77 protein-coding genes and 5 pseudogenes are annotated in these 96968 nt (G+C 34.2%); 58 read left to right on the top strand and 24 right to left on the bottom strand.

Annotation, left to right across the window (positions count from 1 at the left end; genetic code table 11):
* The first annotated feature begins 66 nt into the window (after positions 1-66).
* Together CJF42_RS05165 and CJF42_RS05170 are read left to right on the top strand one after the other, a co-directional pair.
* Positions 67-354, top strand: a complete 288-nt coding sequence (locus CJF42_RS05165) for a cysteine--tRNA ligase (protein ID WP_095365655.1) — start codon at positions 67-69, stop codon at positions 352-354.
* A gap of 100 nt (positions 355-454) precedes the next feature.
* Entirely contained in the window at positions 455-1207 is a 753-nt protein-coding gene (locus tag CJF42_RS05170; RefSeq protein ID WP_095365656.1) for a hypothetical protein, read from the top strand.
* Positions 1208-1217: 10 nt separating this feature from the next.
* On the opposite strand, the gene CJF42_RS05175 is transcribed toward CJF42_RS05170, so the two are convergent.
* Positions 1218-1898 (bottom strand): hypothetical protein, encoded by a 681-nt coding sequence (locus CJF42_RS05175; RefSeq protein ID WP_252097532.1) that lies wholly within the window; start codon positions 1896-1898, stop codon positions 1218-1220.
* 498 nt (positions 1899-2396) lie between these two features.
* On the opposite strand from CJF42_RS05175, the gene msrC reads away from it, so the two are divergent.
* From msrC to CJF42_RS05250, 14 genes are all read left to right on the top strand, one after another.
* A complete protein-coding gene (msrC, locus tag CJF42_RS05180) occupies positions 2397-2855 on the top strand; it encodes a free L-methionine (R)-S-oxide reductase MsrC (RefSeq protein WP_095365658.1) in 459 nt (152 codons plus the stop codon).
* Positions 2855-3136: a hypothetical protein gene (locus CJF42_RS05185; RefSeq protein ID WP_095365659.1), complete on the top strand. Its 282-nt coding sequence runs from the start codon at positions 2855-2857 to the stop codon at positions 3134-3136. The genes msrC and CJF42_RS05185 overlap by 1 nt, the downstream gene beginning before the upstream one ends.
* Before the next feature lie 12 nt (positions 3137-3148).
* Positions 3149-3898, top strand: a complete 750-nt coding sequence (gene proQ / locus CJF42_RS05190) for an RNA chaperone ProQ (RefSeq protein ID WP_095365660.1) — start codon at positions 3149-3151, stop codon at positions 3896-3898.
* Between the two features lie 11 nt (positions 3899-3909).
* The gene (gene prc, locus CJF42_RS05195; RefSeq protein ID WP_095365661.1) at positions 3910-5934 is read left to right on the top strand and encodes a carboxy terminal-processing peptidase; all 2025 of its coding nucleotides are present in this window, start codon (positions 3910-3912) and stop codon (positions 5932-5934) included.
* 296 nt (positions 5935-6230) lie between these two features.
* A complete protein-coding gene (gene nhaC / locus CJF42_RS05200; protein ID WP_095365662.1) occupies positions 6231-7694 on the top strand; it encodes a Na+/H+ antiporter NhaC in 1464 nt (487 codons plus the stop codon).
* A 357-nt stretch (positions 7695-8051) separates the two neighbouring features.
* On the top strand, positions 8052-10691 hold the full coding sequence (gene pepN, locus CJF42_RS05210) for an aminopeptidase N (RefSeq protein ID WP_095365664.1): 2640 nt from the start codon (positions 8052-8054) through the stop codon (positions 10689-10691).
* Positions 10692-10765: 74 nt separating this feature from the next.
* Positions 10766-10987, top strand: a complete 222-nt coding sequence (locus CJF42_RS05215) for a DUF2835 family protein (RefSeq protein WP_095365665.1) — start codon at positions 10766-10768, stop codon at positions 10985-10987.
* Positions 10988-11240: 253 nt separating this feature from the next.
* Positions 11241-13340 carry a DUF1302 domain-containing protein gene (locus CJF42_RS05220; protein WP_095365666.1) on the top strand — a complete coding sequence of 700 codons (2100 nt, stop codon included), beginning with the start codon at positions 11241-11243 and terminating at the stop codon, positions 13338-13340.
* Between the two features lie 10 nt (positions 13341-13350).
* The gene (locus CJF42_RS05225; RefSeq protein WP_095365667.1) at positions 13351-14718 is read left to right on the top strand and encodes a DUF1329 domain-containing protein; all 1368 of its coding nucleotides are present in this window, start codon (positions 13351-13353) and stop codon (positions 14716-14718) included.
* A 133-nt stretch (positions 14719-14851) separates the two neighbouring features.
* Positions 14852-15805: a WD40/YVTN/BNR-like repeat-containing protein gene (locus CJF42_RS05230; RefSeq protein WP_252097533.1), complete on the top strand. Its 954-nt coding sequence runs from the start codon at positions 14852-14854 to the stop codon at positions 15803-15805.
* 4 nt (positions 15806-15809) lie between these two features.
* Positions 15810-18140, top strand: coding sequence for an efflux RND transporter permease subunit (locus tag CJF42_RS05235; RefSeq protein WP_095365669.1), 2331 nt, complete (start codon positions 15810-15812; stop codon positions 18138-18140).
* Positions 18141-18434: 294 nt separating this feature from the next.
* On the top strand, positions 18435-23270 hold the full coding sequence (locus CJF42_RS05240; protein WP_095365670.1) for an NAD-glutamate dehydrogenase: 4836 nt from the start codon (positions 18435-18437) through the stop codon (positions 23268-23270).
* A 107-nt stretch (positions 23271-23377) separates the two neighbouring features.
* Positions 23378-24388, top strand: a complete 1011-nt coding sequence (gene pyrD / locus CJF42_RS05245) for a quinone-dependent dihydroorotate dehydrogenase (RefSeq protein ID WP_095365671.1) — start codon at positions 23378-23380, stop codon at positions 24386-24388.
* Between the two features lie 132 nt (positions 24389-24520).
* Complete coding sequence (locus CJF42_RS05250; protein WP_095365672.1) at positions 24521-25051, top strand: cell division protein ZapC domain-containing protein; 531 nt, start codon at positions 24521-24523, stop codon at positions 25049-25051.
* Positions 25052-25090: 39 nt separating this feature from the next.
* Here the strand turns inward: CJF42_RS05250 and CJF42_RS05255 are convergent, their stop codons facing one another.
* Complete coding sequence (locus CJF42_RS05255; RefSeq protein ID WP_095365673.1) at positions 25091-25438, bottom strand: DUF3718 domain-containing protein; 348 nt, start codon at positions 25436-25438, stop codon at positions 25091-25093.
* A gap of 261 nt (positions 25439-25699) precedes the next feature.
* Here CJF42_RS05255 and icd point away from each other — a divergent pair, with 261 nt between their 5' ends.
* On the top strand, positions 25700-26956 hold the full coding sequence (icd, locus tag CJF42_RS05260) for an NADP-dependent isocitrate dehydrogenase (protein WP_095365674.1): 1257 nt from the start codon (positions 25700-25702) through the stop codon (positions 26954-26956).
* A gap of 65 nt (positions 26957-27021) precedes the next feature.
* Here the strand turns inward: icd and CJF42_RS05265 are convergent, their stop codons facing one another.
* Both CJF42_RS05265 and CJF42_RS05270 read right to left on the bottom strand, forming a co-directional pair.
* Positions 27022-27465, bottom strand: a complete 444-nt coding sequence (locus tag CJF42_RS05265) for a hypothetical protein (RefSeq protein ID WP_095365675.1) — start codon at positions 27463-27465, stop codon at positions 27022-27024.
* Between the two features lie 163 nt (positions 27466-27628).
* Positions 27629-28576 carry a LysR family transcriptional regulator gene (locus CJF42_RS05270; protein WP_095365676.1) on the bottom strand — a complete coding sequence of 316 codons (948 nt, stop codon included), beginning with the start codon at positions 28574-28576 and terminating at the stop codon, positions 27629-27631.
* Positions 28577-28702: 126 nt separating this feature from the next.
* On the opposite strand from CJF42_RS05270, the gene aceK reads away from it, so the two are divergent.
* From aceK to glnS, 4 genes are all read left to right on the top strand, one after another.
* Positions 28703-30445, top strand: a complete 1743-nt coding sequence (gene aceK / locus CJF42_RS05275) for a bifunctional isocitrate dehydrogenase kinase/phosphatase (protein ID WP_095365731.1) — start codon at positions 28703-28705, stop codon at positions 30443-30445.
* A 98-nt stretch (positions 30446-30543) separates the two neighbouring features.
* Positions 30544-31257, top strand: coding sequence for a coiled-coil domain-containing protein (locus CJF42_RS05280; RefSeq protein ID WP_095365677.1), 714 nt, complete (start codon positions 30544-30546; stop codon positions 31255-31257).
* 57 nt (positions 31258-31314) lie between these two features.
* Complete coding sequence (rmuC, locus tag CJF42_RS05285; protein WP_095365678.1) at positions 31315-32754, top strand: DNA recombination protein RmuC; 1440 nt, start codon at positions 31315-31317, stop codon at positions 32752-32754.
* Positions 32755-32869: 115 nt separating this feature from the next.
* Entirely contained in the window at positions 32870-34522 is a 1653-nt protein-coding gene (gene glnS, locus CJF42_RS05290) for a glutamine--tRNA ligase (RefSeq protein WP_095365679.1), read from the top strand.
* 192 nt (positions 34523-34714) lie between these two features.
* Here glnS and CJF42_RS05295 read toward each other — a convergent pair.
* The 6 genes and pseudogenes from CJF42_RS05295 to CJF42_RS05320 all read right to left on the bottom strand — a co-directional run.
* A pseudogene (locus tag CJF42_RS05295) lies at positions 34715-34985 on the bottom strand (IS3 family transposase); the annotation flags it as partial.
* Positions 34986-35078: 93 nt separating this feature from the next.
* A complete protein-coding gene (gene fur, locus CJF42_RS05300) occupies positions 35079-35522 on the bottom strand; it encodes a ferric iron uptake transcriptional regulator (protein WP_095365680.1) in 444 nt (147 codons plus the stop codon).
* Between the two features lie 107 nt (positions 35523-35629).
* The gene (fldA, locus tag CJF42_RS05305) at positions 35630-36157 is read right to left on the bottom strand and encodes a flavodoxin FldA (RefSeq protein ID WP_095365681.1); all 528 of its coding nucleotides are present in this window, start codon (positions 36155-36157) and stop codon (positions 35630-35632) included.
* A gap of 32 nt (positions 36158-36189) precedes the next feature.
* Positions 36190-36471, bottom strand: a complete 282-nt coding sequence (gene ybfE, locus CJF42_RS05310) for a LexA regulated protein (RefSeq protein WP_095365682.1) — start codon at positions 36469-36471, stop codon at positions 36190-36192.
* A gap of 1 nt (position 36472) precedes the next feature.
* Positions 36473-36694, bottom strand: coding sequence for a DUF2788 domain-containing protein (locus CJF42_RS05315; protein WP_095365683.1), 222 nt, complete (start codon positions 36692-36694; stop codon positions 36473-36475).
* An 82-nt stretch (positions 36695-36776) separates the two neighbouring features.
* Positions 36777-37535 (bottom strand): alpha/beta fold hydrolase, encoded by a 759-nt coding sequence (locus CJF42_RS05320; RefSeq protein ID WP_095365684.1) that lies wholly within the window; start codon positions 37533-37535, stop codon positions 36777-36779.
* Between the two features lie 234 nt (positions 37536-37769).
* Here CJF42_RS05320 and seqA point away from each other — a divergent pair, with 234 nt between their 5' ends.
* The 7 genes and pseudogenes from seqA to CJF42_RS05350 all read left to right on the top strand — a co-directional run.
* A complete protein-coding gene (gene seqA / locus CJF42_RS05325; RefSeq protein ID WP_095365685.1) occupies positions 37770-38336 on the top strand; it encodes a replication initiation negative regulator SeqA in 567 nt (188 codons plus the stop codon).
* 18 nt (positions 38337-38354) lie between these two features.
* On the top strand, positions 38355-39995 hold the full coding sequence (pgm, locus tag CJF42_RS05330) for a phosphoglucomutase (alpha-D-glucose-1,6-bisphosphate-dependent) (RefSeq protein ID WP_095365686.1): 1641 nt from the start codon (positions 38355-38357) through the stop codon (positions 39993-39995).
* A 75-nt stretch (positions 39996-40070) separates the two neighbouring features.
* On the top strand, positions 40071-41105 hold the full coding sequence (gene astE / locus CJF42_RS05335) for a succinylglutamate desuccinylase (RefSeq protein ID WP_095365687.1): 1035 nt from the start codon (positions 40071-40073) through the stop codon (positions 41103-41105).
* Positions 41106-41380: 275 nt separating this feature from the next.
* Complete coding sequence (locus CJF42_RS05340) at positions 41381-42598, top strand: thiamine pyrophosphate-dependent dehydrogenase E1 component subunit alpha (protein WP_095365688.1); 1218 nt, start codon at positions 41381-41383, stop codon at positions 42596-42598.
* Entirely contained in the window at positions 42598-43575 is a 978-nt protein-coding gene (locus CJF42_RS05345) for an alpha-ketoacid dehydrogenase subunit beta (protein ID WP_095365689.1), read from the top strand. Before CJF42_RS05340 ends, CJF42_RS05345 begins: the two co-directional genes overlap by 1 nt.
* Before the next feature lie 69 nt (positions 43576-43644).
* Positions 43645-43908 (top strand): annotated as a pseudogene (locus CJF42_RS29470) (biotin/lipoyl-containing protein); the annotation flags it as partial.
* A gap of 66 nt (positions 43909-43974) precedes the next feature.
* Positions 43975-45243, top strand: a pseudogene (locus CJF42_RS05350) (2-oxo acid dehydrogenase subunit E2); the annotation flags it as partial.
* A gap of 108 nt (positions 45244-45351) precedes the next feature.
* On the opposite strand, the gene CJF42_RS05355 reads toward CJF42_RS05350, so the two are convergent.
* Genes CJF42_RS05355 through CJF42_RS05370 form a run of 4 tightly spaced genes read right to left on the bottom strand, consistent with a single transcriptional unit; the run spans position 45352 to position 52524 of the window.
* Entirely contained in the window at positions 45352-47709 is a 2358-nt protein-coding gene (locus tag CJF42_RS05355; protein ID WP_095365691.1) for an alkaline phosphatase D family protein, read from the bottom strand.
* 52 nt (positions 47710-47761) lie between these two features.
* Entirely contained in the window at positions 47762-49333 is a 1572-nt protein-coding gene (locus tag CJF42_RS05360; RefSeq protein ID WP_095365692.1) for an FGGY-family carbohydrate kinase, read from the bottom strand.
* Entirely contained in the window at positions 49326-50942 is a 1617-nt protein-coding gene (locus CJF42_RS05365) for a glycerol-3-phosphate dehydrogenase/oxidase (protein ID WP_095365693.1), read from the bottom strand. The genes CJF42_RS05360 and CJF42_RS05365 overlap by 8 nt, the downstream gene beginning before the upstream one ends.
* A complete protein-coding gene (locus CJF42_RS05370; RefSeq protein WP_095365694.1) occupies positions 50935-52524 on the bottom strand; it encodes an FAD-binding oxidoreductase in 1590 nt (529 codons plus the stop codon). The genes CJF42_RS05365 and CJF42_RS05370 overlap by 8 nt, the downstream gene beginning before the upstream one ends.
* Before the next feature lie 279 nt (positions 52525-52803).
* On the opposite strand from CJF42_RS05370, the gene rlmKL reads away from it, so the two are divergent.
* Genes rlmKL through CJF42_RS05390 form a run of 4 tightly spaced genes read left to right on the top strand, consistent with a single transcriptional unit; the run spans position 52804 to position 58812 of the window.
* Positions 52804-54918, top strand: coding sequence for a bifunctional 23S rRNA (guanine(2069)-N(7))-methyltransferase RlmK/23S rRNA (guanine(2445)-N(2))-methyltransferase RlmL (gene rlmKL / locus CJF42_RS05375; RefSeq protein ID WP_095365695.1), 2115 nt, complete (start codon positions 52804-52806; stop codon positions 54916-54918).
* The gene (locus CJF42_RS05380) at positions 54911-55135 is read left to right on the top strand and encodes a glutaredoxin family protein (RefSeq protein ID WP_095365696.1); all 225 of its coding nucleotides are present in this window, start codon (positions 54911-54913) and stop codon (positions 55133-55135) included. Before rlmKL ends, CJF42_RS05380 begins: the two co-directional genes overlap by 8 nt.
* Positions 55135-57060, top strand: coding sequence for an ATP-binding cassette ATPase Uup (uup, locus tag CJF42_RS05385; protein WP_095365697.1), 1926 nt, complete (start codon positions 55135-55137; stop codon positions 57058-57060). Before CJF42_RS05380 ends, uup begins: the two co-directional genes overlap by 1 nt.
* Before the next feature lie 12 nt (positions 57061-57072).
* Entirely contained in the window at positions 57073-58812 is a 1740-nt protein-coding gene (locus tag CJF42_RS05390; protein WP_095365698.1) for a DUF3466 family protein, read from the top strand.
* Between the two features lie 86 nt (positions 58813-58898).
* Here CJF42_RS05390 and CJF42_RS05395 read toward each other — a convergent pair whose 3' ends face one another.
* Positions 58899-59405, bottom strand: coding sequence for a DUF2062 domain-containing protein (locus tag CJF42_RS05395; RefSeq protein ID WP_095365699.1), 507 nt, complete (start codon positions 59403-59405; stop codon positions 58899-58901).
* Between the two features lie 57 nt (positions 59406-59462).
* Here CJF42_RS05395 and CJF42_RS05400 point away from each other — a divergent pair, with 57 nt between their 5' ends.
* From CJF42_RS05400 to CJF42_RS05445, 10 genes are all read left to right on the top strand, one after another.
* Entirely contained in the window at positions 59463-61679 is a 2217-nt protein-coding gene (locus CJF42_RS05400; RefSeq protein ID WP_170940481.1) for a DNA internalization-related competence protein ComEC/Rec2, read from the top strand.
* 97 nt (positions 61680-61776) lie between these two features.
* Positions 61777-63531: a lipid A export permease/ATP-binding protein MsbA gene (msbA, locus tag CJF42_RS05405; RefSeq protein WP_095365701.1), complete on the top strand. Its 1755-nt coding sequence runs from the start codon at positions 61777-61779 to the stop codon at positions 63529-63531.
* Complete coding sequence (gene lpxK, locus CJF42_RS05410; protein ID WP_095365702.1) at positions 63531-64511, top strand: tetraacyldisaccharide 4'-kinase; 981 nt, start codon at positions 63531-63533, stop codon at positions 64509-64511. The genes msbA and lpxK overlap by 1 nt, the downstream gene beginning before the upstream one ends.
* A gap of 12 nt (positions 64512-64523) precedes the next feature.
* Complete coding sequence (locus CJF42_RS05415; RefSeq protein ID WP_095365703.1) at positions 64524-64721, top strand: Trm112 family protein; 198 nt, start codon at positions 64524-64526, stop codon at positions 64719-64721.
* Positions 64709-65485 carry a 3-deoxy-manno-octulosonate cytidylyltransferase gene (kdsB, locus tag CJF42_RS05420; protein ID WP_095365704.1) on the top strand — a complete coding sequence of 259 codons (777 nt, stop codon included), beginning with the start codon at positions 64709-64711 and terminating at the stop codon, positions 65483-65485. Before CJF42_RS05415 ends, kdsB begins: the two co-directional genes overlap by 13 nt.
* Positions 65486-65495: 10 nt before the next feature.
* The gene (locus CJF42_RS05425; protein ID WP_095365705.1) at positions 65496-66182 is read left to right on the top strand and encodes a TIGR01621 family pseudouridine synthase; all 687 of its coding nucleotides are present in this window, start codon (positions 65496-65498) and stop codon (positions 66180-66182) included.
* 28 nt (positions 66183-66210) lie between these two features.
* Complete coding sequence (tcdA, locus tag CJF42_RS05430) at positions 66211-67008, top strand: tRNA cyclic N6-threonylcarbamoyladenosine(37) synthase TcdA (RefSeq protein WP_095365706.1); 798 nt, start codon at positions 66211-66213, stop codon at positions 67006-67008.
* Positions 67009-67069: 61 nt separating this feature from the next.
* On the top strand, positions 67070-68017 hold the full coding sequence (locus tag CJF42_RS05435) for an endonuclease/exonuclease/phosphatase family protein (protein WP_095365707.1): 948 nt from the start codon (positions 67070-67072) through the stop codon (positions 68015-68017).
* A gap of 146 nt (positions 68018-68163) precedes the next feature.
* Entirely contained in the window at positions 68164-69264 is a 1101-nt protein-coding gene (locus CJF42_RS05440; RefSeq protein ID WP_095365708.1) for a DNA alkylation repair protein, read from the top strand.
* 44 nt (positions 69265-69308) lie between these two features.
* Positions 69309-70547: a DEAD/DEAH box helicase gene (locus CJF42_RS05445; protein WP_095365709.1), complete on the top strand. Its 1239-nt coding sequence runs from the start codon at positions 69309-69311 to the stop codon at positions 70545-70547.
* A 299-nt stretch (positions 70548-70846) separates the two neighbouring features.
* Here CJF42_RS05445 and CJF42_RS05450 read toward each other — a convergent pair whose 3' ends face one another.
* Positions 70847-71464 carry a hypothetical protein gene (locus tag CJF42_RS05450; RefSeq protein WP_095365710.1) on the bottom strand — a complete coding sequence of 206 codons (618 nt, stop codon included), beginning with the start codon at positions 71462-71464 and terminating at the stop codon, positions 70847-70849.
* A 160-nt stretch (positions 71465-71624) separates the two neighbouring features.
* Here CJF42_RS05450 and CJF42_RS05455 point away from each other — a divergent pair, with 160 nt between their 5' ends.
* A complete protein-coding gene (locus CJF42_RS05455) occupies positions 71625-72167 on the top strand; it encodes a TetR/AcrR family transcriptional regulator (RefSeq protein ID WP_095365711.1) in 543 nt (180 codons plus the stop codon).
* A gap of 291 nt (positions 72168-72458) precedes the next feature.
* Here CJF42_RS05455 and CJF42_RS05460 read toward each other — a convergent pair whose 3' ends face one another.
* The 3 genes from CJF42_RS05460 to CJF42_RS05470 form a co-directional block, all read right to left on the bottom strand.
* Positions 72459-73196 carry a DUF3726 domain-containing protein gene (locus CJF42_RS05460; protein ID WP_170940482.1) on the bottom strand — a complete coding sequence of 246 codons (738 nt, stop codon included), beginning with the start codon at positions 73194-73196 and terminating at the stop codon, positions 72459-72461.
* Between the two features lie 9 nt (positions 73197-73205).
* The gene (locus CJF42_RS05465; RefSeq protein ID WP_252097534.1) at positions 73206-74840 is read right to left on the bottom strand and encodes a hypothetical protein; all 1635 of its coding nucleotides are present in this window, start codon (positions 74838-74840) and stop codon (positions 73206-73208) included.
* 592 nt (positions 74841-75432) lie between these two features.
* Positions 75433-76332 carry a LysR family transcriptional regulator gene (locus CJF42_RS05470; RefSeq protein WP_095365713.1) on the bottom strand — a complete coding sequence of 300 codons (900 nt, stop codon included), beginning with the start codon at positions 76330-76332 and terminating at the stop codon, positions 75433-75435.
* A 90-nt stretch (positions 76333-76422) separates the two neighbouring features.
* Between CJF42_RS05470 and CJF42_RS05475 the strand changes: the two genes are divergently transcribed.
* The 5 genes from CJF42_RS05475 (at position 76423) to CJF42_RS05495 (ending at position 82905) form a co-directional block, all read left to right on the top strand.
* Positions 76423-77865, top strand: coding sequence for an aldehyde dehydrogenase family protein (locus tag CJF42_RS05475; RefSeq protein ID WP_095365714.1), 1443 nt, complete (start codon positions 76423-76425; stop codon positions 77863-77865).
* Between the two features lie 14 nt (positions 77866-77879).
* Positions 77880-78878 (top strand): dipeptidase, encoded by a 999-nt coding sequence (locus CJF42_RS05480; RefSeq protein WP_095365715.1) that lies wholly within the window; start codon positions 77880-77882, stop codon positions 78876-78878.
* Between the two features lie 75 nt (positions 78879-78953).
* On the top strand, positions 78954-80513 hold the full coding sequence (locus CJF42_RS05485) for a BCCT family transporter (protein ID WP_095365716.1): 1560 nt from the start codon (positions 78954-78956) through the stop codon (positions 80511-80513).
* Positions 80514-80650: 137 nt separating this feature from the next.
* Positions 80651-81028: a RidA family protein gene (locus tag CJF42_RS05490; RefSeq protein WP_095365717.1), complete on the top strand. Its 378-nt coding sequence runs from the start codon at positions 80651-80653 to the stop codon at positions 81026-81028.
* A 164-nt stretch (positions 81029-81192) separates the two neighbouring features.
* Entirely contained in the window at positions 81193-82905 is a 1713-nt protein-coding gene (locus CJF42_RS05495) for an MFS transporter (RefSeq protein ID WP_170940483.1), read from the top strand.
* A gap of 62 nt (positions 82906-82967) precedes the next feature.
* Here the strand turns inward: CJF42_RS05495 and CJF42_RS05500 are convergent, their stop codons facing one another.
* On the bottom strand, positions 82968-83693 hold the full coding sequence (locus CJF42_RS05500; RefSeq protein ID WP_095365719.1) for a sulfite exporter TauE/SafE family protein: 726 nt from the start codon (positions 83691-83693) through the stop codon (positions 82968-82970).
* A gap of 612 nt (positions 83694-84305) precedes the next feature.
* Here CJF42_RS05500 and CJF42_RS05505 point away from each other — a divergent pair.
* From CJF42_RS05505 to CJF42_RS05535, 8 genes and pseudogenes are all read left to right on the top strand, one after another.
* Positions 84306-85373, top strand: a complete 1068-nt coding sequence (locus CJF42_RS05505; protein ID WP_095365720.1) for a porin — start codon at positions 84306-84308, stop codon at positions 85371-85373.
* 674 nt (positions 85374-86047) lie between these two features.
* Complete coding sequence (locus tag CJF42_RS05510) at positions 86048-86434, top strand: BlaI/MecI/CopY family transcriptional regulator (protein ID WP_095365721.1); 387 nt, start codon at positions 86048-86050, stop codon at positions 86432-86434.
* A 9-nt stretch (positions 86435-86443) separates the two neighbouring features.
* Positions 86444-86857: a hypothetical protein gene (locus CJF42_RS05515; protein ID WP_095365722.1), complete on the top strand. Its 414-nt coding sequence runs from the start codon at positions 86444-86446 to the stop codon at positions 86855-86857.
* 45 nt (positions 86858-86902) lie between these two features.
* Positions 86903-87226 (top strand): annotated as a pseudogene (locus CJF42_RS28455) (M56 family metallopeptidase); the annotation flags it as partial.
* A 93-nt stretch (positions 87227-87319) separates the two neighbouring features.
* Positions 87320-87844: a M23 family metallopeptidase gene (locus tag CJF42_RS29005; RefSeq protein WP_286203467.1), complete on the top strand. Its 525-nt coding sequence runs from the start codon at positions 87320-87322 to the stop codon at positions 87842-87844.
* Positions 87845-87924: 80 nt separating this feature from the next.
* A complete protein-coding gene (locus CJF42_RS05525) occupies positions 87925-88767 on the top strand; it encodes a hypothetical protein (protein WP_095365724.1) in 843 nt (280 codons plus the stop codon).
* Positions 88768-88772: 5 nt separating this feature from the next.
* Entirely contained in the window at positions 88773-88940 is a 168-nt protein-coding gene (locus tag CJF42_RS29240; protein WP_353651674.1) for a M23 family metallopeptidase, read from the top strand.
* A 393-nt stretch (positions 88941-89333) separates the two neighbouring features.
* Entirely contained in the window at positions 89334-89957 is a 624-nt protein-coding gene (locus CJF42_RS05535; RefSeq protein ID WP_095365725.1) for a LysE family translocator, read from the top strand.
* 198 nt (positions 89958-90155) lie between these two features.
* Here CJF42_RS05535 and CJF42_RS05540 read toward each other — a convergent pair whose 3' ends face one another.
* From CJF42_RS05540 to CJF42_RS05550, 3 genes are all read right to left on the bottom strand, one after another.
* Positions 90156-91115: a M14 family metallopeptidase gene (locus tag CJF42_RS05540; protein WP_095365726.1), complete on the bottom strand. Its 960-nt coding sequence runs from the start codon at positions 91113-91115 to the stop codon at positions 90156-90158.
* Between the two features lie 148 nt (positions 91116-91263).
* Positions 91264-92610, bottom strand: coding sequence for a sensor histidine kinase (locus tag CJF42_RS05545; protein WP_095365727.1), 1347 nt, complete (start codon positions 92608-92610; stop codon positions 91264-91266).
* Positions 92603-93286 (bottom strand): response regulator transcription factor, encoded by a 684-nt coding sequence (locus CJF42_RS05550; protein WP_095365728.1) that lies wholly within the window; start codon positions 93284-93286, stop codon positions 92603-92605. The genes CJF42_RS05545 and CJF42_RS05550 overlap by 8 nt, the downstream gene beginning before the upstream one ends.
* 781 nt (positions 93287-94067) lie before the next feature.
* On the opposite strand from CJF42_RS05550, the gene CJF42_RS27225 reads away from it, so the two are divergent.
* Entirely contained in the window at positions 94068-96176 is a 2109-nt protein-coding gene (locus CJF42_RS27225) for a methyl-accepting chemotaxis protein (RefSeq protein ID WP_212668780.1), read from the top strand.
* Between the two features lie 75 nt (positions 96177-96251).
* Here the strand turns inward: CJF42_RS27225 and CJF42_RS05560 are convergent.
* Positions 96252-96689: pseudogene (locus tag CJF42_RS05560) on the bottom strand (LysR family transcriptional regulator); the annotation flags it as partial.
* 96 nt (positions 96690-96785) lie between these two features.
* On the opposite strand from CJF42_RS05560, the gene CJF42_RS05565 reads away from it, so the two are divergent.
* Positions 96786-96965: a hypothetical protein gene (locus tag CJF42_RS05565; RefSeq protein ID WP_095365730.1), complete on the top strand. Its 180-nt coding sequence runs from the start codon at positions 96786-96788 to the stop codon at positions 96963-96965.
* The last annotated feature ends 3 nt before the right edge of the window (positions 96966-96968 follow it).

Raw genomic sequence — 96968 nt, forward strand, 5'->3', positions numbered from 1 at the left:
ACTGCTTTTTGAGAAGTTACGAAATTTGTAAATGAATTTATTAATAAAATAAATAATGACTTAAATATGCCACAAGCTTTAACTGTGCTCTGGGCTGTATTGAAAAGTGATTTAAGTGATAAAGACAAAAAAGCTACAGCTCTATCCTTAGATAAGGTATTAGGTTTGTCTTTAGATGTTATTTATAATACTGTGCAATCAATTCCAATGTCAGTAATCAACATTGCATTGCTAAGACAGCAAACTAGAGTAAATCAAGATTGGATACAGTCAGATCTGTTACGAGATAAAATAAACCAATTAGGTTATTTAGTAGAAGATAAAAAGGGAGGCTATATATTATCTAAAAAATAAATTATGTACTTATGCTGTGATTTAAGGATAATTACAGAAAAAATTATATTTAATTTATCGAGCTTATAAATTGAACGAATATCAAGAACGATACCAGCAAATGATCGCTGTAAAAGGTGAAAATTTTAACACGTGCTTTTACTGCGGTTGTATTGCCACAGAATTTGATTATGCGCCGCCAAAAAAATATGCTGATTTTTATATTGAAACACGTTCTGAGGCAGACTTTTACCAAGTGCCTTCGTGTAAAGAGTGTTGTACTGCATTAAAACAAGAAAAGTCAGCACTAGTTGGGGAGCGTGGTGATATTGCAAAACGTAAAATTGCTAAAAAATATCAAAAAGCGATTCATGTATATCAAATGTGGAATGAAGACGAAGCTCAGGAACTTGATTATAATTTACAAAAATGTGTACAAGCAGGTATAGAGCTCGGCCGTGAATCTTCAAAAAGGAGTCAGTTTCCAGGATTTGAATTTGAAGTTGATGGTGAAAAATTAAAAATCTCGAATATACCCGTTAAAATGATTACAGTATTTAATAAAGAGTTTTCAGATTTTAGAGATGCACTCGAATTTGCAAGTCTGACATACCGAGTCCCTAAAGCTAAATTAAAGGACTTATTTTCTGAAAATAACAATAGTTTTGAAATTGCGATAGAAAGTTACCATACAAAAATAGATAAAAATTTATCTGATAAACAGCTTAAAAAATTATGTAAGACGTTTTCAAAAGCACATAAACAAAATGTTGATTTTGTAATGAGAACAGTGATTTATTATATGGAGCAAGATAATAGTCTTTCTATAGAGTTGGCTTTAAATAAACTTTATATGGAAAGAGTCTCAAAATAAGTTTTTTCACTTATCTCCAGTCTAATCCATAGCGATAAGAAATATTTTGAGTATTATCGAGTGCTTTAAGATATACCTTATTTGGTTTTATTGAACATTTTATGGGGTAGACTACGGGCTCAGACCAAGATGTCGTATCACCCATATATTCACGGTTAAAACCCCATGAACCACATGAGAGAATACGATCAACGGTTTTAAATTTTTGACAAACTACACAAGTTTCAAATTTGACTTCAATATCTTTTCCTTCAATACCATAATTATCAGATACAAAAGGAGTGTCATAAATAGCGACTGTTGAAGCGCGCATGGCGGTAAATGTCCATGGTTTATCTCTGGTATCAATAGGGGTTTTGTGCATGCCATGACCAAACTCAAGTGGTAATGAATCATAAAATGGTTCTGGGTTCTGTGTCGGGATATCAAGTTGAATTTTATTTTGACCTAATGGGAGTTTTGCATTGGTATCCCTAAATTGAATCATACGATATTGATCACATAATTTACTTTTTTTAATAACTTTCAATCCTTTATCATTAACTAAAAAATGAATTTCAATGCCAATGCCTGTGGCACTATCTTTTGCTATATATGAAGCTTGGCTTCCGCTATTATGAAACCAAGGTATTGAAAATGCGAGAATACCTACATTTTGATTTTTAAATATAACAGGGCAAGTTTTAGTCACAAGGAGATCTTCAGCAAAGGAAGTAAAACTTATTAATATTGAACAAACCGAAATACTTAATTTCATAAATAGATATAACTTTATAAACAATCTTGATTATAGTTGATAAAATACAGACTACTTACAATATATGATATAAGTTCAGTTTCAGGAAGTTATTATGATTGCAATTTTTAATGCACATACTATTGGATTATACTGATTATCGCTTTTTTAAGGGGCATTATTTTCATTTATGCTGAGTGCAAGCGGAGGAATGATATTATTGGTAAATACTTTAATGGCGTTAACATCTGCAGGTATATTTTTATTCATTTTATGTCGGTTTATAAATTAAGCATTTTGAAACGTAAAACTCTCTAGCCTGATTATAATCTAAACAAGTAATTTTTTTTTTACACTTTAAGGCGATTTTTTGATGGATAAAGGTTTCATTTAAGGCTGACAAAGAGTACCTTTGCTTATTATTGTGGTTTAAAAAGTAATTAGTTTATAAATATGAATAAACAAGCTTTCTATCAGACACTAGCTGAGCAAGCAAAATCACTTACTGAAGGTGAGCCAAATGTCATTGCGAACATGGCAAATCTAAGTGCGTTGTTATTCATGTCTTTAGAAGATATTAATTGGGCTGGTTTTTATCTGGTGGATAATCCAGAGCAACTAATATTGGGACCTTTTCAAGGTAATCCTGCTTGTATTCGTATCCCTGTAGGTAAAGGGGTATGTGGTACGGCTGCATTATTAAAGGAAACGCAATTAGTTAGTGATGTTCATGCTTTTGAAGGGCATATAGCGTGCGACACTGCATCAAATTCAGAAATAGTTGTTCCTATCATTAAAAATGGTAAAATATTTGCCGTTTTAGATATTGATAGTCCTTCACTTTCTCGTTTTGATGAACAAGATAAAGTTGGCTTAGAAACACTGATACGTCAATTTGAGACTCAAGTGTAATGAAAGACTTATTAAATGTTCAAGACTTTCTTTTTTCAGATCGAGATGTCGGCGATTGGGAAGGTAGTGAAGAATTAGTTGCAGAGAATCTAAATGAGTTGATCCACATCGCTTGGGGTCAGCTACCTGATGATTTATCATGTGACAAAATAGAAGATATAATTAATAGTATTTGGCAACATCTTCGTGGCGATACCGCTATTTTAGATACTGACTTCGAAGAGTTGACTGACTGGGTTAATCAACATGTCCTGACATCGTTAGATGAGCAGATGGAATAAAAAGGTTTAGAAATGAGTACCACTGGCAATCAAGAAATCACTGATATCAAACAAGACGTTAATGATATTGAACGAACTAATACTGAAGTTGAACAACCAAAAACTGAAGTAGTACTAGAAAATCCTGATAAATTAAAAGATATCAATGCAGTTATTTCTTTTTTATACAAAGAGTTTTCAGTTTGTTTTAAAGAAAAAGATGGTATTAAACCTCTTAAAGTGGGTATATTTAAAGATATTGCTCAAAAAATTGAAGATAATGATAACGTAAGTAAAACTCAAATTCGTCAAGCATTACGTAAATATACATCACATTGGCGTTACCTAGAAGCCGTAAGCAAGGTTGAGTTTAGAATTGATCTAGATGGTAATGATTGCGAAAAAGTAGAGCAAGAGCATATCGAACATGCTTTAAAAGCATTAGAAGAAAGTCGCGCTAAGTTTGCTAAACGTAAAAAACAACAACGTCCACGTAATGATACAGCTAAAAAATCATTTAAATCAGGCTCAAGAAATAAATCTGGCGATAAAGGAACTAAACCAGCCGTTGTTAAGCCTAATAACGAAAATGCGCCTCGTCGTGCTGGAAAAATAATAGCATTAACAGCGGAACAAATTAAATTAAATGCTAAAGTTAAAGTAAAGTTAGGCCAGACATTAGTAAACGGAACAATCACTGAAATCAATAAAGATGATATTCATGTAGTAATTGTAACCGGAATGCTAGTGAAGACTAAGGCTGAAAGTCTATACACAATCTAAGGAGATGGTCTATGAGTAAATGTTTTAATCTCATTCCTCTTGCAGTTGCATTTATTGCATCGAATGCGTTTGCTAAAGTAGAAACGATTAAACTAGAAGATTTACCTGTTTTACAACAAGAATCTCAACATAGTACTGCTAGCAAAAGGGTGACAAATTTCTTTACTCGCGCCCATTATAAGCTCATTGATTTAAATGATGAGCTTTCCACAAAAATATTCGACCGATATCTTGAATCTTTAGATTTTGGTAAACGTATTTTTTTGAAATCAGATATTGACAATTTTGAAAAATATCGGCTTTTAGTAGATAACGCTTTGAGTACAGGTAAACTCGATTTTGCCTTTGATATTTTCAATGTTAGTATGAAACGCCGTTTTGATAGTTATCAGTATTCTATTTCTTTGTTAGATAAAGAAATGAAATTTGATAAAGAAGATGAATACAAATTTGATAGAGAAGATGCTAAATGGGCTACAACCCAGGCTGAGTTGAACGAAATTTGGCGTCAAAGAGTTAAATATGATGCTTTACGTTTGAAGATGACAGGTAAAGAATGGCCTGACATTAAAGATATTTTAACTAAACGTTATAGGTACACTTTAAAGAGGTTAGTTCAAACTAATAGTGAAGATGCTTTTCAAATTGCTATGAATGCCTTTGCACGTAGTATCGAAGCGCATACATCTTATTTATCACCTCGTCGCGCTGAACAATTCAAAATGGACATGGACCTAGAACTTGAAGGTATAGGTGCAGTACTTAGCTATGATGAAGATTACACTGTTATTCGTTCTCTTGTTCCGGGTGGACCAGCTGATAAATCAGAAAAAATCAAATCGAATGATCGCATTATTGGTGTAGCACAAGGTAAAGAAGAATTTGTTGATGTGATTGGGTGGCGTCTAGATGATGTTGTTGAGTTAATTAAAGGGCCAAAAGGTACTTTAGTTCGTTTGCAATATCTCAAAGGTGCAGATACCCATGGTAAACCTTTAATTGTAGATATCACAAGAGACAAAATTCGTTTAGAAGATCGAGCTGCAAAATCGGAAGTATTTAAACCAAGTTACTCTAATATTGACACTAAAATTGGTGTCATAGACATTCCTGGTTTTTATAATAATTTATCAGGTGATGTCAAAAAAGAACTGACTAAATTAAAAGAGCAAAATGTTGATGGTATTATTATTGACTTAAGACAAAACGGTGGTGGTTCTTTATATGAAGCAACTCAATTATCAGGTTTGTTCTTTGAGCAGGGACCTGTGGTTCAAATACATAATTTAAATGGTCGCGTAGAACAACAAAAAGATGTTGATGGTGTTACTTATTATGATGGTCCTTTAACTATTTTAGTTGATAGATATAGTGCTTCAGCATCAGAGATCTTTGCAGCTGCTATGCAAGACTATGGTCGTGCAATTGTCGTTGGTGAACAAACCTTTGGTAAAGGTACTGTGCAACAGCATAGAGGTTTAGGACGTAATTACGATTTATATGAAAATAGCTTAGGTAGTATTCAGTATACAATTGCTAAATTTTATCGAATAAATGGCGGTAGTACCCAGCATAAAGGGGTTATTCCTGATATTTCTTTTCCTTCAGCAATAGATCCTGCTGAATGGGGGGAATCTCAAGAAGACAATGCATTACCTTGGGACAGTATTAGAAATGCAAAATATACTTCAATCGCTAACTTAGGGCCTGCTATTAAGTTTTTACAAAAACAGCATGATGATAGAATTATAGTAGAACCAGAGTTTAACTATGTTTTTGAAGATATAGCTCGTTATAAAAAAGAAAATGAACGCAAAACAATTTCTTTAATTGAAGCAAACCGCGTATCACAAAGAGATAAGAATGAAAAGCTTTCTCTGGCTCGTGTAAATAAAAGGATGCTTCGTTTGGGTAAAGAAGAAGTTACTTCTTTAGATGATTTACCTGATGAGTTAACGAATATGGATCCTTTCTTAGAAGAAAGTGCCCTTATTACATCTGACTTCATTAAATTTGGACGTTACGTTAAAAAGTAACTTTACATTTTATCTAAAAAAGCGCTTCGGCGCTTTTTTTATATGCGAAATATATATCTTTATATTCACAAAAACTTATTTAATCTCATTTTTTTAAATTATATTATATTGATATTTAAGATTAAAGTTAACACAATAGCAGTTTCTAGCTATTTTATATTTATGCTGAATAATATGAGTTAAGGTTTGTTATACTCAAAACCGCGCAAAGATAAAGGCGCTATAAAAATAAAGCGTGATATTTATATAAATTTTATATTTAAATATTACCGATAATTACAGCTAGAGGAATACACGTGAAGCAGATCAAGCAAGCACAATTTTATGATGCATTATTGCCAATTATTATATTAATCACTTTATTAAGCGCATCAGTTTACCTTTTTGGAGATAACTCTTCTTATGGTCCAAATCAAATTGCATTATTGTTTTCATCAGGGATAGTGGTTTTGATTGGACTTAAAAATGGTTATAAATGGGCTGATTTAGAAAGTGCAATGATCAAAGGGATTACTTTATCATTGGGGGCAATTTTAATTTTATTTATGGTTGGTGCATTAATCGGTACTTGGCTTTTATCGGGCACAGTGCCAACACTTATTTATTACGGTCTACAATTAATTAATCCAAGCTGGTTTTATGCAGCAAGTTGTATTTTATGTAGCATAGTTGCAATGAGCATAGGAAGTTCTTGGACAACAGCTGCAACCATAGGTGTTGGCTTGTTAGGTGTAGCGGCTGGGTTAGGGTTAGATGAAGCAATTACAGCTGGTGCGGTTATTTCAGGAGCTTATTTTGGTGATAAATTATCTCCATTGTCAGAAACAACTAATTTAGCACCAGCAGTTGCTGGCTCTGACTTATTTTCTCATATTCACCATATGATGTGGACTACCGTTCCTAGTTTTATTATTGCACTCATTATATTTACATTTTTAGGTTTTAATGCAGGAAATGTAACAGACAGTGCTCGTATTAACGAAATTAATGAAATTTTAGAGTCTAATTTTAATATTGGATTAACTATGTTAGTTCCATTAATAGTATTATTAATATTAGCTTTAAAGAAAATGCCAGCATTTCCTACTGTTGCTATAGGTGCTTTCTTAGGTGCTGTTTGGGCCTTAATATTTCAACAAGATTTAATTACATCACAACTAACAGTAGATAAAAATGTATTGGTTGGTACTATCAAAATAGTTTGGGGGGCCTTTTTTGATGGCTTTAGTGTCATCACTGGTGATGCTAAAATGGATAAATTACTTAGTGGTGGCGGCATGTCAAGTATGCTAAATACAACTTGGTTAATTATGATGGCACTTATGTTTGGTGCAGTTATGGAAAAAGTAGGCCTGTTAGAAGTATTTGTCCGTAGCATATTAAAAGTAGCTAAAAGTACGGGATCTTTAATTGCTTCAACGATTGCAACCTGTATAGGTACAAATATGATAGCGGCTGACCAATATATGGCAATTGTAATGCCTGGTCGCATGTTTAAAGAAGAATATAAAAAGCGTGGTTTAGCGAGTGTAAACCTTTCTCGTACTCTAGAAGACGGTGGTACAATTACGAGTCCATTGATCCCTTGGAATACATGTGGTGCTTATATGCATTCAGTATTATTAGTGAATCCATTAGATTATGCAGTTTACGCTTTCTTCAATATCATAAACCCTGTTTTAGCCGTCATTTACGCTTATTTGGGAATTAAAATCCTCAAACTTGAGCCTAAGTATTTACAAGAAGAACAAACTGCTTAAAATTAGTATTAGAAATATATTTATTAGGGGCAGTTGATCTTTTGAGATTACTTTTGCAGCGAATTGTTGGGCATTTATACAAGGCAGAGGCTTTGTCATGTAGTTGTTCCACATAAAAAGGCGATAACGCAGTAAAAATACCCAACAAACGCTGTCCTAAGGATTCGGTTAATAGCATTTTATTCTTTGTTGAGTCGTATTTACTTAGAATGACTAGGCTACACACGACTCGCCGCGACTAAGATGCTTTTATCTCGAACAAAATTTAACCCTGAAAGATCAACAGCCCCTAATACGCATTTACAAAAAACAGCTCCTTAGGGAGTTGTTTTTATTTTAATTAACTGTGGATACATCATGAGCTCATTAAATATACAAACACCAAAGGCTAAGTTTTTAAAAGATTATGCTAAACCTGCATTTTCAATCACTGATATATATTTAGAGTTTGATCTTGACGATACGCAAACTCAAGTACGTGCTACTTCTAAAGTAAAACGTAACTATTGTGAAAATAAAAGTGTAATACAAGGCGATTTGATTTTAGATGGAATCGATCTCGAGCTATTATCGGTTGAGATAGATGGACAACAATTAAGTGACTATCAGTTATTAAAAGAGCAGTTAGTTTTGAAAAGCGACAAAGATGAATTTGAACTTACAATCATCACTAAAATATCACCTGCTACCAATTCTTCATTAGAGGGTCTCTACCTTTCAGATGGTGCATATTGTACACAATGTGAAGCGGAAGGCTTTCGAAAAATAACATATTACCAAGACAGACCTGATGTGTTAGCGACTTTCACAGTAAAAATTATCGCAGATAAAAAATATCCTCATCTATTATCAAATGGTAATAAAATAGAGCAGGGCGATATTGGCATTGACCGACATTATACTGTTTGGCAAGACCCTTTCAAAAAACCTTGTTACCTTTTTGCATTAGTAGCAGGTGACTTTGATGTATTGCGAGACACATACACAACAATGTCAGGTCGTGAAGTTGACCTTGCCTTATTTGTTGATAAAGGGAACCTCGATAAAGCACCACATGCAATAGAATCCCTTAAAAAGTCAATGAAGTGGGATGAAGACACTTTCGGCTTAGAATATGATTTAGATATTTATATGATAGTTGCTGTTGACTTTTTCAATATGGGTGCGATGGAAAACAAAGGTTTAAATGTTTTCAATAGCAAATGTGTATTAGCCAATCAACAAACTGCGACCGATAGTGATTATCATATGATTGAATCTATCATAGGTCACGAATATTTCCATAACTGGACAGGTAATCGAGTTACTTGTAGAGATTGGTTCCAATTATCACTAAAAGAAGGTTTAACTGTATTTAGAGATCAAGAATTCAGTTCAGATCTAGGCTCGCGTGCAATAAATAGAATTGCCGCAGTCAAGGCGATGCGTACACATCAATTTTCTGAAGATGCAGGGCCTATGGCACATCCGATCAGACCTGAAAAAGTAATAGAGATGAATAACTTTTATACAGTGACGGTTTATAATAAAGGTGCTGAGGTTATTCGTATGATGCATACTTTATTAGGAAAAGAAAATTTCAGGAAAGGCATGGATCTTTATTTTCAACGCCATGATGGTCAAGCTGTTACCTGTGATGACTTTGTCAATGTGATGATGGCAGCATCTAACATAGATCTAACACAATTTAAAACTTGGTATAGTCAGTCTGGGACACCGAAACTGATTGTTTCCGAATCATATAATGCTAAAAAATCACAATACCAACTTGAAATTAAACAAGTACATACAGCAACAACAGATCAAGCAATAAAACAAAATTTACATATTCCTTTTGCGATCGAATTTTTAGATTCGTCTGGTAAAACATTACCTTTAACTTATAAAAATAAAAAAATAAATAAAGTATTAAATATTACAGATGAGCAACATACTTTTTATTTTGATAGTTTAAAAGAAAAGCCTACGGTTATTTTACTTGAAGACTTCTCAGCACCTTGCCAGTTAGAGTTTGAATATTCTGATAAGCAGTTATGCCATATTGTACGTCATGCAAGTTCAGATTTTTCTCGTTGGGATGCACAACAAATATTAATTACAAATAATATTAAAAGAGCAGTCGAAAATAATGATATGACATTAGAATCTAGTGTTATTGAATTAATAAAAGACATAATCGAAGATGGTACTATTGATCTTGAATTAGCAGCACAATTAATAAAGTTACCTAGTTTTGATACTTTAAGTTCAGATTATGAGCAAGTTCCTGTTGATGAATTAATAAAGGTTAGCGAAAGCTTTGAGAAACAAATAGCGGATGCATTATCACAGCAATTTATAACACGATATAAGGCGTTAAGTAAAAAGAGTGAATCTGAATGCTTAGACCTTTCAGCTACTGTAGTTGGAAAGCGTGCACTTAAAAATGCTTGCTTATTCTACTTAGCTAAACAAAATAAACTAGATCTAAACCTAATCCTAATCCTTAAAAAGCAATATGCGTTAGAAAATATGACTGATGCACTTGCTGTATTAAGTGCTGTGGTTCATGCTGATCATGTATTATCCAATGAAATGTTAGACTCTTTCGAATCTAAGTGGTCAAAAAACGCACTAGTAATGGATAAGTGGTTTGCACTTAAAGCAATGCAAGACAGATCAGATATTACCTCACACCTTGAAACGCTTTATCAACATGATCACTTTGATTATGCAAATCCAAATCGTGTACGTGCACTAGTTGGTAACTTCTCTCACTTTAACTTAAAACATTTTCATAATATCGATGGTTCAGGTTACAAGTTATTAACTGATATATTAATTAAGTTAAATGATATTAATCCACAGAATGCTTCTAGGATGATCACCCCATTAATGTCCTGGAAAAAATTAGACATTAATAGGCAGCTATTAATTAAGAAGCAGCTACAAAGACTAGAAAATATTGAAAATTTAAGCCCAGATCTCTATGAAAAAGTTTCTAAAGCTTTAAACTAGTCAATACAAGGTAAAGTTAGCGTTATTTACCACAATAACGCTAACAATTTTTTAAATGATTAAATAATAAAGTAATGAAACAGTTTTTATTCGATTTAGATTTAAGTTACGAACAATGTGAACAATTTTATTCAGGTCATATTGAGTCAATTCAAGTTACTTCCCATTCAGGAAAAACAATTAGAATTCCAGCAAATAGGTTTCGTTCTTTTATTACCCCAATAGGAATTAAGCAACAATTTAAGCTTAAATTAACTGATTATAATCAATTTATATCCCTTGAAAAAATAACATAGAATCACATTTTACTTGTTTTTAAAGGGCTAGAGCGGCTCTCGTTGCTTTTTTGTTAATTTTTTAACGTAATTACTTTAAAAGAGTATAATTTTACTGGTAAGATGTCTTACCAATGAGTGAAAGCGTTAACTTGTTTTAATTTACATTGGTTGCTTGCATCAGATGTAATTTACTGTAATGCTTTGATTCGGTACTAGTATACTAAAAACAATAACTTGATCACAAAGTAACCCGCCACAGAGGGAAGACAACATGATAAAAAGACCTCTTTTTGTCAAAAAGAAATTAGCGCTCGGAATTACCTGTGCGTTTATTGCTCTTAGTAGCCAACAGATTTCAGCCAAGAATTTTGAATTGGGTGGATTTGAGGTGAATTTTGATTCAACATTTTCAGCTGGTAGCAGCTGGCGTATAGAAGATCGTGATTTCGAAAACCAAATCGGTAAAAGTAATCACCCTAGCTTTAATTGGAATGGCTATAATGCTGCTCTTAATCCTATATATTCATCTAGTGATGTTTGGGCTAATCCAGGCACATACTCTAACAACGGTGATGCTGGAAACCTAAATTTTGACTCAGGAGATACATTCTCGAAGTTGATAAAAGGTACACATGAGCTTGATATTCGAAAAGGAAATTTCGGTTTATTTACTCGATTTATGTACTTTTATGATTTTGAGTTAATGGATGAAAACCGTGCATATCGCAATCCAACTTCAGGTAACCAAGTTGATCCTTGTGCTGATGAAAACTCAAAAGATCAGGTTTGTAGAGATTTAAGGTTATTAGATGCATTTGTATATGCTGATTTTGATTTAAATGATGGTAACAATCCACTTTCAATCCGTTTAGGTCAACAAGTTGTAAACTGGGGAGAAAGTACGCTTATTTCTCATGGTATCAATGTAAATCCAGTTGATATCGATAGATTAAAAGCCCCCGGTGCAGATTTAAAAGAAGCATTTATACCCGTTGGTATGCTTTGGGCATCTTTAGGTATTACTGAAAATATTTCATTTGAAGCTTTTTATCAATATGAGTGGCAGGAAACACGTTTGCCTGTGGCGGGTAGTTATTTTTCGACTAATGACTTTGCCTCAGAAAATGGTTACTTGAACAATGTTCAGTTAGGTTTTACCTCTAACCCTGATATGGATCTAGCTGCCATCACTTCTGGTTTAAATACTTTGTACAGAGATGCAGCTTTAACACAAGGGCTAGATGCTTCTAGTGTGGAAGGTCAAGCATTTTTGGTTAGCCCTGAAGGTAAAGCTTTACTTGGAAGTATGTACCTAGCTTACCCTACAAAAGTGGCATTAAAGGGGAAAGGCTCAAAAGGCATGACAAAACCAAAAGATTCAGGTCAATTTGGTTTGAAATTTTCTTGGTATGTTCCTGAGTTAAATGAAACAGAATTTAGTCTATATCATGTAAACTATCACAGTCGTAGACCGTTAATTTCGGCTAAAGCATCTAATTTTACCGCACAAAGTATAGGTACAGATCTTGGTTATATTGCACAAAATGAGATAACCGAAGATAACATTACTGAACTAGGTGCATTTAGTAGTGGTGCCTTAGTATATCCTGAAGACATCAAGCTATATGGTTTAAGTTTTAACACTGTTTTAGGTGAAACGTCTTTTGCAGGTGAGTTTACTTTCCGAGAAGATGAGCCGCTTCAAATCGATGATGTTGAGCTTCTTTATGCTGTTATGCCTGAACAATTGGCAGTAGCAGGTATACGTCCTGACTTTGCAGAAATCTCTCAACTAGAGACGTTACAACCTGGTGAAAATGTCCAAGGTTATGTCACAAGCGATACAATGCAGTTACAGTTCACGGCAACTCATTTATTTGGTCCATCTTTAGGAGCTGATAGCTGGGTTTTATTAGGTGAAGTTGGTGGTGTTACAATCAATGATATGCCCGATCCTGACAAGTTAAGATTAAATGTATCAGGAACTGGCCGTACAGGTAAAATGTATGGTGTAGAAGGTAAAGATTACACCTTACTTCACCAAGCATTATCTAATGGCCAAGAAACGAATCCATTTCCTTCAGCATCAGCTTGGGGATATCGTTTGGTAGCTAAAGGTGATTATAATAATCTATTTTCTGGTGTGAACGTGTCTCCTCGTGTGGTATTTTCACATGATGTAAATGGTATAACACCTGATCCTATGTATTTGTTCATTGAAGATAGAAAATCGTTAGGTTTAAATCTTAATTTTAACTATCAAAATGCATGGTCACTTGATATGAGTTACAACAAGTTCTGGGGTGGCGGTCAAACAAATAATTTCACTGATCGTGATTATATTTCTCTCAATATTAAATACTCAATTTAAGGGTAAAATTATGATTAAAAAACGTACCCTAATAGCAGTAGCCCTTTGTGCTATATTTGCTACCAACAGTAGTTTTGCAAAAACGTCAGCAGACAACATCGCTAAGTTAGGTGTTGAATTAACGCCTATTGGAGCTGAAAAAGCGGGAAATGCGGATGGTTCTATTCCTGCTTGGGATGGTGGTATTAAATCAGCACCTGCTGGTTACACACTAGGTATGCATCATCCAGACCCCTTTGCCACTGACGCAGTTAAATTTACAATTGATAAAAGTAATTTAGATAAATACAAAGCACAATTATCGCCAGGTCAACTAGCATTGTTTGATACTTATCCTGATACTTTTAAAATGAATATCTACCCGACACGCCGCAGTGCGTCGTATCCTCAATTTATTTATGATGCGACTAAGAAATATGCCCCAAATGCGGAATTAATAAAAGATGGTAATGGTATTAAAAACACAGCAATAGGGATCCCATTTCCTGTTCCAGAAACTGGTTTGGAAGTTATCTGGAATCATATCTTAAGATATCGAGGTTTATCTATATCTCGATTTGGTGGACAAGCAGCACCAACTGCAAGCGGTTCATTTAATGTTGTTGGCTTTGATGAAAAGTTACTTGTTAAATATTCAGAAAAAGATGCAACACCTGAGTCTTTACAAGAATCAAATATTTTATTTAAGTTTAAACAAAAAGTAACACAACCTGCTCGTCTTGCAGGTACAGCGTTATTAGTTCATGAAACAATGGACCAAATTTTAACACCTCGCCAAGCTTGGACTTACAATACGGGTCAACGTCGTGTTCGCCGTGCGCCAAATGTTGCTTATGATGCGCCAGGTACAGCGTCTGATAGCTTACGTACTACAGATGATTTCGATATGTTTAACGGTTCACCCAATCGTTACACTTGGGAACTAAAAGGTAAAACTGAGCTTTATATTCCATATAATAGCTATAAGTTACATAGTGATAGCTTAAAGTATGCTGATATATTAAAAGCAGGTCATATTAACCCTGAGCATGTGCGTTATGAAAAACATAGGGTGTGGGTTGTTGAAGCTAACCTTAAAGAAGGTACACGTCATATTTACAAAAAACGTGTTTTCTATATAGATGAAGATAGCTGGCAAGTACATGTTACTGACATTTATGATAATCGTGATCAGTTGTACCGTGTTGCCATGGCTCATGGTTTAAATTATTATGAAGTACAAACACATTGGAGTACTCTAGATGTTTACCATGATTTAAACTCACGTCGTTACTTGGCAATAGGCTTAGATAACGAAGAGAAGATGTATGACTTCTCTAAACCATTTAAAAATGTGGAGTTTACCTCTAACGCACTAAAACGCGACGGACGTAGATAACAAACACATATTTATAAGGCCCTTAACGGGCCTTTTTTAACTAACTAATTAAACGAAGTCTCTCATGAAATTTTTTATTAATTGCTTGTTATTCACGTGCATTGTATTTTTTACGAACAAGCTCCAAGCTGCAGTGAATACAAAAGCTTTAAGTTCACTTATACCAGCTGTTATGGCTCCAAAAGCGCAAAATTCTTTATTAACCGACATCACTGATAATGGTCAATATAAAATTGCTGTAGGCAAAAGAGGGATTATTTTACATAGTAAAGATGGTATTCAATGGCAACAGTCTAACGTGCCAGTACAAATATTATTAACAGCAGTTTTTTTTATAGATCAAAATAATGGTTGGGTAGTAGGGCATGACGCGACTATTTTAAATTCAAAAGATGGCGGTATTAACTGGCATGTTCAAAACTATCAGCCTGAATTAGATAAGCCTTTTTTAGATATTTTATTTACAGATAAATTAAATGGTGTTGCAATTGGTGCTTACGGATTATTTTATCGTACATTAGATGGGGGAAAGAATTGGAACAGTGAATTTTTGAGTAGTTTGCTGTTTAAAGAAGATGCTGATTATTTAGCTGAGCTAAAAGCAGAAGACCATGCAAGTTATGAAATAGAAACCCAATCAATATTACCTCACTTTAATCAAATTCACTTTTCAAAAAAACAAATCATTATGGTGGGTGAACAAGGTTTTGTTGCAACAAGCATTGATGAAGGCAAAACTTGGCTGCGTATGACTGAATTTTACTTAGGCTCATTTTTTGATATAGAAATTCTTAACGATGGTAACTGGCTTATTGCTGGTTTAAGAGGTAATGCATTTGTATCAAACAATAACGGAAAGAGCTGGAATAAATTAAAGACAAACACGCAAGCTACAATAAATCACATCTTAAAAACACCTACAGGCGCAATTTTATCCGCTAATAATGGTGTATTGCTAACTTATAATTCAGGAATAATTAAAAAAGAGCAACAATCTGATGGTAAGGCAAATTTAGCAACAGTGATTAGTAATAATCAATTAATTTTTGCTTCAGAAGTGGGCATTAAAAGTCAGGAGTTAAATTAGAATAATGAGCAGTATATTAACCCAATTTGAATTGATTATTTTTAGGCATCGTTTAGCGGTTATCATCGCATTTTTATTAACAACTATTTTTTTGGCTTTTAGTGCAACTAATATAAAGTTAGATGCATCATTTAATAAAAACATCCCATTAAATCATGAGTACATGAAATTGTATTTAAAACATGAAAAACAATTTGGCGGTGCTAATAGTATTTTAATTTCTGTTTGTGATAAAAATGGAGATATTTTTAATCCTGAATTTTTCACACAGTTAAAATCAGTTCATGATCAACTTTATTTTATACCAGGTGTAAATAGATCTTTAGTACAATCTATATTTTCTCCAAGCGCACGCTTTGTTGAAGTTGTTGAGGATGGTTTTGCAGGTGGACCAATAATACCTGCAGACTTTAAAGCTGATGAAAGAGGGTTGATTAAAGTAAAAGAAAATATAGAAAAAGCGAATATCGTGGGTCGCCAAATTGCCAATGACTATTCATGTGCGATGGTTTCTGCGCAATTGATGGAAATAGATCCTACAACACATGAAAAATTAGATACATTGACTTTTGCCAGCAAACTTGAATCTGAAGTTCGAAAACCTTTTACTACAGACAATGTATCTATCCATATTATAGGTTTTGCAAAAATGGCAGGTGATATCGCGGATGGTGCTAAAGGCGTAGTATTGTTTTTTTTAATCGCCATTATTTTTACCTTTATCATGGTTTGGTTTTTTTGTAAAAGTTTGAAATTAACCTTGTTACCAATTGTGTGTTCATTGATAGCGGTTGTCTGGCAGCTTGGTTTGTTGTCTAAATTGGGATTTGGTTTGGATCCTATGTCTATTTTGATCCCTTTTCTCGTGTTTGCAATCGGTGTAAGCCATGGTATACAGATGGTTAATGCTATTGGTAAAAAAACATCAGAAGGTCTTAGTTGTAAAATGGCTTCAGAAACCTGTTTTAGAAGTTTATTAATTCCTGGTGGTATTGCATTGTTGTCGGATACAGTAGGCTTTTTAACATTACTCTCTATCGATATAGGCATTATTCGTGAACTAGCCATAACAGCAAGTTTAGGTGTCGCAGTCATTATATTTACAAATTTGATGTTATTACCTGTAGTTGCATCCTATCTTGGGAAAATGCCTACTAAAAGTCATCATAATGAAGGAAATTCATCTCGCCTATTTCAGCGCTTAATTGATATGTTAGTGAGTGCGACAGATCCTAAAGTTGCTCGCAAAATTATGTTTGTGGTTGCTATATTATTTGGTTTAAGTTTTTGGCAATCACAACAAATGCAAATAGGAGATCTTCATGCAGGCGCACCTTCTTTACATTCAGATGCACAGTACAATCAAGATACCTTTTTGATAACAGATAAGTATAGTATTTCTGTTGATATTCTCAAAGTGATAGTTGAAGGACCAGAAGAAGCTTGTACCTTTCATGATATCATGTCTCGTATTGATAGATTCCAATGGAATGTAGAAAACGTAGCAGGTGTACAGTCAGTTATTTCGTTAACTTCAGTATCGCAAGCTGTCAATGCTGGTTACAACGAAGGAAATTTTAAATGGCAGACAATACCTCGTAATACTTCCAGTTTAGTTCAAGCAACAGCAAGAGTTGAAACAAGTACAGGGTTGTTAAACGGTAACTGTAGTGTGATGCCAATAATTATATTTATGGAAGATCATAAAGCGAATACGATTGAACGTGTTATTGCTGCAGTTGACAAGTTTGCTAAAGAAGAGCAAACCGATGAATTGAAATTTCTTTTGGCTACAGGGCCTGTAGGCGTTATGGCCGCAACAAATCAAACAGTTGATGAGGCACAGTTACCGATGATGCTTTATGTGTACGGTGCTGTTATTTTACTATGCTTAATTAGCTTTCGCTCTATCAGAGGAACAATCGCTGTTGTTTTGCCTTTATATATTGTATCTACTATGGCGCAAGCATTAATGGTATCTCTTGAAATCGGTCTCACGGTTTCTACTTTGCCGGTAATAGCACTAGGCGTCGGTATTGGTGTCGATTATGGCATTTATATACTATCCTCAATGAGCTCTCAGCTTAAAGATGGTATTAAATTGTCACAAGCATATCGTAATGCTTTAATTGAGCGAGGCAGTGCCGTTTTGTTCACTGGAATCACTTTAGCATTAGGTGTTAGTACTTGGGTATTTTCAGATCTTAAATTCCAAGTAGATATGGGCATATTATTAACTTTTATGTTTTTGGTTAACATGCTTGGTGCAGTATTGTTCCTACCTGCAATAGGTACTATTTTGTGGCCGTATAAGGACGAACATAAAAAAAATTAAAATAAATGTGAATAATTGTTCTTAAAAATGGCCATAAAAGGCCATTTATATCTATATTTTGTGAATAGATGTCCAACCGTTTGAAATTTATACTGCATTGGCATAAAAAAACGGTTTAATTACTAGCTAAAAGAGTTAGAATTCATCCCGACTCCACGCTAATAAACAACTGTACTAGAATTATACTTAAATGAATCTGGGGATTGTAGAAAGTTTCTATCTCTAATTGAATTCTACATCTTGTAAAAGTTTAAGTATATACGTTCAAAGTAGTAATAGATTAAGGAACACACAATGACTCAAAACGCTGGTAACACTTCAGTTCTGTTGGATAATGTTTGTAAATTAATACATCATAAAGTACATGCAGATAATGTGTCGCTCGTAGAAAAATTTGCCAAAACCTTGTACAGTAATATGTCTAAAGAGGATTTGGCAAATCGCAACGACAGTGATTTATATGGTGCTGCATTAAGTTTATGGAATTCGCTTGAAAATCATATGTCAGATGACATCATGGTAAGAGTTGTAAATCCAGAACTTGCTAAACATGGTTGGCAATCTTCTCACACGATTGTAGAAATAATTGTTAAAGATATGCCCTTTTTGGTTGATTCCGTACGTATGGCATTAACACGTGAAAATATTGCATCTCATCTTTTATTACATTCACCGCTTAAAATCCAAAGAAATGAAGATAATAAAATATCAGCTCTTTCAAATTTAAAAGACGAACAAGCTTCATCTTCAACAAAAACAATTTTCTTTATTGAAATTGATCGTCAAACTGACCTGAATGTAATTGAATCTTTAAAATTAGAATTGATCTCTGTATTAAGAGATGTGTCTGTTTCAGTGCAAGATTGGTTACCTATACAAGAGAAGTTAAAGGAGATAACAAAAGAGCTTCCAAATCGTGATGGTATAAAAAACAAACCGGAAATCCAAGAAACTATCGAGTTTTTAGATTGGTTGGGAACAAATAATTTTACACTAATGGGATATCGCCAATATGAGTTAACAGCAGTAAAAGGTGATTACGAACTTGTTGGTGTTAGAGGTACAAGTTTAGGCATGATGAAAAACTCAGAAGAAGAGAAAGTAAGACTTCTTTCTGATTTACCTGAAATCGCCAGAAAAGAAGCACAAAATGAACACTTATTGATATTAACTAAAACAAATTCTTTATCTCGTGTTCATCGTCCAGCTTATATTGATTATATTGGAATTAAACGTTTTGATAAAAATGGACAAGTTGTTGGGGAAGATCGTTTTATTGGCCTTTTCTCATCTAACTTTTACAATAACAGTGCATCAGATATACCGGTACTGCGTAGTAAAATTAATAGAATAATGGATAAATGTGACTTTGCACAAGGTACACATGCTTACAAAGCGGTACTGAATATATTAGAAACATATCCACGTGATGAATTACTACAAGCACACGAATATGAGCTATTAGAAGTCGCAATGGGCGTATTGCAAATACAAGAGCGTGATATGTGTCGCTCTTTTGTTCGTAAAGATATATACGGTCGATTTTTTTCTTGCATGGTCTATGTACCACGTGAGCGTTACAATACTGCGTTACGTCGTGATACTCAGCAGATCCTTGCAAAAGAATTTGGCTCACAAGAAAAAGTTGAATTTACAACTTTCTTCTCAGAATCTATCCAGGCTAGAACACACTATACTGTGCGTGTAGCCGACAACAATATCGAATTTAATGTGAAAGATATAGAAAGAAACCTAATTGAAGCCGCACGTACTTGGGAAGATAAACTGCAGTCTGTATTACTTGAAAGAGCAGGCGAAGTGACAGGGAATGAATTAAATCGTAAGTATAGTCATGCATTCGGGAGAGCTTATAAAGATCAAGTTTTACCAAGTGCAGCTGTAGTTGATATTGAAAAACTTGAGTTATTAACAGATGAAAGTCAACTTGAGATGCTTTTTTATCGTCCTCAAGAAGCTGCTAATAATGAAGTAAGTTTAAGTCTGTATCATAAAAATGAGCCAATTCATTTATCTGCAATTATGCCAATGATAGAAAACTTTGGTTTACGTGTAATTGGTGAAACACCTTATTCTGTTAAAACCTCTGATGGTCAGGTTAACTGGGTAATGGATTTCACTATGTTGCTAGGTAATACAGCTGAAGGTGATTTTAGTGCAAGTTCAGAGCGTTTTCAAAATGCCTTAACTGACGTATGGTACAACCGTTTAGAAAATGATGGTTTTAACAGATTAGTTCTATCGGCAGGCTTAGATGGACGCGAAGCTTCAATGTTACGTGCTTACGCTAAGTATATTCGTCAAATAGGGGTTACTTTTTCACAAAACTATATTGAAAATACGTTTGAACGTTACCCAGAATTAGCAAAAAAATTAGTTTCTTTATTCGATAAAAAATTCAATCCGAAAGCTAAGTTTACTGAAAAAGTATATGATAAACTTACTGCTCAAATTCACGCTGATTTAGACAAGGTTGCTAACCTTGATGATGATCGTATTATTCGTATCTACTTAGATATGATCAATGCAACACTTCGGACTAACTACTTCCAGTTAACTGCAGAAAATAAACATAAATCATCTATTTCATTTAAAGTACAACCAACACTTATCCCTGATATGCCATTGCCTCGTCCTGCATATGAGATCTTTGTTTACTCTCCAAGAGTTGAAGGTGTACATCTTCGATTTGGTAAAGTTGCACGCGGTGGTTTACGATGGTCAGACCGTCGTGAAGATTTCAGAACTGAAGTATTAGGCTTAGTTAAAGCACAACAAGTCAAAAATACTGTTATAGTACCAGTTGGTTCAAAAGGTGGTTTTGTTTGTAAACAACTACCAAGCTGTAGAGATGAATTTTTTACTGAAGGTCAAGAATGTTACCGTATCTTCATTCGTGGTTTACTTGATATTACTGATAATATCGTTTCAGGTGCAGTTGTTCCACCAAAAAATGTTGTACGTCATGATGAAGATGATGCATATCTAGTTGTTGCAGCGGATAAAGGCACGGCGACTTTCTCTGATATGTCTAACTCCATATCTGAAGAATATGGTTTTTGGCTAGGTGATGCATTTGCATCAGGAGGTTCAGTAGGTTATGACCATAAGAAAATGGGAATAACAGCAAAAGGGGCGTGGGAGTCAGTTAAACGTCACTTCCGTGAAACAGGAATTGATTGTCAATCAACAGATTTCACCTGTGTTGCAGTTGGTGACATGGCTGGTGATGTCTTTGGTAACGGTATGCTTTTATCTAAACATATCCGTTTACAAGTTGCATTTAACCATATGCATATATTTATTGATCCAAACCCAGATTCAACTAAAACTTACCCTGAAAGAGCACGTTTGTTTGAATTACCACGATCGAGCTGGGAAGATTATGATAAATCATTGATCTCTCAAGGTGGTGGTATATTTTCTCGTGCTGCAAAATCAATTTCATTAAGTCCTGAAATTAAAAAAATGCTTGGTACTAAAAAAGCAAGCATGACACCTAATGAATTAATTCGCGCTGTACTTAAAATGCCTGTAGATTTGATTTGGAATGGTGGAATTGGAACTTATATTAAAGCAATGAGTGAAACTGATGCAGACGTTGGTGACCGTGCTAACGATGCATTACGTATTAATGGTTCGGAAGTTAATGCTAAAATATTTAGTGAAGGTGGTAACTTAGGTTGTACACAACTTGGTCGTATCGAGTTTGCTGAAAAAGGTGGCCGCATCAATACTGATTTTATTGATAATGTGGGTGGTGTTGCGTGCTCAGATACTGAAGTAAACATTAAAATATTACTTAATAGTTTAGTTGTTGAAGGAGATTTAACTAAAAAGCAACGTGATGAATTACTTTACTCTATGACAGATGAGGTTTCAGTTGATGTACTAAATGATTGTTACCGTCAGACACATACAATTTCAGTAAGTCAACTAAAGGGGACATCTACACTTAAAGAACAAATCCGTTTTATTCATACGCTTGAAAAAGAAGGCTTGTTAGATCGTGAAATTGAATTTCTACCAAGTGATGAAGAGCTAGCAGAAAGACTTGCCGCTGGTCAAGGCCTTACAAGACCAGAACTTTCAGTATTAGTATCTTATGCAAAAATGGGGTTAAAAGAATCATTAGTAACGCCTGATCTGACTGATAACCCATATTACCGTCAATTATTAGTAAATGCTTTCCCTGTTCCACTAAGAGAAAGGTTTAATAGTGCGTTGGATAGTCATCCTCTAAGAGCTGAAATAATTGCAACTAAATTAGCTAATAATATCATTAATGATATGGGCTTTAACTTTGTAGCTCGCATGATAGAAGAGACTGGTGCGCAAGTAGCAGAAATTGCATTATGTTATTCTATGGCGTCTGAAGTATTTGAAATGTCAGAAACTTGGTCGCAAATTGAAGAATTAGACAATAAAGTTCCTGCGATTGTTCAAACTGAAATGTTATACCAATTACGTCGTACAATTCGACGCGCAACACGTTGGTTCTTACGTCATCGTAATAAAACTTTAAACATTGAACAAACAATCGCATTCTTCGGTCCTGCACTTACTGATTTGAGTGAAAACTTAACAACGTATATGAATGAAGAAGAAGCGAATAGATTAATACTTGAAGCAAAATCACTTCAATCTGAAGGCATTGATGCTAAACTAGCCTCACGTATTGCTCAGTTATCAAGTTTGTTCTCCGTAATGGATTTAGCACAAGTTGCAGAACATTCGAAACGTAATATGGATATTGTTGCTAACACTTACTTTAAACTTGGTGCAAGAATGGGATTACATTGGTTCCTAGAACAAATTACAAACCAACCAGTTGCAAATAATTGGCAAGCTCTTGCCCGCGCATCATTTAGAGAAGAGCTTGATTGGCAACAACGTTCAATTTCAGCAGTCGTTTTAAATAGCTGCACAGATATTGAATGTAATGTTGATGCGATAGTCGATACTTGGATGCAAGATCATGAAGTAATATTAGAGCGTTGGTTACATATGTTAGCTGAGTTTAAAACTTCACAAATTCATGATTTTGCAAAATTCTCTGTAGCATTAAGAGAGCTAATGTTATTAAGTCATACATGTGATAATTCAAAATAAATAATATATCAACATGTTCAGAATGAGCATGTGTTTATAATATATTTGTTATAAAATACCTCAGTTTGGTCACCATGACCATTGGGGTATTTTTTTAGGAGTAATATATGTTTTATGATTTAGCACGCCGTTTTATGTTTACACAAGATGCAGAATGGGCGCACAATTTTGCATTAAGTAATTTAAGACGATTTGCTCATACCCCGTTGAATGCTATGTGGGCGCAATCTATAGAAGATAAACCAGTTGAATTTTTAGGTCTTGAGTTTAAAAACTTACTTGGTTTAGCTGCTGGTTTAGATAAAAACGCTGAATGTATTGATGCTTTTGGGCAAATGGGTTTTGGCTTTATAGAAGTTGGAACTATTACACCTAAAGCTCAAGCAGGTAACGATAAACCTAGAATATTTCGTCTGCCAGAGTCAAATGCAATCATAAATCGTATGGGTTTCAATAATAAAGGGGTTGACAACCTATTAAATAATGTTAAAGCATCTAATTATAATGGTATTTTAGGTATTAATATTGGTAAAAATAAAGATACACCAAATGAACAAGGTAAAGATGATTATATATATTGTATGAGAAAAGTATTTACGAGTGCTTCATATATAACAGTCAATATTTCTTCACCCAATACGCCAGGTCTAAGAGATTTACAATATGGTGCTGCTTTGGATGATTTATTATCAAGTTTAAAGAATGAACAATTAGATTTAGAAGCAAACCATGGGAAACACGTACCTATGCTTGTTAAAATTGCACCAGATCTAGATCAGGTACAAGTTGAACAAGTAGCGGGATCCTTAGTAAGCAACAAGATTGATGGTGTGATCGCAACAAATACCACATTAGATCGTTCTTTAGTTCAAGGCGAAAAGTATTGTGATGAAGCGGGTGGTTTATCAGGGCAACCAGTACGAGAAAAATCGACTCATGTTGTCAGTGAGTTAAAACGTTTAACTAACGGAAAATTACCAATAATAGGTGTAGGCGGTATAGATAGTGCGCAATCGGCTAAAGAAAAATTAAATGCAGGAGCTGATTTAATACAAGTTTACACAGGATTTATTTATCAAGGTCCACCATTAGTTAAAAAGATCTTAACTAGCTTGTAGAGATCATTGTTCCCTATATAAGGATCGGAAATTAAAAATAATGATCCGATCAAAAAAAATATTAAAAATAATTCAATATTGTATAGAATTTAACTATAATCCCCAGAATCAATAGGTTTCGGGGATTTTTAAATGTTACAAGCTTCACAAAACTGGAGTTGGATTGCTTGTTATAAATCAAATGCGCTTTTACTCGACATGGGTAATGAGATGTCTTTTAGTACACCATATAAAATTAGAAACCTAATTAATGATGCATTGAAAAATCCTTCTTTTAGTTTAACTGACGCTAATTTCTACCAGCAAGTATTTGCCTATCTTGATGGATTCAAGCTTTGGAATGAAGCACAAATATGCCAAATGGCATTAAATGCAACAGCTGTAAAACACTACCTTAAACCGATGTTGACAAAAAGTTGGTTTTTTGAAATTTATCAAGGAAGAGATCCAAGTTTAGATGCAATTATTCAATTGAAATCTAAAAATCAGATGGGTCAATTTCTTATCGTTGACTATACAAGTGAAGGTTCTGTTTGTATTTGTCTAGAAAATGAATTTAATTTAGATGAAAATTTTAAGTTAAAGCAGTTTGAGGTTATTAAAGTCTTAAATGATCGTGTACATCCACTGATTGTTAAATTGAAACAACAAAAAAGAGCCTGATAGTATTTGCAAGGAATCCTTTCCTGCGTTTTATCTATTCTATTCTATTCTTTCTTGTGCATCTTCAGCCAAGTGAGCTGATAGTTTAGTAATATCGGCTAGATTAGCTTTAACTGTTTTCTTTGGTAGTTTACCAATTAAAAATTCACCCGTATCTAGAGATTTATTTTCAGCTGCAAAAACTAGCAAGTTTTTACCGTTACACATTACTTTACTAAAAATAGTCCTTACTTTTAATTTTTTATTTTTTAAAAAAGAGCGTAAACGTGTTTTGTCATTTACAGAAACATATTCACATACACGTAATGAAATATCTTCTGCGCTGGCTGTGGGGGCATTTAATGCTACAGCAGCAAGTAAACTTGTTATGATTAATGTTTTTTTCATCTTTTATCCTTATAAAATTAAAATTCTACTCTTTGAGCAGTTACGAACTTAAAGTACATATTAGTGTAGTGTTATGAAACTGTAATTCAACAACTAGTTGCGTAAAGGGTAGTTTTATTTACGATTTGATTAAATTTCACAATAAATCTGTTTGTTTTTTAAACTTTCATTTAAATATTTTCAAGCTTGATGTTATTTAATTAAACATAGCGTATTATTTTTAATAATAAATTCATTTAAAAATTGAGGACCTAACAATATATGGTTGAATATCAGCATATTTGTGTACCAGAAGATGGATCAAAAATTATTTTGAATAAAGATGGTTCTATAAAAGTGCCAAATAATCCAATAATTGCGTTTATAGAAGGAGATGGGGTAGGCGTTGATATAACTCCTGTTATGCTTAATGTTGTGAATTCATGTGTTGAAAAGGCTTATAGTGGAAAGAGGCAAATAAAATGGATGGAAGTATATAATGGAGAGAAAGCGGCTAAAATGTATGATGGTGATTGGTTTCCGCAAGAAACACTTGAAGCAATTAGAGAATATCGAGTTGCAATTAAAGGGCCGCTAACTACACCAATCGGTGGTGGGTTTAGGTCTTTAAATGTAGCACTTCGACAAGAAATGGATTTATACGTTAATATGAGACCGATAAAATGGATTGATGGTGTTCCTTCTCCGTTAAAAGAACCTCATAAAACGAATATGGTGGTATTTAGGGATAATAGTGAAGATATATACTCCGGTGTTGAATTCAAAGCGGGGTCAAGTGATTCTGAACGATTACTTGAGTTTTTACAAGCTGAAATGGGTGTAACTCGTATTAGATTTACTGAAAATTGTGGCATAGGTATAAAACATATTTCTGAGCAGGGCTCAAAAAGACTGATCCGAAAAGCAATAAAATATGCAATCAACAATGAACGGGATTCGGTAACTTTAGTACATAAAGGAAACATCATGAAGTTTACCGAAGGTGCATTTAAGCAATGGGGCTATCAGGTCGCAAAAGAAGAGTTTGCTGCAAATATGCATGCAAATGGACGCTGGATGGAGATACAAAACAAAATTACTAACAAGCCATTAATAATAAAAGATATGATTGCAGATAGCATGTTACAGCAAATAATTCTTTGTCCAGAAAATTTTGATGTACTGGCTACAATGAATCAAAATGGCGATTTTTTATCCGATGCTCTGGCAGCCCAAGTAGGTGGAGTAGGTATCGCTCCTGGAGCTAATTTAAACGATGAAGTGGCATTTTTCGAGCCTACCCATGGCACCGCAGCAAGACTAGCTGGTTGCAATAAAGTAAATCCTAGTTCAATTATATTATGCGCTCAAATGATGTTAAATCATATAGGTTGGTTTGAGGCGGAAAAATTAATATCTAAGGGCCTTGAGGGGGCGATTAAATCGAAGCAAGTAACTTATGATTTTTCGTCTGAAATAATAGGTTCCAAAGAGGTAAGCTGTTCTGAATTTGGTCAAATAATTATAGAAAATATGTAAAATCGAGATGATTTTAGGCATACGAGTTTATGCCTCTTTAAGATGAAGCATAAACTTTTTTAAAATCAGGCTACCTTACACTGGATCAAATTAGTTTGTTGTAATTGAGTTGAATTATTAATGTGTGAAGGCAAAAGCTGCTCAATCCGTTGGTTCAGCTTATCAGTACACGTACTTTCAATGTCTAAATGCATTTTAAGTTTTGCAATTTTGGCTATAAGACTTGTAATTATCAACTGGGGCACTTCACAGCAAAACTCATCCAAAATAATGGTTGGTATTGATTTATTGTTATACTCAAGTTTACTAATCGTTGAATTATCTAAATTCATTTTACGGCAATTAGCACCAAACTCTATTACTAAAATTGAAAGCACTTCATAAAATGTATTATAACTAATATGTGAACTAGGCAGAATTTCATCTTCTATAAAATGACGTAATGGACTATCTATATAAACTTTTTCTCTACGTTTAAAACCCTGATCTGCATTAATTTGTGGTTTCATAATTTTATCTCTCATTCCATCATATATTTCATTTATGTCGGTTTTACATAATAAGTATAAAACGACTCCTCAACGCTCACTTTCAAATTAGCGTGTTTAGATTCATAAATGAAATTATTGTTTTCAATATTTGGAATTGATTTAATCAATAATACGTGCAGAATTATCTATCTTTAATGGTTTTTGAGAAGTCACTTATGGCTCTTCTTAACCATTGATGCGCTTTTGAGTGATGTAATAATGGGCTCCAAATCATTTTTATTTCTATTGGCACAATTTGAAATGGTACTTTTATGGATACTAAATTTGCGTTATATTTATACAGCATAGCTTGTCGTCTAGGTATTGTCGCAATTAAATCTGATTGCTCTAACAGCAATTGAGTTAGCATATAGTGCCGTGTAAACACCCTGATATTACGTGTTTTATCAAATTGCCATAATGCCTCATCGACCCAACCAAGTTTATGTGAACCAGATTTATTGGTAACTGCACTTTCGGCACCCCATCCTGAACGATTAATCCAGATATGTTCACTTTTAAGATATGTCTCTAAATTTGTTTGTTTGCTGTAGATACTGTCTTTATGGGTGATACAACAAAAATTATCACTCCAAATACGTGCTTGATGAAATGATTTTGGTAAAAAAGTAAATCTATTAATTGCCAAATCAATTAAGCCTTTTTCCATATCCTGAAGGTTGATATCTCCAGGTGTTAATATATCAAAATTAATTTGTGGTGCTTTTTTTAATAAAGATGAGATAAACGGCGCGAGTAATGTCGCTTCAATATAGTCGTTTGTCATAATTCTAAATGTAATTTGACTATGCTCTGGTGAAAAGTCTTTATCGGGTTGGGTGATTTGCTCTGCCATAGATAAGAATAAGACTATCTCAGGCTGCAATTTTAAAGCTTTATCAGTAGGTGTCATTCCTTGAGCTGTTCTAACAAGTAATGGATCATCAAATAATAACCTCAATCTACTGAGAGCATTACTCATTGCAGGCTGTGTTAATGCGACTTTATTTGCAGCCTTAGACACGCTGCCTTCTTCAATGAGTACATTTAAATAAACTAGTAAATTAAGGTCGATATTACGTATATTCATTAAATCTATATTACTTATTCAATTTATAAATTATTTCAATTAAAGCCTGATTGCTAAGGTTAGTAAATAAAGATGTGGAAATAGTCATAATAGCTGAGGTTTATAGTGCAAGATAAAGTAAAAAGTATGCAAACAATGAATGATGTTATTGCGATTAAAATAGCAAGGGCGATCCTTGGCGGTTTTGAATCTATGTTTGCTGATTTCTTAAATATCACATTAGCAGCGCAATCTCGGTTTGAAAGAGCTGCATGGCATGAAGTACAGGATGCAATGAAACAAAGACTAAAGGTATATGAAAATAAAGTAGGCGAAACCGGTCATGCCGTAAAACTAATTGCTTTTAATGAGTATTCAAATAATTCAATTTGGCATGATGCTAAAAATCATTTCGCACATTTGATCATAGATCATGAAAATGCATTAATAGGGCAAACATTTTTCAATTCTGTTTTTGGTATTATCAAAGGAGACTATAACAAAAGAGCAGTACATTTATTTATTTTACAGGCACAATTTAAACCTGCTAAAAGAACAACAGAAGATGTTTTATGTCGATTAGATAGTAGTTCGGGTGTGGTTGATGCTTTTGATAAACTTTTACATTATTTTAAATTTAGAACAACTTTTGAAGATTTACCCAGAGATATCGTTTTTATTAATACCGTTTTAGATAAATTTGATGGCGATTTACTCAGTATCGAAAATTGTCATTTGGAATTTGCTAAATCACTTTTTTTTCGTAATAAGGCATGTTACATCATAGGGCGATTAATTGATGATGATGACAAACGTAGTGTGCCATTTGCCTTGCCACTTTTAAATGATAAAGAAAATGGGTTGTATGTAGATGCCTTTATTATTGGAGAGGGACAACTGAGTATGCTATTTGGTTTTGCACGCGCTTACTTTATGGTAGATACCGACCAACCCGTTAGATATGTTGATTATTTATGCGAGTTATTACCTAAAAAACAACGCTTCGAGTTATTTAATGCAATAGGTTTTATTAAACATGCAAAAACAGAATTTTTTAGATATAAAGTTGACTCAACAAAAAATATGCCATTAAAAGAAAAATACGTGAGCGCCCTTGGAATCAAAGGCATGGTGATGTTAGTTTTTACGACAGAAAATTCGAAGTATGTGTATAAAATGATTAAAGATAAATTTACCCCGCCTAAAAATATCACTCGACAAGTGGTAATAGACAAGTATAACTTTGTTAAAAATGCAGACCGTATTGGTCGATTAGTTGATACTCAAGAGTTTAGGTATCTGGCATTTGATTTATCTCGTTTTAGTGATGAAATATTAGTTGAGCTACATAAATATGCCAGCGAGAATTTGATCATAAATGGCAATGCACTTATTCTAAAACATGTCTATGTTGAAAGGAAAATGACACCGTTAAATTTATATATTAACAATATTAATGAAAATGAGTTAAATCAAGTTATGTTTGAATATGGATGTGCAATCAAACAATTAGCCGCAGCAAATATATTTCCAGGTGATATGCTGATGAAAAACTTCGGTGTAACTCGTTGGGGGCGCGTTGTATTTTATGATTATGATGAAATCTGCCCTTTGACCCAGTGTGACTTTAAATCAATACCTCAAGCAGATAATACATATGATGAATTATCTAATGAGCCCTGGTTTGATATTGAAGCCAATGATGTTTTTCCCGAGCAGTTTTCTGTTTTTTTATCATCAAATTTAAAAGCTAAAAAACATTTTGATTATTACCATAAAGACCTTTATCGAGTGGAGTTTTGGCAAGCTTTACAATTAAATATACATAAAGGGGAAATCGCAAATGTGTTCCCTTATAAAGAAAAGTGGCGTTTTAATCGTAATAGATAGTTTTCTTGTTTAGAGCACCTTATACTGCAGTTGACCTTGATGTAACTAGATAAAAAATAATACATCAATGAAGACGTTATTACCTTATAGGGATGAAAATGTTAAACCAAGATTCAGATGACCATATTCCAGCAATTGTTTTAGATAAAGAAGATATCAAACATACAAGTTTTGATGTCAAAACGATAACAACACAAGATACATCTGAGAAACAAACAAGTAAAATATCAATCTTGCTAGTTATTTTGACTATGACTGCTTTTTCAGTTTCGATATGGTTCTTATACCAACAAAATAATTTATTATTAAATAGCCAGAGACGTATTGAAACCTTAGAAAATCAATTATCTGCAACAGGTGAAGAGATTGGAACATCAGCAGTTTTTATGCAGGTTAAGGTTAAAGATTTATCAGAAAAAACGGCAGAACTGTGGAAACAAATGGATAAATTATGGGCTTCTGCATGGCGAAAAAATCAAAATGATATTGGTGAGTTAAAAGCTAATTTACAAAAATACCAAACATTACAAACTCAGCAGCAAGGTGTAATGAAGTCTGTGTTATCACAACAAGCACAATTAGCTATAAACTATAATAAGCAAACTGCGATTAAAACAAAAAGCATACAAGAACTAAAAGAACTATTATTTGAATTTGAAATGAAATCGGCTGACAGTGAAACTAAAATATCAGAGTTAAAAGTTAAAATAAATAATCTTTCAAAGCAATTTAAACAATTAACTGAGCAAGTTATAAGTTTTGAATCAAAAAAAAATGCAAATACAAATATTAATAAAGTGACACAATCTTAAAAAATTCTGTCTATAGAAATGTTCAATGAGTGTAATAAATAAAATAGTGAGAACCCATTGATTATAAAAGAACAAGCACTGGCTATAGGTGTCGCTGCATCGGTAATAATAGTCGGATTATTTTTTTTTATATATTTATATAAAAAGATAACGAATTTAAAAACCCTAAACCAAACATCTGAAATTAAAATTAAAGAGTTAGAGGCGAGTAAAACACAGCTTGAACATAGCTTAAGTCGATATAAAGACCAATATTTGGTTACCAAAACACGCCTTGAAGCAAAGTTTGATGAAATTGAGGCTTTAGGTAGCAATGTACGAGTATTAGAAAATAAACTTGAAGTGGTATCCCAAGATTTATTTGAACATAAGTCTCTCATCGCTAAACAACAACAAAAAGAGTCCGACTATACAGATAAAATTAACTTATTAGAAAAATCTGAGTTACGGTTAACTCAGCAATTTGAAAATATTGCTAATAAAATATTCAGCGAAAAAACTGCCCATTTTACCCAGCAAAATAAAACCGGGCTTGATGGCTTACTTACGCCTCTTAAAGAACAATTATCAAATTTCAGCAAACAAGTAAATGATGTGTATACCACAGAGGCAAAAGAGCGACATGCTCTAAAATCTGAAATCGTAGGTCTCAAAGAATTAAATCTACAAATGGGTCTTGAAGCAAGTGCTTTAACAAAAGCTTTAAAAGGAGATAATAAAAAACAAGGTACTTGGGGAGAAGTTGTATTAGAGCGTGTATTGCAAAGTTCAGGTTTAAGGGAAGGCCATGAATATGAAACACAATTACATTTAAAAAACCAAGATGGTAAGGCCTATAAGCCAGATGTTATTATCCATTTACCACAAGGAAAAGACGTTGTTGTCGATTCAAAAATGGTGTTAGTCGCTTATGAACGCTTCCATAATGCAGAAACAGAAGTTGAACAAAATACGACATTAAAAGCACATATTAATGCCATTAAAAAGCATATTAATGAATTAAGTGCAAAAGACTATCAACTATTACATGGTATTAAAAGCTTAGATTATGTATTAATGTTTATACCTGTTGAACCTGCTTTTAATGCAGCGTTAGAGTATGAACCGACTTTAGTACAGTTTGCCCTTGAAAAAAATATTATGTTAGTTAGTCCAAATAATTTAATAGTGGCCTTGCGCACAATTAACAATATGTGGCGTATGGAATACCAGAATAGAAATGCACAAGATATAGCAGAAAAAGCAGGCACAATTTACGATAAATTAGTTGGTTTTGTTGATGATATGAAAAAAGTGGGACTAAACTTAGAGCGTGCGGAGTTAAGTTATGGTGATGCAATGAAAAAGCTTAGTGAAGGGCGAGGTAATCTTGTTAAAAAAGCCGAAGAAATGAAGTCATTAAATATAAAGGTTAAAAAATCATTACCTAAAGAAATGATTGAAAAATCTGAAATATCCATAAAAAATCACTCAGAGATCACATCTAAACTCCAATAGACATAAAATAGATTGATTGCATTATTTAAGTACTGCAATCTTATCTATTTTTTGCAATAATGCCTTCAATTAGATTTACGTTAAATCAAAATATAATTTAGAGGATATACATTCCATGGCGGAGATTGAAAATCGCCCAAGCAACTTTATTCGTACTATTATCGATAATGATCTTGCTAGCGGGAAACACGCATCAACTCACACTCGTTTTCCACCAGAGCCAAATGGTTTTTTACATATAGGTCATGCAAAATCGATTTGTTTAAATTTTGGAATTGCCAAAGATTATTCAGGTCTATGTAATTTACGTTTTGACGATACTAATCCAGAAAAAGAAGATGTTGATTATGTAAATGCGATTAAAAATGATGTTCAATGGTTAGGTTTTCAATGGCATGGTGATATCAACTATTCATCAAATTATTTTGATAAACTTCATAGCTATGCGGTTGAGTTGATCGAAAAAGGCTTAGCATATGTCTGTTTTTTAAGCCCAGAGCAAGCACGAGAATATCGTGGTACTTTAACTGAAGCGGGTAAAAATAGTCCTTATCGTGATACAACTGTAGCAGAAAACTTAGCTTTATTTGCCAAAATGAAAAATGGTGAATTTAAAGAAGGTGAATGTGTTCTTCGTGCTAAGATAGATATGGCAAGCTCGTTTATGGTGCTTAGAGATCCAATTATCTATCGTATCCGCTTTGTACATCACCATCAAACAGGTAACAAATGGTGTATTTATCCTATGTACGATTTCACTCATTGCATCTCTGATGCATTAGAAGGGATCACGCACTCTTTATGTACATTAGAATTCCAAGATAATCGCCGCTTATATGATTGGGTTTTAGAAAATATCTCGATTGAATGTAAACCACAACAAATTGAGTTTTCACGTTTAAACCTAGAATATACACTAATGTCTAAGCGAAAATTAAATGAATTAGTTGAAAATAACTTAGTTGAAGGTTGGGATGATCCACGTATGCCAACAATTGCTGGTTTACGTCGCCGTGGTTATACGCCTGCGTCAATCAGAGAGTTTAGTAGCCGTATTGGTGTTACTAAGCAGCAAAATACTGTTGAAATGGGTATGTTAGAAGCCTGCATCCGCGAAGACTTAAATGACAATGCACCACGTGCAATGGCTGTACTTGATCCAATCAAAGTTATTATTGAAAACTATGATGAAAGTGCCATAGAAGAATTAAGTGCACCTAACCACCCTAATAAAGAAGAAATGGGTAAGCGTATATTACCGTTTACTCGTGAACTTTATATCGAAGCTGAAGACTTTAGAGCTGAAGCAAATAAAAAATTCAAACGGCTTGTGTTAGATAAAGAAGTACGTCTTCGTAACGCATATGTAATAAAGGCTAATCGTTTTGATGAAGATGCAGATGGTAATATAACGACAGTATATTGTACTTACGACCCTGAAACGTTAGGTAAAAACCCAACAGATGGACGCAAAGTCAAAGGGGTAATTCATTGGGTATCTGCAAGTAAAGGGATTAAGGCGCAGGTGCGTCTTTATGATCGTTTATTTAATGTCGCTAACCCAGATGCAGATAGTGAACTTAACCCTGAATCATTAAAAGTTGCACAAAATGCGGTGTTAGAACCATCATTATTAAATGCAACAAAAGAGCAGGCCTTTCAATTTGAAAGAACAGGTTATTTTTGTCGTGATAATAAAAGTGATGACTTAGTATTTAACCAAACTGTTGGTCTTCGTGATTCCTGGGCTAAGGTTGATGCAAAATAATTAGCTAGTGTCCCATCCTGAAATAGGTTGAAGGTTTTAATAGAAGGCCAGTTGCTTTTGCATCTGGTCTTTTTGTTTTCCCAGCGAAGCTGGCAAACGCGACAGATTAAAAGAAGTTTGTATCACCCTGACTAAAGGGAATATGATCCGAATGGCAAGGGCGTCAATGGCTGACGGTGGATCTGAAGGAAGCTCATTGAGCAATAGGTTACGTAAACGCTTATCCTCGAGCTCTCGTTCAAGGCGTTTTATTTTTTGTGTGGGACTTTCTTTTACTTTAGCTGATGGGTCCAGTCCATCTTACCGTGTTTTCTTAGCCATGTAAGTACGTTTGAGCGACATAGATTATTTGAGCTTTATAAGCCATATTGCCTTTTTCTACAGCGATAACAACTTGTGATTTAAAGCCTAATGAATAATCACGTTGGGTACGTCTATTATGCGTAATGTTTAAGTTGTTCATAATAAGTCCTAAATGTGTAAACACATTTCAGGACAAAACATAGTTTATATAAAAGCCTATCAAATGATAGGCTTTTATATTTTTACTATATATTTAGTGATTCGCATCCGCATATTCAGAACAGGCTTGTGCATCTTCACATTCACCATATAGATAAAGAGAATGATTAGTTAAACGTACACCATTAGCAGTAGCTATATTCACTTGACGAGTTTCAATAACCTCATCATGAAATTCAATTACTTTACCACATTTTAAACATACTAGATGATCATGATGTGTTGTACCTGATAGTTCAAAAACAGATTTCCCACCTTCGAAATGATGACGGGATACAATACCGGCATCATCAAATTGGTTTAAAACACGATATACAGTCGCTAAACCAATTTCTTCATCTTTGTCTAAAAGAATTTTATAAACATCTTCAGCACTGATATGTTGATTTTCAGGTAGTTGTAAAATTTCTAATATTTTGATTCTTGGAAGCGTTACTTTTAAACCTGCTTTTTTTAATTCTAAATTATGATCAGTCATTAATTTTATACTCAAATATCATTATTATTTACTGTGTTTAAAGACATAGTTTATTTTAGCATAATATACACAGTAAAGCCTGAAATAAAAAGAAATATACTGTTTTACTAATCACTTAATTCAGCGAGGCACATTTCTTCAAATATTTGAGCACACCATTGCTTAACACGACCATTTGTTAATTCAGGTTGACGATCTTCATCAATGCCTAAACCAACAAAGTGAGAATCATCTGCCATGCCTTTAGATGCTTCAAAATCATAACTTTCAGTAGGCCAGTGACCAACAACGATTGCACCGCGTTCAGTTACAATATCGTTAACCATGCCCATGGCATCTAAAAAATATTCAGCATAATCTTCTTGATCACCACAACCAAAAATAGCAACTAACTTTTCATTAAAATCAATTTCTTCTAACTCAGGGAAAAAATCATCCCAATCACATTGTGCTTCGCCGTAATACCAAGTTGGAATACCAAATAATATTAAATCGAACTCAGCGATGTCCTCTTTACTGCTTTTGGCAATATCAAAAACATCAATCATGTTTTTGCCAAGTTCTTTTTGAATTAGCTTTGAAATATGTTCTGTATTACCAGTATCACTACCAAAAAATATGCCTACACTTGCCATGATGAAAAAACCTTCTATGTATCAAATTCGTATTATTCGATTCTAAATGCTAACTTTTCTTGCAGAATAGTTTCTATTAAAGCACTTCGGCTGATGCTTTGTGCATCTGCCATCTCATTTAATGCTTCGTAAAGTTCTGCAGAAACTTTAAATTCTACTCGTTTTAATCCACGAGCCTTATCACGTTTCAACTGGTTTCTTTTATTAACTTTCAGTTGTAATTCGCGTGATAATGGATTTGTTTTAGGTCTACCCGGACGCTTCTCATTTTCAAATAAGTCAATCGTCGTTCTGTCTGTTTGTGCTTTAGCCATATTAACTGACACCTGCACCTTGCCAAAAGACTTGGATCAAACCTTTGGCAATAAAACCTGAGCATCCTAAAAATAAAACTAACCAAACTACAGCGCGACCAAAAAAAGGTACATTGCCTTTTTTTAGCACATCTTGTATTGCCATGCCTATAAAGAAAAATAGAGCAGCAAGACCAAAATATAACCCCAAGGTTTCAAATTCATTGATTAATTTGCTGACCATTTGTTGACCTATTTTAGATGACCTATGAAATAAACGGCGGCATTATAGCATGATATTAACTAATTATTACGCTAATATTGCATTAGTCTGAAATAAAATCTGAGATAGATTTATTTACAGCTGCTGGCTTTTCAGCATGCAGCCAATGACCTGTACCGTGAATTACCTTTGCTTTACAGTTTGGAAATAAACTTAAAAAGGTTTCTCTCATATTTTCAGTTATATACTGCGAATTACTGCCTTTAATAAATAATGCTTTACCTAAGTAAGGCTTGCCGGCAGGAGCTGCTAAAATATCAGTATAATTACTTTGTAAAATTGAAAGATTAAATCTCCATTCAAAACCTGTATCAGATTTTATTAGACTTTTTAGTAGGAATTGTCTTACGCCTGATTCAACAATAAATTCAGTCAGTATAGTATCTGCATCTTGTCTTGAGCTAATGTGAGTATTATTGACAGCATTCAAACCTTTAAATACATCATCATGTCTCGGTTCATAGTTTACAGGAGCAATATCTAAAACAACCAGTTTACTGACTTTTTTAGGGGTGTTTAATGCAACTTGCATTGCGACTTTCCCACCCATTGAGTGACCAATGAAAATAGCAGAGTCAATACTTAATTGATCCATTAAATCAATGATGTCTTGGCACATAATTGTATATGACATGTGCTCACTATGTTCTGAGTGGCCATGATTTCTTAAATCTATCGCTGTCACTGTGAATGATTCAGATAAAGGGCGTGCTATCACATTTAAATTTTCAAATGAGCCGAATAATCCATGTATTAAAATTAAATGTGGCCCTTGCCCCGTTTGCTTGTAATGTAATTGCATTTTATTCCTGAAACTGTCTTAATCGAAAGTTTATAAATTTTATCATATCTTAATAGGGGCTGGTATACAGATGACTTAACATAGCATGAAATTTAAATCAGCTATTTCAACTTATTACTTTGAAAATATTTTGTGATTAAAGTTTATTTGAAAATTGAAACCGTAGAGTATGGCGCTAAAAAAAGATATAATCATTTTGAAACGCTATCACAAAGCATTTAAGATAGGAAAATCATGAAAAAAATAGAAATAGATGACGAATTATATCACTATATAGCAAGTAATACTCAAAGTATTGGTGAAAACGCAACTCAGATTTTACGTCGTTTATTAAACTTGTCTCCAGTGTCAGCATCAAATAAAGAGCAGAATACTCGAATAAAAGAAGCAAAATTAGATGTAAAACCTGATGTCATAACAAAAATTGAAGACAACACAGAATCAAAAACAACTGATATTGGGCCCGCTGATGTATTTAATGTTTTAAATAAAGAAGAACTCGCAATGCAAAAAGGTGTTGTTGGCAGGTTCTTATTTATATTAAGTGCACTACATAGAACTCATAAAAATAGATTTTCAAAAGTACTAGAAGTAAAAGGCAAGCACAGAATTTATTTTGCTATGAGTAAAGAAGCATTGCTTGACTCAGGTAGTAGCATGAACCCAAAAAATATCCCTGAATCGGAATATTGGGTAATGACTAATTCAAATACAACCAGAAAAAAATTAATGCTTCATGAAGTTGCAATATTACTCGATTATAATGAAACACAAGCAGAAACACTTAGAGATTTTTTATAATTTAACGAAGGAATTTAAATGGCTATTCATGACAACGCAGGTAAGCGCGCTACTCAAAATGATTTGGTAAATATACCAAGATTAATGTCAGCTTATTATCTAAATGAGCCAGATATTGAACAATTTCCAGAGCAAAAAGTTGCATTTGGTACATCTGGTCATCGTGGTTGCTCATACAATACGCAGTTTAATGAATCTCATATTTTAGCAATCACGCAGGCAATTTGTGATTATCGTAAAAATAATAATATTTATGGTCCTTTGTTTCTTGGTAAAGATACGCATGCGTTATCCGAAGCGGCATTTAATTCTGCAATTGAAGTATTAGTAGCAAATGAAGTGCAAGTTATTACACAAGAAAATGGCAACTTTACACCAACACCAGTTATCAGCCATGCAATTGTTTGTCATAACGCTAAAAATCCCCACGAATTATCAGATGGTATCGTCGTAACGCCTTCACATAACCCACCACAAGATGGAGGTTTTAAATATAATCCACCTAATGGTGGTCCGGCTGATAAATCTGTGACAGATTGGATAGAACAAAGAGCAAATCAGTTATTAATTGAAGATCTAGTTGAAGTAGAACTCTATCCATTTGTGAAAGCGTCGCGCTCAGGTTTTACTAAATACATTGACATGATCAGCCCTTACGTTGAAGACTTAGGTAATATAATTGATTTTGAATCTATTGCTAAATCTGGAATAAATATAGGTGTTGACCCTTTGGGTGGATCAGGTATTCATTTTTGGCCGATAATAGCGAAGCATTACGGTCTAAATATTACGGTTGTAAATAATGTTGTTGATCCTGCTTTTGGATTTATGCCATTAGATAAAGACGGCAAAATCAGAATGGATTGTTCGTCGCCTTATGCAATGGCAAACCTTGTACAATTAAAAGATAAATTTGATATTAGCATAGGTAATGATCCTGACTATGATCGCCATGGAATAGTAACACCTGATGGTTTAATGAATCCGAACCACTTTTTAGCAGTTTCAATTGACTATTTATGTAATAACAGAGCCCAATGGCAAAAAAACCTTAAAATAGGCAAAACACTTGTATCAAGCGGCATGATAGATAAAATAGCGCAAAAAAATAATCGAGATGTTTATGAAGTTCCTGTTGGTTTTAAGTGGTTTGTCGATGGCTTAAGCAAAGGAGAGTTAGCCTTTGGCGGAGAAGAAAGTGCAGGGGCCGCATTCTTGCGCTTAGATGGTAAAGTATGGTGTACTGATAAAGATGGTTTTATAATGGGATTATTAGCTGCAGAGATGTTGGCTGTCACTTCAAAAACGCCTTCTGAATTATATAAAGAGTTAGAAAATAATTTTGGTTCACCACTTTATAAGCGTATTGATGCACCAGCATCAAGTGAACAAAAGTCAAAATTATCTAAGCTTGAAGCGTCAGATGTAACTGCGACAGAACTTGCAGGTGAGAAAATACTTGCTAAATTAACACATGCACTTGGGAATAACGCGGCTATAGGTGGTTTAAAAGTGGTAACTGAAAACGGTTGGTTTGCTGCAAGGCCATCTGGTACTGAAGACATATATAAAATTTATCTAGAATCCTTTAAAGGTGAGGAACATTTGTCCTTATTAGAATCAGAAGCAAAAAAAATAGTTAATTCAGTAATTAAGTAACTAAACAATAATTAAAAAAGGCGAATTTATTCGCCTTTTTTAATTTCAACAACACACAATGGGTTTATTAAATTAATGTATATTGAAGAACTAAAGACAACAGGTGATTTCTTATCAATAAGTCGTGAAAATGAATGGTCATTAGAACCAACTTCATTTTCATTATCAAATGGTACCTTAGTTGAAGTATTAAATACGGGTGTAATTCAATTCTCTCCTAGTTCATCAACTAACAAAGATATCATATTATCAAGCGCTGTACACGGTAATGAAACAGCTCCTATTGAAATATGTGATGAACTTATTAAAAAAATCATAAAACAAGAAATAAAACTAAAACAAAGAGTTTTGTTTATTTTTGGTAACCCTGCTTCTATTAATATAGGAAAGAGGTTTGTTGAAGAAAATCTAAATCGATTATTTAGTGGCGAGCACTCAAAAGGCGAAGGCTTAATTAATCAAGAGCGTAAACATGCTAAAAAACTAGAACAATATATAACACAGTTCTTCGAATCACAAGAAGCAGATCGTTATAGATGCCATTATGATCTTCATACAGCGATTAGAGGCTCTAAAAATGAAAAATTTGCTGTATATCCATATTTAAATGGTCAACCTTGGAAAAAGCATCAACTTAGATTTTTATTAGCTTGCGGTGTCAATACCGTATTAATGATGAAATCTGCCGCAACAACATTTAGTTATTTTTCATCAAACAAGTTTAGTGCTGACGCATTTACCATTGAATTAGGTCAGGTTCGTCCATTTGGTGAAAATAACATGGTAAGTTTTGCAAAGGTTAAAGCCACTCTAACGTCACTTATAACTCAAGATGAAGTAGATTACCCTGAATATAAAGCAGATGATTTTGAGTTATTCGAAGTACATCGTGCAATCAATAGAACACAAGAGACATTTTCATTTCCGTTTGATGATGATGTGGTTAATTTTACTGGTTTTTCAAAAGGCAGTTTGATGGCAACCGATGGAGAACGAACTTATATAGCAGAGGTAGAAGGAGAAGCTATTATTTTCCCAAATGCACAAGTTGCATTAGGTCAACGTGCACTACTTACCGTTGTGCCACTCAAATCAGACAATATCGTATAGATAACTTTCCACCTTTTTCTAATCCCACCTTATAAAACTAGGATATTCATCTAAACTTAGTTGAATATCCCTTTACGTTAACGTAAAGTTAAAACAGCTTTAATTTAAACTAAGCTAGTTTGATGAGAAAAATTTACTGATTTATGTTGATTAACGAATTTAAAATTCAAGTTATAGATTAATTTTAAATAAATAATGTGTATTATTAATTGGTAATGATAAAAACGAATCTAACAGTTCATCAATACTGCTTTAACAACAAGAGTTGAAAGGTTATGAGTAATCCAAATAACGTATCGCAGAATATTAGGCATGATCTTGAATTTATTGATGGTCACGCACTAAATATTCCGACACTGAAAGTACTACATGCAGATGGTGAAATTTATCCAGGTGCAGCTGAACCAGATATGGATCAAGATACTGCTTTGCATTTATATCGTACTATGCGATTTATTCGCGCCTTGGATGAGCGCATGCAGGCAGCACAACGACAAGGTCGTGTAAGTTTTTATATGCAATGTCTTGGGGAAGAAGCTTCAATCACAGCAAGTGCTGCAGCATTAGATAAAAATGATATGATAATGGCACAATATAGAGAACAAGCAGCATTGCGTTATAGAGGGTTTACTTTAGAGCAATTTATGAATCAAATGTTCTCAAATGAATTAGACCCTGCGAAAGGCCGTCAAATGCCAATTCATTACGGTTCCAAAGAACTAAATTACATGACAATCTCATCTCCGCTTGCTACTCAAATTCCTCAAGCGACAGGTTATGCTTATGGGCAAAAAGTAAAGCATGTTGATAAAGATACAAATACCTTATCAAGCCAAATAGACAATATAACCATGTGTTATTTTGGTGAAGGAGCAGCATCTGAAGGCGATTTTCATGCAGGTTTGAATATGGCTGCAGTGCTTAAAGCACCAGTAATATTCTTCGCTCGTAATAATGGGTACGCAATTTCTACTCCTGCTGATGAGCAATTTGCAGGTGATGGTATTGCTAGTCGTGGAGTGGGTTATGGTATTAAAACAATACGTGTAGATGGTACCGATGCACTGGCAGTTTATGCTGCAACAAAAAAAGCACGTGAAGTTTGTACTATGACAGGAGAGCCGATTCTTATTGAATCGATAGCTTATCGTGTGGGTGCCCATTCAACATCAGATGATCCTTCAGGATATCGTTCAAAACAAGAAGAGGCTGATAACAGTGAAACTTGTCCAGTTAAACGTTTTGAAGCTTGGTTGATTAAAAAGCAATGGTTAGACTTAGATGCTGAAAATAAGCTAAATGAACAAGTACGAGAAGAAATTCTAGACGCATTAAAAGTAGCTGAGAAAGTAGCGAAACCAGAATTAATAGATTTAATCACTGATGTATATGATACTCCAATTCCATCATTGATTAAGCAGTTTGAGCAATTAGAAACACATATCAAGAAACACCCACAAGCCTATCCAACAACATCAGGGAGATTGAAATAATGGCTAAAGTTAATATGTTAAAAGCGATTAACTCTGCTTTAGAAATCTCAATGAATGAAAATCCTATGGCATGTATTTTTGGTGAGGATGTTGGCGTTTTTGGTGGTGTTTTTAGGGCTACATCAGGTCTACAAGAACAGTTTGGTAAGCATAGAGTATTTAATACGCCATTAACAGAACAAGGCATACTTGGGTTTGCCAATGGTTTGGCCGCTTTTGGTGCGCCAACGATAGCTGAGATTCAATTCGCAGATTATATTTTTCCGGCATTCGATCAAATAGTAAATGAATCTGCAAAATTCAGATATCGAAGTGGTAATGAATTTGATGTTGGTAACTTAACAATACGTACTCCTTACGGTGGTGGCATTGCGGGTGGTTTATATCACTCACAATCACCAGAAGCATATTTTGCACATACCCCAGGCCTTAAAATTGTTGTTCCAAGAAATCCGTATGAAGCAAAAGGCTTATTAAGAGCTGCGATTAAAGATCAAAATCCAGTATTATTTTTTGAACCAAAACGTTTATATCGTGCATCAATTGGTGAAGTGCCAGAAGATGATTACATCATTCCATTAGGAAAAGCTCAGGTAGTGAAAGAGGGCTCTGATGTTACTTTATTAGCTTGGGGTGCGCAGATGGAGATAATTGAAAATGCAGCTAAACAAGCCGAAGAAGCAGGTATAAGCTGTGAAGTAATTGATTTACGTTCAATCATTCCTTGGGACGTTGAAACGATTGCTAAATCAGTGACTAAAACAGGCCGTTTAATTGTGAGCCATGAAGCGCCAATTACGAATGGTTTTGGTAGTGAAGTAGCTGCAACTATTGGTGAAGAGTGCTTTTTACATTTAGAATCTCCTATTATGCGAGTATGTGGTTTAGATACACCATATCCTCTAGCTTTAGAAAAAGAATATGTACCAGATGCTTTAAAAGTATTGGCTGCTATTAAACAATCAGTTTCATTTTAGGGGTTAAATTTAATGTTACAAGACTTTATAGTTGAAAGTACTAAATTGAATTCAAGAGGTAATTTTTAAATGTCACAAGATTTTATATTACCAGACATTGGCGAAGGCATTGTTGAATGTGAAGTTGTCGAATGGTTAGTTGCAGAAGGTGATACAGTAACTGAAGATCAACCTATCTGTGATGTGATGACAGATAAAGCATTAGTGCAAATACCTGCCGTACACAATGGTATGATAAGCAAATTATATTATGCTAAAGGTGATATCGCCCAAGTGCACGCTCCTTTATTTTCTATGAGTATAGCGGGAGACGCTACAACAGGTGAAATCATTGTTCCAGATAAAATACATGAAACCACATCTCAAACCCAAGAAAAAACACACTCTGGTGAACATCTTGATGATTTCATTTTACCTGATATTGGTGAAGGAATTGTCGAATGTGAAATCGTTGAGTGGTTAGTTGAGGAGGGGCAGGTTATTGTAGAAGATCAAGCTGTTTGTGATGTAATGACAGATAAAGCACTTGTTCAAATTCCAGCAAAATATTCAGGTACTGTTGCTAAATTATATTATCAAAAAGGTGATGTTGCTAAAGTACACAGTCCACTGTTTCAAATGAGTTTAGCAGGTAATTCCTGTTCAGTAGCCTCTGCAGAACCAACAGTCATTGCAGCTTCTAAATCGTTAGAACTTGAAGTAACAGAAAAAACTAACAAAAAACCTAATTCAAAACATGAACAAGTCTCTAATGCTGCTACTAATAAAGTGGTAAATGAAAAAGCGATAGCTTCTCCTGCTGTAAGACGTCGTGCAAGAGAGATGGATTTAGATATTAAATGCGTACCAGGATCTGGTAAGAACGGCCGTATTTATAAAGACGATTTAATACGTTTTTCGCAAATTAAAATAGAGCGAAACTCAGTAGTATCAACACCTCAGATTGAAAATATCATTACATCTGTCGATCACGTTGAACCAATTCGTGGTATCAAAGCTGTTATGGCTAAATTAATGACGGAATCAGTTACAACTATTCCACATTTTACTTTTTGTGATGAAATTGATTTAACAGAACTAATTAAACTTCGAAGTGGCATTAAAGAAGAATATAAAAATCAGGGCATTAAGGTCACTATGATGCCATTTTTTATTAAAGCATTATCGTTAGCTATTAAAGAATTCCCTGTACTTAATTCAAAAGTAAATGAAGATTGTACAGAGCTTAAATATTTTGGCGATCATAATATTGGCATGGCAGTAGATTCGAAAGTTGGTTTACTTGTTCCCAATATTAAACAGTGTCAAACTAAAAACATTGTTGATATAGCAAATGAAGTCACCCGTTTATCAGATTCAGCGAGAACAGGGCGTGTTTCGCCAGAAGATTTAAAAGGTGGTACTATCACTATTTCTAATATTGGTGCAATTGGCGGTACTATTGCGACTCCAATTATCAATAAACCTGAGGTTGCAATTGTAGCATTGGGTAAGTTACAAAACTTACCACGCTTTGATGATCAAGGTAATGTTGTTTCTTGTGCAATTATGCAAGTAAGTTGGTCTGGTGATCATCGTGTAATTGATGGTGGCACGATAGCGCGCTTTAATAACTTATGGAAAGATTACTTAGAAAATCCTTCTAGGATGATTATGGCAATGAGCTAACATTTATAAAATAAAAACCAGCAAATATGCTGGTTTTTTGTGTTTGCTAAGCAAGCCTGACAGACTGAAAGAAATCTGTATGAGTTGTCTTGATTATTGCCTGAAATCTTAACTTATTCTCTCAAGGGTATTATCTTTAATGGTAAACTTATGAACTTTAACCATATCAAGGTAGGCTGATTTATTATCATAGAAACTGACTTGGGCAGTATTTATTTCTTTGACTTTAGTATTAACATTATGAAAGTTAACATTCATTGTTTCTCCATTGATCTCAACAATTGCAACACCATGCTCCCACATTTTTGAAAAGATTAAAGAATCAGCAATATCATTTCTTTGCGTTGCAGTGGTTGCTAAGGTATCAAAAAATACTGGTAATTCTTTGACAACAGGAGATACATCGCCTAATTGTGATATTAACTGATTCATACCTTGTTCTAAAAATGTACCGAAGGTTGCGGATGATATTGATGAAGTTGTAAAGTTAAATGATTTTGTGCCTGTAATCAAATTTGGCTTATGCTCTGTCACATAACTACTATGTACATCTCCCCCAAGTGTTATAACAGAGTTAGCACTGAGTACATTTTCAATTAAATTTGCTTTAAATTGTGGGAAACCGTCCCATTGATCTGTCTCTAGGTAAAATCTTTGTTTAAAAGAAGAAGGTACAGCATCAGATGCAAGTGCAGCTTCTAACAATTCAAAACCTGAATTTGCTCGACTCTTAGATAAATCAAATATTAATGGAGAAAATGAGACAGAGCTCCCTAAAAGCTTCCATGTACTGTTTGATGTTGAAAATGTTGTTGCTAACCATGCTGTTTGTGTTTCATCAAAAGCAGATTGTACAGATGATCCTTGAAGTTGTGACTTATACTCTTTAAATCCAGCATATAAATCATAAGTATCTTTAATAACAAAATACCTGCTGCCTAAGTAATTAAATAATGATGTTTTACCCATAGTATAAAATGCGAGGCCTTGTTCAACTCCTTGCTCAGGTAATGCGGGAAGTTGTTGCAATGGGTGTTCTTCTGGTAAGTTTCTTTTGGCACCCGATAATACTTGGTTTAAATAACTCGTAGCTAGAGTGCCTTTAATAACATCAATTGCTCTTTGTTGTGCTTGTACCAAAGCATTTTCCTGAGACATTTCAATTTTTGCTAATAACGCCTGAGTATATAATCCGGTGAATATTTCAATAAAAGCTGATTTATATGGTATGAACATCACATCGTCAATATTGATATACGGTGACATTTTGCTTACAACACCATTAATCTTTTCTGATGCCATGCCAGTTACTTCTAGGAAACTAGACAGAGTAGTTTGGTCTAACTCTACAGTGCCAGGGAATGCATCTTCAGGAATAATATGGTCTGGTCGGTTTGTTCTAAAGTCTGTCATGGCGATATGACAATGTTTACCAAAATGGAAATCTCTATAAATTTTAGTATTTGGGAATAAGTGCATTTCTTCTATTTGTAATTCGCCAGAACTCAGGTCTTCTGAAATATGTGCTTGTTCATGGTCTATTGGCATATAATCAAAATAAGCAATCTCAGAATTACGTTTTCTTTGTGTTTGTTGTTCGATATCTGCTCCATCTAAATTGGTTGCATTATCAGCCCAACTATCATCAGAAAATTCATGATCATCCCATATTGCTATCATAGGAAATCTTTCATGTATTTTTTGTAATAATGTATCTGTACGATATGTTTTATATAATTGACGGTAATTGTCTAAACTATTTGCTGCTTGATATTTATTTTCGCCTACACCTAAATTTAAAACACCTTGTTGATCAATAAATTCAATTTTTCGCTCATGGTCTGTTGATTGAAATAAAGGGTCTCCTGTTGTTTCGTAGATGTAATCGCCAAGGTGTATTACAAAATCTAAATCGTCTTGTTCTAAAAGAGACAAATAATTATTATAATAACGGCCAATATAATCCTGACAAGATACATAAGCAAACTTAACACTTGCATCATTATCAATTGAAGGCGCAGTTTTGGTTCGACCTATATTACTGGAATATTTTTTGCCGTCAATTATGTAAATAAATCGATAAAAATAATATTTAGCTTCTTCTAGCTCTGTTACTCTTATTTTCAAACAGTGATCAGAAGATGGACTTGCAGTTAATGTTTGCTCAACAACTAATTGATTAAAGTTTTCATCTTGTGATACTTGAAGTGTTACATCTGTATCTTCATTAGATGCATTATCTATTCTAGTCCATAAGATAACAGAATTTGGTTTAGGATCACCTGATACAACTGATTGAGGAAAATACATGGTACCATCCAGAATACTAGGGTTTTCGGGTTTTACAATGATATCTGAGGTTCCTTGTTTATTACCTGAACCGCCACAACCTACAATATTACTCGTTACAATTGCACTTGCACTTACAACCATGGTTTTTATAAACTTACGTCTTGAAAATTCCATCCTGTTTACCTTATTATTATTTTATTACTTGTTTATTTGCTGAATTTTTAATTTATTGTGGATAGCCCGTTATTTTTTTGATTTGTGTATATATTGGTTTTAATTGTTTATACATTTTCAAGTATACCTTGCTATATAATTCATCGTAGAGGGCTACGTTTTCTTTTATGGGCTCAAATGTATCGATAATATGTGTCATTTGTTGTGTCGCTTGTTGATAATTATCATAATATCCACAACCAACAGCTGCATTCATTGCCGCACCTAATCCTGATGTTTCAAAAGTATGCGGTCTATGAGTTGGTAAATTGAATATATCTGCACTCAATTGCATTGCAGCATCAGATTGCGAGCCGCCACCTGAAATAATTAAACTGTTAATTTTTGTCCCTTGACGCTTTTCTAATGTATGTTTGCCCTCTCTTAATGCATATGCTAATCCTTCTAGAATAGAACGATATATATGAGCGCGGGTATGTACATCGCCAAAACCTAAAATAGCCCCTTTTGCTTCTAGATTTTTGATACCTGGTGACCAATATGGCTGCAATATGAGACCTAACGAACCCGGAGCGACTTGTTTAACTAGACCATCAAATAAGCTTTCAGGAGAAACGCCTAAACTTTTTGCTTTTTCGATTTCACTTTGGCCAAACTCTTTTTTGAACCAATTAACCATCCAGAAACCACGATAAATCATTATTTCACTATTGTAATGATTAGGAATTGCAGAAGGGTATGGTGGAATAAATGCTTGTGGTTCTACATATTTTTTATTATTTGTATTGATCGTTGCTGTTGTACCATAACTTAAACTTGCAGTTGAAGGTTCAAAGCAACCAGAGCCTAGTACTTCACATGCCTTATCAGATGCTGAAGCGATAAGTTTAGTGCCCGTTTGTATTCCTGTTAATTTTGCTGCTTCTTCAGTGATTAGCCCTAATATCTCACCCGGTTTAACAAGCTCTGGTAACATACTTGGTTTAATATCTAATGCGTGCCATTTCCAATCAATTTTTTTCGCCCAGTTTTGTTTTTTATAATCAAAGGGTAAATAGCCTACAATGGCCCCGGTTGAATCTTTGAATTCACCTATTAATTTATACGTTAGGTAACCTGACAATAATAAGAACTTATCTGTTTTATGCCAAATATCGGCCTCGTTTTGCCTGATCCAGTTGATTTGTGCCTTTTGTCTAAAATACTCAATAACTTTTGATTGACCTATGCATTTAAAAGTAGCAGACCAATACCAAGGCATTTTTTTATTTATTTTTGCTAGACGTTGATCTAACCATAAAATACAGGGTCTAAGAGGTTTATAGTTTTTGTCTAAGTTAATAACTGAACCACGTTGCGTGGTTAGCGATACAGCTGTAATTTTACTCTGGTATTCATTATTTATAACATTAGATTGTTGCCACAACTGTTGACAGCAAAGCTTTAAGTTTATCCAAAAGGATTCAACATTTTGCTCCGCCCACCCCGGATTTTCAGAAAAATATGGCTCAAACTCTACTTTACTCTTAGCTAAAAGATTACCCTTTAAATCGAATATTAAAGCCCTAATACTTTGTGTGCCGTTATCAATAGTGAGGATCAGGCTTTGATCATACTTATTCATTAAGCTTTCCCTCATATTTCTTAGTTAAGTGTTTAAAACTATAGTGAGTATTCCAAATATTCAGATATCGATTAAGTTCATCATGCCATTTACTTTCATCCCAATTTAAATATTTAATACACCATGGTTTTATTTTATCTAGTTGTTCAATTGCTCCATTAGGTAATACATTTCCAATTCGAGTACGCCTTAATAGCAAATCATCTAAATGCATTACTTGTTCATGTTTTATTGACCAAATAATTTCTGACCATAATGTAAGGCTGTAGGATATTGGCTTCATATCTGATTGATTAGATTCAATAAGGAGTTGATTGGTTAACTGACCATAGTTACCGGCTAAGCGATTTATTATGTGTTTAGATAAGTTATTTTTATTTATTCGGAAATTTTCATCAAAAGCAGTGAACATGTATGTATCAACATCTTTATTTAATAATTTACAGGCAATTTCTAAAACATGTTTCGCAATGACTCTGAAAGTAGTTAACTTTCCACCAGCGATATTTATCAGGCCATATTCATGCCAAATACTATGATCTCTTTTTTCTTTTGAAGGGGTAATTACGCCTCCTTTAGTGACAACTGGTCTAACGCCAGAAAATGTAGAAATTAAATCTAGTTCTGTAAGTTTTATATTTTCAAACTGGTGTTTTACACATTGAAGTAAATAATCAAATTCATCTTGGCTGATATTTGGTTCAATATTTAAGTCTTTGTGATGTTCAACATCTGTAGTTCCAATAACGGTTGCGTTTTGCCAAGGATATATTTGAACAGGACGTTTATCTTTAGGGTGCCTCACTGAAATTGCACTGGCAACGGGTAAGCTCAAGTTTGAAACAATCAAATGACTGCCTCTTAATGCTCTTAACTTAACTTTTTGATTATATTTGTTAAATTGGTTTGCAAGTGCACCTGTCGCATTGATCACAACTTTACTATTAATGGTTATAGGTTCTGCTTGATCGTTTACTTGAACAATTACACTTTTAATGTTTTGGCGGTTATAATTTAACTTGATCACTTTAGTATAGTTAATTGCTAAAATATCATTATTATTGGTTTGCGCCTCTTGCAATAACCTTAAAACGAGTCTGCAATCGTCAGTCATAGCATCAACAAATTGGCTTCCTCCTTTGGAGTGAATTGACTTAACTTTAGGTGCAAAATAAAAATAATCTTGTTTTGGGTGATAGCTATGTTGCTTTATACCCGCGATATAGTCATAAACAGATAACAAACCGTTAAATATCCAAGGTTGTGGAAATTCTTTATGATAGTGGCTCATTAAAAAGCTTTGATTAAAAACTAAACCATTAGAGTGCTCTACTAAATGTTGGCGCTCTCTAACTGATTCTATGGTTAACTTTATTTGACCATCCGCAATATAGCGCAATCCTCCGTGAACCATTTTTGAAGAGCGACTTGAACTACCCCAAGAGAAATCATTTTGCTCAAGTAATAGTGCTTTTAACCCTAACTGACTTGCTAATTTAAGAATACCAGCGCCAGTGATGCCGCCCCCTATAATGACAATATCCCAATCAGTTTGTTCTTGCATTATTGATAAGCGCTGCGAGCGATTTAAGTTAAAACTATCAGTCATGGAGCAAAGTTCCAGGATTAAGTTGTTTTTCTGGGTCAAAATGTTCAGATAATGTCTCTATGACCTTTATTCCTAAAGACCCTTTTTCAACTTCTAAATAAGGAGCGTGATCTTTACCTACACCATGCTGATGGCTGATAGTCCCGTTATTGTTTACGATTATATTACTTGTACTGTGTTTTAGTTTTTGCCAAGTTTGAAATGTTTCGTCAAACGATTTGTCATTAGCAAACACATACGTGGTATACAAACTGCAACCTTGTCCATAAACATGGGATAGATGTGTAAAAATATGTATTTTTTTATCTTTCAAAGTATTTGCTAAATTGCCTTCTACTTTATCTAGTAAATTATCAACATTTTGCCAATCAGTTGCTGTTTCTAAAGTATCAACAACAAATCCTTGCTGCCATAAAGCATCTCTTAAATAAGGAAATTTAAAACGATTTTGAGCCCACCTTTTTCCTAAAAGAGTGCCCGTAGAAATTCCTTTATATTTTTTTATGAGTAAATTTATTTGTGATTGCGATGCTTTAACCTGTTTATTGCTTCCAGTAATACCAAATGTCAGCATACATTTATTATCTCTACAGTGTCTAAGAGATAAATACTTTTCAAGATATGAAATGGCTTTTTGATGTCCTGCTAATTTTAGTTGAGTCTTAGTTTCTGTTGCATTGCTTACTCTTAACATAGATAAAGCTATTTTATCTTGAACTGCTTGTTTACAAAATTCAGTCGCTAATTGCCAGTTAGGGAAAAACAAAACTGTAAACTTTTCTTTTTCAGGTAATTTAGTGACCCTTACCTTTACCTCACTTATTATGCCAAAACGACCTTCACTGCCTAATATGATCTCTCTTAAATCAGGTCCAGCTGATGAAGCAGGAAAAGTAGGAATATCTAGTGTGCCATTGAATGTTTCGATACTGCCACCTGCAAACATTTGTTCAATACGACCATAACGTAAAGATTGTTGACCGCTGGAACGACTTGCTACCCAGCCTCCTATCGTTGATAGTTCAAATGATTGCGGAAAATGACCTAAAGTGTATCCTTTAGCACGTAATTGCGCTTCTACCATAGGCCCTGATGTACCAGCACCAAATGTTGCTATATTACTATTGATATCAAGATCTAACATTTTATTCATTCGTGACATATCTACCGTGATCACGGGACGTACTGAAGATGCAACATTAATATGTCCAGCAACGCTTGTCCCACCACCGTATGGGATCAAATCTAAATGATGTAATTTAGCTAAAGCCAAAATATCTTGGACTTCTTGATTATTAGTTGGATAACACACGCCATCAGGAAAGTACTTAATATTACCGCTACGAGTAGACAAATAGTCTGATAATGATTGGCCTGTTGCGTGACGGACTCTTTCTTCTAAATCAATATTGATTAGTTTATGATGAGGAGCTCTTGATTTTGGTACTTTTGCTATTACATCTTCAAGTTTTGCATCTACTAGTTTTTGGCCCGAACCTAATATATTTTGTAAAAACATACCTGCTGACTCAGGTAAATCCATATAATTACTTTCATCACCCCAACCATTCCAACGTCTCATTTGATTAACCACTTTAATAATAATGAAATTAGATTAATTGGATTGAGTCTTTAATAGTATGTCTTTAAAAGACATATATAGGGTCAAAAAAGGACATATAGATAAAAGTATGTTCTTTTCATCATGTGCTATTTAAATATATACCCATGTATTCATTTTTATATAACTATATCGTGTTTAAAAATAAGTGCTTTAAGTGAATTTTTGTTATACTGCCTTCCAAATTTATACTTAGTTAATTTAGGTATATAAAATTAGTATTTTTATTAAGGAATCACTTTGCAATTTATCGCGTTAACATCAATTGGTATTGAAAATATTTTAGCTGACGAACTAAAACAGTTAGGAGCCCAAATTGGCAAACAAAGTGTCGGTTCTGTTGTGTTTGAAGCCGAGTTACCGCTTGCGCAAAAAATCTGTTTATCTACGCGTTTCGCGACGCGAATTTTGATGAAAATTGCAGAAAAAGAAAATGTAAAAAATAAAACTGATTTATATAACTTAGCCCGTTATCAAGCTTGGGGTGAGTGGTTAACGCCAAAAACCACCTTTGCAGTTGATTTCAGTGGTACTAATACAGAATTAAAAAATACACAGTTTTCAGGTTTAGTGATCAAAGATGCGATTGTTGATTACTTCCAAGATTTATATGAAACTCGTCCAGATGTTGATAAACAAAATGCACAAGTTCGCATTGCAGCACGTTATCATCAAAACAAATTAGACTTGTACATAGATTATTCTGGTACAGGGTTATCACAACGTGGTTATCGTCAAGGGCAAGGTCGTGCACCTATAAAAGAGCATTTAGCTGCAGCGTTAATCCATCGAAGTGGATGGTTAAAAGATGTCTCTCAACCATTGTTTGATCCATGTTGTGGTTCAGGTACTTTATTAATCGAAGCTGCAGGTATGGCCAACAATCAAGCACCAGGCCTTAAAAAAGAGCAGTTTGCATTTGAGCGTTTACCAAACTTTAACGAATCACAATATCAAGAAGTAAGAGAAGAAGTTAGCGATTTACAATCCCCTAAAAAACTTTACTTAATTGGCCAAGATATTGATGGTTTTGTACTGTCTAAAGCTCAAAACAATGCCAGAGCTGCTGGCGTAGATCAACTCATAAAGTTTAGTAAAGGAGATGCAGCTAACCTTAAACCTGTTTCTAAACGTGCTGGTGTTGTACTTTCCAATTTACCTTATGGTGAGCGTATGGGAGGAACAGCGGAACTAATCAATTTATATAGAGGCATGGGGGTTGCTTTTAAGAAGCACTATGCAGATTGGCACCTCGCTTTACTGAGCTCCGATGAAGCTTTATCTAAATTATTAAAAATTGTTCGCCATAAACGTTACAAGTTTAAAAATGGTCCGATAGATTGTGTATTAAATACTTACATACTCGATGAAAAACAGGTTGTAGAATCAACACATTCAACAGAGTTAAATTATGAAGATTCAACTGCTTTTGCAAACCGTTTAAAGAAAAACAAACAAGGTTTAAAAAATTGGTTAAAACAACATGGCATTACAACTTATCGTTTGTATGATGCTGATATTCCACAATATAATGTTGCAGTAGACATATATAATGACCACGCGGTTATTTATGAATATGCAGCCCCTAAAGAAGTTGATGAGCAAGTATCAAATAAACGACTTCAAGATATTATATATTTAACAAGTAAACAACTAGACATACCAGCTGAAAAAATTGCCGTTAAAGTACGGAAAAAACAAAAAGGCGATTCTCAATACAGTACAATTTCACAACAAGACCAATCAATGGTAGTGGCTGAGTATGGTGCTAAATACAAAGTAAACATATTCGATTATTTAGATACCGGCTTATTTTTAGATCACCGTTTAGCACGTCAATATATTCAACAGAATGCACATGATAAGCGTTTCTTGAATTTATTTGCTTATACAGGTACAGCGTCTGTTCAAGCTGCAATCGGAGGCGCTAAATCTATTACAACTGTTGATATGTCGAAAACATATATCAATTGGGGTAAAGAAAACTTTGAACTCAATAATATTCAGAATCCGCGATATCGTTTTTTCCAAGCCGATTGTTTAGCATGGCTAGATAACGCTCAAGGTGAATATGATCTTATCTTCTTAGATCCACCTACATTCTCTAATTCAAAACGTATGACAGATGCATTTGATGTACAAAGAGATCACATTAAGTTATTTGAAACAACTAAAAAAATCCTAAGTGAAAATGGCGTGTTATTTTTCTCGAATAACAAACGTGGTTTTAAGATGGATGAAGAAAAACTTAATGAATTAGGTTTACAGGCTAAAAATATCAGCGAAAAGACCCTATCTCCAGATTTTAAAAGAAACAAACACATTCACAATAGTTGGTTGATCACTCGTGTCTAAAGTGACTTTATATCATACTCAAGGTTGCCACTTATGTGAGCAAGCTTATGAGTTGTTAGTAAATATTTTTGATGTATCCGATATTATATTATTAGATATAATTGAAAGTGAAAATCATATGTCACTATATCAAACATCGATCCCAGTATTAGAAAATAATCAAAACGGTAACAAGTTATTTTGGCCGTTTAATGAACAAGATATAAAAGGTTTGTAATGGACTTAATAAGAATAACAAGTGCTAGACTTGCGTTTGGCACTCACTGCTTACTTGATAATGCAGAAGCAATAATTGAAAACGGCGAACGTGTATGTATCGTTGGCCGAAATGGAGCGGGTAAATCAACACTTTTAAAAATACTTGATGGTGAAGTACTTTTAGATGACGGTAATATTAACCGTGTAAATGATTTAAAGATATCTCGTTTAGAACAAGATCCACCAAAAGGTGCTATCGGAACTGTTTTTGATTATGTTGCTCAAGGCCTTCCAGGTATGGCACAGTTACTTATTGATTTCCATCATGTTAGTACTCAGCTACAAACGGAATGTACTGATCATCTCCTCAAAAAATTAGAACGCTTATCTGATGAACTAGAGTCTAAAGATGGATGGAGATTCGATTCACAAATTAACTTGGTTTTGAGTCAATTAAAACTAGATCCTGAAGCTGAATTAGAATCACTTTCTGGTGGTTGGCTTAGAAAAGTAGCACTGGCCAAAGCATTAGTATGTGACCCAGATTTACTTTTATTAGATGAACCAACAAACCATTTAGATTTAGCAAGTGTACTTTGGTTAGAAAAATTCCTAAAAGAGTTTAAAGGAGCCATTGTATTCATATCTCATGACCGTGCATTCATTCGCTCACTTGCTACTAGAATACTCGATTTAGATCGCAGTAAGCTTGTATCTTACCCTGGTGATTATGCTTTATATATAGAACAAAAAGAGCATGATTTAAAAGTAGAAGAACAACAAAATGCATTATTTGATAAAAAATTAGCGGAAGAAGAAACTTGGGTCAGGCAGGGTATTAAAGCACGAAGAACTCGAAATGAAGGGCGTGTTCGTTCGTTAGAGGCGCTTAGAAATGAACGAAAACAACGAATTGAAAAAGTAGGTAAAGCTGATTTTAACGTTGAAATTGCACAAAGATCTGGCAAACTTGTTTTTGAAGCTGAAAATCTATCTCATGCATTTAAAGATTTAACAATCGTAAAAGATTTTTCGACTCTTGTAATTAGAGGGGATAAAATTGGTTTAGTTGGTCCTAATGGTATTGGTAAAACAACCCTGTTAAAACTTCTTTTTGGCCAATTAGAAGCTCAAAGCGGTACTATAAAGCAAGGTACAAATTTAGATGTCGCTTATTTCGATCAATACCGAGCAGTGCTTGATGAAGAAGCAACGGTACAAGAAAATGTTGCTGAAGGTAAACAAGAAGTACTCGTGGGTGGTAAACACCGTCATGTGCTTGGTTATTTACAAGACTTCTTATTCCCTCCTGCGCGTGCGCGCACACCGGTTAAAGCATTATCTGGCGGTGAAAAAAACCGCTTACTGCTTGCTAAATTGTTTTTAAAGCCGTCTAATATACTCGTCCTTGATGAACCTACAAATGATTTAGATGTTGAAACACTTGAACTTTTAGAGGAAATCGTAGATAAATACGATGGTACCGTATTAGTTGTAAGCCATGACCGTGAATTTATTGATAATACTTGTAGTAGTATTTGGGGCTTTGAAGGTAATGGTGTTGTTTCTGAAATAGTAGGTGGTTACACTGATTATCAAGAACATAAAAAATATAAAGAAGAACAAGCTAAAAAACTAACACAAAAAAGTGATGTTCAAAAACAAACTAATACAAAACCGTTACAAAGTAATACAAAGGTGTCTTCAGATAGTAAATCTAAAAAGCTATCATATAAATTACAACTAGAGCTAGAACAATTACCAGCCCTACTTGAAACTTTAGAAAATGAAGTTAAAGCACTACAAACTGAAGTGACAAGCGCTGATTTTTATAAACAATCAAGTGACATTACTCAAGTTAAATTGAACGAATTGGCCCAAGCCGAGTCCAAACTCGAAGTTGCGTTTGAGCGCTGGGAAGAATTAGAAGAATTAAAAGGTTAGTAGTAGGTCACAATGAAATATAAATTAACCGCGCTTGCGGTAGCAACAGTTTTAAGTACACAAGTTAATGCTGCGACATATGAAGTTGTAGAATTAGGTAATTCGCAAACGGCTAAACATAGTTATGTTACAGATTTTAATAATGATGGCACAGCAATAGGAGCTGTACGAGGTAATTTTAATTTACCAATTGATATTAGTGCTATCGACTTTGAAGATAATACACTTAAAAATGCTTGGAATAATCAAGATAAATATGAAGAAAGTATAGATAAAGAAATCACTTTTACTTTGCAAGATATTGAAGCAGGTAATTTAAATGCTGATGCACTTACCTTTATGTTGTCTTTTTTGTCTGGCAAAAAAACTGATCCTAATTGGCAGAAAATCGAAGATGCAGCGGTTGTTTCTTTTGTAAGTGGGCCTCAAGAACAAATAATTTTTGATTCACAACTTTTAATTGATTCAGGTAATTATCAATATGATGGTCTGAGTAGATCAGTTGTCAATAACCTAACAGCTATTTCAGAGAATGGGGTAAAAGTAGGATGGGGAAGCTCTGTTTACACAAAAGAAATGTTCACACCAGAAGATGAAACCCAAGAAGAACTATTCTACGTACGTGAATTTGAAAGCCGCGGGATAGTAATTAAACCTGATGGTAGTCATATCACTATAGAGCCAGAATTTAATGAGCATGGTGGTATGAGTATTATCACTGACATCTCTCAAAGAGAGGGCGGTGGCTATGTGTTAGTAGGAGATGTGTCAACTGGCATACCTGAAGACCGTCAAAAGAATTTAGATGATAATTGTGATGGTAAAGATGAACCAGAAACTGTTTGTGTTTGGCAATACAAAAATCAAACTAATCAATTATTTGATCGACGTGCAGTAAAGTGGACGTTAGATTCTGAGTTTAATGTAACAAATACCGAGACTTTAGGTTTGGCATTAACACCTGAAGAAGATGAAGATTTTGCTTTTAAAAGTACAGCTTTAACTGTCAATCAAGTAGGCATTGTTGCTGGTTATTCTCATATGAGATGGAAAGATACTGATACTATAGTCACTATGCCGGCATACTTTAAAGATGGTGAAGCACAAGGCTTTATTGATCAAGAAGATGATTGGTTTGGCGGTCAAGCATCAGATATTAATGATAATAATATTATTGTCGGTTATGCAAATAAAACGATTAGTGGTACTACTCGTACTAAGTTTTATTACCATGACATTAATACTGGTCAAACAATATTCCCAGAAGATTATTTCTCAAGCTCAAGCTCAATTGCAAGAGATATCAATAATAAGGGGATTATTGTAGGAGAAGGTGAGATTGAAACAAATACTTCTTCCAACAGAAGAAGAGAAGCTTTCATGTATGAAATCCATGCAGAAAATTTTACAAACATAAATGATTTATTACCTTGTTATGCAAGTAATGGTGAAGACAGATATCCTTATGTTGTGGCTGAAGCAACTGGTATTAATGAAAACAATGAAATCATTGGATCAGCTACTAAAACAGTTAAAAAACGTGATGCCAAAGGTAATGTTGTAATTGATAGTACGGGTCAAGAAGAATTTGAGAGTATTGTTGTAGCAGTTAAACTCGTACCAACTGGAGGTGAAGTTGAAAAATGTTCAACACAAGCATCTGAAACATATGAAAGACAAGGTGCAAGCTTTGGTTTCTTGAGTGTCATACTACTCCCATTTGTCGCAATTCGAAGAAGGTTTTTTTCTTAATTGCCTGAGATTTAGTACCAGCTGCAATAAAAAACCGCTTAATAGCGGTTTTTTATTTTATAAATTATCAAAAATTATACTAATATTTATTTATGGCGTTTTTTCCATGCCCTTCGAACTGATGTTTGCCATAAAACATCTATACCAAAATATCCGATTAATGCCGCGACAGAGGCGCAAATTAAGCTACCAAGTATAAAAGCGGGTCCTATAGTTGATAAGCTGTCTATTAACCATTGTACTGTGGGGGCAAATGAAAAATCTTGTCCATGTTGGCCTAATACTGTTGCACCTACTAAGTAGGAGCCATAAAAAATTGGCGTCATGGTGAGCGGGTTAGTGATCCAAACTAATGCAATCGAAAGAGGCAAGTTAACACGAAAAGGAATTGCTAAAGCTGCAGCTAATAGCATTTGAAAAGGAACAGGTATGAAAGCAAAAAATAAACCTATTGCAAAAGCGCCTCTCGCTGAACGGCGATTTAAATGCCATAAGTTTGCATCATGTAATAATGAACCAAATATTTTAAGTGATTTATTATTTTTAATCTTATCGTGATCTGGTAAAAAACGTTGAATGATTTTTTTTGCCATGACGCTAAAATGTTTCCTTATAGTCAAATCTGTTTTGGATTTGTTTTTGGATGCTTATTGTCGCTGTTTCAGTTTAATACACCAGTCTTTTTTGCAATTTTTGCATGTATTTTGATATTAAGTTTATATTTTAAACGCTTTAGAATTTTAGTACTTAGCATTCTTGCTGCAACCATTTATTTACTTGCTTATTACCATATATTTTATAACTGGGAGTTACCTCAATATCAAAGAGGTAAAAGTTACAAGATTGATGCTCAAGTTATAAAAATTTATGAACCGCTTATAAATACAGGTAACAATATTGAACATCCTATATATTTTAAAGCTAAATTACTAAAATTAGATCATGAAAATATAAAACAAACTGTATATATAAATTTATCTTGGTATAAAAATAAACCGCAGCTCAATGTTAATGATACCTTAACTGCCAATGTAAAGGTAAAACCTTTTAGAAGTTTACAAAATTTTGGTGGGGCAAACAGTGAACTTTGGGCTTTTTATAATCATGTTAAAGCCAAAGGATATATTGATAATAAATTTGGTATAAAAATAATAAAAGATAATGCACCTGATACACAGAAAATCCTACAACAAAAGATATCAACCGCATTTATAAAGTCGATCAATTATTGGTTCTATAAAGCAATTTTGTTTGGCGATAAATCTGCGATGCCTCATACATATAAAGAGAAGTTCAAAATTATGGGGATCAGTCATCTATTTGCTATTTCTGGTTTACATATAGGCATGATGTTTGCCATTGGATTTTACAGTGTAAAATTTATAATCATCATATCTATGATAAAACCAAAACAGAAATTAAATATAAATACACTTTATACTTGTACAGGTTTTATTTTTGCTCTGACCTATACCTTATTGAGTGGCTGTTCTATTTCCGCAATTAGAGCATTAATTATGTTAGCTGTATTTTCTTTTATGTATATTAAAGGGGCTCAATATTTTAGTTATCGGGCACTGCAATATGCGTTAATAATCTCACTATTAATCAATCCATTTCAATTATTAAACCCTGGCATATATTTTTCATTCTTGGCTGTATATATATTAATTTTTAGTTATACAAAATTTAGTATGGAACATAACACAGCATTAAAACGATTTTCATGGTTGGTTATTATTCAAATGAATTTAACAATTGGTTTATTTCCTTTAGTTTGGTTTTTCAATGATGGCGCAAGTTTCATTGGAATATTTGTTAATTTAATTGCGATCCCATTGATGGCTTTATTTATTTTACCTAGCATAGTGATTATTTCATTTTCTTCATTATTTAATTTATCTACCTCATTGTTATTATATTTAGACATGTTTCTAAGTGAGTTATTTTGGTATTTATCAGAACTTGAAGTTAATGTATTTTGGCTGCAATTAGGAGAACTCAGCTGGCAGTCATTAATATTAATTTATCTAACGCTATTTTTGTCATTTTCTTCATTTAAATTTTTTGTTTATTTACCTGTTTTTATATTACTGGTCAATAAATTAACAGAACAAAAATCGATATGGCAAGTAGATATTTTGGATGTTGGCCATGGTCTTAGTGTCTTAATAAGTCAAAACAACAAAACATACGTTTATGATATAGGTGCTAAATATATGACCGGGTTGAGTATCGCGCAAACACAAATTATTCCATATATTAAAGGAAAAAATCTTACAATTAAACACACTATGCTCAGTCATCGTGATAACGACCATGTCGGCGGATTACAGGATTGGATTAATTTTGGGTTGAAAGATACTTTGTTAATTAACACTAACCTTCCCCAAGAAATTGATACTTGTACTTTAGGACTGATGAAGTTTGGAGATCTAAAAATTCAAAATTTATGGCCTATCACTAAAAGTAAAAAATCAAATAATAACTCATGTGTTGTTAAGGTTTCAGACGATAACTTTTCTATATTACTTCCAGGTGATATCCACAAGAACGCAGAGCTTGAATTAATTAGCAAGTCAGTAGACTTAAAAGCAACAATATTAGTAAGCCCTCATCATGGCAGTAATACTTCTTCAAGTTCAGGGTTTATAGCAGCAGTTTCACCGAAATGGGTGATTCATTCAAGTGCATTTAATGGACGATGGTTAATGCCTCATAGTGAAGTAATGCATAGATACACAGAACTTGGCGTACAACAATTAACCACTGGTATATCAGGTCAGATCAGAATTAAATTTTTTAGTGATAAGTATCTTATCGAAAGTACGAGAAGTAAGCAAAATTATTGGTTTTTAGTAAATTAACCCATACATTATTATAATAGAATTTGGGTTTTACCAGATGCAAGGATACAATAGTATTTCTTGATCGTATTTTAGATAATTACCAGAGAGTATTTTAATGAGTTCAACCTCATCAACGCATTTCAAACGCTTATTAAGTTATGTTAAAAAATTTAAAGTCGTTGCCTCATTCTCTATTATGGGCATGTTAGGGTATTCAGCAATGGATGCTTTATTTATTCAGCTTATGCAGCCTTTTATTGATTTAGGTTTAAGTGGTGATAATACTGAGCTGAAATCAGAAACCTTATTACTAGCACCTATTATCGTAATGTTATTAGTTTTTTTTCGAGGTTTGTTTAATTATATTTCAAGCTACTGCTTAAGCTATGTCGGTTCACAAGTGGTTAAAAGCCTCAGGCAAGAGTTATTTGAACATATGCTTCATCTGCCAGTTTCATTTCATGATAAACATTCAGCAGGGAGTTTAATATCAAAAATAACTTTTGATACGGAGCAAGTCCAGCAAGCCATAACAAAAGGCATGTTAGTTTTAGTTAGAGAGGGGGCTTTTGTTGTATTTTTACTGGCGGGTATGTTTTATGTCAGTTGGAAGCTATCTCTTATATTTCTTTTTATTATGCCATTAGTTGCTCTTGTAGTAAGTATCGTTTCTAAACGTTTTAGGAAAATATCAACCAATATACAAACAGCCATGGGAGATGTCACCCGAGGTTCAGAGCAAATGCTTAAGGGTCATAAAGTTATTCATAACTTTGCAGGCCAAAAAATTGAAATCGATAATTTTTCAAAAGTTAATAATAAAAATAGACAGCAAAGAGTCAAAATGGATGCAACTAAAGCACTGAGTGTGTCTGTGATACAACTTTTAGCAGCAAGTTCTATGGCCGTTATTTTGTATCTAATGGCACAACCATCTATGATAAATTCAATTACAGCTGGCTCTTTTACTGCATTACTTACATCTATGATGATGATGCTAAGACCTTTAAAACAACTGACAAACGTAAATAGTGACTTTCAACGTGGGCTTTCAGCTGCACATAGTATCTTTGAGATATTAGATACGCCGATAGAAAAAGACAATGGTTCTAAAGTAATAACAAAGGCGAAAGGTTTAGTTGAAATTAAAAATTTAACTTTTAGTTATCCAACTAAAGACGAACCTGTTTTAGAAAACTTAAATTTAACAATTCAGCCAGGTTCAAATATCGCTTTGGTTGGGCGTTCAGGTTCTGGTAAATCAACCATATCAAACCTGTTGCCTCGCTTTTATGATGTAACGACATCAGGTAGTATTTTACTGGATAATGTTGCGATTGATGAATATCAATTACAAGATCTGAGAGCACAGTTTTCAATTGTTTCTCAACAAGTTGTCTTATTTAATGACACCATAAAAAATAATATTTGTTATGGTCATAAAACTGATTTAACACAAAAAGAATTAATCGATATTTGTAAAAAAGCCCATGTTTGGGAGTTTGTGAAAGACTTACCTGAAGGCTTAGATACCATGGCTGGTGAAGATGGAGTAATGTTATCTGGTGGTCAAAGACAACGTATTGCGATTGCTCGGGCTTTAGTTAAAAATGCACCTATTTTGATTTTAGATGAAGCGACTTCAGCGTTAGATACAGAATCAGAAAAGTTGATCCAACAAGCTTTAACTGAATTGATGCAAAACAAAACTTCAATTGTTATTGCACACAGGTTGTCTACCATTGAAAATGCGGATCAAATTTATGTTATTGATGCAGGTAAAGTCATTGAACAAGGTACTCATGCTGAACTATTAAAACTAGAAGGTGTATATTCTGGATTAAATAAAATTCAATCAGGTGACACTTAATGAGTTTGTTAGAAAGAAGTTGGTATCAAAAACACTGGTATATTAACCCGTTAACTTGGTTACTTTTACCCTTATCAGTATTGTTTTGGTTAATATCTAACTTTCGAAAATTATTATTTAAATTAGCAGTAAAAAAAACAATTACATCAAGTGTACCAGTCATTGTTGTTGGTAATATTAGTGTTGGCGGTAATGGCAAGACACCTATGGTTATTTGGCTTTGCGAGTATTATAAAAAGCGAAATAAAAAAGCAGTGGTGATCAGCCGCGGTTACGGTGGGAAGAGTGTACATTATCCATGTGACGTTAATGAGAGTTCATCTCCATCTCAATGTGGAGATGAACCCGTATTAATCGCCAAACGAACTGGATTTCCAGTGATTGTGGGCCCAAATCGTGTTGAAAATATAAAACAAGCAGTTGATAAATATCAACCAGATGTCATTATTTCCGATGATGGTATGCAGCATTATCAAATGGGCAGACATCTAGAATTGTGCATTGTTGATAGCAAACGACAATTCGGTAATGGACTTTTGATGCCTGCAGGTCCGCTCAGGGAGACAAAAAAAAGACTAAACTCAATAGATTTAGTAATAGAAAATGGCGGTAGTGCTCAATTTCATTACATTTTAGCGCAGAGTGGTCTTTATAAGGTAAAAGATGATTGTCCTGCTAATTTTGAAAACCATAAAGTAAGTGGTATTGCGGTGTCAGCAATAGGAAATCCTGCTAGATTCGAAGTATCCTTAGCGCAAGCAAATATAAATATTATAGATAAAAAGCACTTTAGAGATCATCATAAATTTACCAAAAATGATTTTGCAAATGATTCAAATATTAATATTTTTATGACAGAAAAAGATGCTGTAAAATGTAAAGCATTCGCAAAAGATAATTGGTATTACTTAAGAGTTGATGCCAGTCCGAATACTAATACACAAAAAAAATTAGAAAGATTACTTAAAACAATCACTTAAAAAGAGAACCTTATGGCTTTTGATATGAAATTATTAGAAATCTTGGCTTGCCCAGTAACAAAAGGTAAATTGATTTTAGATAAAGAAAATAGTGAATTAATAAGTACACAAGCTAAACTTGCTTACCCAATTAATGACGATATTCCAGTTTTACTAGAAACTCAAGCAAGAGAGCTTAGCCATGAAGAGGTAGAAAAATGGCATTCGTAGTTGTAATTCCTGCGAGATTTGCATCAAGTCGCTTACCAGGTAAACCATTAGCGGATATATGTGGAAAGCCTATGATACAGCATGTTTATGAAAAAGCATGCCAATCAGGAGCAAGCAAAGTTGTGATCGCAACAGACCATCAAGATGTATTTAATGTAGCTCAAAGCTTCGATGCGCAAGTAATCATGACTAAAGACTCTCATGAATCTGGCACTGAAAGACTTGCAGAAGTAGTCGAAATTTTAGCTTTACCAAAAAACACTATAGTCGTCAATGTTCAAGGTGATGAACCACTATTAGCACATGAAAATGTTGATCAAGTGGCAGCTTTATTGGCTGACTCATCTGCTCCTATGGCAACGTTGAGTGTAGCGATTGATGAAGTAGAAGAAGCATTTAATCCAAACGCAGTAAAAGTTGTAAGTGATAATGATAATAATGCACTCTATTTTTCCCGTGCAACGATTCCTTACGACAGAGAGCGTTTTTTAGTTAATGATACTCGTAACGTAAAAAATCAAGAAATAGGTGATTTTTACCAAAGACATGTGGGAATTTATGCCTATAGAGCTGGTTTTATAAAGGAATATATTGAACTTGAACCATCACCACTTGAAAAAATAGAAGCACTAGAGCAATTGCGTGTTTTATTTCATGGGAAAAAAATAAAAATTCAAACAGCCAAGAACACACCAGAACCTGGAGTTGATACGCCAGAAGACTTAGCGCGTGTAGTGGCTTATTTAACAAGTCAAAATAATTAGTTTGAAATTAATGAGTAACCAACTAACCATCGTTTTTGATCATAATGACTTTCTTATTTTCGATAAACCACCAGGTTTAAGTTTTCATAGTGAAAATGGGCCCGGTTTTGTTGTTCATGCAGAACAACAATTACGAAGTAAACTTTATTCGATTCATAGGTTAGACAAAGTCACTTCTGGTTTAATTATTCTTGCTAAAAATAAAAGTGCTGCAGCTAAATTTACGCAGTTGTTTTCTCAAAATAGCAATAATGAAAAGCAAATCGAAAAATTTTATATTGCACTTAGCTCACAAAAACCCAAAAAAAAGCAAGGTTGGATCAAAGGTGATATGGTAAAAGCCAGACGAGGTGCTTTTAAGTTATTAAACTCAAAAGAAAACCCAGCTATCACTCGGTTTTACTCTCAATCAGTAAAGCCTAAGATCAGGGCTTTTTTACTGAAACCTTATACAGGTAAAACACATCAATTAAGGGTGGCATTAAAAAGTTTAGGCTCACCAATTATAGGTGACACGCTTTATGCTAGTCAGGACAACAGTGATAGAGTGTATTTACATGCATTTGCTCTGAAGTTTAATTGGAATGATGAAGTCATCCAAATTAAAAATTGGCCCAGCATTGGGAAGCACTATCTAACAAATGATTTTGGAATAATAAAATCAATATGGTCAGAGCCTTGGAATTTGGATTGGTAAATTAAACAAATTTAATGAAGAAAATAGTATGAATAAAAGTAATAAAATACGTTTTGGTGGCATACAAAGATTATATGGTGATCACCAAGCAAACTTACTTACTCAAGCACATTTTTGTGTAATAGGTATTGGTGGTATCGGTAGTTGGGTGGCTGAAGCACTTACTAGAACAGGATTAGGTCATATCACGTTAATTGATCTTGATGATTTATGTATTACAAATATCAATCGTCAAATTCACGCTTTAACTGATAGCATAGGTGAACCTAAAACTGAGGCAATGGCAAAACGATTAAAACAAATTAATCCGCAAATAAAAGTGACTGAAATAGATGACTTTTTAACAACTGATAATTTGTTTGAATATATTAAAGATTTTGACTATGTCATTGATTGTATTGACCAAGTAAAAGTAAAAGCCGCACTTATTTATCATTGTAAACGAAATAAGCTACCAATAATTACAATGGGTGCTGCTGGTGGACAAATAGATCCAAGTGAAATAAAATTTGGTGATGTTGCGAAAACAACTAATGATCCATTACTTTCAAAAGTACGTTACTTGCTAAGAAAGCAATATAACTTTACTACAAACCCAAAACGTAAATTTGGCATAGATTGTGTATTTTCAACAGAGCAACTCGTTTACCCAAGTATTGATGGTTCAGTTTGTAAATCGAAACAAAATGCAGATGGGTCTTTGACTATGGATTGTGAAAATGGTTTTGGATCGGCAACCATGGTTACTGGAAGCTTTGCATTTTTTGCAGCTTCCAAATCAATTAGAAAGTATTTAGATAAGAAAAAAAGAACTGCACAGCAATAATTACTTACATTAAATTTAAGCCTATAATTTTATAATATCTTAAATGATCAAGGTTATATATTTGCTTAAACTTGTTTTTATATTTTTTTATATTTCACTACTAAGCACTTTGACGTTTTCATTCTTCGATTTACCTTGGTGGCTTGATAACTTATCTAATGTTATTTTAATTTGGATTGCGTTGCTTTTTATTGCAGCGCCATTTTTATTATTAACTTTTAAACGTTATGCACTTTTATTGCTAATGCCGACTTTTGTTTTAACTATATATCATCTTTTACCTATCTTTCACTCTAAAGCCATAACTGATACTCGAGTAAAACTAAAGAGTTATCGCTTTATTCAAGCTAATTTATCTTATTATAATAATAATCTAGGAGACTTTTTTACAGCGAGTAATAACATAGCAAGTGATTTTATATTTTTGTTTGAATATAACGTTCAAAAAAGAGAACAGTTAAAAAGATTTGCCAATGGTAAGCATATGTATGGCTATGAAGAAATCCAAGGGTTCCCTTTAGGAATAGCTGTGGTAAGCAATTATCCAATTGTATATTCTCGTTTACATAAATCCAATAGTAAATCTGCTGAAATATTAGAACTAAAATTTTTTGATAAAAAAATAAATAAAATTATTCATAGTTTTTTACTTCATCCTCCATCACCCAGAACACAAATTAACTGGGAGATAAGAAATGATTTATTTAATAAATTAAATACACTTATTGAAAAAAACAGTTCAGAGCATACATTGATAGCAGGGGACATAAATGTATCTCCTTGGTCATTCAACTTTCCCAAACCAGAAAAATTCACCCCCTGTTATTTAGGAAACCAATACTTTTCATCGTGGCAATTTGAAAAAAACTTTCCAAAAGCAGTGATAACAAGTTTAATAGACCATTGTTTTTATAATTCAGGATTTTCTTTAATCAATTATAGACATATTCCTGTTAATGGAAGTGATCATCAAGCGCTTGTTTACCAATTGCAACTCGTACAAAAGTGATATGCCATATTACTTCAAAATGCATGTTGCAGAGCTATCTGAGTGGGGCCAATTAAAGGCGTGTTGATGCTGCGTTATTAATTCTAGCTGAAATCGCGCACTCTGAAGTATCATGGGTATAGATATTAAAAATTTAGAATCTTAGTATGAAAAATAATTTATCAGAACATGCTGTTAATCGCATCGCTCATGCATTATCAAAATCGATTTCAGATTTTGATACTCAGTTATTTCAAACTCAAGCTTTATCAGGATTATTAAGTTTAGAATTAAAAGAACGTGTAATACATATTATAAACGTGATGCATACTTTTTTACCTCTAGATTTTAAAGAAACAGCTAAAATTCTATTGTTAGTTAAAAATAATTGGGATTATGGTGATTCAAATGACAGTTATAGTAGTTTTGCCGCTTGGCCAATTATTGATTATGTCAGTATTTTTGGTATTGAATATAAAAAAGAGTCTTTAGAATTATTAAAACAACTGACTGGTTTATTTTCATCTGAATTTGCTATTAGAGCGTTTATTGTTAAATATCCCGATTATTGTTTGTTGAAATTCAAAGATTGGATCTATGACAAAGATGAACATGTACGCAGGCTCGTTTCAGAAGGAACAAGACCAAGGTTACCTTGGGGTATGCAAATAAAAGCATTTATATTAGATCCGAGTTCTAACTTACCTTTATTAACTAAATTAAAATCAGATCCAAGTTTATACGTAAGACGTTCTGTGGCTAATCATTTAAATGACATTGCAAAAGATAATCCTGACATTGTGATCAACTTATGTAAACAATGGCAAAAAAATAAAATGAATAAACAAGAACAATGGGTAATTAAACATGCAACGCGTTCGTTAGTTAAAGCAGGGCATAAAGATGTATTTACTTTATTAGGTTACACAACTGATCCTAAGATAAAAATAGAAAAATTTAATTTAACATGTGACAAAATAAAGCAAGGTGGGCAATTGCACTTTGACTTATTATTACATTCGACAAGTCGTAATAAACAAAATATTGTTATTGATTACGCTATTCACTTTGTTAAAGCTAACGGTAAAACTAAGCCAAAAGTATTCAAACTTAAAACTTTTAAAATTGATATTAATGCGAATATTGAGTTATCAAAAAAACATTCCTTTAAAGCCATTTCTACTCGAAAATATTATATTGGAGCACATAAATTAGAAATACTGGTTAATGGACAATCAATCGAAACAAAATCCTTTGATCTAATTTAACTTCTGTTACACTTCGCACAAAATAAGTATAGGTGGAGTATTATATGGGTTTTTCAACCTTAGGTATCAATGAAAATTTATTAAAGGCAGTAATCTCACAAGGTTATGATGAACCAACACCTATACAAACTTCAGCAATTCCGGTGATTTTAAGTGGTAAAGATATTATGGCTGGTGCTCAAACTGGCACAGGAAAAACAGCCGCTTTTGCATTGCCTTTATTACAAAAGATCACCGAGCAAGAATCTAAAAATCACATATTAAAAACATTAGTTTTAACACCTACGAGAGAGCTTGCGCAACAAGTTCACAAAAGTTTTGAAACTTATTCGCAATTCACTCAAATAAAATCGACCTTAGCATATGGCGGTGTCAGTATTAAAACACAAGTTAAAGCTTTAAAGTCAGGTGCTGATATACTTGTTGCAACACCAGGGCGTTTATTTGATCATATCGTAAACGGAACGGTAGATTTAAGCCATATCGAATATTTAGTCTTTGATGAAGCCGACCGTATGTTAGATATGGGTTTTATCGATGAAATAAATCGCATATTAAAGCGATTACCACCAAAACGTCAAACATTGTTATTTTCTGCAACTTTTGATGAAGCCATATTTAAGCTAAGTAAAACGTTACTTAAAAACCCTGAGCTAATAGAAGTAAATCAAAGAAACACTGCGGCAGCACAAGTTGAGCAAGTTGTTTATAATGTAGATGCTGATCGTAAGCGAGAATTAGTATCTCATTTAATTGGCTCTAAAAACTGGCAACAAGTTTTGATATTCACTCGAACTAAACAAGGAGCCGATGCTTTAGCAAAAGAAATGTGTAAAGACGGTTTAAAAACACAGTCAATTCATGGTGACAAATCTCAAGGTGCTCGTGAAAAAGCGCTACAAGAATTTAAATCAGGAAAAACGCGTGTTTTAGTTGCAACAGATGTTGCCGCTCGAGGTTTAGATATACAACAATTATCATATGTTATTAATTATGAATTACCTTATATAGCAGAAGATTATATACATAGAATAGGGCGTACAGGACGCGCAGGAAGTACTGGATTGGCAATTAGTTTACTTAGCTCTGAGGAAAATTGGCTATTAGAACAAGTTGAAAATGTCATTAAAAATAGATTACCGCAACAATGGTTACCTGGTTATGAACCTGATTTAAGTAAAAAAACAATCAAAGATGATTTTAAAAACACCCGTTCAGCACAAAAGCGTAGAATTAAGAAGCGCACTTTTGGCGAAAAAATAGGACATAAAAGAAGCCGTTAGTTGTATTAGTTCCGGCTTAATCTGCCCTGAAAAGTGATAGCTTTTATTAGCTATCATTTTAATTGTTTATTTCATCAGTAAAATAACCAAAAGGCTCCTTTATAGTTGGAAATATGATTATATTTATGTTGAAAACTATGCGTGAATTTTGGTTTGAAATTGAACTGTCGTCAGCATTGGTCGATGCATAATCAACACTAGTCCTTATTACATTTAATTGTTGACTGACAAAATCCAAGCCATTAAGTAAGTTATTTATAGACTTTCAGTATCAGTTAAATTTCAATTAATTACGCCGATTATCCGTTTGTTGGTCGATAAGGCTCTTCTCGTACACCGTGAGATAAAACCAACTTAATCATAAATAAAGAGGCTAACCATTCGAGTCCTTCAGGGCCAATAAAAACAACCTGACTTATTATTATTGACATCATTACAATACTTAGTGCTATCGGGCGATGTAGATATTGGGGGATCAAATGAATAAATATTATTGATGCCATCATTATGCCATACCAGAAGAAGGCATAATCCCAAGCAACATTAAAACATAGTGGCACAAGAAAAATTTGAAAATGTACTGCTGGAAATAAGAATTTATGACTTACTAATTTAGCCAACCAATTCAATTCCATCGTTTGCTCTGTATGAATAAAGCGCTTCATTGAACCAAGAGAGTTAGTGAGAACACCCCCTACCATATCAAGGGCTAGAAAACCTGCAACTGCAATTTGAAGTAGCGACCATTCTATCTGTTGCCATATCAGAAAGTATAAAACAATTGGCGCTAAAAAAGCTGCGTAATTTGCAATGGCACTTTCTGCTTTTGTTGGTGCGTAGCCTGTAGTGACATTGAATTTTCCAGAACAAGTCCAATCAATATGAGCTTCTTTAATGGTAAATTTTTGCTGAGACATTATTTTCTCCAAAGATTAATTTAATAAGCTTTTTTTAAAGACCGGTTGGACTATATAATAAGTGGGGTTGTTATTCGTGTCAACTACATAGACCAATTGGACTATATAGTTTAATTATAGTGTGATATAGTTTTGTTCCCAAGGTTTAAAAGATAGATGTATGCCTAAAATAGTTGACAGAGAAGCGTATCGACAGGAATTAGCTAATAAAGCCGTGAAAGTTTTTGCAGAGCATGGCTATAATGGATTAGGTATGCGTGGTATTGCTGAGGAAATTGGTGTATCAAAAAGCGCTTTGTATCATTACTTTCCAAGTAAAAAAGATCTTTTTTCTGCATGTACAGAATTAATTACTCAGCCGCATAGTTTATATGGCAAAGATAAAGATGATATTATTCCAACGTCAAAAGTTGAGGTTACAAAAGCACTGTTAACGACGTTAGATAACCGCTTTCAAGGAGAAATGGTATTACTACTTGATTACATTAAAAATAGAGAAATAGAGGATATTGCAAAAGATCCGCTATTAAGAAGATCAGATAGCAGTTTTCTAAATGAATTTGCTAGCATAGTAGGTCAAAAACAATCAGATCAAGCTTATGCATTAATGATGGGAGGTTTGTTGGTTAGGTTAATGAATGGTAACCAGACAAGTATCGAAAAAATAAGTTCTTGGATCAACAATCTATCAGATAACGATTAGTGTAAAGCGATTAATAAGACGACTCAAGCCAATGTGTGTTCCCCCCGTATAGACTATTTGTCACCCCTTATTTTTAGTTAGAGGTAATCAAAATGCGTTGTCATGCCGCTGTTGTGACTAGTATTATCTTGGGCTGTTGTCCTTATTGATATGGCAACAGTTCGTGAATGTGGTGATAATGCTAATTTGCTTTAAATCTAGATTGTGCAAAATATAGTCTCCTTAAGACAGAGGTGTTTTGCGGTACTCTCGATAAACACATTGTATTTTACGACAATACCAAAATAATATTTAATTGCCACCGGCATCTTTTCGCGAACGTACGGTGTTTTCAACCAACACACCCAAGCCAATTTTATTAATGTCTTCCCAGAAATCAGTATCAATTTCAATACCATGTTCAACAGTATGTTCTTTGTTACGTTCAACTTGTTTAGGACTAATAAAATGACTTTGACAATTTTGCAAAGAAGAGGTTAAGTCGACTCGCGAACTACAAATAATAGTAAGCGCTTGTTTGTCATTTTCATTACATGTTAAGTTGGTCACGCCTTCACTGTAACTAGGATAGCGTTGACCTGAACGAATAGCAGCTGTGTGTTCGGTGACAATATTACTACCATTTTGCCAATAAGCTGCTGCGCTAATACCGCTACGGCCGCGATCAGTCAGTGCTTTTAGGATAAAAATTCTGTTATGACAGTTATGTACGGTTATTGTTGCGATACCGTTTTCTAATGCCTTAGCGTGCGCAAGATCTACTGCAGCCGCAATACAATTAAGGGCACTACGATGGTGGGCATCAATAATCGCTGAAGTGCTATCTTCATAAATCACATTACTTAAAGGCTTTTCTTTATCTTCACCAACATAAGGTAACGCAAGTTTTAGTTCATTCAAGCCATTTAAGCCATGTTTCTCTAACCAAAGTACCATATTAGCGGCATCTTCATAATTACCAACAAAGTAATCACTTGCTTCAAAACATCTTCTTAGCGCTGCTTTTAATTCATTCATTGAAATATTCACGGAACTCTCCTATTGCTTAGGTGCTAGTGGCATAAACCAGTCATCATTAAATACTTCGCCAATTTCTTCTAGCAGTGGTGCACCTTGAAACATAGTATTTCGTACCCACAAACGTGAACGGGGATCAAACTTACTTACGCCAAAAAATGCTAATTTGGCGCGTAATAAGTGCATGGGTAATACTTCTTTATCTAATAGATTCGCTTGGATGTCACCGTAAGCACAACGGCTCATGCCCTGAATACGGCGTACAATGCCGCGTAATTTTGGGTGTGCCACCATAAATCTAGCTGTAGTATGTTCTGGATTTTTAACAATATAATCGATTAATTGGTTATAACACTTGCGTACGGCGTAACCGACACCTAGCGCCATTTGTTTCTTTTTACCTTCAATATCGGCAACACTGCCCAGACGAGGTTCCATTTTTTCTTCTGAACGATACCAGTAGGTCTCTCGTGCTCCTTCAGCATCAAAATCTATCGCTAGTGCCCAGTCATAGCTGTTTTCTATGATGTCTCTAAGTTGTACTGCAGGCATTAGTGGATCAAGGTCTAAAAACTCCTCAGCATTGTGAAAATCTTCCAACTCATCAACTAGTTCGGGGTACATTTCTAGCATACAAGACACAAACATTTCTTGGCCCTGCAAAGAGCAATGTTGTTCACTATATTTAACTAATTCATCCCATGAATCAAAACCACTTTCAATACGGTTTTTCAGGCTAGCCATATCTTCAATGACAACCTTATTATTGTCGGTTTGCCACTCATCTTCAGTCTGTGTTTCACGGGTATGTTGAGCACTTCGATCAATTAGTTGAGCAATGGTTTCACGTACTTGCTGATTAATGCTACCAAGTGTACGAACGCGTGCTAAAGCAAGTTCACGCATTTCTATCCATTGGTTGATCAATAAAGGATGGTTGACCAAGTAAGGTGCCATACCTAAACCTGTTGAATTACCAATACCAAAATAGCGTTTTATCTCTGGTTGCATTGGGTTATATGTTTCGGGTGATCTATGACGAGCAATATGTTCCACTTGTAATAGACTGAAGTTGCGTAGCATTAAACAAACAAACATTTCACCGGCAAACGGTCGGGAAAAATCATTATGTTTTTCTTTCACTTTTTCCCAATCAGCCATGCCAAGTTTGCCGCTACCATAAACTGCGGTCGTGCGATACAAATATCCTACTTTAACAATTTTAGCGACATCAGGTTGTTCACCCACAGAGAGTTGGTTTACTACATATTCAAAGTTACGTGCACTGCGGTTGGCACGAGATAAAACAAAAACACGAGCATCTACGCGTCCGGCTTCTTGTTTCGGGACATTGTCACGCAATTTTTCAATATAAACATGATCAACCTTACCTTCAACCAGAGCCATAGTAAGATCCCATTTAGTAGCAATAACACGATCATTACGCTCTTCTGGGGAAAGAAAATTAGAAAACAACACAAAACTGAACAGTCCATGCGGCGCTTGGACTTCATAAACAACAGTACCGTAGCCATCATTATCGAGTTCAAAAACAGAAGGAGCTATCTTCCAGCGTTCACGAAATATCCGACGTACCAAAGTACGCATAAAACTTAGACGGCTTTGATGGTAAGCACCAAGTCGTTCCAACTTCATCACCTGGCTAGTTGGGCGGAGCGGTAATGCATTGTCACCCCATAGTGATGAATGGATAGCTGCATTTGTTGTCATTTTACTGATCCTCATTTGCTATACAAATTATGTTATCTGAATTAGCTTTGACTTTCTTATTGTAATTGTGAAGTTAATTCAAGCGTTAACTAATTTAATTTTTATTATCGTGAGGACCAAAATTTGTCCTTACTGAATGTAATGTTATATTTAGTCAATACCTTCATTTTGTACAAGTAAAAAGGTATATCGTCTGATAAGAGAAACTTATGTGGTTTTATTATCCTATTGAATTCTAATTATATTATTGCATTTTTCGTTTGATGGTAACCAATATTTAATGGCAAGATAATAAAGGATATCTACAGGAATTCATGATTAGAGCTATTTCATTATTTTATTATCAGAAAATACTCCTTATGATAATCATTAATTTTAGCAGCAATAATAATGCTATTGTAACGATGTGAGCACAGGGAGTTATGTACGTGGTGATAATTGATTGGCATTTAGTCACTAGACTTGCGCCAAAGTCATTCCATTCATAAATAACATACTGGCGCTCATATAACAGGGTTTATTCAGGCTCTGTACTCTTTAAAATGAAGTTTGCCAGCGCTTCGGCCGCGGGAGATAACGATTTATTCTTGAGTTGAACTATCCCAATATGACGAACAACTTTAGGAGTTGTCAGCGGGATAAAACGCAGTTTTTTATTATCGTTGGGAAAGGCAAACCAGGGTAAAGTGGTAATACCAAGACCTGCTTCAAGCATCGCAATTAATGAGAGCATATTAGAAATAAGAAATTGTGAATCGCTTAACAGAGGTTCCGCCTCTGTATCTTCCAGTAACCGAGAAGTCCCGTTCTTGATCAATCGTTGTTTACGAAGTTCTTTCCAGTGCAATTCGTTTGCATCAGCAAGGGGATGATCAATACGGCAAACCACACCAAGTTGATCCTCCCAGATAGGCGTAAATATGATGTCATTATGTTCGTGTTCATGTGGTAAACTAGCAATACCAATGTCTACTTGTTTCTTTTCAACCTTTCTTAATACTGCTTCAGAGTTATCATCGTAAAAGCTGATGTGGAGCTCTGGTACATCGGCGATGAATTTTGACAATAATTCAGGCAACATTCTGCAGGCAATCGAAGGTACTGAGGCAAGGCGCAAATGACCCGTTTTATGTTCACTCATTAAAGCCATATCTTGAGCAACGTTGTCGTGGTGAGCGATAAGTTCTTTCGCCTTAGGTAAAAAATATTTACCGAAAGGTGTCAGCTCAGTGATAGTGGTTTTAGCATTTCGTTTTTCAAACAGTGCTGTACTGAGTTTATTTTCAAGATCACGTATCGATAAAGATATTGCAGGTTGGGTGCGGCAAGCTTTTTCTGCCGCCGTATGAAACCCTTTTAATTCAGCAACCCAGACGAAGTGACGTAGCTGAGCTATCTTAAATTCAGGCAGTGCCATAAGTATTCCTTATCAACAGATATCATTTACTAATTTTTATTATTAAAACATGCTCCATATAATAGATTCAATTATTTTATGGAGGTATTTATGTCTGAATCAATTTTTTGTAATTACATTAATGGTGAATGGGTGGAAGGTACAAGTTCAATTGTTAACACCAGTCCAGCTGACATCAGTGATGTTATTGGTCATTATGCTCAAGCAAGTCAAGCTCAGGCAGAATCAGGGATAGATGCAGCAGCTAAAGGCCAGTTAGAGTGGCAGAAAAGTGGCTTGGAACAACGCTATTTAGTGCTAATGGCGATTGGTGATGAGCTTATTGCACGTAAAGATGAGTTAGGTAAGCTGTTAGCTCGTGAAGAGGGGAAAACGTTACCTGAAGGTGCTGGTGAAATTTATCGTTCAGGTCAATTTTTTCATTATTATGCGGCAGAAGTACTACGCCAGATGGGTGAAACAGCTGATTCAGTTCGCCCGGGTATAGAAATTGAAACTCGCAGAGAGCCAGTTGGTGTTGTGGGAATTATTACACCATGGAATTTCCCTACCGCAACAGCTGCTTGGAAAATTGCACCGGCATTAGCTTTTGGTAATGCTGTTGTTTTAAAGCCAGCAAATCAAGTACCGGCTAGTGCGTGGGCATTAACCGAAATCATATCACGTCAAGGTCTACCTGCTGGTGCATTTAACCTAGTAATGGGGCCAGGTGCAGAAGTGGGGGATTTGTTAATTAATTCTAAAAAAATTAACGCACTCACTTTTACCGGTTCTTTAGAAACCGGTCGTAAAGTGGCGATAGCAACGGCTGCAAACCTAGTGAAATGTCAATTAGAAATGGGCAGTAAAAATGCTTTAATCGTACTGGATGATGCAGATTTAGATAATGCTGTTGAGTGTGCTGTTGGCGGTGCTTTTTTTGGTACAGGCCAAAAATGTACTGCTTCATCGCGTTTAATTGTCACTGAAGGTATTCATGATCGTTTTGTTGATGCTGTTGTTGAAAAAATGAAAAAACTTGTTGTGGGTCATCCACTACGTGAAGGCGTTCATATTGGTGCGGTGGCAGATGCACGTCAAATGAAGCAAAACCTTAACTATATTGAAATTGCCAAAAAAGAAGGTGGTAAGTTAGTGAGTGGTGGTGATGTAGTTAGTGAAGAAACCGACGGTTATTACCTAACGCCAGCTCTATTCACTGAAACCACAAATGCAATGACGATTAATCGTGAAGAAGCCTTTGCACCGATTGCTTGTGTAATCAAAGTGAAAGATTATGATGAAGCGTTAGCTACATTGAACGACACAAATTACGGTTTGGTTGGTGGTATTTGTACGCAATCACTTAAATCTGCAACTCATTTTAAACGTAATGCTCAAACTGGTTGTGCCATGGTGAACTTGCCAACAGCAGGAACTGATTACCATGTACCTTTTGGTGGTCGCAAAGATTCTAGTTTTGGTTCACGGGAGATGGGTAGTTACGCAAAAGAATTCTATACCATTGTTAAAACCACTTATATTCGTTCATAACTCGAGTAGTTACTATGCATAACGATCTTATTGTCATTGACGGCCTGCAGTACTCAAATTGGAACCGGGCTATTTTTCAACAGCTTAAAGAAGGTGGCGTGACTATGGTGCATGTCACTGTAGTTTACCACGAACAAATTAGAGAAACCTTATTAAGTATCGCTAAATGGAATCGCCAGTTTGAGATGCATCATGATTTGATTATGCCAGTTAAAAGCACTGCGGATATACGTCTTGCCAAAAAACTAGGTAAGGTTAGTATCATGTTTGGAGCACAGAATTGTTCCCCCATCGAAGATGATATAGGCATGGTTGAGATCATGCGTGAACTTAATCTGATGATTATGCAGCTTACTTATAACAATCAAAGTTTATTGGCTTGTGGTTGCTATGAAGCACAGGATAGTGGTGTTACTCGATTTGGTAAACAGGTAATTAAGGAAATGAATCGTGTTGGTATGGTGGTGGATATGAGCCACAGTGGTGAACGAAGTACATTAGATGCGATAGCAATGTCACAAAGTCCTATCGTGATCTCACATGCAAACCCAAACAGTTTTCACGAGGCTAAGCGTAATAAATCAGACAAGGTATTAAAAGCTCTGGGGGAGTCTGGTGGCTTATTAGGTTTTAGCCTTTATCCGTTTCATCTTAAAAATGGCCCTGATTGTAGTCTTGATGATTTTTGCGACATGATTGCAAATACCGCCGATTTAATGGGTATAGATCATATTGGTTTAGGCACAGATTTGTGTCAAGAGCAACCACTCTCAGTTCTGGAATGGATGCGTAATGGTCGTTGGTCAAAAGAAATGGATTATGGGGAAGGTTCTAAAGAAAATTCTGACTGGCCTAGGCCATTATCTTGGTTTCGTGACAGCCGCGACTTTCCAAATATAACAAGAGGATTGCAAAAACGAGGCTTTAATGCGGATGATATCGCCAAAGTCATGGGGTTAAACTGGTTAAATTTCCTTGACGAAGGATTAAAACCACAAGGTTTGGAGCGTTAATTGGTATTGAATAACATTCAATAAATCGATAGAGCTTTAAAATTATAATAATAAGAGAATCATCAGGAGCGTATAATGAATACTTCTAAAGTAGTAATGGAAGAGGGCGATGTAAAAATACCGAAAATTAAGTTTCTAGCTGGGGTAGATATACCGGTATTTTTAATTAGTGGCGGCGCACTAGTACTGTTTGCTATATTGGCATTGTATGATATTGATATGATGTCTGGCTGGGTCAATACCGCTTTTACTGCATCAACAAAAATATTTGGTGCCTACTGGCAAGTGCTCTTGCTCCTGACTTTTATTATTGGGATTTTTCTGGCAATAGGACGTACTGGATCAGTTGTTTTAGGGGGAATAAAATCTCCTGAAATATCCACATTTAAATGGATTTCTATAATCATGTGTACACTACTTGCTGGTGGCGGTGTCTTTTGGGCTGCTGCTGAGCCAATGGCACATTTTACTTCCCCACCGCCTATTTTTGGTGGTGAAAAAGGAACAACAGAAGCTGCTTATAATGCCTTAGCACAAAGCTTTATGCATTGGGGTTTTTTGGCTTGGGCCATTCTTGGTAGTCTGACTGGTATAGTGTTTATGTATCTGCACTATGAAAAAGGTTTGGCTCTAAAGCCCCGTACTTTGCTTTTCCCTGTTTTTGGTGACAAGGTGATGAAAGGTGCTTTTGGTACTATCGTTGATTCTTGTTGTGTTCTGGCTGTAGTGGCAGGCACTGTGGGTCCAATTGGTTTCCTTGGCTTACAAGTGAGTTTTGGTTTAGAAAAGTTGTTTGGTATTCCTGATACCTATGCAACTCAGGTAAGCATATTGTTCGGTCTTATTTGTATTTATACCCTATCTTCTGTAAGTGGTGTCACTAAAGGTATTCAAATTTTAAGCCGCATCAATATTATCTTAGCAGTTACTTTAATGGCATTTATTCTAATTTTTGGTCCTACTGCTTTTATCTTTGACAGTTATATACACTCGTTTGGACTTTACCTTGACAACTTTATTCCTATGGCGACTTTTCGTGCAGTTCCTGCATGGCTTGATTGGTGGACAGTATTTTTTTGGGGTTGGTTTTTAGGTTATGGTCCATTAATGGCGATGTTTGTCGCTCGTATTTCACGCGGTCGTACTATTCGTGAAATGATATTACTTATTTCTGTTGTTGCCCCGGTTATCACTTGTTTTTGGTTCACTATTGTTGGTGGTAGCGGTTTAGCCTTTGAGTTAGCCAATCCAGGTGTTATTTCTGAACCTTTCACTGGTTTTAATTTACCAGCGGCATTACTTGCTATTACAGAACAGTTACCAATGGGATGGATAATCTCGGTGTTGTTCTTGATATTAACCACTATTTTTGTTGCAACAACTGGAGATTCAATGACCTATTCAGTGTCTATGGTAATGACAGGTACTGACCACCCGCAAAGTTCATTACGTGTGTTCTGGGGGATTATGATGGGGGTTATGGCAGCATTACTTATTTCTATTGGCTCAGGCGGAATATCTGCGCTGCAATCATTTATTGTGGTTACAGCTGTTCCTGTATCTTTGGTCTTGTTACCGTCCTTATGGAATGCACCTCTAATTGCTCGCAAAATGGCAGATGAACAAGGACTGTAAGCAGTTTTTGAATAATCATGATAGGTACATGTAAGAATTTAATGTACTTAGCATGATGATTAAAGTGCTACAGTTATAAAATTTTTTCTTGTAGAAGCAACAATTTATCAATATATTTAATAATAGAGTATAAGTTAATGAAAAAAAAAGTAAAAACAGATCTATTTTCTTCTAAAGCCCCTTTAGAATGGGCGATTATTGCTAATAACACCTTATCAACTGCTCAGATCCCGATTAATGCACAAGGGCAAGTGGTTGAAGGTGGCATTAAAGCGCAAGCTCGTCAGACCATGGAAAACTTTAAACATACAATTGAAGCTGCTGAGTTGACTATGGATAATGTTACTCAAGTACTTATCTATGTTACTGATCGAGAGCAGTTACCAGTATTTAACAAAGTATATGCTGAATATTTTCAGCCACCTTACCCAAACAGAGCTGCTATGATTGTTGCTGGTTTAGCTAGAGAAGAAATGTTGTGTGAAGTAGTGGCTTATGCTGCTGTACCACAATAAATGTGTAGATAAAATGCGATTAAAGCTTGTAATAAAATAAAAAGCTGGCAAAAGCCAGCTTTTTGCGTCTTATATCAAATGAAAAAATTATCTTAAGTGAAGATTATAACAGGTTAATTCATTGACTATTTATACTATAGATACTGACTGAAAAAGGATTGTTTGTGCGTCAAACCTTCATATCACTGTTCTCTTTGTTCCTCAGCTGTTTCATTTTGCTACTTGGAAATGGCCTGATTAATGTTTTATTACCAGTACGAATGGGCCATGATGGCATTAGCACGAATATTATCGGCATTGTCTTATCACTTTACTTTGTTGGTTTATTAATTGGGGCGTTATACAGTACTAGTTTGATCAAACGAGCCGGCCATATCCGAATATTTACTGGTTGTGCGTCTTTGGGCGCCGTAAGTATCTTGATCTGTAGCCTTTATTCCGATCCATTGCTTTGGGGAGCGATGCGTATCGTCTTGGGCTTTTGTATTGCTTGCACCTTCACAGCTATGGAAAGCTGGCTTAGTGATAGTTCAACTAAAGAAACCCGTGGTCAAGTACTGGCAATTTACAATTCGGTAATGTTAGCTGGGCTGTTTGGCGGTCAATTCTTTATGAATATTGCCGATGTTCAAGACAATGTGCTATTTGTTATTGCGGGCATATTACTATGTTCGGCAGTGATCCCTGTTGCACTGAGCCATCACGCTGGTCCAGCGATCCAAGAAGTGAGATCTATGTCTCTGCTATTGCTCTATAAAAGATCACCGCTCGGGGTTGTCAGTTGCTTGGTATCCGGGATGATCTATAGTGCGCTGTTTAGTTTGCTGCCCGTTTTTGCTAAAGAATACGATATCATTGGCTTTCAGCTTTCTCTATATATGGGAGCTGCCATCTTGGGGGCTTTTATATTGCAGTTTCCCGTTGGTTACCTCTCTGATCGTTTTGATCGGCGGACGGTTTTATTTGTGCTCTTGCTAACATCGGCCGCGGCTGATCTAGTGGTTATTGTGTTGGCACCATCAAGAATTGAATGGGCGATTTTTTTAGCGACAGCAGTGACAAGTGGTATTATTGCTTGTACCTATCCGCTGAGCATCACTGAGGCGTTCGATAAGTTACGTCAAAGTGAGATGGTCTCAGCCATGGGATCAATGATTCTGGCATTTGCTCTGGGTGGAATTATTGGACCTTATTCAGCCTCATTAGTCATGGATAGTTTTGGCAGTACTTCATTATTCTATTTTCTCGCATTGATACAGTTATTTTTAGCCTGCTTTGTTATTTTTAGAATGTTTGTTCGTCAGGCATTACCTAACAATGAGAAAGAACATTTTGTTATGCAGGGCACTGCCACAGCGTCCGTTGGTGTGCTTGACCCACGTACTGCTTACATTAAAGCAGAAATACCTACTAGTGCAGAGATAAATACTGTAATTACGATGACACAAGCGGATCCCACATTGATTATCAAGATGATTAAGGCGATAGTTAAGACCGATGCACCGCTTGGATTAGAAATCGCCAGTACAGCAGTCTCTGTAACTGATATCGATATATTTGACGTATATGAAGCTATGAATGAGGCAATGTGTGATATTTCGCCAAGCATACTTATTGAGTTGACTCTTAGCGTAGTGTTAGCTAAACCGGATCAAACCTATGCTTTTATTTATAAACTTGCACAGCTGTACCCAGATCAAGTAGCAGAGGCGACCAGTAATATTGAAAAAATGATGCCAGAGCTTAGTAAGGTAATGGCTAGAGCTGCAATGGCAGCAACCTCTGCTCTGGTGCGTCATAATGCTGATGAACATGATATTGACGCTCATGCTGATAAGAGAGCAACAGAGATTGGTCAAGTACGCGAAGATGATTAGATAAATGATTTTGGTTAATATAATTATCGCTACGTTTTTAGTTAAAGGCTTAACTAAACCCTCTAATAAAAGAAGGCCTTCAGTAAAATAATACTACAGGAAGTCAGTGACAGCGTCGAGATTAATGGCTTTAAATAACGCTGTCCTAGGTATTTATCTAAGTAAAATGACAAGCCAAAACCAACAAATAATGCGGGGATCAGGGGCAAGGTTAATTGCACTTGAGCATAATTGATATTACCTGACACGACTAGCATAACCACAGACATTAGTGTACCAATAAGAAAAAAAAGACCAAGCTCTGCTCTTACGGTGCTAAGTTTACTGTTTTGGTAAACCAAGGCAATAGGCGGCCCTCCCACTGATGTTGTGGTACCCATCAGTCCTGAAAAAAAACCTGCTAAAACTAAATTTCTCGAGCCGTGCTCGATATTGACACGTCGATAAGTCAGCAACACTGACAGCATAATCAGTAGGGAAAAACAGACCGCAAAAAAAATTGGCGGCAATAAGGTTAGTAAGAAAATCCCCAAGACAGAGCCGGGAATACGCGCAAGTAGTGCGAGTTTAATATTACTAAAACTCAATTGCTGGTGATAACGAATACAGTTTATCAGTGACAAAATACAGCCCAATGCCAACATAGGGGCCGGTAAAAAATTAGTATTAATGATAACCAACACAGGTGAGGCGATAACTGCCAAACCAAAACCAGACATGCTTTGTAGAGCAGATCCTGCGATGACAGCGATTAAAGCAACTAACAATAAGGATGATTCAATGAGCATAGCGGTATTTTACGAGTGGCAAATTTTTGTTAGGCATATTGAAGGTATTCATATCTGATAATTGTATCCGGTAATAAAGGACTCTATAGCAAGGTGGCCTAGAGTAAAGCCAGCTAGTATTAATGATTGGCTCGCCGTGGTCTAATGAAAATATATTACTAGATGATAAGTATTTTAAATTGTCTAATAATCTGTACTAAAAAACCTAGCCGATAATGTTTTTAAATGAATAAAACTTGACAGTTTTTTGGTCACGATATGCTAACTATGAGAATTTTTTACAGGGAAAAGTTCGGGTGATGTACGAGAAAAACTTACCAAAGCACAATTTGTTTTGAGCGTTTATCACATCAACACAATATCGGTAATGTGACAAAATAACCTTTAATAACAGTATCATAAACCACTTATTTAGTATTGTTTATTATTCGCCAATAAGATTATCTTATTAAGTGATTAAGCTAATTGACTTCAGTTTTTATCATCTCCTCCTTATTATTATTTCGATATAAAAAATGTACTTAACCATTTAAAGCAAAAAAAATTCTGTTAAATGTTGTTAGTACTCATAACTAAAATATATAAATCAACAAGCGATAATTGGGGAACAAGATGAGATTCAGCACTAGTTTGGCTTTAGCAATAGTATTTCTCGTACCTACTATGGTACTAGCGGATAATGATCTATTTAATTGGTACGGTAGTATTCGGGTTCAATTAGAAGACACCAATAAAGGTGGAATAGAATACAAAGATAACTATTCTCGTCTTGGTGCTTACGGCTCGAGTGAGATTCTCGATGGCGTTAAGGCTACATATAATTTCGAATTTAGGCTTTTTACTGATGATGGCTCATTTGCGGGTAATGACGAGCAAGCTCGGCTTGCTAATGTTGGTCTAGAAGGGGGCTTTGGCTCAGTGTTAATTGGTAAGCAATATTCACCAGCATGGAATTTTACTGATAATGCTATTGATATCTTCTCTGATATTGATGAATCGGCTGGCTGTACCAATGAATCAGCGGGTGTTATTTGCCATACAAGTCGTTACGGACTTTACGCGATAGATACGGCTGGCAACGGACATTATATTGAATATTTACGTCCCGATCGTGCAGTAACTTATGTCACTCCAGATATGGCGGGGTTTCAAGTTGCATTTATGACAATATTAAATAATGGCGATGTTAAATCCGATGCAGTTGGTACTGAGAATGAAGATATTATTGGTTATAATGTTGCGGCCAAATACGTTATTAATGACTTTACTTTCTCGGCTTCACGATACGAACTAACCGCATTTGAGGGTGATAATGAAGTTGATTCATACCAAGTAGTTTATAATCATGATAATTTGAGCTTAGCAGCACATTATCAAGACTCTAGTGATCTACGATTTTATACAGGCTTAAATTCAGGTGGAGAAATAGTTAAAGAAAAAGTTTATGGAGTTTATACCGGCTATAAAATAGGAAAAATTCAGCTGCAAGCAAAATATGCAATTGTTGATATGGACTCGCCGAGTGGTTTAACTGTTGATTCCAATCAGCTAATTTTAGATGCTATTTATCAACATAAACTTGGCTCTTTTTATGTGGAATATAGTATTTGGGGCGATGAAGCAGAAGAAGTATTTGAAGCTACAGATAAAATATTAGTAGGCTATAAACTTAATTTATAATCGTGTATAAACTCGGTTACAGCTATAACACATGTTTATTACTTTATAAGAATAATTGCCATGGATGGCTAATTGCAATGTCATATTTTTATACGCATCAAATTTGTACTTCCATTAAGAAAACAAAAAAATTATGTTTAATATTAGGAGGTTTGAGGAAAAATTAATCATAAGAAAATTGAGGCGATCAGAGTCTATACGACTCTCAAAGATCACTTGAATTAAATATATTTAATATCTGTTTAGTTATAACCTCTTTCAAAACAATCGTCGTCTTGATTTTGATTTTTTTCATTTCTTACTGTATTCAACTTCATAATAATATCCTACTTTACCTTGTATATAAATTTTGTGTATTGTCGTTAGTCAAATTTTAAAGCACCATTATAAATCTAATTTATTACCACATTTATTTTATGAATGTTGAGTATTGCCTTAGTAAATTTGACATTGCCAACATACAACAGAACTTTAATTAAGTACACATTAAATGATCTAAATAAGCCATTTTTATTAAGTTTTTACATAAATATAATTATTATTACTACCATAGAACATGATTTATCGCTGAGATTAGGGATATAAACTAAATTGCGACAAGTGTCGCGCTTGTTGTTGCATTACTGCGACACTTGTAGCACTATGGTCATAGTTTCCATTGAATAAGAAAAATAATGCAACTTACATCACAACCAACAGCACCAGAATTAGAAATATTGAAGTTACTTTGGCACGAAGAGCCACGTACAGCTCGTCAGTTACATAATGAAATTATAAAAGTATTTGATTGGAGTTATTCGTCTACTCGAAAAACCTTAGAACGTATGGGTGATAAAGGTTTTATAGAAATTCAAAGCCAAGGTAATAAAAAAATATATTTTTCTCAATTAGACAAAATGAAGACTCTGGCAAATTTTGCTCAAGATTTTGCAAAGCGTGTATTTGAAATTGATGGCCCTTTACCCGTTGCTATGTTTACTGATAGTAAATTAATAGACGATAGTGAAATTGATGATTTAGAGAAGTTACTAAATGATCTAGAAAATTCATCTAAAGAATAGGGCTTTTAAATGATATATTCTATTTTAATGTCATTAATTGGGTTTGTATTATTTAGTGTATTTCTTGTTTTAATAAAACAATTAATTGAGAAATTATCTTCAAGGTTATTACAGTTTCCATTATTTTGGCATGGGTTATTACTCCTATCTTTTATACCATTATTACCCGTGAGCTATAGATCATCAGAGTCAATTATTCCAAGTATATTATTAACTGATTTTGTTCATTCAAATACAGTATTAAAAAGTTCAAAAATAATAATTAGCCGAGTTTATAATCATGATATAGGACAATATAGCTTCATTATATTGCTTATGATCATAGGTATTGGCTGTGTTGTTTCTATAACAAGATTTATACAATCTTGGTTTGCTTTAAATAAATTTTCATGTAAGTGTGAAAAGGTAAGTAAATCTAAATGATTTAATAAACAAGAACTACGCTTTTTAAATGGTAATAATGTTAAATTTATACAAAGTCAATTATCACATTCTCCATTTGTTTTTGGGATTTTTAACTACACAGTTGTGATCCCCAATAACTTTGATGATATGTCTCTCGAACAAAATAAATTACTACTACTACATGAGTTAACACACGTTAAAAGGCATGATCCAGTAGCAGTATTTTTGTATCGTTTATGTTGTTCAATTTTTTGGTTTAATCCATTATATAAACAGCTTGAAAGTGGATTTACAAATGCGATGGAACTTAATTGTGATGCTGATGTGCTAAAACAAGTGCTAAATAAGAAATTTGATTATGCTAGAGCTTTATTAGCAAGTCTAAAAATATATCAAACACCACTTAATATGCACGGATTAACATTATTTTCTGATCCTAAACACGATAAGTCTATTTTTGAAGTTAGGATCAGAGAAGCAATGGCATCAGATAATAAAAATAGATATGACATAATACAAAAACTTGTATTGTTGACTGCTTTTATACTATTAGGCGTCTTTTCTTTTATAGCTAAGGCTACTTTAAACGTTTCACAACTTACAAATAATGTAAAAGGTCTAAAACCGATAAAAGAAGCTTGGATTAGTTCTAACTTTGATGAAGTAAATGAATATAGAGGTCCTAAGCCTCATCAAGGAATTGATTTTGCCTCTAAAATGGGAATAAAAATTACAGCAAGCTTTAGTGGCAGAGTATTAATCGCTAATTCAACTAGCTTACATAAGAACTACGGAAAGGTCATTTTGATTCAAAATGCTGATAATAATATGCAATCTTTATACGCACATTTAGATAGTTTCAATGTTACTGCTGGCCAAATCATAAATCAAGGGGATGTCATTGGCACTGTTGGCAATACAGGACGTGTAACGGGTCCTCATTTACATATTGAACTGATTAAAAATAACAAACGAGTAAATCCTAATAACTATTTAGACCTTTAAACCAATCTAAAATCCATACTCTGAGTAAATTTTCAGGCTAAATTGCTTGGGGTTTTCTATGCTTAAAATTCGAGTAAACTATGAAAAAATTAATTATATTGGGCAGCCTTTTTTTATTTGGATGCCCAACAATAAAAAAAGATTGTACTTTCAATGAGTACAACCAAGTGTTAGCCAAAGTGTTTAATAACAAGCCGGATGATCAAATCAGCAATAAAGATATAGTAGTATCGAAAAACAAAAACATACTAAAATTAAAACAAGGAGAAACTTTAGCTCAGTTACTAAAACCATATGGTGTAAATTCTGCTGATATCTTAAAAATCAGTAATGCGCTAACCCCTTTTATTGCTGTTAACAAAATGAAAGTCGGTCATAAAATATATATGTCATTGATAAATAGCAAAATTAAAAGTATGGAAATCCCTATAACTTTTAACCAACAAGTTAGGTTAACTAAAGTTACTAATAACTGGCTAGCAGATAAAATAGACTTAGAGACACTCACTAGCCATAAACTTATAACAGGTAATATTTCAGAAAGTTTTTATCAAAGCGCATTAGATACAAAAGCACCCATTACTGTAATTAATCGGTTTTTGTTGGCATATTCCCATAGTGTAGACTTTCAAAGAGCTATTAGAAAAGGAGATAGTTTTAGACTTATTTATACTGAGAAATCCTTAAAAGACAATATTAAAGTCAAACGTGTTGATAAATTAAAGTATGCTGAATTGACTCTATCAGATAAAACAACCCGTTTATATCGATTCGAAAACGATGAAAGAGGTGATTACTTTTATGATGATGAAGGCAAGCTAGCGAGTAGTTTTTTGCTAAAAACCCCACTTGAAGGTGCACGTTTATCTTCTCATTTTGGTAAAAGAAAACATCCAGCATTTCTGGTTCATTTGGCAATTTAGTTCGTATAAAACACAAAAATGGCTATCAGTCACTTTATGCACACTTAAATGGATTTGCTTCAGGAATTAAAAAAGGCATAAAAGTAAAGCAAGGGCAGGTGATCGGTTATTTAGGCAATACAGGTTTATCACAAGGGAGACATTTACACTTTGAAATTCATGAAAAATGGTAAAGCAATTGATCCACTAAAATTGAAACATACAAGTAGTATTAAATTAAAAGGTAAACAGTTGATTATTTTTGAAAATTATAAAAAAAAGATGCATAAGCATCTGATTTAGTAATTGAAAATGGACTGAGTGGAAATAGTTCTCCGCATTGTTCTACTACCTATATCCATGTAAGAAAAGATCATTAAGCTATAATATTTGCTAAAGTAAATAGAGAAAGCTACTATCACTGTAAGTTTAACTCTATAAGTTTAGTATATGTGTCTTGTTAGCTGTTGTTGTAATCGCTGCCCCCCTGCGATTTAAGTTTTATTTTTAGTTACAAAAACTACTTAACCTTATACATCTTATTTAAAATGGTGCGTTTTTAGCGCCTGAAATTTAATGGAGTTATTATGACTTTTGAATCGTTAATGGCATTTGCTGGAATTGTATTTTTAATCGCTGTTATTCCAGGCCCGAATGCATTATTAGTAATGTTTACAGCTTTAGCTAAAAATCGTTTGATGGCTTTCGCCAATGTCGCTGGCGTAGCACTGGGTTTTATCGTTCATGCATGTATTTCTGCACTTGGATTGAGTTTACTTATTGCTCAATCGAGCATGGCATTCATGGCGTTGAAGTGGATAGGCGTTATATATTTATTGTGGTTAGGTTGGAGTAATCTAAAAGCAGGATTAAACCTAAAATTACTTAATATGCCAGAAAATAAGCCAATAAACAGTTTAACCAATAATTTTGTAAAGGGATTACTAACAAACTTACTTAATCCTAAAATAGTTTTGTTTTATTTATCGATATTTCCGCAATTTGTTAGCCAGAAAGCCGTTTTCACAGAAAGTCTCTTACTTGGTTTCACGCAAGCTATCGTTGTTTCGAGCTGGTTCTTAGTCGTAATTCTGCTAGCAAGAAACTTTAAGGAATTTTTAACAAATGCGAAACGCACCCGTTGGTTGAATTTCATCTCTGGTGGGGTTTTTATTGCGTTTAGCGCTAAATTAGCTACGGCTAAACTATAAACTAAGGTGAGACTGACATATAGTGCCGGTCTCAATTTCACTATTCAATAGTAGTCAAAGTATATTTGTTTTCAGAATTATTCGTTTTTAACCTGAAACTGGATACTTATTTACGTGTCCATTAATGTAGTATTGGTGAAATTTTTGGTTAAAGTCGAATCAGAATGTCCTGTATAAGAGCTTAAGTTGGAGTTCCTTTTATATTGACAAAAACATACCGCGGATAGCAGCCATTTGTGGTTCAACACGTTCTGCATCTGGGGTCTCATCAGTAAGGTATTCATCACAGTATTCGGTGGTAAAACTCGCCGTAGTATAATGTTTAACAAGTTGACGTACTCGTCCAGTTACGGAACCCATTTGACTCATTAGCAATATACCATTATGATTTGGTGAACCATATAAAGTATTATCATCAACGACATGGTGGCCTTCATTTCTTACCTGTTGAATGATTTTGTCGCCTAACGTTTTGTCTTCATCAAAGGCAATTAAAAACATGCCTTTAGGGAATATATCTAATTCAAACAATTCTCCTCCAGCTTGAGCACTTTCTTTATCTATCGCTATGTCCATAAATGGTGTTTCGTGTAAATCTATCGCCGCAGTAAATTTTTTAGTTAAGTTGTCTTTGAATATACGAGCATGTAACTCTTTTAATGAGCCTGAAAAAGCCCTCATTTCTTGTGTTTTAGCACCTTCTAAAAATGCGTCTCTATTGATATCTATTCGACCTTCGGTAAAACGCAGTTCTTTTTCATAAGGACCTGGGCTAAGGCAAGGGTATATTACAATATTAAACTTTTGTTTTAGGTCTTTAGCGTCTTGTTCTGCAAATTTTAATGTTGCTAGAGGTCCACTTTTTTCATACCCATGAGTGCCGCCAATAACCAAATAACAAGGTTTATTTTGTGAAAAGTTACCAATAAGAATTCGAAATAAATCGTGAGTTGTTTTTACTGGTTCGCTGTTTTGATTATTAGTTTTGTAACTAACTTCACCGTATTTTTCTACAATGAAATCACTTCGTTCATTGAGTGCATGTATTCTTGGTACTATTGTTTTTACATAGTCTCTACTTTCTAATACAGGGTGTTGTTGATACCAGTTTGCAAATTGTTCTTTTGTCCACGGGCTTTTTTTAATTTTTTTCATCATTCATTCTCTTATTTTAAGAGCTTACACAGCATGTAGAATATCATAACAAAAACTTTAGACTCCCAACGTTGATATAATACTTTACCGACACTAGAATTTTTAACGATCAGTTTTTTACCTACTAGTTGCTCTGGTTTTAGATTTACTTTTACTTGTTTATAAAAACACATGTAAATTTAGCACCACCCATATGATTATTTTTTACTGAAATATCACAATTCATTTTCTTACAAGCAGCTTTACTGATAGAAAGACCTAAACCTAACCCACCAGTTTTCCTGCTTCGGCTTTTATCTAAGCGTGAAAAAGGAATAAATATAGTATTAAAATCTTGGTTAGGAATGCCTGGACCATCGTCTTCAACAAAAAAAACTATCTGATTATTATTCATTTTTAATGAAACAATGACTTCACTTTGTGCATAGGTCATTGCATTTTTAATTAAATTATCTATTAGTAACCTCAGGTATACTGGGTTTGTTGTAATTTCAAGACTGTCATCAACTTTTAACTCAAACTTAAGATTGTTATTTGGTTTTAGTGCTCTAATACGAGAGTTTATAAAAGCTAAAAAGTTGATAGTTTGGTAATAGTCGTAATCTTTATCATTGCCTGTAGAATTTAGTTTTGAGAAAGAAACTATTTGACTAATAAGTTCATCTATATCATCTATATAGGTATCTATATTATGAAGTAATTCTTTTTGGAAATCATTATCGCAGTTTTGTCTTAAAAGCCCGGCGGCTAATTGGATTCTACTTAAAGGAGTTCTAACTTCATGTGGAACAGCTTGTGCAAAAATTTGATTTTCATTTACTGTATTATTAATAGAGTCTGCCATAATATTAAAGCTATCTGCTAGCTTATTTAGAGGCTTTGTTAACTTTTGGTTTGATCTCACTGCCATGTTGCCTGTACCAAAATCTATCTGAGTTTCTATTAGTTGATTAATTTGTTTTTGTATCGTTCTAATAGGCCAATAGATAGTGAAACCTATGCTTATTAAAACTATAAATAATAGTATAAAAGGGGCTAGATCGTCTAAATCATAATTCGCTAATATTTTTGGTTGGCGATCCTCTTCTGGTTCAGTATCAATAAGTTTAATTACTAATTTAGCTTGCCATTTTTCTAGGGTATAAACGGCTATAAATTCATAAATATCACTTGTATAAACTTCAATTGAATGTACTGAGCCAATATATTCACACTGAGTACATTCTAGATTATCTGATATAGACAACCATAGTGTCTCTATTTCTTCAGATTTATATTGATAACGAGTAATACTCTGTGATTGTTTGTTAGGTGAAGATTCAAAATGATATAAAATATCTTCATAAACAGTGTCAGTATGCTTAACAAATTCTTCAATATCATTTTGAATAAAATAATTATCAATCACAATAAAAGTAAAACTAGCACTTACAACAACCGCAAAGGCAATACTAATATATAATCGAGTAAATAAAGAAACAGAAAACAATTTATCCATGGAGTAACATGTAACCTTTATTTCGAACTGTAGTTATGATTTTGTAAGGCATCTGGTTATCATTTAGTTTTTTTCTTAAACCACAAATACGCATATCAATTGATCTGTCATTAAAGTCATGATCTATACCTCTAAAAGCTTTGCTGCAACCATCTCTAGAAACTGGATTGCCAATATTTTGTTCGAGTAATATCAATAACTCTAGTTCAGCACCTGTTAATGCGAGTTCTTTCCCGCGGAAAAAGGCAACTTGTTTTTTAGAATCGATTTCTAATTGGCTATGCTTGTTTTTTGATTCACTTTGAGTTTTATTTGTCCTTCGTAATAAAGCTTCTATTCGAGCAACTAATACAAGCGGTTTGAGTGGTTTTGTTAAAAAATCATCAGCACCTAATTTTAATAAACTAACTTCGCTTACATCGTCGTCGCATGCAGTTAAAATTAATATAGGTCCTTGATAGAAATCTCTAGATTGTTTACATATTTCAATACCATTTATCCCAGGTAACATAAGATCTAAGATCATTAAATGAGGTTGATACGTTTTTATGCCATCTAACGCTTCAGAGCCATGATGTATAACATGTGTATCAAATCCTTCAGCCTCTAAATATAAAGATGTTAAACGAGATATTTCTGCATCATCTTCAATAATTAATATTTTATTCTTGTTCATTAACCCTCCAATTATTAGCTTAGTTTACTTTTTAATTTTTAAGAATATAAGAGAGGCTTACAAACGCTTACATAAGCAAGTATTTATTAAAAATTGTTCTAATAGTGACTCTAAAATTGTGCCATAGATGAGATTTAGACGAAATGACACATGACAACTTGGTAGACACCATCTTTTAATTAAAATATTTGATAGAGGCATAATGCAGTAGTGTTATTAAGTAGATGTTGTAACTGTAATTTTTATTATGATGACTATCATGATGCTTTAGATGGAAGCCTTGATTGTTTCATTGCTATTTTTGACAATTACTATATCGCGTCTCTAGATATTTCATTGGTTTATCCAAAAATCAGTTGAAATAATGTTGCTCTAAACTCTTCCATTAAGTTTATTCGGTGATATATTATAAATAAAACATCAAAAGGGGTACGATATTTTCACTTTATAAAGCTTGCTCAAAGTTGTTTTGAATAATTAATACAAAGCAGGTTTAATTGTCAGAACCTAAAAGTGGCATAAATTCAAAAGGCTGCATTTGGCGCAGTTAAGGCTAATGTGGCAGAAACATTTCATCAGATTTTATGGAGGAATAACTCGGGCCTTTAGAGGTTAGGCGAAACAGTGAGGCATGATCCATTATGCTCTTATTTATCATTATGTGTATTTAGGCGCTGACGATCTAGATTATACAGAGCTTTCGATCAAAACGAGTAAAAAATTGACGGTGTAATTTCTTAATTTGAATTAGCGCCAACATTAAATAATTATAAGAGTTCGTATGCTTACTAAAATTAAAAAATCTTTAAGTACCAAAATAGCTGTCTTTTCAGTCTTAGCAATGTCATTTGTCTTAATTTTAGGCATGGGGACCAGCACATATTTTTACAATGATATGAATAAAAATACACAATTAAAAATTTCATCTGCACTAGATGATTCTGCTAATAAACAGATTTTAGGCATATCAAATACCATTAAATTTAATATAGAGTTATTGTTGAAACCAGTTATTAATAATTTAGCGGTGATCCGTTCTAATGTTGAATTATCCGGCCAGCAACAACTCAACCCTGACTTTATTGTTAAGCAATTTGATGCAAGCATGCGGCCACAAGAAAAAGATGTATTTTCTGGATATATGGTATTTGAACAGAATACTTGGCCAGAGAATACTTCTATAGAACTAACAAAAGCATTTAATAAAAATGGTAATTTAGCGCCATTTTTCTTTCCTGATGGTAAAGACGGTTTTGATTATGTTGCAATGGAATCTTTTTCTAACAGTAAAATAAATTCTAATGGAGAAAGAACTGATGATTGGCATTTAAAACCCTATGAAACTGGCGAGTTATTCTTCATGGAGCCATATTATTATGATGTTCCTGGTCGAGGTAAAGAAATCATAACTACAATCAGCGATGTAATACAAGTTAATGGCCAAAACATAGGCAGTATTGGGTTTGATTTGTCTCTTATTCGTATTCAGAAACTAGCTGAAAATATGGATAAAGATTTATATCAGGGCGCAGGTCGTATCATAGTTGGTTCATGGCAAGGTATTATTCTAGCTGACAGTGATAACGCTCAAAACGTTGGTAAACGGATTTCAGATATTCCTAACACCGTTAATTGGCAACAAGCAAAATCAGCAGAGGATAACCGTGAGCTTATTAATGTAAATAATAGAGCTAATGCATTCTCTCGTATCAATACTACAACAAGTAATCCTTGGATTGCTAATATTTCTGTCCCAATTACAGTTCTAAATAGAGATAAAAATGAGTTTAATGCTTGGTTACATCAAAAGTCTAGTAAAGCACTTTCTATTGGCCTACTGGCTGGAATTTCAGCTTTAGTGTTAGGTTGTTTTGCGATGTTTGTTATTTCTAAAAGTATCACTGGTACACTTTATATTTTGATTACTAGGTTAAAAGATATAGCACATGGAGAGGGAGATCTAACTCAAAGAATTTCAGTGTCGAGTCAGGATCAAACGGGTCTTCTAGCAGGACTGATCAATCACTTTATTGATAAATTACAAACTATGATCACAGATATTTCATCGGTCACAACCGAAGTAGATAATAATTCAGTTCAAGGCAAAGAGACCTCTCATGAGGCAAGTTCTAGGCTTGATAGACAAACTGCAGAGCTTAATTCACTCACAGTGGCAGCACATGAAATGTCAACAACAGCAACCGAAGTTGCAAATTCTGCATTACAAGCATCAAATGCTGCGCAAAAAGCACAAGACGATTGCTTAGCAGGAGTAGAACTAGCAACATCAACAACTCAGTTTATAGAAGGTTTGTATGAGTCTTTATCTGAAGCAGAAATAAAAACCAACTCACTATCTGATTCTGCTGCAAATATTGAATCAATTTTATCTGTGATAGGGGGTATAGCAGAGCAAACAAATCTTTTAGCGCTCAATGCCGCTATAGAAGCTGCTAGAGCAGGTGAACAAGGCCGTGGTTTTGCGGTTGTAGCTGATGAGGTTAGAACATTAGCTGGTCGGACTCAACAATCTACAGAAGAAATTAGAAAAATGATCGAGCTACTAACAGGAAATACAAAAGGAGTTGTTAATATGATGGCTCAAAGCTTAGAAAAAGTATCTAGTTGTGTTGGCTCAGCTAGAAATGCAGAAGATGCTTTTAAAGGCATCAATAGCTCAATTGATGTTATTAATATGCAAAATACACATATGGCAGCAGCAGCGGAAGAACAATCTAGGGTAAATGAAGAAATTAATCGAACACTAACCATTATTTCTGATATGTCCAATGAAGCTAACAGCATTGTTCAAAACACAGCGTCTTTAAGTGATGATCTTAATGATAAAGTAACAGATTTAAGAACTCAATTAAATCAATTTAAAATTTAAATATTTTAAGTTATCAAAACAATTAAATTAAAAAATTCAGTAAACCTTTACATTATTGATGATTAGATCTCTTCCCATTTCAATTTCACATTTTTTTAGTGCATCTAAGCTATTTGGGTTCCAAGTTTTGTTTTTGAGTCTGACATTGGGGGCTTTTCTTAAAAGATCAGGCATAAAAAATGGGAAGGTTAAAGAATAAGCAGTATCTAATAAATGAATATTAAATTGGCGTTTACTCAATGCTGGTTCAAATACTCTAGGGTGTGTTAACTGTTCTAACTGTTGAATAATTAAATGTAATTGTGGCGATAATTCTAGTGCACGCGGTGTCGCTTTTAACCCTTGAGATGTTCGTTCAAACAACTGATCGTTAAATATCTCTCTAAGTTTAGCTAGGTGTTTACTTACGGCGGATTGACTAAGATGTAATCGATTGGCCGCACTGGTTACACTGAGTTCTTCAAGTAGAATCTGTAGTACTCTTAATAGATTTATATCAAGTTTATTCATCACTTAAATTCCAAAATGGAATAATTGACACTATAATAATTCATTAGTGCTCATATTGGTATGCTCTTATACTGTATTTTCTTATTTAAGGAAATACAAATGACAAAACCTCGGAACTTATTATTGCTTATGTTGATGGTTGTTTTTAGCCCGTTAGCCATCGATATTTATTTACCAGTATTACCGCAAATGGCTCAAGATTTTTCCGTTGATATTACTAAGATGCAATCAAGTGTTTCAGTCTTTATTTTATGTTTAGGCACGGCAAGATCATTATAAATT

The organism is Pseudoalteromonas sp. NBT06-2 (genome assembly GCF_002276045.1).
Taxonomy (GTDB): domain Bacteria; phylum Pseudomonadota; class Gammaproteobacteria; order Enterobacterales; family Alteromonadaceae; genus Pseudoalteromonas.

Bases quoted from the DNA above. Each gene is read 5' to 3' on its own strand.
- CJF42_RS05500 (WP_095365719.1), bottom strand. From the start codon at position 83,693: ATGCTCATTGAATCATCCTTATTGTTAGTTGCTTTAATCGCTGTCATC.
- CJF42_RS05505 (WP_095365720.1), top strand. From the start codon at position 84,306: ATGAGATTCAGCACTAGTTTGGCTTTAGCAATAGTATTTCTCGTACCT.
- CJF42_RS05185 (WP_095365659.1), top strand. From the start codon at position 2,855: ATGAAAGACTTATTAAATGTTCAAGACTTTCTTTTTTCAGATCGAGAT.
- fur (WP_095365680.1), bottom strand. From the start codon at position 35,522: ATGACTGATCATAATTTAGAATTAAAAAAAGCAGGTTTAAAAGTAACG.
- CJF42_RS05315 (WP_095365683.1), bottom strand. From the start codon at position 36,694: ATGGTCAGCAAATTAATCAATGAATTTGAAACCTTGGGGTTATATTTT.
- CJF42_RS29005 (WP_286203467.1), top strand. From the start codon at position 87,320: ATGGCATCAGATAATAAAAATAGATATGACATAATACAAAAACTTGTA.
- CJF42_RS05465 (WP_252097534.1), bottom strand. From the start codon at position 74,840: ATGAAGTTGGAACGACTTGGTGCTTACCATCAAAGCCGTCTAAGTTTT.
- aceK (WP_095365731.1), top strand. From the start codon at position 28,703: ATGCAAACAATGAATGATGTTATTGCGATTAAAATAGCAAGGGCGATC.
- CJF42_RS05550 (WP_095365728.1), bottom strand. From the start codon at position 93,286: ATGAACAAGAATAAAATATTAATTATTGAAGATGATGCAGAAATATCT.
- glnS (WP_095365679.1), top strand. From the start codon at position 32,870: ATGGCGGAGATTGAAAATCGCCCAAGCAACTTTATTCGTACTATTATC.
- CJF42_RS05470 (WP_095365713.1), bottom strand. From the start codon at position 76,332: ATGGCACTGCCTGAATTTAAGATAGCTCAGCTACGTCACTTCGTCTGG.
- CJF42_RS05565 (WP_095365730.1), top strand. From the start codon at position 96,786: ATGACAAAACCTCGGAACTTATTATTGCTTATGTTGATGGTTGTTTTT.
- fldA (WP_095365681.1), bottom strand. From the start codon at position 36,157: ATGGCAAGTGTAGGCATATTTTTTGGTAGTGATACTGGTAATACAGAA.
- msrC (WP_095365658.1), top strand. From the start codon at position 2,397: ATGAATAAACAAGCTTTCTATCAGACACTAGCTGAGCAAGCAAAATCA.
- CJF42_RS05265 (WP_095365675.1), bottom strand. From the start codon at position 27,465: ATGAAACCACAAATTAATGCAGATCAGGGTTTTAAACGTAGAGAAAAA.
- CJF42_RS05250 (WP_095365672.1), top strand. From the start codon at position 24,521: ATGTTACAAGCTTCACAAAACTGGAGTTGGATTGCTTGTTATAAATCA.
- CJF42_RS05535 (WP_095365725.1), top strand. From the start codon at position 89,334: ATGACTTTTGAATCGTTAATGGCATTTGCTGGAATTGTATTTTTAATC.
- kdsB (WP_095365704.1), top strand. From the start codon at position 64,709: ATGGCATTCGTAGTTGTAATTCCTGCGAGATTTGCATCAAGTCGCTTA.
- tcdA (WP_095365706.1), top strand. From the start codon at position 66,211: ATGAATAAAAGTAATAAAATACGTTTTGGTGGCATACAAAGATTATAT.
- CJF42_RS05165 (WP_095365655.1), top strand. From the start codon at position 67: ATGCCACAAGCTTTAACTGTGCTCTGGGCTGTATTGAAAAGTGATTTA.
- CJF42_RS05545 (WP_095365727.1), bottom strand. From the start codon at position 92,610: ATGGATAAATTGTTTTCTGTTTCTTTATTTACTCGATTATATATTAGT.
- CJF42_RS05395 (WP_095365699.1), bottom strand. From the start codon at position 59,405: ATGGCAAAAAAAATCATTCAACGTTTTTTACCAGATCACGATAAGATT.
- CJF42_RS05215 (WP_095365665.1), top strand. From the start codon at position 10,766: ATGAAACAGTTTTTATTCGATTTAGATTTAAGTTACGAACAATGTGAA.
- icd (WP_095365674.1), top strand. From the start codon at position 25,700: ATGGTTGAATATCAGCATATTTGTGTACCAGAAGATGGATCAAAAATT.
- CJF42_RS05415 (WP_095365703.1), top strand. From the start codon at position 64,524: ATGGCTTTTGATATGAAATTATTAGAAATCTTGGCTTGCCCAGTAACA.
- ybfE (WP_095365682.1), bottom strand. From the start codon at position 36,471: ATGGCTAAAGCACAAACAGACAGAACGACGATTGACTTATTTGAAAAT.
- msbA (WP_095365701.1), top strand. From the start codon at position 61,777: ATGAGTTCAACCTCATCAACGCATTTCAAACGCTTATTAAGTTATGTT.
- CJF42_RS05540 (WP_095365726.1), bottom strand. From the start codon at position 91,115: ATGATGAAAAAAATTAAAAAAAGCCCGTGGACAAAAGAACAATTTGCA.
- pyrD (WP_095365671.1), top strand. From the start codon at position 23,378: ATGTTTTATGATTTAGCACGCCGTTTTATGTTTACACAAGATGCAGAA.
- pgm (WP_095365686.1), top strand. From the start codon at position 38,355: ATGGCTATTCATGACAACGCAGGTAAGCGCGCTACTCAAAATGATTTG.
- CJF42_RS05490 (WP_095365717.1), top strand. From the start codon at position 80,651: ATGAAAAAAAAAGTAAAAACAGATCTATTTTCTTCTAAAGCCCCTTTA.
- CJF42_RS05170 (WP_095365656.1), top strand. From the start codon at position 455: ATGATCGCTGTAAAAGGTGAAAATTTTAACACGTGCTTTTACTGCGGT.
- CJF42_RS05340 (WP_095365688.1), top strand. From the start codon at position 41,381: ATGAGTAATCCAAATAACGTATCGCAGAATATTAGGCATGATCTTGAA.
- prc (WP_095365661.1), top strand. From the start codon at position 3,910: ATGAGTAAATGTTTTAATCTCATTCCTCTTGCAGTTGCATTTATTGCA.
- CJF42_RS05280 (WP_095365677.1), top strand. From the start codon at position 30,544: ATGTTAAACCAAGATTCAGATGACCATATTCCAGCAATTGTTTTAGAT.
- CJF42_RS27225 (WP_212668780.1), top strand. From the start codon at position 94,068: ATGCTTACTAAAATTAAAAAATCTTTAAGTACCAAAATAGCTGTCTTT.
- CJF42_RS05440 (WP_095365708.1), top strand. From the start codon at position 68,164: ATGAAAAATAATTTATCAGAACATGCTGTTAATCGCATCGCTCATGCA.
- CJF42_RS05220 (WP_095365666.1), top strand. From the start codon at position 11,241: ATGATAAAAAGACCTCTTTTTGTCAAAAAGAAATTAGCGCTCGGAATT.
- CJF42_RS05255 (WP_095365673.1), bottom strand. From the start codon at position 25,438: ATGAAAAAAACATTAATCATAACAAGTTTACTTGCTGCTGTAGCATTA.
- CJF42_RS05480 (WP_095365715.1), top strand. From the start codon at position 77,880: ATGCATAACGATCTTATTGTCATTGACGGCCTGCAGTACTCAAATTGG.
- CJF42_RS05235 (WP_095365669.1), top strand. From the start codon at position 15,810: ATGAGCAGTATATTAACCCAATTTGAATTGATTATTTTTAGGCATCGT.
- CJF42_RS05320 (WP_095365684.1), bottom strand. From the start codon at position 37,535: ATGCAATTACATTACAAGCAAACGGGGCAAGGGCCACATTTAATTTTA.
- CJF42_RS05370 (WP_095365694.1), bottom strand. From the start codon at position 52,524: ATGAGACGTTGGAATGGTTGGGGTGATGAAAGTAATTATATGGATTTA.
- CJF42_RS05355 (WP_095365691.1), bottom strand. From the start codon at position 47,709: ATGGAATTTTCAAGACGTAAGTTTATAAAAACCATGGTTGTAAGTGCA.
- CJF42_RS05425 (WP_095365705.1), top strand. From the start codon at position 65,496: ATGAGTAACCAACTAACCATCGTTTTTGATCATAATGACTTTCTTATT.
- proQ (WP_095365660.1), top strand. From the start codon at position 3,149: ATGAGTACCACTGGCAATCAAGAAATCACTGATATCAAACAAGACGTT.
- seqA (WP_095365685.1), top strand. From the start codon at position 37,770: ATGAAAAAAATAGAAATAGATGACGAATTATATCACTATATAGCAAGT.
- uup (WP_095365697.1), top strand. From the start codon at position 55,135: ATGGACTTAATAAGAATAACAAGTGCTAGACTTGCGTTTGGCACTCAC.
- CJF42_RS05455 (WP_095365711.1), top strand. From the start codon at position 71,625: ATGCCTAAAATAGTTGACAGAGAAGCGTATCGACAGGAATTAGCTAAT.
- CJF42_RS05445 (WP_095365709.1), top strand. From the start codon at position 69,309: ATGGGTTTTTCAACCTTAGGTATCAATGAAAATTTATTAAAGGCAGTA.
- CJF42_RS05240 (WP_095365670.1), top strand. From the start codon at position 18,435: ATGACTCAAAACGCTGGTAACACTTCAGTTCTGTTGGATAATGTTTGT.
- CJF42_RS05225 (WP_095365667.1), top strand. From the start codon at position 13,351: ATGATTAAAAAACGTACCCTAATAGCAGTAGCCCTTTGTGCTATATTT.
- CJF42_RS05485 (WP_095365716.1), top strand. From the start codon at position 78,954: ATGAATACTTCTAAAGTAGTAATGGAAGAGGGCGATGTAAAAATACCG.
- lpxK (WP_095365702.1), top strand. From the start codon at position 63,531: ATGAGTTTGTTAGAAAGAAGTTGGTATCAAAAACACTGGTATATTAAC.
- CJF42_RS05475 (WP_095365714.1), top strand. From the start codon at position 76,423: ATGTCTGAATCAATTTTTTGTAATTACATTAATGGTGAATGGGTGGAA.
- CJF42_RS05270 (WP_095365676.1), bottom strand. From the start codon at position 28,576: ATGAATATACGTAATATCGACCTTAATTTACTAGTTTATTTAAATGTA.
- CJF42_RS05345 (WP_095365689.1), top strand. From the start codon at position 42,598: ATGGCTAAAGTTAATATGTTAAAAGCGATTAACTCTGCTTTAGAAATC.
- pepN (WP_095365664.1), top strand. From the start codon at position 8,052: ATGAGCTCATTAAATATACAAACACCAAAGGCTAAGTTTTTAAAAGAT.
- CJF42_RS05510 (WP_095365721.1), top strand. From the start codon at position 86,048: ATGCAACTTACATCACAACCAACAGCACCAGAATTAGAAATATTGAAG.
- CJF42_RS05525 (WP_095365724.1), top strand. From the start codon at position 87,925: ATGAAAAAATTAATTATATTGGGCAGCCTTTTTTTATTTGGATGCCCA.
- CJF42_RS05365 (WP_095365693.1), bottom strand. From the start codon at position 50,942: ATGACTGATAGTTTTAACTTAAATCGCTCGCAGCGCTTATCAATAATG.
- CJF42_RS05450 (WP_095365710.1), bottom strand. From the start codon at position 71,464: ATGTCTCAGCAAAAATTTACCATTAAAGAAGCTCATATTGATTGGACT.
- CJF42_RS05390 (WP_095365698.1), top strand. From the start codon at position 57,073: ATGAAATATAAATTAACCGCGCTTGCGGTAGCAACAGTTTTAAGTACA.
- CJF42_RS05515 (WP_095365722.1), top strand. From the start codon at position 86,444: ATGATATATTCTATTTTAATGTCATTAATTGGGTTTGTATTATTTAGT.
- CJF42_RS05360 (WP_095365692.1), bottom strand. From the start codon at position 49,333: ATGAATAAGTATGATCAAAGCCTGATCCTCACTATTGATAACGGCACA.
- astE (WP_095365687.1), top strand. From the start codon at position 40,071: ATGTATATTGAAGAACTAAAGACAACAGGTGATTTCTTATCAATAAGT.